At 61.7% G+C, this 115,343-nt stretch carries 98 protein-coding genes (1 of these 98 running past the window's edge); 35 read left to right on the plus strand and 63 right to left on the minus strand.

Annotated features, from left to right (window positions below; translation table 11 throughout):
- On the plus strand, window positions 1–464 hold the end of the coding sequence (gene guaD, locus M1D99_RS20675; RefSeq protein WP_458130701.1) for a guanine deaminase. 841 nt of this gene lie to the left of the window's left edge; the window shows 464 of its 1,305 coding nt (coding positions 842–1,305); its start codon lies off the left edge, out of view; it ends in the stop codon at window positions 462–464.
- Between the two features lie 136 nt (window positions 465–600).
- Here guaD and M1D99_RS20680 read toward each other — a convergent pair whose 3' ends face one another.
- Window positions 601–1,365, minus strand: coding sequence for a GntR family transcriptional regulator (locus M1D99_RS20680; protein WP_186705267.1), 765 nt, complete (start codon window positions 1,363–1,365; stop codon window positions 601–603).
- A gap of 244 nt (window positions 1,366–1,609) precedes the next feature.
- Between M1D99_RS20680 and M1D99_RS20685 the strand changes: the two genes are divergently transcribed.
- Window positions 1,610–2,800 (plus strand): benzoate/H(+) symporter BenE family transporter, encoded by a 1,191-nt coding sequence (locus M1D99_RS20685; protein ID WP_003199555.1) that lies wholly within the window; start codon window positions 1,610–1,612, stop codon window positions 2,798–2,800.
- A gap of 162 nt (window positions 2,801–2,962) precedes the next feature.
- Here the strand turns inward: M1D99_RS20685 and M1D99_RS20690 are convergent, their stop codons facing one another.
- Complete coding sequence (locus M1D99_RS20690) at window positions 2,963–3,307, minus strand: YggL family protein (protein WP_434576572.1); 345 nt, start codon at window positions 3,305–3,307, stop codon at window positions 2,963–2,965.
- A gap of 233 nt (window positions 3,308–3,540) precedes the next feature.
- Here M1D99_RS20690 and dacB point away from each other — a divergent pair, with 233 nt between their 5' ends.
- Window positions 3,541–5,007, plus strand: coding sequence for a D-alanyl-D-alanine carboxypeptidase/D-alanyl-D-alanine endopeptidase (gene dacB, locus M1D99_RS20695; RefSeq protein WP_186705269.1), 1,467 nt, complete (start codon window positions 3,541–3,543; stop codon window positions 5,005–5,007).
- A 260-nt stretch (window positions 5,008–5,267) separates the two neighbouring features.
- On the opposite strand, the gene M1D99_RS20700 is transcribed toward dacB, so the two are convergent.
- Together M1D99_RS20700 and rlmKL are read right to left on the minus strand one after the other, a co-directional pair.
- On the minus strand, window positions 5,268–7,652 hold the full coding sequence (locus tag M1D99_RS20700) for a sensor domain-containing diguanylate cyclase (protein ID WP_434571412.1): 2,385 nt from the start codon (window positions 7,650–7,652) through the stop codon (window positions 5,268–5,270).
- Between the two features lie 142 nt (window positions 7,653–7,794).
- On the minus strand, window positions 7,795–10,065 hold the full coding sequence (gene rlmKL, locus M1D99_RS20705) for a bifunctional 23S rRNA (guanine(2069)-N(7))-methyltransferase RlmK/23S rRNA (guanine(2445)-N(2))-methyltransferase RlmL (protein WP_458130702.1): 2,271 nt from the start codon (window positions 10,063–10,065) through the stop codon (window positions 7,795–7,797).
- Between the two features lie 531 nt (window positions 10,066–10,596).
- On the opposite strand from rlmKL, the gene rmf reads away from it, so the two are divergent.
- Window positions 10,597–10,812 (plus strand): ribosome modulation factor, encoded by a 216-nt coding sequence (rmf, locus tag M1D99_RS20710; protein WP_003223300.1) that lies wholly within the window; start codon window positions 10,597–10,599, stop codon window positions 10,810–10,812.
- A gap of 392 nt (window positions 10,813–11,204) precedes the next feature.
- On the opposite strand, the gene M1D99_RS20715 is transcribed toward rmf, so the two are convergent.
- On the minus strand, window positions 11,205–12,224 hold the full coding sequence (locus tag M1D99_RS20715) for a quinone-dependent dihydroorotate dehydrogenase (RefSeq protein WP_458130703.1): 1,020 nt from the start codon (window positions 12,222–12,224) through the stop codon (window positions 11,205–11,207).
- 222 nt (window positions 12,225–12,446) lie between these two features.
- Here M1D99_RS20715 and M1D99_RS20720 point away from each other — a divergent pair, with 222 nt between their 5' ends.
- Entirely contained in the window at window positions 12,447–13,955 is a 1,509-nt protein-coding gene (locus tag M1D99_RS20720; protein ID WP_458130704.1) for a hypothetical protein, read from the plus strand.
- A gap of 172 nt (window positions 13,956–14,127) precedes the next feature.
- On the opposite strand, the gene M1D99_RS20725 is transcribed toward M1D99_RS20720, so the two are convergent.
- The 30 genes from M1D99_RS20725 to M1D99_RS20870 form a co-directional block, all read right to left on the minus strand.
- The gene (locus M1D99_RS20725; RefSeq protein WP_434571420.1) at window positions 14,128–14,565 is read right to left on the minus strand and encodes a hypothetical protein; all 438 of its coding nucleotides are present in this window, start codon (window positions 14,563–14,565) and stop codon (window positions 14,128–14,130) included.
- Window positions 14,555–15,262, minus strand: a complete 708-nt coding sequence (locus M1D99_RS20730) for an oxygen-regulated invasion protein OrgB (protein ID WP_458130705.1) — start codon at window positions 15,260–15,262, stop codon at window positions 14,555–14,557. The genes M1D99_RS20725 and M1D99_RS20730 overlap by 11 nt, the downstream gene beginning before the upstream one ends.
- Window positions 15,234–15,800, minus strand: coding sequence for a secretion system protein (locus M1D99_RS20735; protein ID WP_458130706.1), 567 nt, complete (start codon window positions 15,798–15,800; stop codon window positions 15,234–15,236). Before M1D99_RS20735 ends, M1D99_RS20730 begins: the two co-directional genes overlap by 29 nt.
- A complete protein-coding gene (locus tag M1D99_RS20740; protein WP_434571425.1) occupies window positions 15,787–16,509 on the minus strand; it encodes an EscJ/YscJ/HrcJ family type III secretion inner membrane ring protein in 723 nt (240 codons plus the stop codon). Before M1D99_RS20740 ends, M1D99_RS20735 begins: the two co-directional genes overlap by 14 nt.
- Window positions 16,506–16,814, minus strand: a complete 309-nt coding sequence (gene sctI, locus M1D99_RS20745; protein WP_434571426.1) for a type III secretion system inner rod subunit SctI — start codon at window positions 16,812–16,814, stop codon at window positions 16,506–16,508. Before sctI ends, M1D99_RS20740 begins: the two co-directional genes overlap by 4 nt.
- Window positions 16,815–16,869: 55 nt before the next feature.
- Window positions 16,870–17,130 (minus strand): type III secretion system needle filament subunit SctF, encoded by a 261-nt coding sequence (sctF, locus tag M1D99_RS20750; RefSeq protein ID WP_434571428.1) that lies wholly within the window; start codon window positions 17,128–17,130, stop codon window positions 16,870–16,872.
- A gap of 7 nt (window positions 17,131–17,137) precedes the next feature.
- Window positions 17,138–18,316, minus strand: a complete 1,179-nt coding sequence (locus M1D99_RS20755; RefSeq protein WP_458130707.1) for a PrgH/EprH family type III secretion apparatus protein — start codon at window positions 18,314–18,316, stop codon at window positions 17,138–17,140.
- A 129-nt stretch (window positions 18,317–18,445) separates the two neighbouring features.
- Complete coding sequence (locus M1D99_RS20760; protein ID WP_434571432.1) at window positions 18,446–18,910, minus strand: transglycosylase SLT domain-containing protein; 465 nt, start codon at window positions 18,908–18,910, stop codon at window positions 18,446–18,448.
- Entirely contained in the window at window positions 18,907–20,166 is a 1,260-nt protein-coding gene (locus M1D99_RS20765; protein ID WP_458130708.1) for a winged helix-turn-helix domain-containing protein, read from the minus strand. The genes M1D99_RS20760 and M1D99_RS20765 overlap by 4 nt, the downstream gene beginning before the upstream one ends.
- Before the next feature lie 337 nt (window positions 20,167–20,503).
- Window positions 20,504–22,294 (minus strand): hypothetical protein, encoded by a 1,791-nt coding sequence (locus M1D99_RS20770; RefSeq protein ID WP_458130709.1) that lies wholly within the window; start codon window positions 22,292–22,294, stop codon window positions 20,504–20,506.
- 14 nt (window positions 22,295–22,308) lie between these two features.
- On the minus strand, window positions 22,309–22,683 hold the full coding sequence (locus tag M1D99_RS20775) for a type III secretion system chaperone family protein (protein WP_434571436.1): 375 nt from the start codon (window positions 22,681–22,683) through the stop codon (window positions 22,309–22,311).
- Window positions 22,684–22,853: 170 nt separating this feature from the next.
- The gene (locus tag M1D99_RS20780) at window positions 22,854–24,050 is read right to left on the minus strand and encodes a hypothetical protein (protein WP_434571438.1); all 1,197 of its coding nucleotides are present in this window, start codon (window positions 24,048–24,050) and stop codon (window positions 22,854–22,856) included.
- Window positions 24,047–24,313, minus strand: coding sequence for a phosphopantetheine-binding protein (locus M1D99_RS20785; protein WP_458130710.1), 267 nt, complete (start codon window positions 24,311–24,313; stop codon window positions 24,047–24,049). Before M1D99_RS20785 ends, M1D99_RS20780 begins: the two co-directional genes overlap by 4 nt.
- Before the next feature lie 45 nt (window positions 24,314–24,358).
- The gene (locus M1D99_RS20790; protein WP_434571442.1) at window positions 24,359–25,465 is read right to left on the minus strand and encodes an IpaD/SipD/SspD family type III secretion system needle tip protein; all 1,107 of its coding nucleotides are present in this window, start codon (window positions 25,463–25,465) and stop codon (window positions 24,359–24,361) included.
- Between the two features lie 14 nt (window positions 25,466–25,479).
- Entirely contained in the window at window positions 25,480–26,577 is a 1,098-nt protein-coding gene (locus M1D99_RS20795) for a cell invasion protein (protein WP_458130711.1), read from the minus strand.
- Between the two features lie 24 nt (window positions 26,578–26,601).
- Window positions 26,602–28,371 (minus strand): type III secretion system translocon subunit SctE, encoded by a 1,770-nt coding sequence (gene sctE, locus M1D99_RS20800; RefSeq protein ID WP_458130712.1) that lies wholly within the window; start codon window positions 28,369–28,371, stop codon window positions 26,602–26,604.
- 2 nt (window positions 28,372–28,373) lie between these two features.
- Complete coding sequence (gene sicA / locus M1D99_RS20805; RefSeq protein WP_458130713.1) at window positions 28,374–28,856, minus strand: type III secretion system translocator chaperone SicA; 483 nt, start codon at window positions 28,854–28,856, stop codon at window positions 28,374–28,376.
- A 336-nt stretch (window positions 28,857–29,192) separates the two neighbouring features.
- A complete protein-coding gene (locus tag M1D99_RS20810) occupies window positions 29,193–30,227 on the minus strand; it encodes an EscU/YscU/HrcU family type III secretion system export apparatus switch protein (protein WP_458130714.1) in 1,035 nt (344 codons plus the stop codon).
- The gene (gene sctT / locus M1D99_RS20815; RefSeq protein WP_434571449.1) at window positions 30,202–31,005 is read right to left on the minus strand and encodes a type III secretion system export apparatus subunit SctT; all 804 of its coding nucleotides are present in this window, start codon (window positions 31,003–31,005) and stop codon (window positions 30,202–30,204) included. Before sctT ends, M1D99_RS20810 begins: the two co-directional genes overlap by 26 nt.
- 3 nt (window positions 31,006–31,008) lie before the next feature.
- A complete protein-coding gene (locus tag M1D99_RS20820) occupies window positions 31,009–31,263 on the minus strand; it encodes an EscS/YscS/HrcS family type III secretion system export apparatus protein (protein ID WP_014337351.1) in 255 nt (84 codons plus the stop codon).
- Between the two features lie 8 nt (window positions 31,264–31,271).
- A complete protein-coding gene (locus M1D99_RS20825; protein WP_458130715.1) occupies window positions 31,272–31,931 on the minus strand; it encodes an EscR/YscR/HrcR family type III secretion system export apparatus protein in 660 nt (219 codons plus the stop codon).
- On the minus strand, window positions 31,924–32,847 hold the full coding sequence (locus M1D99_RS20830; protein ID WP_434571453.1) for a FliM/FliN family flagellar motor switch protein: 924 nt from the start codon (window positions 32,845–32,847) through the stop codon (window positions 31,924–31,926). The genes M1D99_RS20825 and M1D99_RS20830 overlap by 8 nt, the downstream gene beginning before the upstream one ends.
- Window positions 32,844–33,734, minus strand: a complete 891-nt coding sequence (locus M1D99_RS20835) for a SpaN/EivJ family type III secretion system needle length determinant (protein WP_458130716.1) — start codon at window positions 33,732–33,734, stop codon at window positions 32,844–32,846. The genes M1D99_RS20830 and M1D99_RS20835 overlap by 4 nt, the downstream gene beginning before the upstream one ends.
- Window positions 33,731–34,186, minus strand: a complete 456-nt coding sequence (locus tag M1D99_RS20840) for a type III secretion protein (RefSeq protein ID WP_434571457.1) — start codon at window positions 34,184–34,186, stop codon at window positions 33,731–33,733. The genes M1D99_RS20835 and M1D99_RS20840 overlap by 4 nt, the downstream gene beginning before the upstream one ends.
- Window positions 34,170–35,456 carry a type III secretion system ATPase SctN gene (gene sctN, locus M1D99_RS20845; protein ID WP_458130717.1) on the minus strand — a complete coding sequence of 429 codons (1,287 nt, stop codon included), beginning with the start codon at window positions 35,454–35,456 and terminating at the stop codon, window positions 34,170–34,172. The genes M1D99_RS20840 and sctN overlap by 17 nt, the downstream gene beginning before the upstream one ends.
- The gene (locus M1D99_RS20850; RefSeq protein ID WP_434571460.1) at window positions 35,453–35,860 is read right to left on the minus strand and encodes an InvB/SpaK family type III secretion system chaperone; all 408 of its coding nucleotides are present in this window, start codon (window positions 35,858–35,860) and stop codon (window positions 35,453–35,455) included. Before M1D99_RS20850 ends, sctN begins: the two co-directional genes overlap by 4 nt.
- A gap of 13 nt (window positions 35,861–35,873) precedes the next feature.
- Entirely contained in the window at window positions 35,874–37,925 is a 2,052-nt protein-coding gene (locus M1D99_RS20855; RefSeq protein ID WP_458130718.1) for an EscV/YscV/HrcV family type III secretion system export apparatus protein, read from the minus strand.
- A 22-nt stretch (window positions 37,926–37,947) separates the two neighbouring features.
- A complete protein-coding gene (sctW, locus tag M1D99_RS20860; protein WP_458130719.1) occupies window positions 37,948–39,054 on the minus strand; it encodes a type III secretion system gatekeeper subunit SctW in 1,107 nt (368 codons plus the stop codon).
- Complete coding sequence (sctC, locus tag M1D99_RS20865; protein ID WP_458130720.1) at window positions 39,051–40,646, minus strand: type III secretion system outer membrane ring subunit SctC; 1,596 nt, start codon at window positions 40,644–40,646, stop codon at window positions 39,051–39,053. The genes sctW and sctC overlap by 4 nt, the downstream gene beginning before the upstream one ends.
- A 58-nt stretch (window positions 40,647–40,704) precedes the next feature.
- Window positions 40,705–41,442: a helix-turn-helix domain-containing protein gene (locus M1D99_RS20870; protein WP_434571468.1), complete on the minus strand. Its 738-nt coding sequence runs from the start codon at window positions 41,440–41,442 to the stop codon at window positions 40,705–40,707.
- Window positions 41,443–41,622: 180 nt separating this feature from the next.
- Here M1D99_RS20870 and M1D99_RS20875 point away from each other — a divergent pair, with 180 nt between their 5' ends.
- The 8 genes from M1D99_RS20875 (at window position 41,623) to cobA (ending at window position 53,450) form a co-directional block, all read left to right on the plus strand.
- The gene (locus M1D99_RS20875; protein ID WP_434571470.1) at window positions 41,623–42,834 is read left to right on the plus strand and encodes a CmpA/NrtA family ABC transporter substrate-binding protein; all 1,212 of its coding nucleotides are present in this window, start codon (window positions 41,623–41,625) and stop codon (window positions 42,832–42,834) included.
- A gap of 14 nt (window positions 42,835–42,848) precedes the next feature.
- The gene (locus M1D99_RS20880; protein WP_003199539.1) at window positions 42,849–43,424 is read left to right on the plus strand and encodes an ANTAR domain-containing response regulator; all 576 of its coding nucleotides are present in this window, start codon (window positions 42,849–42,851) and stop codon (window positions 43,422–43,424) included.
- Between the two features lie 459 nt (window positions 43,425–43,883).
- Window positions 43,884–45,095: a nitrate/nitrite transporter gene (locus M1D99_RS20885; RefSeq protein ID WP_053120618.1), complete on the plus strand. Its 1,212-nt coding sequence runs from the start codon at window positions 43,884–43,886 to the stop codon at window positions 45,093–45,095.
- 9 nt (window positions 45,096–45,104) lie between these two features.
- Entirely contained in the window at window positions 45,105–46,775 is a 1,671-nt protein-coding gene (locus M1D99_RS20890) for a protein kinase domain-containing protein (protein WP_434571471.1), read from the plus strand.
- Window positions 46,776–47,199: 424 nt separating this feature from the next.
- Complete coding sequence (gene nirB / locus M1D99_RS20895; RefSeq protein ID WP_458130721.1) at window positions 47,200–49,653, plus strand: nitrite reductase large subunit NirB; 2,454 nt, start codon at window positions 47,200–47,202, stop codon at window positions 49,651–49,653.
- The gene (gene nirD, locus M1D99_RS20900) at window positions 49,650–49,967 is read left to right on the plus strand and encodes a nitrite reductase small subunit NirD (protein ID WP_186705301.1); all 318 of its coding nucleotides are present in this window, start codon (window positions 49,650–49,652) and stop codon (window positions 49,965–49,967) included. Before nirB ends, nirD begins: the two co-directional genes overlap by 4 nt.
- Window positions 49,967–52,684 (plus strand): nitrate reductase, encoded by a 2,718-nt coding sequence (locus M1D99_RS20905; RefSeq protein ID WP_458130722.1) that lies wholly within the window; start codon window positions 49,967–49,969, stop codon window positions 52,682–52,684. The genes nirD and M1D99_RS20905 overlap by 1 nt, the downstream gene beginning before the upstream one ends.
- A gap of 10 nt (window positions 52,685–52,694) precedes the next feature.
- On the plus strand, window positions 52,695–53,450 hold the full coding sequence (gene cobA / locus M1D99_RS20910) for a uroporphyrinogen-III C-methyltransferase (RefSeq protein ID WP_458130723.1): 756 nt from the start codon (window positions 52,695–52,697) through the stop codon (window positions 53,448–53,450).
- Window positions 53,451–54,542: 1,092 nt separating this feature from the next.
- On the opposite strand, the gene M1D99_RS20915 is transcribed toward cobA, so the two are convergent.
- The 8 genes from M1D99_RS20915 to ppsA form a co-directional block, all read right to left on the minus strand.
- Window positions 54,543–55,577, minus strand: a complete 1,035-nt coding sequence (locus tag M1D99_RS20915) for an OmpA family protein (RefSeq protein WP_250965642.1) — start codon at window positions 55,575–55,577, stop codon at window positions 54,543–54,545.
- A 107-nt stretch (window positions 55,578–55,684) separates the two neighbouring features.
- Complete coding sequence (gene sigX / locus M1D99_RS20920; protein ID WP_003183614.1) at window positions 55,685–56,275, minus strand: RNA polymerase sigma factor SigX; 591 nt, start codon at window positions 56,273–56,275, stop codon at window positions 55,685–55,687.
- Between the two features lie 91 nt (window positions 56,276–56,366).
- The gene (locus tag M1D99_RS20925) at window positions 56,367–57,191 is read right to left on the minus strand and encodes a mechanosensitive ion channel family protein (RefSeq protein ID WP_003199523.1); all 825 of its coding nucleotides are present in this window, start codon (window positions 57,189–57,191) and stop codon (window positions 56,367–56,369) included.
- A 2-nt stretch (window positions 57,192–57,193) separates the two neighbouring features.
- Entirely contained in the window at window positions 57,194–57,439 is a 246-nt protein-coding gene (locus M1D99_RS20930) for a hypothetical protein (RefSeq protein ID WP_014337331.1), read from the minus strand.
- Window positions 57,440–57,502: 63 nt separating this feature from the next.
- Window positions 57,503–58,498: a zinc transporter ZntB gene (locus tag M1D99_RS20935; protein ID WP_186705305.1), complete on the minus strand. Its 996-nt coding sequence runs from the start codon at window positions 58,496–58,498 to the stop codon at window positions 57,503–57,505.
- Between the two features lie 25 nt (window positions 58,499–58,523).
- A complete protein-coding gene (gene rraA / locus M1D99_RS20940; RefSeq protein WP_186705306.1) occupies window positions 58,524–59,015 on the minus strand; it encodes a ribonuclease E activity regulator RraA in 492 nt (163 codons plus the stop codon).
- A gap of 125 nt (window positions 59,016–59,140) precedes the next feature.
- Window positions 59,141–60,130, minus strand: a complete 990-nt coding sequence (locus M1D99_RS20945) for an alpha/beta fold hydrolase (RefSeq protein ID WP_458130724.1) — start codon at window positions 60,128–60,130, stop codon at window positions 59,141–59,143.
- Between the two features lie 232 nt (window positions 60,131–60,362).
- Window positions 60,363–62,738, minus strand: coding sequence for a phosphoenolpyruvate synthase (ppsA, locus tag M1D99_RS20950; RefSeq protein ID WP_186705308.1), 2,376 nt, complete (start codon window positions 62,736–62,738; stop codon window positions 60,363–60,365).
- A gap of 184 nt (window positions 62,739–62,922) precedes the next feature.
- On the opposite strand from ppsA, the gene ppsR reads away from it, so the two are divergent.
- The gene (gene ppsR / locus M1D99_RS20955) at window positions 62,923–63,741 is read left to right on the plus strand and encodes a posphoenolpyruvate synthetase regulatory kinase/phosphorylase PpsR (RefSeq protein WP_003199510.1); all 819 of its coding nucleotides are present in this window, start codon (window positions 62,923–62,925) and stop codon (window positions 63,739–63,741) included.
- Between the two features lie 133 nt (window positions 63,742–63,874).
- On the opposite strand, the gene M1D99_RS20960 is transcribed toward ppsR, so the two are convergent.
- Window positions 63,875–64,720: a type 1 glutamine amidotransferase domain-containing protein gene (locus M1D99_RS20960; protein ID WP_458130725.1), complete on the minus strand. Its 846-nt coding sequence runs from the start codon at window positions 64,718–64,720 to the stop codon at window positions 63,875–63,877.
- Between the two features lie 102 nt (window positions 64,721–64,822).
- Between M1D99_RS20960 and M1D99_RS20965 the strand changes: the two genes are divergently transcribed.
- Complete coding sequence (locus M1D99_RS20965; RefSeq protein WP_186705310.1) at window positions 64,823–65,722, plus strand: LysR family transcriptional regulator; 900 nt, start codon at window positions 64,823–64,825, stop codon at window positions 65,720–65,722.
- Window positions 65,723–65,843: 121 nt separating this feature from the next.
- Here the strand turns inward: M1D99_RS20965 and M1D99_RS20970 are convergent, their stop codons facing one another.
- The 5 genes from M1D99_RS20970 to M1D99_RS20990 form a co-directional block, all read right to left on the minus strand.
- Window positions 65,844–66,071, minus strand: a complete 228-nt coding sequence (locus tag M1D99_RS20970; RefSeq protein WP_018605637.1) for an MbtH family protein — start codon at window positions 66,069–66,071, stop codon at window positions 65,844–65,846.
- A gap of 84 nt (window positions 66,072–66,155) precedes the next feature.
- A complete protein-coding gene (locus M1D99_RS20975; protein ID WP_458130726.1) occupies window positions 66,156–67,568 on the minus strand; it encodes a diaminobutyrate--2-oxoglutarate transaminase in 1,413 nt (470 codons plus the stop codon).
- A 96-nt stretch (window positions 67,569–67,664) separates the two neighbouring features.
- The gene (locus tag M1D99_RS20980; RefSeq protein ID WP_434571482.1) at window positions 67,665–68,186 is read right to left on the minus strand and encodes a GNAT family N-acetyltransferase; all 522 of its coding nucleotides are present in this window, start codon (window positions 68,184–68,186) and stop codon (window positions 67,665–67,667) included.
- Between the two features lie 284 nt (window positions 68,187–68,470).
- A complete protein-coding gene (locus tag M1D99_RS20985) occupies window positions 68,471–69,805 on the minus strand; it encodes an ATP-binding protein (RefSeq protein ID WP_434571484.1) in 1,335 nt (444 codons plus the stop codon).
- Window positions 69,802–70,482, minus strand: coding sequence for a response regulator (locus M1D99_RS20990; protein ID WP_186705314.1), 681 nt, complete (start codon window positions 70,480–70,482; stop codon window positions 69,802–69,804). Before M1D99_RS20990 ends, M1D99_RS20985 begins: the two co-directional genes overlap by 4 nt.
- Before the next feature lie 175 nt (window positions 70,483–70,657).
- On the opposite strand from M1D99_RS20990, the gene dsbD reads away from it, so the two are divergent.
- Genes dsbD through dsbG form a run of 3 tightly spaced genes read left to right on the plus strand, consistent with a single transcriptional unit; the run spans window position 70,658 to window position 73,997 of the window.
- Window positions 70,658–72,385 (plus strand): protein-disulfide reductase DsbD, encoded by a 1,728-nt coding sequence (gene dsbD, locus M1D99_RS20995; RefSeq protein WP_458130727.1) that lies wholly within the window; start codon window positions 70,658–70,660, stop codon window positions 72,383–72,385.
- Window positions 72,385–73,254 (plus strand): TlpA family protein disulfide reductase, encoded by an 870-nt coding sequence (locus M1D99_RS21000; RefSeq protein ID WP_186705316.1) that lies wholly within the window; start codon window positions 72,385–72,387, stop codon window positions 73,252–73,254. Before dsbD ends, M1D99_RS21000 begins: the two co-directional genes overlap by 1 nt.
- Complete coding sequence (gene dsbG, locus M1D99_RS21005; RefSeq protein WP_186705317.1) at window positions 73,230–73,997, plus strand: thiol:disulfide interchange protein DsbG; 768 nt, start codon at window positions 73,230–73,232, stop codon at window positions 73,995–73,997. Before M1D99_RS21000 ends, dsbG begins: the two co-directional genes overlap by 25 nt.
- 165 nt (window positions 73,998–74,162) lie before the next feature.
- On the opposite strand, the gene M1D99_RS21010 is transcribed toward dsbG, so the two are convergent.
- Together M1D99_RS21010 and M1D99_RS21015 are read right to left on the minus strand one after the other, a co-directional pair.
- Window positions 74,163–74,975, minus strand: a complete 813-nt coding sequence (locus tag M1D99_RS21010; protein ID WP_434571489.1) for an alpha/beta fold hydrolase — start codon at window positions 74,973–74,975, stop codon at window positions 74,163–74,165.
- Window positions 74,976–75,191: 216 nt separating this feature from the next.
- On the minus strand, window positions 75,192–88,196 hold the full coding sequence (locus M1D99_RS21015) for a non-ribosomal peptide synthetase (protein ID WP_458130728.1): 13,005 nt from the start codon (window positions 88,194–88,196) through the stop codon (window positions 75,192–75,194).
- Between the two features lie 281 nt (window positions 88,197–88,477).
- Between M1D99_RS21015 and M1D99_RS21020 the strand changes: the two genes are divergently transcribed.
- On the plus strand, window positions 88,478–89,026 hold the full coding sequence (locus M1D99_RS21020) for an RNA polymerase factor sigma-70 (protein WP_092327046.1): 549 nt from the start codon (window positions 88,478–88,480) through the stop codon (window positions 89,024–89,026).
- Between the two features lie 136 nt (window positions 89,027–89,162).
- On the opposite strand, the gene M1D99_RS21025 is transcribed toward M1D99_RS21020, so the two are convergent.
- The 3 genes from M1D99_RS21025 to M1D99_RS21035 all read right to left on the minus strand — a co-directional run bounded on the left by M1D99_RS21025 (window position 89,163) and on the right by M1D99_RS21035 (window position 91,764).
- A complete protein-coding gene (locus M1D99_RS21025) occupies window positions 89,163–90,176 on the minus strand; it encodes a GNAT family N-acetyltransferase (protein ID WP_434571493.1) in 1,014 nt (337 codons plus the stop codon).
- A 70-nt stretch (window positions 90,177–90,246) separates the two neighbouring features.
- The gene (locus tag M1D99_RS21030; protein ID WP_434576575.1) at window positions 90,247–91,023 is read right to left on the minus strand and encodes a substrate-binding periplasmic protein; all 777 of its coding nucleotides are present in this window, start codon (window positions 91,021–91,023) and stop codon (window positions 90,247–90,249) included.
- Window positions 91,024–91,140: 117 nt separating this feature from the next.
- Complete coding sequence (locus tag M1D99_RS21035; RefSeq protein ID WP_434571495.1) at window positions 91,141–91,764, minus strand: TetR/AcrR family transcriptional regulator; 624 nt, start codon at window positions 91,762–91,764, stop codon at window positions 91,141–91,143.
- 180 nt (window positions 91,765–91,944) lie between these two features.
- On the opposite strand from M1D99_RS21035, the gene M1D99_RS21040 reads away from it, so the two are divergent.
- The 6 genes from M1D99_RS21040 (at window position 91,945) to ppnP (ending at window position 99,824) form a co-directional block, all read left to right on the plus strand.
- The gene (locus M1D99_RS21040) at window positions 91,945–93,735 is read left to right on the plus strand and encodes an acyclic terpene utilization AtuA family protein (RefSeq protein ID WP_434571497.1); all 1,791 of its coding nucleotides are present in this window, start codon (window positions 91,945–91,947) and stop codon (window positions 93,733–93,735) included.
- A 178-nt stretch (window positions 93,736–93,913) separates the two neighbouring features.
- Window positions 93,914–95,530, plus strand: coding sequence for a geranyl-CoA carboxylase subunit beta (atuC, locus tag M1D99_RS21045; RefSeq protein WP_434571499.1), 1,617 nt, complete (start codon window positions 93,914–93,916; stop codon window positions 95,528–95,530).
- 26 nt (window positions 95,531–95,556) lie between these two features.
- The gene (gene atuD / locus M1D99_RS21050) at window positions 95,557–96,714 is read left to right on the plus strand and encodes a citronellyl-CoA dehydrogenase (RefSeq protein ID WP_434571501.1); all 1,158 of its coding nucleotides are present in this window, start codon (window positions 95,557–95,559) and stop codon (window positions 96,712–96,714) included.
- 156 nt (window positions 96,715–96,870) lie between these two features.
- Window positions 96,871–98,841 carry an acetyl/propionyl/methylcrotonyl-CoA carboxylase subunit alpha gene (locus M1D99_RS21055; protein WP_434571503.1) on the plus strand — a complete coding sequence of 657 codons (1,971 nt, stop codon included), beginning with the start codon at window positions 96,871–96,873 and terminating at the stop codon, window positions 98,839–98,841.
- A gap of 62 nt (window positions 98,842–98,903) precedes the next feature.
- Window positions 98,904–99,446, plus strand: a complete 543-nt coding sequence (locus M1D99_RS21060; RefSeq protein ID WP_186705326.1) for an exonuclease domain-containing protein — start codon at window positions 98,904–98,906, stop codon at window positions 99,444–99,446.
- Window positions 99,447–99,539: 93 nt separating this feature from the next.
- The gene (ppnP, locus tag M1D99_RS21065; RefSeq protein ID WP_014337306.1) at window positions 99,540–99,824 is read left to right on the plus strand and encodes a pyrimidine/purine nucleoside phosphorylase; all 285 of its coding nucleotides are present in this window, start codon (window positions 99,540–99,542) and stop codon (window positions 99,822–99,824) included.
- Between the two features lie 166 nt (window positions 99,825–99,990).
- Here ppnP and M1D99_RS21070 read toward each other — a convergent pair whose 3' ends face one another.
- Both M1D99_RS21070 and M1D99_RS21075 read right to left on the minus strand, forming a co-directional pair.
- On the minus strand, window positions 99,991–100,800 hold the full coding sequence (locus tag M1D99_RS21070; protein WP_434571506.1) for an MOSC domain-containing protein: 810 nt from the start codon (window positions 100,798–100,800) through the stop codon (window positions 99,991–99,993).
- Window positions 100,801–100,871: 71 nt separating this feature from the next.
- On the minus strand, window positions 100,872–101,795 hold the full coding sequence (locus tag M1D99_RS21075; RefSeq protein ID WP_053120553.1) for a chemotaxis protein CheV: 924 nt from the start codon (window positions 101,793–101,795) through the stop codon (window positions 100,872–100,874).
- A gap of 479 nt (window positions 101,796–102,274) precedes the next feature.
- On the opposite strand from M1D99_RS21075, the gene M1D99_RS21080 reads away from it, so the two are divergent.
- From M1D99_RS21080 to M1D99_RS21090, 3 genes are all read left to right on the plus strand, one after another.
- A complete protein-coding gene (locus tag M1D99_RS21080) occupies window positions 102,275–102,742 on the plus strand; it encodes a hypothetical protein (protein ID WP_250962339.1) in 468 nt (155 codons plus the stop codon).
- A 220-nt stretch (window positions 102,743–102,962) separates the two neighbouring features.
- The gene (locus M1D99_RS21085) at window positions 102,963–103,856 is read left to right on the plus strand and encodes a sensor histidine kinase (protein ID WP_186705376.1); all 894 of its coding nucleotides are present in this window, start codon (window positions 102,963–102,965) and stop codon (window positions 103,854–103,856) included.
- Window positions 103,853–104,512 carry a response regulator gene (locus M1D99_RS21090; RefSeq protein ID WP_186705329.1) on the plus strand — a complete coding sequence of 220 codons (660 nt, stop codon included), beginning with the start codon at window positions 103,853–103,855 and terminating at the stop codon, window positions 104,510–104,512. The genes M1D99_RS21085 and M1D99_RS21090 overlap by 4 nt, the downstream gene beginning before the upstream one ends.
- Here the strand turns inward: M1D99_RS21090 and yegS are convergent.
- Window positions 104,496–105,413: a lipid kinase YegS gene (yegS, locus tag M1D99_RS21095; RefSeq protein ID WP_434571509.1), complete on the minus strand. Its 918-nt coding sequence runs from the start codon at window positions 105,411–105,413 to the stop codon at window positions 104,496–104,498. The genes M1D99_RS21090 and yegS overlap by 17 nt on opposite strands.
- 309 nt (window positions 105,414–105,722) lie before the next feature.
- Here yegS and M1D99_RS21100 point away from each other — a divergent pair, with 309 nt between their 5' ends.
- Window positions 105,723–106,031, plus strand: a complete 309-nt coding sequence (locus M1D99_RS21100) for a hypothetical protein (protein WP_434571511.1) — start codon at window positions 105,723–105,725, stop codon at window positions 106,029–106,031.
- A 59-nt stretch (window positions 106,032–106,090) separates the two neighbouring features.
- Here M1D99_RS21100 and M1D99_RS21105 read toward each other — a convergent pair whose 3' ends face one another.
- Together M1D99_RS21105 and moaB are read right to left on the minus strand one after the other, a co-directional pair.
- The gene (locus tag M1D99_RS21105) at window positions 106,091–107,278 is read right to left on the minus strand and encodes a molybdopterin molybdotransferase MoeA (protein ID WP_434576579.1); all 1,188 of its coding nucleotides are present in this window, start codon (window positions 107,276–107,278) and stop codon (window positions 106,091–106,093) included.
- Window positions 107,279–107,300: 22 nt separating this feature from the next.
- The gene (gene moaB, locus M1D99_RS21110; protein ID WP_053120541.1) at window positions 107,301–107,840 is read right to left on the minus strand and encodes a molybdenum cofactor biosynthesis protein B; all 540 of its coding nucleotides are present in this window, start codon (window positions 107,838–107,840) and stop codon (window positions 107,301–107,303) included.
- A gap of 78 nt (window positions 107,841–107,918) precedes the next feature.
- Between moaB and mobA the strand changes: the two genes are divergently transcribed.
- Window positions 107,919–108,521 carry a molybdenum cofactor guanylyltransferase MobA gene (gene mobA / locus M1D99_RS21115; RefSeq protein ID WP_458130729.1) on the plus strand — a complete coding sequence of 201 codons (603 nt, stop codon included), beginning with the start codon at window positions 107,919–107,921 and terminating at the stop codon, window positions 108,519–108,521.
- Between the two features lie 75 nt (window positions 108,522–108,596).
- A complete protein-coding gene (locus M1D99_RS21120) occupies window positions 108,597–108,818 on the plus strand; it encodes a YgdI/YgdR family lipoprotein (protein ID WP_186705332.1) in 222 nt (73 codons plus the stop codon).
- A gap of 382 nt (window positions 108,819–109,200) precedes the next feature.
- Here the strand turns inward: M1D99_RS21120 and M1D99_RS21125 are convergent, their stop codons facing one another.
- The 3 genes from M1D99_RS21125 to M1D99_RS21135 form a co-directional block, all read right to left on the minus strand.
- Complete coding sequence (locus tag M1D99_RS21125) at window positions 109,201–110,091, minus strand: pseudouridine synthase (protein ID WP_434571516.1); 891 nt, start codon at window positions 110,089–110,091, stop codon at window positions 109,201–109,203.
- 71 nt (window positions 110,092–110,162) lie between these two features.
- On the minus strand, window positions 110,163–110,483 hold the full coding sequence (locus tag M1D99_RS21130; protein WP_186705334.1) for a transcriptional regulator: 321 nt from the start codon (window positions 110,481–110,483) through the stop codon (window positions 110,163–110,165).
- A gap of 91 nt (window positions 110,484–110,574) precedes the next feature.
- The gene (locus M1D99_RS21135; protein WP_186705335.1) at window positions 110,575–110,811 is read right to left on the minus strand and encodes a glutaredoxin family protein; all 237 of its coding nucleotides are present in this window, start codon (window positions 110,809–110,811) and stop codon (window positions 110,575–110,577) included.
- A 188-nt stretch (window positions 110,812–110,999) separates the two neighbouring features.
- Between M1D99_RS21135 and M1D99_RS21140 the strand changes: the two genes are divergently transcribed.
- Window positions 111,000–112,712, plus strand: coding sequence for a cation:proton antiporter (locus tag M1D99_RS21140; RefSeq protein WP_434571518.1), 1,713 nt, complete (start codon window positions 111,000–111,002; stop codon window positions 112,710–112,712).
- Between the two features lie 19 nt (window positions 112,713–112,731).
- Here the strand turns inward: M1D99_RS21140 and M1D99_RS21145 are convergent, their stop codons facing one another.
- Window positions 112,732–113,940, minus strand: a complete 1,209-nt coding sequence (locus M1D99_RS21145) for an ammonium transporter (RefSeq protein ID WP_458130730.1) — start codon at window positions 113,938–113,940, stop codon at window positions 112,732–112,734.
- Between the two features lie 328 nt (window positions 113,941–114,268).
- Here M1D99_RS21145 and M1D99_RS21150 point away from each other — a divergent pair, with 328 nt between their 5' ends.
- Genes M1D99_RS21150 through M1D99_RS21160 form a run of 3 tightly spaced genes read left to right on the plus strand, consistent with a single transcriptional unit; the run spans window position 114,269 to window position 115,307 of the window.
- A complete protein-coding gene (locus tag M1D99_RS21150) occupies window positions 114,269–114,583 on the plus strand; it encodes a DUF883 family protein (RefSeq protein ID WP_092166820.1) in 315 nt (104 codons plus the stop codon).
- A 2-nt stretch (window positions 114,584–114,585) separates the two neighbouring features.
- Window positions 114,586–114,975, plus strand: a complete 390-nt coding sequence (locus M1D99_RS21155) for a phage holin family protein (protein ID WP_060738527.1) — start codon at window positions 114,586–114,588, stop codon at window positions 114,973–114,975.
- A complete protein-coding gene (locus tag M1D99_RS21160; protein WP_053120523.1) occupies window positions 114,972–115,307 on the plus strand; it encodes a hypothetical protein in 336 nt (111 codons plus the stop codon). Before M1D99_RS21155 ends, M1D99_RS21160 begins: the two co-directional genes overlap by 4 nt.
- Window positions 115,308–115,343 lie beyond the last annotated feature (36 nt).

A 115,343-nucleotide genomic window follows, 5' to 3' on the forward strand; every position in this document is an offset into this window, starting at 1 on the left:
GTGCGCGGCTGGCCGAGGCCGGGTCGGCCATCGCATTCTGCCCGACCTCGAACTTTTTCCTCGGCAGCGGCCTGTTCAACCTGCCTATGGCCGAGAAGCACAAGGTGAACGTCGGGTTGGGCACGGACGTAGGTGGCGGCACCAGTTTTTCGCTGCTCCACACCCTGAACGAAGCCTACAAGGTGATGCAGCTGCAGGGCGCGCGGCTGAGCCCGTTCAAATCGCTGTACCTGGCCACCCTCGGCGGCGCCCGGGCCCTGCGCCTGGAGGACAAGATCGGGACGTTGCAACAGGGGACGGACGCGGACTTTCTGGTGCTGGATTACAACGCCACGCCGCTGCTGAGCTATCGCCTCAAGCAGGCCAAGGACATTGCCGAACGGTTGTTCGTGTTGATGACGCTGGGGGATGACCGGACGGTGGCGCGGACTTATGCGGCTGGCAGGTTGGTGCATCAGCGCTAGATTTCATTCGCCTGTCACACCGCTTTCGCGAGCAAGCCCGCTCCCACATTTGATCCGCGTATGTCATGACAACACGGTCGAATGTGGGAGCGGGCTTGCTCGCGAAGGGCGCGACTCGGTATGACTGATTCGACCCTCAGAGCTTAGCGGTCGACCGCCCCGGCTTCTTGCTCTGCAACAGATGCGAGAACACCGCGTGCAAGTCATCCGACGCACTTTCCTCGTCGAGGTTGAGCTTGCTGTCGATGTGGTCCATGTGATGCATCATCAGGTCCACGGCCAGCGTGGCATCGCGGGCCTCGATGGCGTCGATCAACTGGGTGTGTTCGTCGTAGGAGCAATGGGAACGGTTGCCACTTTCGTACTGGGCGATGATCAACGACGTCTGGGACACGAGACTGCGCTGGAAACTGATCAGCGGGGCGTTCTTCGCCGCTTCGGCCAGCTTGAGGTGGAACTCGCCCGACAAACGGATGCCGGCGCCACGGTCGCCCCGGGAAAAACTGTCGCGCTCGTCGCTGACCATCTGCCGCAGCTCAGCCAGCTGTTCGGCGGTAGCGTGCTGCACCGCCAGCTCGGTGATTGCCCTTTCCACCAGGCGCCGGGCCATGAACACCTGGCGGGCCTCTTCGACACTCGGGCTCGCCACCACGGCACCGCGATTGGGCCGCAACAACACCACGCCTTCGTGGGCCAGGCGGGACAAGGCCCGGCGGATGATCGTGCGGCTGACTCCGAAAATCTCCCCCAACGCCTCTTCGCTCAATTTGGTCCCGGGCGCCAGGCGTTGTTCGAGGATGGCCTCGAAGATGTGCGCATAGACAATATCGTCCTGGGTTCCGCTGCGGCCGGTCTTACCAGCTCGCGGTTGTTTCTTGAGGGGCTGCAACTGTTCGTTCATGGGCACTCGAGTCGGGAGAACTGCGGCGAATTGACCGTGACTGTAATACGGCACAGCGGGTCGCTGGCAAGTATCGCGTAAAAAACAGCTCGATTGTACACAACCTCTGATGGCAACACGACTGTACGGCTGTTTGCGGGCATGGCTGTATTGCAATCGATGATGGGGTTGAGTTTAGGCTTTAAACCGCAAATCTGTGGGGCTATCAAGCCCAGACAATCTACAACAAGGACCACCGCCCACCATGACCGAAGTCACGACCACGCCACTTCGTCCATTGGCCGACACCTCGCCTTCGGCCATCGTCGCCGGGTTCATCGCGATGATGACCGGCTACACCAGTTCCCTGGTGCTGATGTTCCAGGCCGGACAGGCGGCGGGACTGACCAGCGGGCAGATTTCCTCGTGGATCTGGGCGATCTCCATCGGCATGGCGGTGTGCTCCATCGGGCTGTCGCTGCGCTATCGCACGCCGATCACCATCGCCTGGTCGACACCCGGCGCCGCGCTGCTGATCACCAGCCTGGGCGGCGTGAGTTATGGCGAGGCCATCGGCGCCTATATAACCTGCGCGGTGCTGGTGACGATCTGTGGCCTGACCGGCAGTTTCGAGCGCCTGGTCAAGCGCATTCCGGCCTCGCTGGCGGCGGCGTTGCTGGCGGGGATTCTGTTCAAGATCGGCAGCGAGATCTTCGTCGCCACCCAGCATCGCACCGGCCTGGTGCTGGGGATGTTTTTCACCTACCTGATCGTCAAGCGCCTGTCGCCGCGCTACGCGGTGCTCGCGGCACTGCTGATCGGCACAGCGCTTTCCGGCCTGCTGGGGCTGCTGGACTTCAGCGGCTTTGCCCTGGAAGTCGCGACGCCGGTCTGGACCACGCCGCACTTTTCCTTGGCAGCCACCATCAGCATCGGCATTCCGCTGTTCGTGGTGGCGATGACCTCGCAGAACATGCCCGGCATCGCCGTGTTGCGGGCCGACGGCTACAACGTGCCGGCTTCGCCGCTGATCACCAGCACCGGCATCGCCTCGCTGCTGCTGGCACCGTTCGGCTCCCATGGCATCAACCTGGCGGCCATCAGCGCAGCCATCTGCACCGGGCCCCACGCCCACGAAGATCGCAACAAGCGCTACACGGCGGCGGTCTGGTGCGGGATTTTCTACGGGATTGCCGGGGTGTTCGGCGCGACGCTGGCGGCGTTGTTCGCGGCGCTGCCCAAGGAATTGGTGTTGTCCATCGCGGCCCTGGCGCTGTTCGGCTCGATCATCAATGGCTTGAGCATCGCCATGAGCGAAGTGAAGGAGCGGGAAGCGGCGCTGATCACTTTCATGGTCACGGCGTCGGGGCTGACGCTGTTCTCCATCGGTTCGGCGTTCTGGGGGATCGTGGCGGGGGTGTTGACGTTGCTGATCCTGAACTGGCGTAGCGCCTGAGAGCTTAAAAGCTTCGCGAGCAAGCCCGCTCCCACAGAGGCGATGTGAGCGACACATATCCACTGTGGGAGCGGGCTTGCTCGCGAAGGCTGCCTGGCAAGCAACACATAAATGGCAGGCACAAAAAAACCGGCACCCAAAAGGGCTGCCGGTTTCTGACCATCAAGCGACCGGATTGATCGGCTTTTCTGGATACCAGACGTCAATCAGTGGGCTGACTTCAACGCTGGTCAGCTCAGGACGGGCCTTGAGCCAGGCTTCAACGGCAGCGCGCTGCTCTTCGGTGACCGAGCCACGCTTCTGCAGGCAAACCAGACCGTAGTCGTCACCGCCGACGTAGCCCAGGCCATTGGCTTCCATGGCTTCTTTCAGGAAAGCGTCGAGGAAAGCGTCAATAGCCTCATCGGCCAGATCTTCTTTGAAATCCAGGTTCAGTTCGAAACCCAGCTCTTGAAATTCATCCACGCACAGCTTTTTGCGCAGACGCTGGGAACGGTTAGTCGCCATTGGAACAATCCTCATAAGTAATAACGGCCGGCACTTTACCAGTTTGGTGCGTCGATTGCCCGACTCATCGGGCAAGTCCGTTAACCGTTGGTAAAAAAATACCGCTTCGCTGGGCTTGGGCACGGCACATGCCGTTGCGCCTTGGGGCATAATGCCGACACTTTCATGACCGTTGAGGACGTTCATTTTCATGTCCTCGTATTTTCCCCCTCGCCCGTAGGGTTTTATTTCAAATGATCAAATCTTTGCGTCCATTGCTTCTGGCCAGCCTTCTTCTTCCCCTGGCCCTCCCTGTCACCGCCCACGCTGCCACGATCAACACCGCCCTATCGCCCAACGTACAAAAGGCCCTCAAGGCCAGCAAACTGCAGAACGACGCCCTGTCCCTGGTGCTGGTGCCGCTCAACGGCCCCGGCACGCCAACCCTGTACAACGCCGATGTTTCGGTCAATCCGGCGTCCACCATGAAACTGGTGACCACCTATGCGGCCCTGGAGATGCTCGGCCCCAATCATCAGTGGAAAACCGAGTTCTATACCGACGGCACCCTGAGCGGCGGGATCCTCAACGGCAACTTGTACCTCAAGGGTGGCGGCGATCCCAAGCTGAACATGGAAAAACTCTGGCTGTTGATGCGCGATCTGCGGGCCAACGGCGTCCAGCAGGTCACCGGCGACCTGGTGCTGGACCGCAGTTTCTTCATCCAGCCGCAACTGCCCGAGTTCAACGACGACGGCAACGACGAAAACAAACCCTTCCTGGTCAAGCCCGACTCGCTGCTGGTCAACCTCAAGGCCCTGCGCTTCGTCGCTCGCAATGATGGCGGCCGGGTGCTGGTGTCGGTTGAGCCACCGATTGCCAGCATTCGCATCGAAAACGTGGTCAAGGCCATCAACGGCAAGCAATGTGCCGGCGGTGTTCGCTACAACCCCGTCGCCCAGGCCGATGGCAGCATGACCGTCACTGTCAGCGGCCAACTCGGTGAAGGTTGCAGCTCCCAGACCTACCTGTCACTGCTCGACCACGCCACCTACACCGCTGGCGCGGTGCGGGCCATCTGGAAGGAATTGGGCGGCAGCATCCAGGGCCAGGACCGCCTGGCCACGACCCCGAGCAACGCCAAGGTATTGGCCCGGGCGTTCTCCCCGGACCTGGCGGAGATCATCCGCGACATCAATAAATACAGTAACAACACCATGGCCCAACAACTGTTCCTGAGCCTGGGCGCACAATTTCGCAACGAAGCCGACGGTGACGACGCGAAGGCTGCGCAACGGGTGGTACGCCAGTGGCTGGCGAAGAAAGGCATCACCGCACCGCACCTGGTGATGGAGAACGGCTCCGGCCTGTCCCGCGCCGAACGGGTCAGCGCGCGGGAAATGGCTGCGATGTTGCAAGCCGCCTGGCGCAGCCCGTATTCGGCGGAGTTCATCAGTTCGATGCCGATTGCCGGCACCGACGGCACCATGCGCAAACGCCTGAAGACCACCGCCATGGCCGGCGAAGCCCACGTCAAGACCGGGACCCTGAACACCGTCCGCGCCATCGCTGGCTACAGCCGCGACATCAACGGCAACACTTGGGCAGTGGTGGCGATCCTCAACGATCCAAAGCCATGGGGCGCTTCGTCGGTGCTGGACCAGGTGCTGCTGGACCTGTACCGCCAGCCGAAACTGCCACAGACGGCTTCGGTGCTCTGACCCAGCACATACCCAATGTGGGAGCGAGCCTGCTCGCGAATGCGGTATGTCATTCAACATCGATGCTGCTGACCGACCGAATCGCGAGCAAGCTCGCTCCCACAGTGAATCGGGCCATACACAAATCTTGTGCCCACTGAAGATCAACTGTGGGAGCGGGCTTGCTCGCGAAGGCGGTACAACATTCAACCATTGTGTTGACTGACACGCCGCATTCGCGAGCAAGCCCGCTCCCACACTTTGACCTCAATATCCACTGGCTATCCCAGCTGCGTCTCGACCCGATCCCGCCCGGCCTGCTTGGCCGCATAGACGCCTGAGTCGGCCCTGAGCAGTAACGCATCGGCGCCCTCCCCGGCGCGCCAGGTGGCGATGCCGAAGCTGGCGGTAACCACCCCGACATCGTCGATGGGCGCAGCCCGCAAGCCTTCCCACAGCCCCAGCGCCAGGGAATAAGCGCTGTCACTGTCGGTGTCCGGGCACAGCACCACGAACTCCTCCCCACCCAACCGGCAGAACACATCGGTACGGCGCAACCGTTGGATGATGCGCTGGCAGAACGCCTGCAACACCCGGTCGCCCACCGCATGGCCGTGCTGGTCGTTGATGCGCTTGAAGTGATCGATGTCGAGCATGATGACCGCCAGCCCACCGGAACCGCGCTCGACCCGGGCCATTTCCGAGGTCAAGCGTTCCTGAAAATAACGGCGGTTGCGAATGCCGGTCAGGGCGTCGGTCACGGACAAGGCCCGCAGCTCTTCTTCCACACGCTTGAGGTCGGAAATATCCGAGATATAGCCATGCCACAACACCCCGCCGCCAGGCAGTTCCTCGGGGGTGGCCTCGCCGCGCACCCAGCGCAGCCCACGCAAGGGTAATTGCACCCGGTACTCTTCCCGCCATGGGCTCAAGGTATTGGCCGAAGCACGGATCGAAGCGCGGACGCGCGTACTGTCCAACGGATGAATACGCGAGAAAATCGCCTCGGCGTTCTGCACCAGTACATCGGGTTCCAATTCATAGATGTCGCGGATGCCGTCGCTGGCATAGATCACACTGAAGCGACCATTAAAATCCATCCTGAATTGGTAGATTCCCCCGGGGACATGGGCGCTGAGCTTTTTGAGCAGCAGGTCCCGGGCGGCCAGGGCTTCGTGGACGCGCTTGCGCTCGGTGATGTCGATGCAGATCGCCAGGTGCCCGACCCACAGCCCCTGCTCATCGAGCATCGGCGTGGCCAGCATGTTCACGGTCAGGTGACTGCCATCGCGGCGCACCAGGGTCCATTCCCGCGCCTGCTGCCCACCCTGCTCGCCGCCCTCGAGCAGCATCGCATGGCAGGTAGGAATGGGTTTACCAAAGCGCGCGCCAAGCTGAGCGGCCCGGGCCTGGAGTTCGCGCGGCACATGCAGGCTCTCCAGGGTCATGCTTTGCAGCACCTCGCAGCTCGGGTAGCCGAGCATCTGCTCGGCGCCGGCGTTGAAAGTGGTGATGACGCCGCGCAGGTCGGTGGCAATGATCGCCACCTGGGTCGCGGCATCCAGCACACCGCGCAACTGGCCGTGGGTACCGCGCAACTCCTGCTCCCGGGCACGCAGTTCGCCGGTGCGTTGTTCCACCAGTGCCAAGGCTCGCTGCCGCTGGCTGACCAGCACATAGAGCAATGCACTGAGCAGCAGGCTGAGCAAACCACCGAGTATCACTATGCTCGTGACCGAAGAATGATTGGTCGACAGGAACACCCGGCTGGGCCGCAACTCCACCCGGTAGTCGCGATCGGCCAGGCGTAGCAGGCGCGTCGCCGACAACTCGCTCTGGCCCGGCGGGTTTGGGGATTCGAACAGCGCCTCCCCCCCGTTTTCGCTAGACAGGTCCACGACACGCATCGACAGATTGTCGTGACCGGGCGCCGGCAGTCCGTCGCCCGCCAACTGACGCATGCTGATGGCCGCCATCACGTACCCGAACGGTTCCCTGGCCGATTCCCGTATAACCGGCGCGACCAGCAGTACCCCGCGGGTGAACATCGGGTCGGCCCCCATAAAATCCAGGGGTTGCGAGGCCGCGACCCCGCCACGCTGACGCGATCGCTCGACGGTGGCACGGCGCAAGGGTTCGGAAAGCAGATCCAGGCCCAGTGGGGGCCCGTAGGCGCTCCGACTATGAATGTAGAGCACCGGAACGTACTCGTCCCGTTCGGCGGCCAGTTGCAGGCCACCGTGGCCGTCCGGCTCGCGAATCATGAATTGAGCCCCACCGTCGGCCTGCGCCTGCCGTTCGAACGCTTGCCGCTCGTCCCGAAGGACCCTGGGCGCCCAGGCGAAGGCCCGGGTACGACGCATCAGCGAGTCGGCGTAGCCATGGAACTCATTGCTGGCTACCGCTTCGGAGTTGGCAAAAAAACGCCCGAGGCTGTCGAGAAACTGCTCCTGGTCCTGGAACTGTTCCTCGATGCGGCTGAAGCGCTCCTCGACTTGCAGCTCGAAGCGCTCGCGCAATTGCCGATTGAACAGGTCCATCATCGCCCAGCTCAGCACGCCGGTCAGGCAGGTACCGGCCAGCAGCACCAGCGAAGCCACCAGCCAGGCCGAAACGTCTTCACTGATAAAGCCCAGGATTCTGGGGCGCACCTGATGCAATGCCATAGACACAACTCGCAAAGGTACCAGGCATAGGCACAGCCCTGGACACAGCCTAAGTTATAGCTATTCGCCATCACTTTGGCCAGTCCCTAAATGAGGCTAGAAGCCTTGAACTACAAGGCTCCGTGGATCCAATCGATCGCCTTCAACGCGCCATGATCTTCCAAGCGCGGTGGATCTTGCCGTTGCGGGCGAAATCCGGATCGATGGTCTTGGCAGTGATCTCTTCCACTGCATAGCGCTCGCCGAGGTTGTCCTCGAGCTGGAACTTGCGGAAATTGTTGGAGAAGTACAGCACACCGCCCGGCGCCAGGCGCGCCATGGCCAGGTCCAGCAACTGGACGTGGTCGCGCTGCACATCGAACACACCTTCCATGCGCTTGGAGTTGGAGAAGGTCGGCGGGTCGATGAAGATCAGGTCGTACTCGTCACGACTGGCTTCCAGCCAGGCCATCACGTCGCCCTGCTCCAGGCGGTTCTTGTCGGAAAAACCATTGAGCGACAGGTTGCGTCGCGCCCAGTCCAGGTAGGTTTTCGACAAGTCGACACTGGTGGTGCTGCGGGCACCGCCCTTGGCAGCGTGGACGCTGGCGGTCGCGGTGTAGCAGAACAGGTTGAGGAAACGCTTGCCGGCTGCTTCCTTCTGGATCCGCAGGCGCATCGGCCGATGGTCGAGAAACAGCCCGGTGTCCAGGTAGTCCGTGAGGTTGACCAGCAGCTTCACGCCGCCTTCGTTGACCTCGGTGAACTTGCCTTGGGCGCTCTGGCGCTCGTACTGCTTGGTGCCGCTCTGACGCTCGCGGCGCTTGATCACCACGCGGCTCTTGTCGACGTTCAGTGCCTGGGGAATGGCCGCCAAGGCATCGAACAACCGGGCCGAGGCCTTTTCCGGGTCGATGGACTTCGGCGCGACGTATTCCTGGACGTGTACCCAGTCATGGTAGAGGTCGATGGCCATGGCGTATTCCGGCATGTCGGCGTCGTAGACCCGGTAACAGTCCACGCCTTCACGCTTGGCCCACTTACTCAGCGTCTTGAGGTTCTTTTGCAGGCGATTGGCGAACATCTGCCCGCCTTCGCTCAACCGCGCCTGCTCGACCACAGGGGCTGGCGCCGGCGCCGGCTTGATCGGGTTGCCGTTCTTGTTGTACTGGCGCTCTTGTGGCACTTCCGGGGTTTGATCGTAGGCGGCCTGCTCACGCTCGGCCTGGCGCTGTTCCGGAGTGCGACGCTCGCCGGTGACGAACTGGTCCGGCAGCACCTTGATCAGCAGCAACTTGCACGGCAAGGCACCGTTCCAGAACGAATACTGCTTGTGGCTGCGAATGCCCATGCGCTTGCCCAGGTCCGGCGCGCCGGTGAACACCGCCGCCTCCCAGTTCAGGCACGCCTGGCGCAGGCGCTCGCCGAGGTTCTGGTAGAGGTAGAGCAGGCTGGCTTCGTCACCCAGGCGCTCGCCGTACGGCGGGTTGCAGATCACCAGGCCCTTCTGGTTCTGGTCCGGGCGCGGCTCGAAGGTGGCGACTTCGCCTTGATAGATCTTGATCCACTCGCTCAGGCCCGCACGCTCGACGTTATTGCGGCCCGGCTGGATCAGCCGAGGGTCGGCCTCGTAGCCACGAATCCACAACGGTGGCTTGGCCAGTCCGGCGGCGGCGCGCTCGGAGGCTTCTTCGTGGAGTTTCTTCCACAACGCCGGCACGTGGCCGAGCCAGGCGGTGAAGCCCCACTGCTGGCGGCGCAGGTTCGGTGCCATGTCGGCGGCGATCATGCCGGCTTCCACCAGGAACGTGCCGACACCGCACATCGGGTCGGCCAGCGCCCCGCCTTCAGCGGCAATGCGCGGCCAACCGGCGCGGATCAGGATCGCGGCGGCGAGGTTTTCCTTCAGCGGCGCGGCGCCTTGCTGCAGGCGATAACCGCGCTGGTGCAGGCTGTGGCCGGAAAGGTCGAGGGAAAGGATCGCTTCGCCGCGGTCCAGGCGCAGGTGAATGCGCAGGTCCGGGTTGAGCTTGTCGATGGACGGCCGCTCGCCCGATGGCGTGCGCAGCTTGTCGACGATGGCGTCCTTGACCTTCAAGGCACCGAAGTGAGTATTGTCGATACCCGAGCCATGGCCGCTGAACTCAACCGCCAGGGTGCCATCGGCCAGCATGTGGTCTTGCCAGTCGACGTCCAGCACGCCGTGGTACAGGTCTTCGGCGTCCTTCATCGGGAAGCGCTTGAGCACCAGCAACACGCGGTTGGCCAGGCGCGACCACAGGCACAGGCGATAGGCCGTTTCCATGTCGGCCATGCCGCGCACGGCCGAAGTGTGCTCGCGCGCCTCTTCAAGGCCAAGCCCGACGGCTTCCTCGATCAGCAGGCCTTCAAGGCCCTTGGGGCAAGTGAGGAAGAGTTCGAAACGATCGGACATGGGATTTCCAGAGCCTTTGGCTAAGTGGACCGGGCAACGCATTGCCGGGCCGGGTTCAATCAGGTGCTTTTCTCAAGAGCACCCGTGTGGCACGAAAGTGTGCCGTGCCGCCCTCGCCGCTCAGGTTAAAAGAGCTTAGATGCGAAGGCAGATAAAAAATTCTGTGCAACAAATTGTGAAAATTCGACCCTTTCGTCGAATAGTACCCGAGTGCAACGGGTGGACATTCTCATTCAAGGAAAGCCAGTCCCCTTTGGCGCAGGGCCGATCATACAGGGGTCTTGCTCAAAAGCGGTCAACGAACATCAAGTTACTTATCGCCCTAACATCTTTATTGTTACGTGCTTATGACAAAACGATCATTCCATCCCTGTGACGCTTTGGTTAGAACTCAACACAGGTTGACGTCGCAACGGCGTCAACACCTCGGCTCGTCACGCCGGCAACGAGCCACCAACGGCAGAATGATTCTGCCCCGGCCTCGATAGAGGTCGACGCTAAGCAACAGTCAACAAGTGAGGGCAACACCCTATGAGAAGACTTAAGCGTGATCCGTTGGAAAGAGCATTTTTGCGTGGTTACCAATATGGCGTTGGTGGTAAATCCCGTGAGCTTTGCCCCTTTACTCTACCGTCGGTACGTCAAGCCTGGATCAATGGCTGGCGAGAAGGACGCGGCGACAACTGGGACGGTATGACCGGCACTGCGGGTATCCACAGACTCAACGAACTTCACGCCGTCGGCTGACACAGGGCTTATTACTCAAGAACTCGACAATTTGACATCCCAATCGATTTAACCACGCACGTCCCATCCGGGCGGCGGGCTACGGCCCAGGGGGCTCCTTCGAGGAGCCCTTTTTAATGCCTGGGTTTCATGAACGCTGTGAGTGCCTGAGCTTCATGGACACTTACGAATGCCTGAGCTGTGAACATTATTGTGGCGAGGGAGCTTGCTCCCGCTGGGCTGCGCCCTGTAGGAGCTGACGAGTGCAACGAGGCTGCGATCTTGCTCCAGACAGTTGAGTCGAGAGCGAACGACCAAGATCAAAAGATCGCAGGCTACGCCAGCTCCTACAGAGTCCAGCGGGAGCAAGCTCCCTCGCCACAATGGATCAGCGCCGAACTTTAACCTTCGCTTCAACCCAACGCAGCAATCGCATCCACCGACTCACGAATCAACGCCGGCCCCTTGTAGATGAAGCCCGAGTAAACCTGCACCAGGCTCGCCCCGGCGGTGATCTTCTCGGCGGCGTGCCGGCCCTCGGTGATCCCCCCCGCCGCAATGATCGGCAAGCGCCCCGCCAATTCAGCGGCCAGCACCTTCACCGTGTGGGTGCTCTTGTCACGCACTGGCGCGCCCGACAAGCCACCCGCCTCGTCACCGTGCTCCAGCCCTTCGACGCCTTCGCGCCCCAGGGTCGTGTTGGTGGCGATCACTGCGTCCATGCCCGTCTCGATCAGGGCCTGGGCTACCTGGGCGGTCTCTTCGTCGGTCATGTCCGGGGCGATCTTGATCGCCAGGGGCACGTGCCGGCCGTGGGTCAACGCCAGTTCCGCGCGACGCTGGGCCAGGTCGGCCAGCAGTTGCTTGAGGGAATCACCGAATTGCAGGCTGCGCAGCCCCGGGGTGTTGGGAGAGCTGACGTTGACGGTCACGTAGCTGGCGTGGGCGTAGACCTTGTCCAGGCAGATCAGGTAGTCGTCGACGGCACGCTCCACCGGCGTGTCGAAATTCTTGCCGATGTTGATGCCCAGCACACCCTGGTACTTGGCCGCGGCCACACGGGCCAGCAGGTGATCGACGCCGAGGTTGTTGAAGCCCATGCGGTTGATGATCGCCTCGGCTTGCGGCAGGCGGAACAACCGTGGCTTGGGGTTGCCCGGCTGTGGTCGCGGCGTGACGGTGCCGATTTCGACGAAACCGAAACCCAACTGCGCAAAGCCGTCGATGGCCGCGCCATTCTTGTCCAGGCCCGCCGCCAACCCCACCGGGTTGGGGAATTCCAGGCCCATGACCGTCACCGGCACGTTCGCCGGCGCCTTGCACAGCAAACCGTTGAGGCCCAAACGCCCGCCCGCGCCGATCAGGTCCAGGGACAGATCGTGGGAGGTTTCCGGGGAAAGTTTGAACAACAGCTGACGGGCCAGGGTGTACATGGGTGGGTTTGACTCTGGGCGATAAAAAGTGACGGGATTATACCGAGCAGGAGCGCCAGCGGCGAGAAACGCGTTGATTCCGAGGGCCATCTTTGCGTCGACGCGCCGCGGCCCTTGCCTCGGAGCGTTATTTGATAGTTGAAAGCGCAAAAAGCCTGCAAAAGATCGATGTAGCTGCAATGGCAGCCCCCCGGTAGCCCTCTGTCACACAGGATAAGAATAATGCCCGTCTCATCTTTAGGTGCACCTATAACTCAATACACTCCAGATGAATCTGCTCGCACCGGCAAACCAGACACGGTCATTGATATCGAAAGGGGCTCAACCGACACCATTGTCGAGATGCTCTACGAAGGTATCCCTGCCGAGCAGAGAAGCCAACTCTCACCGCAAGACACAGCAACCGCACTGAAGAATCTCGAGGAGGAACTCAATGAAATCATTACAGAGCTGAAAGATAGCGCCGACATGCGCGTTCATGCATTCATTGAAGGCATCGAATCGAAGATAAACGGCGATGCCGATGGCACGCATTGCAACAATGATGATTCGGTGAGCATTGACATGAGTATGGTCGCGTGCTCAACCCATTTGCCACGTTCCAACGCATCCATACAACGCGCCCAAACCATCCTTGATCAGCTCAGTCATTTCCTAGGCAAACTGACCCGCAACGAATTCGAAGGCGATCTCGGGCGCTGGGCCAGCAACCTGACTATTTCCGGGCTACGCACCGGCTTGGTTACCGGCGCCCTCACGGTGATTAGGCAACTGGTCGGGTTCGCCCTGGAAAAAACGTTCCAATCCAACGCCACTTCGCCACTGACACGCAGTGTTATCGGTGCGATTGTCCAGAGTGTCGGGCCGCTGCTGAACATCCTCGGCGCGATCAGGGACGAATACAATGGAACCGCAACCCTCGAAACGCGCGTGGCGAGGGTCCTCACCCTCACAATATCGGCCTTGGCTCTGGCCGCTGCCATCGCCGTGCCCTCCGCACTGCCGGCATTGGCGTCCTCCGGCTCGCAAATGTTGTTCTACACATTTGCCCAGGATCTGGTGAGCCTGTTCTGTCCCACGGGTGACAATACAAAACCCAACCCCGGTGGCACGGCAGCCGCAGGCGCACTGAATGCCACGCTACAGTTCCTGTCCTTCACCGCGATGAACTACACCGCTCCACACTCCGGTGCCGGGTATGCCATGGCCCAGGGGAGCAAACCTCCATCGTCAGAAACGGAAGGTTTGGCCTTTCAATTGTCGGCCTGGGTGGAACAACAGGCCAATAGGCCGCATGATCCGAATCTGTCGGTGGAGGCCCGGGCCGAGCAAATTGCCGAATCCCTGGCCCCGGTACTGGGACACGATTTATTGCGGGGCGTCTACAACGCCGGGGCCGACGTCGCCGGGCAACTGCTCATGGGCGAAGTAATGCACGCCTTCCAAAAAAATCCCTCTGAAAAGCGCTTTCGGATTAACCCCATTTCTGTACGAATGCCTACTGCCGAACAGGCGGCCAATCAACTCCTGTCCACCAATGCGATACGAACCTCCGTGGGCCAGATAATCATGGCCGTCGTCGTCTCCGCATCCCGCTACTTCTCAACCTTGCCCATTTCAAAAGAAATGGTCGACCATATCGCCAACACACTGGTCGCCGCCGTCGTGTTCGCGGTACGTCCCGGCACCGCTTACATCAATGAACGCACCACTCCCCCAGCAAACGCTTGATTCATTGGATTGCCTGGAATACGTCGTGGCGAGGGAGCTTGCTCCCGCTGGGCTGCGCAGCGGCCCCAAGAAAGGGCCGCTTCGCGCCCCAGCGGGAGCAAGCTCCCTCGCCACGAAATCACTGCCTGCCCTCTCTTCCTTTAACAGGTAGGCATCGCCCATTTTGCCGCCTTCACCACTCACTCTTCTCCCAAGCCTCATCCCCCATCGGCTGGAACACATCCCGCATAAAACCCTTCACGAAAACATCCATCGCAAACGCCAACCCATTGGCACCGCTGATCTCCTTGTAGATCTGTGACTTGTCCAATCCCTCGTCCTTCAATCGCACCAAGACCTGCAATGTGATCGCCATCAACGCCTGGGCGGTGGGGTACGCTGCCGTTGTGCCATCCGGCCCTCGCAACGTACGGAGGAACTCATGAATCGCCTTTTCCCCCTGCCCTTCCATCGCCAGCAGCAATTGATACAAATGCTCGAACTCAGGGTTGGGACGCTTGCTGTCAGGTGTTTGCTCGCTGGCCGCCAACAGCCGTGATTCCAATGTCTGGACCGGAGCATTCGCGTCGTGATCGAGCAGGCCGGAAACCATCATGGATTCAATCTTCATGGCGCACCTCGGCAGGGTCGGTTGGCGAAGACTCGATGAAGCTCGCGCACACATCCGCCAGCGCCTGTCTCGAGGCCTGGTCCAGGGATCGAACCGTCGCCGGCAAATTGGCGATGCTCGCCAATAACCGGGACTCCAGCCGTTCCCGGGTCGTTTCAGCATCGAATTCCAACAGTTGATCCGCTAGCCGCAGCACATAGCGATCCTGCGGGTGGTATTCAACAATCAGTTCACCGGCCCGTTGCCTGCCCAGGCTTTCACGCAGCGCTTGGCTGCGCGGGCGACAATGCAGCGGCAACAACAGATGCAGCACCGCGCCCGAGTCGCCCGCCTGTCCGGCCAGCCAGCGCTCGAGCATTTCATCCAGCCACTCGGGGCGACTCAAGGCTTGCCCGAGCAGATCACTGGCGGCCCGGGCCAGATCGTTGCGCAATTGCAGCCCGAAGGTTTGCGTCCTCAGCAAAGCGTCGGCCAGATGCTCGCTCGCCCGCAGGATGCCCTCGGCATAACCCTGTCGAAACGCCTGCGCATGCACGGCCTCGGCGTCGCGGAGGGCCTGTTCGACGCACTCACGGGCGCGGCGCTGGGCTTCGAGCTGCAAGGCATGACGGCGACGGGCGGCGGCTACGTCTTCGCGAGCCAGATGCACGTCTTCGTCCAAGGGCAAATCAGTCAGGGTTCGGATGGAGTCGAGCATGCTGCACCGCCAAGAAGAAAAGGGTTGGGGCCGGTTGAGGAATGGGCCATTGCTGGTGCAAACGAACCACCGGCTCGGAAAACTGCAAATCGAGGCGTTCGAGCAAAAGATGAGAGACCTGGTCGCGCCAACCCCACAACGCGTTGAGACCGGCCGCTTCGACCTGTGCCATCGAAACTGGCGCACGCTCGATCGGCAGGCCGCCTCGCGGGCCCAGGTCGAAGCTGGCAAACCTTCGGACCGACCCGGGCAAACCCAGCAGCACTGCGCCTCGCGCCAGCTCGGGCATCAAGCGATAAACCCCCATCAACCGGGCGATATAGGGCAATTGCCGCCAATAACGAACCCATTGCTTCGTCACACCGGTCAACGGCACGGAAGGCCACGGCCCTTGCAGTCCCAACCCTTCGAGCAGGATGCGATTGAGCACGGTACGGGCTTCGATTCCGTCGAATTCCGCAGATACGACCGTGCGCTGGGGGTGCAGATACCCCAAAGGTTCGGCGAGGATTTGCTCCAGGCACTCAAGCTCCGACATCACGCCGTCCTGCGCTTGACTGGCGATAGACCCAAGCGCCACCACCGGCCAACAGCACCGCACTGGTCGCCGCCAACCACCACGGCCACGGCGAGCGCCCCGACGTGGCGACTACCGACGGCGCCACATGCTGGATCGGGGAACGTTTGGACAGCACCACCGAAACGTTCTCGTACTCCACCGCCGCAAAACTGTTCTTGAGAAAACGCTTGATATCGGTGATCAGCAATTGCGGTTCGACATCGGGCTCATGCAGCACCACCGCCGCAAGATGGATAGGCGGCGACTTGCGCCCGCCCTCGCCGGCATCCAGGTCGTAACTGACATGGACCCGCGCCGATACCACGCCTTCGAGCACACTCAGCGACTGTTCGATGCGCTGCTCCAGCGCTGAATACAAGCGGGCCTTTTCAGCACGGGGCGAGGCCACCAGGGAATCGGATGGAAACATCTCGGCCACTTGCAGGCGTGGCCGGGAGGGCAATGAATAGAGATTGAGCAGATCGACGGCAGCGGAAAAATCGTGGGCGTCGATTTTCACCGCATAGCCGGTTTTGCCAGTGTCGACTTTCACCGCCGCGATGTTGTTGCGTTGCAGCACCGACAGCACTTCATTGGCCTGTTGCTGATCCAACCCTTCCAGCAGGTTCGGCTGGCGACACCCCGCCAGCGCCAGGCACAACAGCAGCAACAACACGCCCGGCTTCATGATGCGCGCAACAGGGTTTCTGCGGTGCCTACGGCTTTGCGCACCAGCACGTTGAGCAAGTTGATATCCACGTTGTATTGCCCTGTCAGCTCCTGCAACTGGGTCAAGACTTCAGGGTTGGTGACATCCGGGCGCTGCAGCAACCGATTGATCGCTGAAACGTCCTGTGCGCTGTCTACGGCGGAACCGGCAAACGCTTCGATCATTCGCGACTCAAGTGAAACGATCGGGCTTTGCTGCGGGCCACGCAACTCAACGAGGGCGGACCGCGCGATAAGGGAAGGGTCGAGGCTCTGGAAGGGCATACGGTGTACTCATGAAAGGGCCACCGTCTTGCGATGGCCCGTCGAAGGGAAAACGTCAGCGAGCGGCCTGGATGATCGCCATGTCGATATCCTTGAAACCCTTGATCGTGTTGGTCTGGGCGTTGCGGAATACCGTGTAGGAGGAGAACGCGGTCTGGTAGGCCGCTAGCAGTCCGGGGTTAGAGGCATCGTTGTGCAGCTTTTCAAGCGCTTCGTCCAACGCCTCTTTGAGCTTCTTCGCCCCTTGCTCGAACGCGTTGGCTTGCTCGCCGAGAAAGTCGTCGGGAAATATGATGGGTAAACCGATATCAGCCATTGCTCACCTACTGTGTCTGTTTGGAAAAAAGCCAGGACGAAGGGCTCGTCTTGACGTAGCCCTGCGGGCCGGTTTGAAACGACTTGCCTTTGAGCACGTCGTCCCTGAGCTCGACAGTGAAATGCACGTAGCGATCACCCCACTGCCGGTAAAAATCGTCGACGTACTGGCGTGCGGCGGCCAGCTCGGCGTCCTGCAGGTTGCCCTCGATGGTGTACGAGACAGCATCCGTGTGTTCGACCCGGCTGAAGGTCAGTGCGAGACGTTGCAAGCCGCCCTGAGCCCGATCGGCGAGTAGCGCGTCGTCCTGCATCTGCACCACCACGTCGCGGGCATAAGGTGCCGCCGCGAGCAGCACATCGAGCAGCTTGGCCTGCTGGTCGGGCGTGAGCAGGTTGCGTTGCGCGCTGAGCAGCAGGCGCGGCTGCGACGGTTCCTTGAGATCGAGAAAATGCCAAGCCAATTGCGGATCGTGATCAACCAGTACTTGCTCCAGCCGACGCCGCTCCTGATCCGGCAATAGGACCTTGCCGTGCAGGCTGGCGTGGCGCGCCAGCACCTGTCGGCTCCAACCGGCACCGCGCTCCGAAGACACGAAGACATAAACCCCATCGTCACGACCGCGCAGCACCTGGACCGGCGCACTGGCGCCAGCGATCAGGGCTCGAATATCGGTTTCAGGCGTCGGTCCCGGTATCGAGCCGATACTGACGGCCACGACCAACGCAACCAGCGCCAGGGCACCGCCGCCCCATCGGGTCCAACGGGCATCAGGCCAGCGAATGGCAGCGCCACCAGCGCGTGGGCTGTCCTGTGGCTGAGCGAGGCATTCAGGCGCCCAGGGTTGATCCCCAGGGCGCAGGGCCACTTGCAACCCGCCAAGCTGCACCCTGGCCTGGAACGCATAGTGGCGCATTTCGACCGAGTCACCGAGCAAACGCACCGGCACACCGTCCGACCTGGCTTGGTCGGCCAGCACCTCGAAGTTGCAGCCACCTTTCTCCAGGGGAATAAAAATGGCATCCGCCGGAACGCTGGCGGCACCTGCGCCATCCCCCCACATCGCCACGGCCCCAACGACGAACAGGGTCGTGCCCTCGCCAAGCGGAAACTCGCAGCCCTGCAACGGACCGTTGAGGATCCGCAGGACGCAGGGCTGTAATGGGGGGGCCGTCGGGACTGTCACCGTCCAAACTCCAGGAAGGTCGAATGAGCAGGTAGGTTAGAGGGGGCGGTCGCGGGATTCCTGATCCAATTCTGTCGATTGCATACTGCAAAGGATCAGAATCCTGCACGGGGCCCGTCCGTGACGCCGTCAGTCCCCGGCCTGGGTGATCACTTGGTAACGTTGCCAGACTTTGCGCGCATAACGCAGCCGCGCCGCTTGGCGATCCGGGGCATTGCCGGCGTTGTAGGCGCCGACCGCCGTCCAGTTGTAACCGTAACGGGCGATAAACCCGGCCAGCACCGAGGCACCGACCTCTACCGACAGGCAAGGCTCATCCAGCAGGCGTTGCTCGGTGATGCCTTGGGCGCTCAAGCGCGATAGATGAATGCTGTTGATTTGCATCAGCCCGATATCGCGAGTGCCATTGCGGTTGTGGTTGATGGCGTCCGAGCGCAGGCCCGATTCGACTTCAGCAATCGCTTGGAGCAGTTCGGGCTCGATGGCGTGCAACTGCCCCGCCCTGCTCCAACACCAGGCCTGTGCCTGGGGCGTGCCAAGGCCCAGGCCAAGGCACACCGGCAGGCACAGCCAGGTTTTCCGGCGCCGCTTCATGCCAGGCGCCTCTCGCCGATCCAGGTCGGCTGCTCATGAATGCGCACCCGCAAGATCTGCGCCCGGACACAACCCGGGTCATGTTCCAGGCACTGGTCGATCATCTGCGCCGCCTGCTCGTTGCGTCGCCAGAACCAGTGATGCCAGGCATGAAAGTACAGCACGTCAACCTGGTCGGCCGACAGCTGGCAGCGCCGGAACAACACCTGGGCCGCCTGCTCGCAGCCGCGCAAACTGGTGAGCAACGCCAGGCGCGTCAGTGCGGGGATGCTGCCGGGGTCCAGCGTCAACGCACTGGAAACCGCCGCATGCGCCTCTTCGATGGCACGCTCCGGGTCACCCAGGCCCATCATCGCCCGCCCCAGCCACACATCCGCCAAGCCACACCAGGGCGGTGCGTATCCGGCGTCGAGTTTCAAACACTGCCTGAACAATACAAGGGCATCGCACAGGCTTTGCACCGTGTGCTGCTGCACGCTGCACAACCCATTGAGATACGCCACCGCCGCCGAATAGGACCCGCAGCGATCACCGACCGGACGCAACCCGGGTACACGCTGGGCAACCAGGCTTGTCAACACGCCCAGCGCTTCCCCAAGATCACAGGCATCCAGCGTCTGCCCATGCAGCAGAGATTGATCGCAGCCACGAATCAACTCGACCGACCAGTGTTGCAACCCGCCCGCGCCAATAAAACGCCCGTTCAAGCAATAATCCGCCGACAACCGCCCGGCCAACGACCGCACATCATCCGCGGCCCCGCAGGCCGTGATTACCCCAGAGGGAATGACATGCAACGCCTCGCCGAACGCCGTGGTCAGCTGGCGAATCATCAGGTCTTGCAGATCCAGCGCGGCGATTTCGTCCAGATTGCGCAAAGGCAACACCGCCAACGACGGCGCCACCGCCCTCGCCTGGCTCGCCACGTCGAGCTCGACCACGGAACCGGTGAACCGATAGCCCTGGCCATACACTGTGGCGATGTAATCCTTGTTCTCCTTGAACAACTTGCGCAAGGCATAGATACATCGGGTCAACGACTCCTCCGCCGCATCCATCCGCGGCCAGACCTGGTCCAGCAAATAATCCTTACTCACGACCGTGCCCGCCGATTTCAACAACAGGCGCAGCACGTGCAATTCTTTGGGTGGAACATGAACTCCTTGTCCATCTCGCATCAGCGTTCCGTCGCTTTGCAACAGCCAGTGGTCAAAAACGAATGACTTGGCCGGGGTTTGATCAGTTGCACTGTCCATACGTTGAGACTTCTCTATAGAAAGTTACTGAAGCGCGATTGAGCCTGTGGTAGACACAGGCTCGGGATGGCGAGCTGCGTGACTATAGGAAGATGCGTGGGGAGATTCCGTAGGACAGAATCCATACATCATCAAGGAAAACACCTTTACGACTGTAGGAAATTACGCCCGAGCTAGCCAAGATGAACTGAGCAATGGGACCCAAAACAACCAATATGTCTCAAAAACTCGAGACACCAGTAGCTGTTGGCGTAGCTGATAACCACAGTTCAAACTAACAAGCCAGCCTAGCACGAAAACCGCCCCCCTTATTAAGCCCAGATGAATAAGCGTGGGTTTAGCTTTTACTTGGATAAGAGATACTATCCTTACCCCAGACTCTCATAGCCGCGTCAATAGCGGTCCCGCCATCCACCATCGCCACCAGCAACTGAAGTTCCTGCCCACTTATTTGTCCTTCACGAAGATCATCTTGGATAGAACCGATTCGCCCCTGTACATCTCGGACTTGACTTCTATCAGAATCAGTTAATTTTTTTCCACCTACAACGCGAGAAAGATTCTCCCTGATCAGATTATTCAGCACCACCTCAGTATTACCCTTCAAATACCCAGTCGTATTCTCAACAATCAATCTATTATAGGGAATACCGCCTTGCCAGCTCGCGTGCCTTTCGGGCGTAAACATGTTTTTGTGCTCTAGATAAATTATATTATGCCCCATCAGCGCAAAAGGTTCTAAAGCACCACTTCTAATTCCTATAAGGCCACCGCCTGTGCGCTGTAGAAGACGATCCATGAAATACCATTGATTCTCTCGGGGCGCCAACAAACGCTCACCATCAACTTCTGCCGACCAGAACTGACCAATATGAGGCCGTGCGGATGGCCGAAAAGGTTGTCGATTCATCCAAACTTCAGTACCATTTTCATTTTTCGCTCTATTCAGATAAGTATCCGCAACCAAATACACATCCTTACCTTCTTTCTCAAGTGCATCCGCAATCATCTCAAACATGAAAGGTCTTGAGATCGCCTCTGCCTCTCGCTCATTAGCATACTCACGATCAGCAATCCACAAAGCAATCGCACCCTCCTTTATTTCTTGATGCTCGACTACACTATTGACAAGACTATCAATAACCACCTTATCCGTCAGAGAAACCAGCTTACTTAACTTCTCACGTATTTCCGAATGCTTCTTATCTTTTCCCAACCCATCTTCATTACGAAAATACCTATTCAGAATTTCCGTTGTCGCTGACACATGAAAAACATGCTCAGTTTTATCCGTAGAATTGGATAGCGGAGACAAAAAACCAGATTGGTGCGAAAAGCCGGCACGAGTCTCACCTTCGTCTAAACTTTCTCGAGCCTGCTTTAAGCTTCCCCCCTTGTAAGAAAGTACCGAAACACGTCGACTTGGGTCAAACTCACCGTTAACCGATAGCGCTTTTTCCACGACGCGCGCAGCCTCTTCTGCACTGGCTTTTTCTTTTGCGTCCCCCTCAGTATAAGCGATCGATATTTTTAACCTAGGCTCGACCAAGGCCGCAAAAATAAGACTATAGCGATCACCAGTGGCATACCCGGGCAAAAAGACATTTATATCTCGCTCACTATCGGTCAATAATTTTTCATAAGGCATATCACGAGAGTGAAGATAGGCGATACCTTGAAGCGTTGAGCTATCCATACAAAAAAACTGATTATCGACAATCTGCTGCTTTGAAATCACAGAATCTAATTTAGCGCTTATCTCTTGCGCTTGCCTAAGCGCCTCACAACCTATTTCCCGCTTAACTCCAAACCCCTCACATACCGACTCTTCATATAATCTATTTAGAAACACTTTCCTATCATTGCTTTCTAGACCCTCACCAAAAAAAACCCCTTCACCATCTACCGAACCCTCGGTATCAAACAATGATATACACTTCCAGCCTGCAGCAAATTTTTCCTGATTACGATCAAGATCAAACTCCGGGGATATCTGCTCAGCTTCGACTAACGGAGAAGGAAGCTCACTCCTTATAAATAGTCGATTCGGATCTCGAGACAGGTCGTTTTTGCAAAACCTCTCCGCACCAACTGCCGTATTAATAAACATTCCAATCGTATTTGGCACTTTCTCTTGTCCACCTATGTTCGTCCATCAGAAATATGCTGATGCAAACCTACTAGATACTTAAGAGCATCGACTACTTGCAACGCCGTCACGCACTCAACCATCGTTCGGTAATAAAGTCTAAAAACCCCATCCGCACCAGCTCCAATCCAAGCCCCACGCATCATTTTGTGATTTGCGTTCATATTGAGATAGTAGCTGCTTACTTCCTCCACACTATTCGGCGCGATGACCTCACTATAAATGATCAAGCATCGATCAACAGACGAAATCTCAATAGTCCATTTTTGTTCATTACTCGCAACCAGTACTACACCAAGCTCACTTAAGCGGCCTTCAATATTCAGACATTCGCATACTTCTTTTACTAACAACCCAGCACGTTCCAATGTCCCCCTCCCCTCCAAAGCTAAAATTAGCTAGCCACTCGGACACCGACTGGTCAATTGCTACCGACCCTTTACAAATCGATAACTGGCAGCCCTTCATTACACCTTGAAATTAATACAAAATCGACCGCAGCCCACCGACGAAATCACAATAACCCATTATATTAAACTCACGCCGCGTCTATTTTTACTGCCGCCGCACCTTTTAACATCTCGTTTATAAGGCTTGTTGCCGCTCCACTCCCTAGCAGACTCCCCGCATCTTGGGTGGGACTTTCCAGCGCCTGCCTTAGATCTTGGCCCATATACCGTAGAATAGTTTCGGAAACCTCCAACGCGCTGTGATAGCCCACTCCGATGAGGAAAGCGGCTGCACCCGAAGCTCGCGCAAGTTTTTGATCTAGCCTATCCCGCGATACATCACCCCGTGACACTTCGTGAACAGGATCATTTTTTCTTATGATGCCCATAAACTGCTCATCATTGGAGTCGCCCCGTAAAACATCCCATGTTTGGAGAATCTCTACAGGAGACACCGACATATGCCCAACCAAAGGTTCTATGGTATGCAACACTCGACTTTCACTGATATGTGCAATTTGCCATTCAACGCTCGGAATTCTTAACTCCGATTTAATGCCAATTAACCTATCTGCTTTTTCGCCGAAATTATGGACCCCGTTTAGCCGACTGAGCTCATTGAACGGACGGCTACGCTCTATTTTTTTCAGTGGTCCAGAAACATAAAAATCCCCGGCAGCTTGAACGCTACGGATAACTTGCTCTGTCAATACGGGCAGTTTTCGCTCAATCATTAAAGTATGAAAACAATTCAAAGCGTCTTTCTCGGCAACCTCGGCGGCGTCTATGTAAAGGGCTCCAATGTTACCCATCGAGGCGATGGCTATGGCACGCGCCAAACCAGTAACCGTGCTCGATGCATCAGGCTCTCGGCACTCATCGCGCACTTGAGCAAGCGCATCAAAAAAAGCTTCTAGGTCCTTCCCGAAAAGCAATCCACCCTCGACAAACAAACGCCGGGTTAATATCTTCTGGTCTTCGGTTTTTAGATCCCGGATAAGATCAAGTAATATCGCAGCGGCCTCGCCGAGCTCTTGTACAAGCAAGCGTCCTGGATAATATAGAAGTGTTCTTGCAGCGACGGTCTGAGAGAGTGCCAACTCAGCTGTCGTCGTATCCTTTTCAGAGCGTAGAGCTGGATCAACATGAGGTTGTATTGGTTCAGGAAATGACAGAGTATTTTTGCCTGACTGTACGCTAATTAAATCTTTCGATAGCCGTACCAAGGTGAAAGACTCATCCCGTTTAACACAAGCAGGTTCGAGGGAAACATTTGTGATTCTCATAGTAAATTTATGCCTCTCGTGCCCACCACCGAGCTCACAATATCAGCCACGGTTCTCCAGCCCTCAACCTGCTCCGAAAGCAGAGTTATATCGAACACTTGTTCAACAATCATTGTAACTTCTACCATATCTATCGAATCAGCACCCAGATCTTCTACCAATCGTGAACAACCGACCACCTCTTGTTTATTAGTCCTAAAATAGCCTGATAGCAATTTTATCAACTCACGCTCGGCGACCTCCTCACACATAACAAAACTCATAAGTTACCCCACCTTCTAATAACCAATATTTCGTATGTAGCCTCATCAAAAATTCAACATTGCCCTCAACATATCCGCAAACTGATTCAAATGCGCCGACAACGTTTTATTAAAATTGTCATGATAAGAATTGGCATTCGAATACTTCTGCGTAAACGACTGCAGCATGTTCTTCATGCGTTCCTCCTGGGCGTTGAAGCCGGTTTGCCAGGAGTTGAACTTGGCGGTATCCCAGGTCACCGTGCCGCCGCCCGACGGCAGACTGCTTTTCATCGTTGTCAGTGGCCCGGTGTCGATGACGACACACCAAGGACCGTTCGGGGCGGGATTCTGCTTGAGGCAACTCGCAGGTAGGCCCAGTGCCTTGAGCCAGTTTTCCGCCTCTTCCTTAGTGGCACCTGTTTCAGGTGGTTTTGGAAAAAGGATGGCGGCGGCGTTGGGTAGGGAATATTTCGCGATCAGTCTATCCAATGCATTGCGCAACGCGCCCACATTCAACTTGACCTCCTTGCCGTCGTTCGCCCCTTCGATCCAATCCTTCATCATCGCGGTGATTTCGCTGTTGAAGTCGGAAAAGAAGTCCGAATATGCCGCAATGATGTGCTCGTAGCCCGCGAGGTAGCCGTTCTTGATCAGGTCGATCAGTTCGAGCAGCTTGTCGAAGAAGTCGTTCGAGGCGTTGATCGTCGCATCCAAAGTCTCCGCGATCTCACGGGGCTGCTTCTCTTCCAGGTGTTCCTGAAGGGCACGAAGGATTTTGCTGTATTCATCATCCAACTGCTGGCGCTGGCTTTCATCCAAGAGCCCTGTCTTCTGGCTGTGGGTCATCACGGCACCGCACTGGCGCACCTGCACGGCCCACATCTGCGCTCGGTCACGTTTGGCGTGGATCTGTTCGACGAACTCCGCGACGAGGTGTTGTGCTGTGGTCTCGGCGGCCGTGCCTTCTAAAGACTTGGCAATGATTGACGGGCACTTGAGCAAATGACCCAGGCTGCGATTCATTGCGTTCATGGACCGATCGAGCAGATGCGTCAGGGAACTGACCGTTTGACTCTCAGCGGGTACGTCCACAGGCGCCGCTGTATCGGTGATGGCCTCCACGTTCGGCAGCAGAACGATTGGCGAACGAATGGATTGATTGATTTCCATAGACCACTCCCCCCTTACGCCGTCACGGCACGGATAACATCGCTACGCGATTGAAACAGCTGCATCACCATCTCCATCAGTTTCTGCAACAACGCCGCCTCGGCCGCGTCTTTCTGGCCGACCTCATCACTGAGGCTCTTCTGGCTGTTCTGCGCGCTTTGCATCAACACTTCTTTTTCCCGGGCGGCGTGCTCGGTCATCCGCACGGTGTTCGCTACCACCTGGCTCATACTCATCGACATGGCGTTGAGCGCGCGGCCGATTTCCAGTTTCCTTTCGATGCCTTTGCTGCCCATCTGGCTCAACCAGTCGGAGGTTTGGCCAACCTTCTGGGCCTTGAGGATTTCCCCGTCGAACCAGGCCTGCTCCTGGTTCGTCAGTGTCGAGCCCTTGGGTTTGAAGTCGACGGTAGTCGGACGGCCGAAATCATCGAGGGTCTTGACCTTGTAAGTGGTGTCCGGGCTCCACTCATTGCGATTGCGCTCCTGCTTGAGGTCGCGTTCGAGGCTGCCCGCGTCCATGGCGTTGCGTTTATGCAGGTCAATGTCCGCATGCTTCAACGCCTGGCCCTGGAAGGTCTTGACCATGGCGAACCCGGCGATGGCGCCGGACACCACCGCGGCAGTAATGGCGCTGTTCAGCGCCGCCTTGCCGGACTCGACAATGGCCGCGCCTTGGGACTTCGCCGCATCGGAGGCCATGACGCTGAAGTGGCCACGCAGTTGTGCATTGGCGACCCGTGCGATGTTCAGGGCGATGATCGCGGCCACCAGCACGTTGGCGTGTTTCTCCCAGGCGCCCGGGTCGAAAACCAGATCGTTGCGCACATCATCGCCGACCATGGACTTGGCTTCAGAGAAGTCCTCCCGATCCGCTTCGGTGGGCTGATAGGTATTGATCCGGCTTTCCAGCTCCGCAGCAGGAAGGGCTGCGAAGGGGCCGTTCTGGAGTATCTGCTTTGCAGTGATCTGGTCGAGGATCGGCGCCCCCTCCAGGGATTTGCGCTTTGAAAATTGCTCTTGGGCAATCAATTCGCCCAGACCGGCGTCATTGATCCGGTCATGGTCAATGACAGGGGATGCGATTGTGGTTGGAGCGTGAATAGTGGTCATTGTGGATACCTGTTGTCCGTGATTTCAAACATGCCGAACCATCTGCAAGCTGACGGAATGGCTGCGTTGCATATCGGCAAACAAATGCTCGATCTGGCGGGTGCGTTCCTGCATCGCCTGCCCGTAGTTCTCGACCACCTGGGTCAGGTAGGCGCTGATTTCCTCGCTGATCGCCATGCGTACCCGCACATCGGCCAGGTGCACGGCCGCCTGGGCCTGGTGCTGGCCGCTCTTGATTTGCAGCACGCCCTGCACCGCGACATTGCCGAACTCGGTGACGGCCTGGGCGATTTCCAGGTTCGCGGCGTAACGCGCCAGCGTGACGGGATCGGCGCCGTTGGTGATGAAACCGCGCAATTGAGAAAGCAGTTGGGTTAGCGTGTTGCCGACCGAGGTTGCCACTTGCTTCATCGCTTGCATCGCGGCGGGCGTGGCCTGGGCGACCACCGACGCCAGTTTCGAGGCGACGGCGCTGACCATTGGCCCGATCACCTGCACCCCGACCACCGCCACCAACGCGACAGCCGCCAGCGTCGAAACGATGCCTTGGATCATGCCGGCGATTTGCGCGATTTTCTTGGCCTGGTCCTCGTCCACGCCCAGACCGATCAGCAACTTGGTGTAGATTTCGGTGAACAGCTTGATGGCTTCCTGCATGACGGTCGTCAGCGGCTTCATCGCCTCGGCCATGAACGACACGCCAGTCTTGTCCTGGATCACCGAGTCGGCAATCATCACCGCCGCGCCGACCACGCCCACGGCGATGAGCACCGGGTTGGCGGTCAGGACCCCGGCGGCGATTGTCGCGACCGTCAGGATCGCCCCGACGATCTTGCCGATGCAGCCCATGGTTTTTTGCAACGCCTCGGCCTTGCGGACTTCTTCCAGGTATTTTTCCGATTCGCGCTCCATGTGTGCCTGGAGCCTGGCTTGCAACTCTTGGAACAGTTCCTGGCTGAGCTCCTCCTTGTTCTGCGCCGACTCGCCGAGCAGTTCGATGATTTTCAAGCGGTTCAATAGCGCCAGCGCGCTGCTGCTGAGGGCCTTTTCATCGGTTGGCTCGGGAGTCGAGCTGTTGACGCTGAACGCCACCACTTTCGCGAATACCGTGCCCACGGCCTTGGCACAGGCATTGGCAACTTCGACCAGCTTCAGATGCGCATCGGTCGCCACATTGAAGGCTTGGGTATGGTTCGCCACTTCGCCTTTGAGCTGGTCGCGACGTGCCAACTCCTGTGCATATTCAGGCGATTCAGGGTCCAGTTGCGCCAGTCGCGCCTCGCTTTCATCCAACAGTCCCTGGAAGTGCAAGACCCGATCGCGCAGTTGTTCGAGGTGTTCCTGGCTGCTGCCGACATTGCCCTCGGCGGCCTCCATCGCCTGGACGGCAGCGGTGTATTCAGCCGAGAGATTTTCATGAGCCTGTTGCTTGGCGCCAGCCATGCTCTGCAGCATCGCCAGGCGATTTTTCAGTTTCTTGACGTCGACCTCGCCGATCAGCTCGCTGATCATCGCCATCAATAACGTGAACAGATCGCCGCTGGTTTCCTGTTTATTGCCATCGGCGCGCGGCGCTGGCGGGTGCAATGCGGGCCGACCGGTACTGGCGGCGGACGGGCCCTCGTGGCCTTCGTATTTCACTGACATCAGGTCCGCCAGCGCTTTCTGGCCGGCCTCCTGAAAATCCGCGGTCCTGGCGGCCTTGCTGGCCGCCACGCCGTATTTTTCAAAGGCCTCGCTGCGGCTCATCGCGCCGTGAAGCGCCGGGTTGAAAGTAGTCCTTATTTCACTCATGTTCAGTCCTCCGAACAGTGCTGTTCCATGTGGGCCAAGGTGTCGAGATACACCTTGGCTTGCTCGCGCAGATCGTTTTCGGTGGCTTGCTCAAGCACATACTCGAAACACAACCGGGCCTTGCCGACCTTGCCCAGGGCCAAGTGACATTGGCCGGTGTACAACATCGGTCGGTAGTCGTTTTTGCCTTGGGCGAAAGCGATGGCATACAGGTCAATTGCTTTCTGGTGGTTTTGCTTGAGCTGATGCACCGCAGCCAGTCCCATCCAGTAATGGCTGTTGTAGAAGTCGTAGATGCACAGGAAGTGGAAGAACTTCTCGGCATCGTCCAGCCGCCCCTGTTCGTAGAACTGGAAGGCGAAGGCATAGAGACCGTCCATGTGCTCGTCACTGAGGCCTTGCACGTCTTTCAACGCCGCCCCACCGAGCACTGCATCGACGACGTCCAGGGCCACCTGCTCGTCTTGTTTGTTATCGCGACTCATCAGCCACACTCCTGAAAAAACGTCAGCGTCGCTGACCGGTGCATTGGGCCAAAACGCCGGCAAGCACGCTGCCAAATTGCGCTCATGCCATGACGAGGCTGCTTTTGTGGCGAGGGAGCTTGCTCCCGCTGGGCTGCGCAGCAGCCCCTCCAAAACGCCACTCAATCCACCTGAAACACCGCGTCGCCAGCCTTTGGGGCCGCTGCGCGCCCCAGCGGGAGCAAGCTCCCTCGCCACAGGGTCAGGTGCCAGGCACAAGTGATGGGCCCTTCAATCGAGCGGAGTCGCACAGCCCTCCTCCCTCGCCACAAAGTCCGTGTCTGGCCTCGTTCGGCCTCAAGCCTGCTCGACCTGCTCAAGCCAGATCAGCAACCGCAGCACCTCCTCGATTTCCTGCACCTGGAGAAAGCTGTAGCGCTGGTGGGTCTTGAAGATCCGTCGAGCCAAGGCAACGTCGTTAACCACCGGCACCCCGACCTCCTTGGCGTACGCCCGAACCGCCAGGGCGCGCTGGTTGGTTTCCATCAGGGAGATAAACGGCAGCAAGGTGATCTCCGGGCGGAAATACACGCCGATGGCAATGTGGGTCGGGTTAGCGATGATCATCCGCGAGCCGCGCACATCGGACTTGACCTGCTCCGACAACAGTTCCATGTGCAAGTCGCGACGGCGGCCCTTGATCTGCGGGTTGCCGTCCTGCTCCTTGTGTTCGCGCTTGACCGAATCCTTGTCCATCATCTGGTCTTTCATGAACAACCAGTATTCGCTGAGGGCATCGAGCACGACGATCAGCAGGACGCAGGCGAGGAATGCCAGCACCAACACCAACAACAAACGCCCCCAGATCGCGAACAGGTCCGGCGCCTCGGCGAACAGTTGGGCGAACAGCAATTGGCGCTGGGTGATCCAGACGATCCACAGCGCCATGGCGAAACTGCCCAGGTACAACAGCGCCTTGACGGTGTCCTTGACGGTGCGCAGGCTGAACAGTTTTTTGAACCCGTTGATCGGGTTCAGCGCCCCCAGGTTCAGCTTCAAGGCTTCGCTGGCCAAGGCAAAACCGCTTTGCAGCAAGGCCGGCACGGCGCTGGTCAGCACGCACACCAGCAACAACGGCAACAACGCCTTGAGGCCGACCAGCACCAGCATCGCCGAGTAGGCTTGCAGCTCGGTATCGAAATCGTTGGCGATGATGCGCCGATAGACCTCCATGATCTCGACCAACGAGCTGTTGAAGACCATGTAGGTGATGCCGCACAAGGTCAGGCAGGTGATGACCAGGTCCTTGGCCTTGAACGTCTGCCCTTTGCGCGCCGCATCCCTGAGGCGCTTGGCGGTGGGTTTTTCAGTCTTCGAGGCGCTTGATGACATGCTCGCCCTCCGCGCTGCCCAGGTACCGCTCCAGCCCGCCCGACGTCCCGCCCATGCGCAGGACCTCATCCGGCAGATGCACGCCGAAGTACAGCATCAGCACCACCAATGCCACCAGGCTCTTGACCGTCAGCGACACCGAGAACGCATTCATCTGCGGCGCATACCGCGAGAGCAAGCCGAGCAACGCCTCACTGACCAGCAAGGTCGCTACCACCGGCGCACTGATGACCAACGTCTTGCTCACCAACGCATCCAGTAATGAATAGAGTGCAGGCAGGTGCAGCTCACAACTGCTCGCTGGCGCGCAAAGGCGATAACTGTGGCCGACGGTTTCGAGCATCAACAACAGGCCGCCACCTTCGAGATACACCGCCGCGGCAAACAACTGGAGAAAATTCGCCAGCTCCGAGGTGTCGACACCGTTGGCCGGATCCACTGTGCTGCTGAGCATGGCCCCGCGCTGGTTGTCGATCAGGTTGCCCATGGCGTGCAACACCCAGAACGGCCAACACAGCAATACACCCAGCAGCACGCCGATACCCGCCTCGCGCAGCAACAGGCCGAGGAACGCCAGGCTGTCGAGGGCGGGCGTGGGCACGCCGACATAGCGCCAGAAGCCCAGCGCCACCAGGACAATCACCGCCTGACGCCCGGCACCGGTGAGCACGCCGCTGTTGAGAAACGGCAACATGAAAAAAATCGGCGCCAGGCGCGCCACGCCCAACACCGCCGCGGCGAACCAGGCGTACAGTTCAAAAAACAGCGCCACCGACATCGGCTAGCTCAACGCCAGGCGAATGACTTCACGACTGAAATCCAGCAAGGTTTCGCCGTACCAGCCCGAAAGCAGGAACAGGCACGCCGCCACCGCCAACAGCTTGAAGCCGAACGGCAGCGTCTGTTCCTGCAACTGGGTCACGGTCTGGATCAACCCGACCACCAGGCCGACCACCGTGGCGACGATGATTGGCCAGGCCACCATCAGCAGGATCAGGTACAGGGTTTTGTTGCCGGCATAGACCAGATCGTTCATCGATGCACCTAGGCCAGCAAGGTCAGGTATTGCTTGACCAGCCCGGTCGACAGCAGCGCCCAGCCGTCCAGTGCAACAAACAACACCAGTTTGATCGGCACGGAAATGATCACCGGGCTCATCATCATCATGCCCAGCGCCAGCAGGATGCTGGAGATCACCAGGTCGACGATCACGAAGGGCAGGTACAGGTAGAAACCGATCTTGAAGGCGCTTTTGATTTCACTCAGCGCATAGGCCGGCAGCAGCGAAAACAGCGAGGGCTCAACCTCTTCATCGGCAGGCAGGCCCGCGTCGACTTCATCCTGGATTGCCTGGGCCCGCTCGAAAAACTGCGCCAGCTCCGGGTCGGTGTACTTGCGCAGGTAATCCTTGTAGCTGCCCAGGCCGTTCTCGGCAAAGTCCACCACCGACGCGATGTCGGTAAAGGTCACCGCCTCGGTCTTGTAGTAGTCATGGCCCTGCTTCATGACCGGCGTCATGACAAAAATCGCCAGCATCAGGGCAATCGCATTCAGTGCCATGTTCGACGGCACCTGCTGCAGGCCCAACGCGTTACGCACGATGACAAAAACGATGGAGAACTTGAGGTAGCAGGTGCCCGCCGCCACCAGGAAGGGCAGCAGCGAAGCGAACGCCAGTAGCGCGATCAGCGAAACGTCATTCATCGACACTGGTCCGATAGACCTTGAGCAATTCGACACCCAACTGGCCGTCCAACTGCACCAGTTCCCCCCGGGCCACCGGCTTGCCGTTGGCGCGCACCTCTATATGCCGCGCCGCGTCCTCGGCCAACGGGATCAGTTGTCCGTCGATGATGCGCGACAGCGTTGCCAGGTCGGTTTGATGGCTGGCGAGCAGGAATTCCAGGCGCACCGGCAGCGCGCCCAGGTCGATGGCCGCGTCGGCGTCTGGCGGGTTATCCGGGTTGGCATCGGTCACGGTCGATTGCATCGCTAAGCCCTCTTGGGTAAAGGTGAAATTGCCAAGGTAATGGTCGGCCAGACAGCACCGCTGAGTGCGCTGGACGATGCGCAGGACATCGCCCTCACCCAGGCGCCTGTCGTTGGGAAGTCTCAGGTGAGTGACACCGAGGATCAGCTCCAGGCGCAACGGCAATGCGTCCAGCCATGCGCCGACGCCCACGCGCTCGCTGGCAGCGGGTATCGGCGCCAGTTGCAGGAACCACACGCGCCCCCGAGGGGTTTCGAGCCAGGGCAGCTCGCGGATGGGCAATCGCCCCGGGGCGACGCACGTGATGTCGCCCAGCGCCTGGTATTGAAGCTCGTCTATTTCCAGCGACAAAGGACGCGGCACTGCGCGAAACAATTCGAGGATGTTCATCAACGGTGTTTCCACTTTCAGCAACGACTGCAACGATGGCAGCGCTCGATTCAACCAATCATGGGCCGCGATCAGCCCTTGCCAGTCGCCGCCGTCGACCTGGGCGCAAAAACGCAAATAACTGCACTCCCCTGGCACCTGGCCCAAACCCGCCTCATGACCGGCGCGCCGCCAGCGTTGAATCGCCTGCGCCTGGGCGTGCGCCAATGGCTCGATCCGTCGTAGCTGCAAGGCGCTCATACCGGACGCTCAGCCTGTTCGTCCGGGTCTTCGTCCGGCGTTTGCTGCGAACCCTGGCGCGGCTGCTCGTCGCCACTGTCGGCCAACCGCCAGGCCGGCTCACGAGCCAGCTCGAAAGGCGCCTTGAGTTGCTCCAATACTTGGGCGTTGCTGGGGTTGAGCGTGAAGTTCCGAGCGGGCTCATCAGGCAGCCGAGTAATCGTTACCTGCCCATTGGCCGCCCCTTTGTTGAACGGTACTTGCAGCAGCCCCCGGTTCGTGTCCGGCAGCGCCTCGACCATGACCTCAAGCATCGGCGGCGCGGGCGGGAGCACCGGTGAAGGGATGGCCGCAAGCGCAACGGCTGGCGTTGGGCGCACGTCTTGGAAGCCCTGCGGAATGTGAGGCGACTGCTGTTCATCGAGACGGGATGCCGGGCGGGCACGAGGCGCAGTGAGAGGTTCGACCGTTGACGGCGCGATCGGCACTGGCGTCGTGGCCTTGTCGACGGCAGACGCCAAAGGCTGCAGGCGTTGCGGCAATGGGTGTTGCGCCAATTTTCCGAGCTGCGGGTGAAGCGGTGGATAAGCCACGGTTTCACGGGCGATCAAGGGTTTTCCATCGGGCTCGACCGCCAGCGTATCCTGGACAACCGACCGTGCCTCATCGCCCCCCACCGCCAGCACTTGCTGACCGACACTCAGTGCCTGCCGGGCCAGCGCCCGGGCGGCTTCGATCATGGGTCGCTGAGGCGGCAGGATCAGCGACGCCATCAGGTCCAATACGCCTTGCGGCAACTCATCCTCTTGCACTGGGACAAGTGGGTCCAGCCATTGATCCAACGAACCTTCGTCGACGGGCTCCAGTGCCTGGACCGGTCGGGTGGGAACTGCAAGAACCTGATTCATCGTCGTACCCCAATCATCTCTTCCAGCTCCCGCTCTTCCCGGCGCACCGCCTCTAACCGCTGCACACGCAACAGTTGCTGGACGGAGCGCTCATACGTGTCGTGTTTACGTTGCAGCCCACGCAATTGCTCGCGCTGCACCTGCAATTGCTGCTCGACCTGCCGACATTGCTGGTCCACGCGGTCACGCTCGACACGCAACAGATCGATGCGCCGACGAATGACCGCCTGGGTTCGCAACAGCGCCAACAACTGGCCGTGATCCATCACGCAGTCATTCGCCCGATGACTGATCAACAACCGTTGCAGCGCCGCCTCTTGTTCCTCGAAGCCGGACTGCTCCTGCAACAATGGCTGCAATTGCCGCTGGACACGCAACACCGCCTGTTCGCCGCGTTGCCGACGGAACTGACTGAAGGCCAGCAGGCGTCGTCGATCAAGCAATGATTTCATGCAGGCTCCGCAGGGTTTCATCCGGTTCGCTACGTTGCTCCGTCGACTGGCGCAACCATTGGCCGAGGGCTTCGCGACGTTGCAGCGCGTGGTCATTGGCCGCGTCCACGCCTGGGCTGTATTCGCCCATGTCGAGAAACACCTGAAGTTGCTCAATCCGCGCCAGGGTGTCCCGGGTCGCGGCCGCCAGTTGCCGAACCTCTGGCGAGGTGACTTGCGTCGCCACCCGGCTGACGCTGCGCAAGACATCGATGGCCGGGTAGTGCCCCTTGGCGGCCAAGGCCCGGCTGAGGTAGATGTGGCCATCGAGGATGGAGCGAATCTCCTCGGCAATCGGGTCCGGCTCGTCGTCACTTTCCAGCAGCACCGTGTACCAGGCAGTGATGCTGCCCGACGCGGTCACGCCCGGACGTTCGAGCAAACGCGGCAAGGCATCGAACACCGAGGCCGGATAACCCCGCCGCGCCGGTGCTTCACCGGCCGCCAAGGCCAAGTCGCGGCGAGCGCGGGCGTAGCGCGTCAACGAGTCCAGCAACAACACCACGCGCCGGCCCTGGTCGCGAAAGTACTCGGCGATGGTGGTGGCCTGCAGCGCCGAGTTGCAGCGATCCACCGAGGAAAAATCCGACGTGGCGTACACCACCACGCAACGGGAATGCTTGGGCGACTGGCGCAGATGCTCGATGAATTCAGTCACTTCACGCCCGCGTTCGCCAATCAGGCCAATGACAAAAACCTCCGCGTCCGTGTGTTCGATCAGCATGTTGATCAAGGTGGTTTTACCGGAGCCGGCGGCGGCAAAAATGCCGATGCGCTGGCCGACACCGCAGGTCAGTAAACCGTCGATGACACGAATGCCGGTGCGCAACGGCTCCACCACCGGCCGCCGCTGCTGGTACGACGGCGGGTCGGCATCCACCGCACAGTCGCGCTGGACCACCGCTGTCGACGGCGCCAGGCGCTCGACGATCACGCCCTGGGGATCGACCACACTGCCGAGCAAGGCATCACTGCAAGTCAGTTGCAGAGTCGCGCCGGTGGGCACGATCATCGACTCCCGGGACAAGCCTTTCGCCTCGCCCAGCAAACTGAGCAGCACCGCGCCAGGCTTGAAGCCGATGACCTGCGCCCGAGCGGCAACCTCGGGCGCGCGCCAATGCCGGCGCACTTCACAGATTTCGCCGACCACCACCTCCCGCAGCGCCGCCTCGATCAATGGACCGCTCAAACGCAAGGGATGGGCCGCGAGCCGTTCCAGGCGCAGGTTCATCGACGCAGGATGTCCAGCAGCGTTTCAATGGCCTGCACGAAGGAATCCAGCGCTTGGGCCAAGTGCTCGGCAGCGTTCAAGGCATAGGCACTGGCCATAAAACGCAACTCCAGCCGCCCCTCGACCTCGCACAAGTGCAATTGCCCGGTACGGGAAAACGGGTTGCCTTCGAGCAGGAACTGCATCAGGTCAAAAGCACAATGATTCATTGACTGGGGCGTCGCTTCGGCGACCGCCGCCCAGACCCACACATCACCTTCCACCTCAGCCACACTGATGTCCGGCAGGTTTTTCATCTGCATTTCTATCGTGCTGTGGCTGTCGAAATGCCCAATCTGGCTGTCCACGCAGCCGCTGTGTCGTAGCGCTTCGCGTAACAGGTCGGCGATATCCATCGGTAACATTTGCAGAATTTCCTTAAAGCGTCTTGATGACATTGACCGAGACCGTCTCGGAGACTTCGCCGAACGACATCACGTCCAGCTCCCGGAAACGGCCCTCGACCAGTTTCTTGATGTAGCGCCGCACATCGACCGAACACAGCAGCACCATGTCCTTGTGGGCGATGTGCACGCTGTCCAGGCCGACACTGAGGCGGTCCATCAGTTCTTCCGATTCGGCCGGTTCCAGGTTGAGGAAACTGCCGCCCGAGGTTTGCCGGATGCCCCGGCGCACCACGTCTTCGAACTCCGCCGACAACAGCAGCACGCGCAGGTCGTTGCCCTGGGCAAACTTGTTGCTGATGTAGCGGGCCATGGCGCCGCGCACATGCTCGACCAGCGCTAGCACATCCTTTTCCCGGGAGGCCCAATGGGCGAGGGTTTCGAGGATCAGCTTCATGTTGCGCACGGAGATGCGCTCGCCGATCAAGCGTTGCAGCACTTCGGCGATCTTCTGCACCGTGACGTGGCGATAGACTTCCTTGAGCAGGTCGGGGTAGCGCGCTTCCATTTCATCGAGCAACTGCTTGGTTTCCTGCACGCCGAAAAACTCCTGGATGTTGCGCGCCAGCAACGTGACCAGGCAGCGATAACATTCTTCGTCGGCAGGCCGCAGGTGATAGCCCAACTGCTGCACCCGCTCGCGGTCAGCGGCGATGACCCAGACGCCACCGAGGCGATTGCTGTCGTTACCGCGCACCAGGGCAAAACCCAACGGCTCCAGCTCCGGTGAATAATCCAGCAGGCGCCAGTGATCGAAGTGAATATCGAACTGCTCGGCGCGCACTTCATTGATCAGCACCGCCACTTGATGGACCGGCAGCGCCTCGCTGGCCCGTAACCGCGGCTCGGGAATGCGCAGCCCGTAGTCGACGAAGAACTGGCTGCGAAAGCGCGCCGCCCAACGCTCCTTCTCCAACGCTTGCAGGCGCGCTGGGGGTACCAGCAGCATCAGGGCGATGGTTTCAGTGGCAACGTTGTCGACGTCATCGAGCAATCCCGACTCACCCTGCGCCGCGCCCGGCTCGGCAGGTTCGCTGCGGCTTTCGCCCGGGCCGGCCTGGCGCGAGGCGCGGCGATGGCGCACAAACACCACCAACCCCAGCACACTGGCAATGGAGAGAAACGTCAGCAATGGAAAACCGGGCAACAGGCCCACGCCTATCGCCAGCAACGCGGTGACGCCCAGGACGAACGGGTTGCCGAGCATCTGGGCAAGCATGTTGCGCCCCAGGTTGCTGTCATCGCCGTTGACGCGGGTGACGATGAAGCCCGCGCCGATGGCGATCAGCAGCGCGGGGATCTGCGCGACCAGGCCATCGCCGATGGTCAACAGCGTGTAGGTGGACAAGGCCGTGGACATGTCCATGCCCAATTGCCCCATGCCGATGGCCATGCCGCCGATGAAGTTGACGAAGATAATGATGATGCCGGCGATGGCATCGCCCTTGATGAATTTCATCGCCCCGTCGAACGAACCGTACAGCTGGCTTTCGCGCTCCAGCACGCTGCGTTTTTCCCGGGCCTGGGCCGCGTCGATGGCGCCGGCCTTGAGGTCGCCGTCGATGCTCATCTGCTTGCCGGGCATGCCGTCCAGGGAAAAGCGCGCCGCCACTTCGGCGACCCGTTCCGAGCCTTTGGTGATCACGATGAACTGGACAATGGTGACGATGGAGAAAATCACGAAACCCACCACCAGGCTTTCGCCGATCACGAAGTCGCCGAACGACGCGATGATCTCGCCGGCATCGGCCTGGCTGAGAATCAGCCGGCTGGTGCTGATCGACAGCGCCAGGCGGAACAGGGTCGTCAACAGCAGCAGCGCCGGGAACGTCGAATAGCTGAGGATGCGTTCGATGTAGAACGAGCCCATGAACACCAACAGCGAAATGACGATGTTCAGGCCGATGAGAAAATCCACCAGCACCGTCGGCAGGGGGATGATCAGCATGGCGATGATCATCACCATCAAGGTGAGGATCAGCAGCTCCGGACGAGCGCCGACACTTCGCAGGAACACATTGAACATTAGGCCTGGCTCCGCGACACGATCATGGCTGGCCACCGGACTGGCGCTGTTCGATGCATTCGTGGGCATAGGCGACGTCGGCCAGGCGGGTGAACTGGATCGCCAGGCGTTGCGGCGCCTCTTCATCGGCAAACAGCGGCGGCGGCAGTTGCAGGCTGAGCCGCCGCAGGATTTGCAGCAGCGTCGAACGTTCGCGATGGGCACTGAGCAACACCTGCTCGCCCAACACACCGAGCAACAGCTGGTCGAGGTCATCGGGGTAGGTCAACACGCCGAGCAGGAACACCAGCCAGTCGGCTTCCTGGGGGTTGTGCCGACAGACGAGCGCATCGCCAAGCACGGCGCCGATGAACAGCCCATCGGCCGAACGCAAGCGCTTGAGGTCGGTCACCCGGGTCAGCAACTGGCCAAACTCGATGCGCGAGCAACTCGGGTCCTGGGCGCTGATGTCGGTGAGCAGCCCGGCTTCGATGAAGGCCAGCACATTCATGCGCTGTGCCGGGCCATACAGGGCGATCCAGTCCTGATAGCAGCCGAGCGGGCCTTCGTCGGACTCGAGGAAATCCCGATAGGTCTCGCGTAGCAGGCCGGCCCTGACGACCATGCTCTTGCCGAACATCCTGGCCTTGAGCGCGGCGTTGATCCCCGCGTTCAGGCGCTTGGGCGAGCCTTGGGCGACCACCGTCTGCAAGAGGGTTTCGAGGCGCTGGCGGGTGCGGGTTTCCAGGTTGCGGCGGCGTAACAACGCCCGCAACACCAGCGCCAGGTCGCTGTCATCGGGGAACAGGCTGCGCGCCATTTGCAGCAACCAAGCCACGGGTTTGTCCGCCAGCCGCGCCAGGCTCAGCACCTGCCGGGCCTTGGGCACGGTGTCGTCCTCGAGCACGCGTTCGAAGGTGTCGGTCAGGGTCTCGGACTTGAGTTCGAACAAACGCCGGCCACGGAACTGCGTCAGCGCCGCCGACAGCTCGTCGCTGATCTGCACGATGCGCTGGGCCACGGCCGCCGTTGCGCTGTCGTCCAGCGTCGCCTCGGCGTCGACTTGTGGTTGTGGATGTTCGGCGGCCTTCTCGGCGTTCAATCGAGCCTGGGCAGCCCGGCCGCCCATGGAAACCGGGGGCAGGATCATGGCTCGGACATCCGGAAGTACATTCGACGCACGCGCTCATGTTGCTCGGGGGTCAGCAACGGCATGCCCAGTTCCACGGGTTCAAGAGCGTCGCGAATCTCCTTGGGCTGAATCAAAAACACCCGCACCGTGTTGGCCGAGCGGCCCTGGCGATAGCTGAACAAGCGGCCGATCCACGGGATCGACCCCAGCACCGGCACGCGTCCGACCTGCTCGCCATGGTCATCGCGAGTGAAGCCGCCCACCAGCAGGCTCTTGCCCTGGGGCACACGTGCCACGGTACTGATGCGCGTACGCCCGACCGTCGGCAAGGCACTCTGCTGCTCACCCCGGCCGGGATTCTCGACTTCATTGCCGTCCTCGATATTGAGCGACATCTCGATCTCGTCGGCCTGGGCGAAACGTGGCAGCACATTCACCAGCGTGCCGTAAGTGATGTGCTGCAGATCGACGCTGCGCTCCCCCACCAGCGGGGCGTAGAAGGTACGGTTGTTGTCGAAGATCGCCGGCACGTTTTCCTGTGTCAGGATCACCGGTCGCGAGACCACGTTCGCCCGCTGGGTGCGCTCCAGCGCCATGACCTGGGTCACGAACGAGGCGCCGTCGAGGGTGGTGGCCGAACCGGCGTTGAGCGAGGCGCTAAATTGCCCGCCTGACTTCACCGCGCCTTGCCAGTTGATACCCAACTGATTGAGTTCGTCCTTGTGCAGATCGATGATCCACAGCGACAGCTCGACATGGCGTTTCGGCGTGTCCAGGGCATTGACCAGGTTCTCGATAAAGCGCACCTGCTCGGGCAGCCCCTTGACCAACAGGCTGTTGGTGTCCGGGTAAGCGACCACACGAATGTTGCCGGCGGCCACCTCGCGCGCAATGATTCGCGGTGCCGTCGGGTCCTGGTCCGAAGAGGTGTTCGCCAGGCCTTCGAGGGGAAACACCGGCATCGAGCCCTGCGGCCGCTGGGTGGAGGATTGGGCCACCGACGATTCAACCTGCCGCTTCTCGCCGCGCAACAGGTCCTCGATCACGGTGGCCAGCCCGGGAATGGTCACCTTGTCATCGCGTAGCTCGTATTTTCGGTCGCTGACGAAGGTGTTGCGCACATGGATGACGCCAATCTGCTGCTTGCCCAGCAACAGCTCCGAACGCTGGTTGTCCATCAGCCCGGCCGCTTGCACCACCAGGTCGACATACATCGGCGGGCCCGACACATGGAACGTCCGCAGTCCGTCGTGACGCAGCGGATAACGCGCATCGTGCAAGCCTGAACGGCCGAGGAACGCCTGGAGCTTGGCGACGGTGAGGGTTTGGAGCGACATCATCGCGCTCTTGATTTCCGAGGCGTCATACAGGTAGATCGCCTGGCCATCGCTGTACCAGATCAACCCCATCTGTGCGCTGACTCGCTCGAATGTCCGTTGCGGCGTGCGCAGGTCGAATGTCCCGCCAATGCGCTTGGCCGCCGCGGCCTTGCTGACGATCACCGGCTTGCCCAATGACCCGGACAGCTCGCTGAAAAAGGTCCGCGCGCTCTGTTCGCGAGCCTCGAAGGTATAGACATCGGCCCTTGCGGCACCGGATGCGAGCAGCATCACAGCGCTAAGGCAGACGAATAAAAGGGATGGGGATAACGCTTGGCGGCTCATCGACTCACTTGCCTGGAAGGTAGGTGATATCCGCCAGGCTGCTGGGTGCGAAGCCCACCAGTTCGCGGATCTCCTTGGAAAAATGTGACGACGAAGCAAAGCCGAACTCCAGCGCGACATCGGTCAACGAGCCGTCCTGAAGACTCATGTTCAACAGCGCCTGGGCCGTGCGCCAGCCACGCAAGGCCGGTTTGGCGGCAGAGCCCAGGGCTTGGCGACAGAGCCTGCGAAAATGCGAAACCGATACGCCGTAGCGTTGCGCCAGCGTGTTCAGTTTTTCGCTGTGGGTGCCTTGCTCCAGAAGGAAACGCACGAGCCCGTAGCTCTCGTGATGACGCAGCAGGTGGGCGACCGCGTGATAGGCCGGCGTGCCGCTCATCGCTTGGCCGATGTACCAGCGTTCGAGCCGTTGCGGCGAGCGGACGGTTTCCCCCGCCACCGGCAACAGGGCCCATGGCTCCGCGTGCAGCCGTTGCCCGGCATCCACCAGGGCATCGCTCATGTCCAGGAACGCCTGCAGCTTGACCAGCGTCGCTTCGCAAACCGGCGTGACATGCAACTCACCGCCACAGAAGCGCAGCGAATCGCTCTGCACCACCAAACCCTCCCAACCGACGGGCAGGCAGTGGCTGCGGCCCAACCTCCCGGCGCTCAGTTGAACCGGGGCCCGGGCCACGCGCAGGTGCAGCACGCGTTCGCCCAGATCAGGCAATGCCGTGGCGAGAATGGATGTGTCCTGCATGCCGTCTCCTTTGCTACGTGGCGTTGGAAGGACCGACAGGATGAAAGACACGACGCCTGGAATCTTGATGGGAAGGTGATGAGGGCTCGGCTGGCATATGCCTTGCACCATTACTGCTCATCGGCGCCGGTGCCAAAGGCCAAATGAGTGCCAGACTGATTAAGTGGAAGGTGATGCACGATGAATGAAGTTCCAGCCAACCCCCTGGCCTGGGTCAACGGCAGCGATGCCCCGGAAAAGAGCGCGGTCAACCTCGGCTTCATGGCCTTGAGCGACTGTGCCCCGGTGGTGGTGGCCGCCACCCAGGGCTTCGCCCAACCCTACGGCTTGACCCTGAATCTCAAGCGCCAGGCCTCCTGGGCCAACCTGCGGGACAAGCTGGTCAGCGGTGAAATCGACGCCGCCCACAGCCTGTATGGCCTGGTCTATGCGGTGCACCTGGGCATTGGCGGGGTCGCGCCGACCGACATGGCGGTGCTGATGGGGCTGAACCAGAACGGCCAGAGCATCAACCTGTCCCATGGCTTGCAGGCCCAAGGCGTGACCAGTCCTGAAGCACTGGAACGGCACGTGCACCAAACTCGCCCGAAACTGACCTTCGCCCAGACCTTCCCCACTGGCACCCACGCCATGTGGCTCTATTACTGGCTCGCCGCCCAGGGCATCCACCCCTTGTCGGATGTCGACAGCGTGGTGGTACCGCCGCCGCAAATGATCGCGCACCTGCAAGCCGGGCGCATCGACGGGTTTTGCGTCGGTGAGCCCTGGTGCGCCAGCGCGGTGAAACAGAACCTCGGCTTTACCCTGGCGACCACCCAGACCATCTGGCCCGACCACCCGGAAAAAGTCCTGGGCTGCACCCGTGCGTTCGTCGAGCAATACCCCAATACCGCCCGGGCGTTGGTGATGGCCATTCTCGAAGCCAGCCGTTTCATCGAACAAAGCAGCGAAAACCGTCGCAGCACCGCGCAACTGTTGAGTGCACCGCAATACCTCGACGCCCCGCTGGACTGCATCGAGCCGCGCCTGCTGGGCATCTATGCCGACGGCTTGGGCAACAGCTGGCAGGATCCCCACGCGATGCGCTTCCATGGCGACGGCGAGGTGAACCTGCCGTACCTGTCCGACGGCATGTGGTTCATGACCCAGTTCCGTCGCTGGGGCTTGCTGCGCGAAGACCCGGATTACCTGGCCGTGGCCCGGGACGTCCAGCAACTCACGCTGTACCGCGAAGCCTGCGCGGCACTGGACATTGCGTCCCCGAGCCAGGACATGCGCAGCAGCCAACTGATCGACGGCACCACCTGGGACGGCTCGGACCCGGCCGGGTACGCCCGCAGCTTCAAACTGCACGCCTTGAGCGATGCGGCTCCCCTTCTCGCCAGCCGCTGACAGGAGCCACGACCATGCTGCGTATTCTGCTGATCAACGACACCGCGAAAAAAGTCGGCCGTCTCAAGGCTGCCCTGATCGAAGCCGGCTTCGAAGTGATCGACGAATCCGGCCTGACCATCGACCTGCCGGCGCGCGTCGAAACGGTGCGTCCGGACGTGATCCTGATCGATACCGAGTCACCCGGACGCGATGTGATGGAGCAAGTGGTGCTGGTCAGTCGCGACCAACCACGCCCGATCGTCATGTTTACCGACGAGCACGACCCCAATGTAATGCGCCAGGCGATCAAGTCGGGCGTCAGCGCCTACATCGTCGAAGGCATCCACGCCGCGCGCCTGCAACCGATCCTCGACGTGGCCATGGCCCGCTTCGAAAGCGACCAGGCCCTGCGCGCCCAACTCCTGGCCCGGGACCAGCAACTGGCCGAACGCAAGCGCATCGAACTGGCCAAGGGCATGCTGATGAAGATGAAGGAATGCAACGAAGAGCAGGCCTACACCCTGATGCGCCGCCAGGCCATGAGCCGCCAGCAGAAACTGATCCAGGTGGCGGAGCAGATCATTGCCATGAATGAGCTGCTCGGCTGAAAGCCTTGTAGCGCCTGGCCTGCGCCCATCGCGAGCAGGCTCGCTCCCACAAGAGACCGCGCTCCACCTGTGGGAGCGGGCTTGCTCGCGAAAGCGATCTTACTTCCAACATTGATATCGACTGACCCACCGTCTTCGCGAGCAAGCCCGCTCCCACAGGGTTTGCGGGGTGAGCACGACATTTGCGAACAACCATAATCCCTGTGGGAGCGAGCCTGCTCGCGAAGGCCCCCCCTTACCTCACAGGTTGGCACAGATCTCGCTTAAGCAACCCCACAGGTAACCAACGGCGGTTGCCCCACCTACGACAAAGACGTCGCACACCCTCCTTGCCTCTCTGGCGATCCGGGTTGCGGCGTTTTTTTGTTTTGGCCCTTCGGGGCCGGTGGTGCGACCACAGGCGGCGCACTGCTCTAAGCACTGACTCATTTCTCGAGACTTTTACAGCTGAGGTGCGCGATGAATTCAAGCTTCTGGAAATCCGGCCACACCCCGACACTGTTCGCGGCCTTTCTTTATTTCGACCTGAGTTTCATGGTCTGGTACCTGCTCGGGCCACTGGCGGTACAGATCTCCGCCGACCTGCACCTGACCACCCAGCAACGCGGCCTGATGGTGGCGACACCGATCCTGGCCGGCGCCGTGCTGCGCCTGTTCATGGGCCTGCTGGCCGACCGGATTTCACCCAAGACCGCCGGCATGGTTGGCCAGGTGATCGTGATCGGTGCGCTGTTCTGCGCCTGGAAACTGGGCATCCACAGCTACGAACAAGCCCTGCTGCTGGGCCTGTTCCTCGGTGTGGCCGGCGCTTCGTTCGCCGTCGCCCTGCCCCTGGCCTCCCAGTGGTATCCGCCGCAACACCAGGGCAAGGCCATGGGCATCGCCGGGGCTGGTAACTCGGGCACCGTGCTCGCCGCGTTGATCGCACCGGTCATGGCCGTGGCCTTCGGCTGGACCAACGTGTTCGGCTTCGCGCTGATCCCGCTGGTGCTGACGCTGGTTCTCTTCGCCTGGCTGGCCAAGAACGCCCCTGAGCGACCAAAAGCCAAATCCATGGCCGACTACCTCAAGGCCCTGGGCGACCGCGACAGCTGGTGGTTCATGTTCTTCTACAGCGTGACCTTCGGCGGCTTCATCGGCCTGGCCAGCGCCCTGCCCGGCTACTTCAACGACCAATATGGCCTGAGCCCCGTCACCGCCGGCTACTACACCGCTGCCTGCGTCTTCGGTGGCAGTCTGATGCGCCCCTTGGGCGGCGCCCTGGCGGACCGTTTTGGCGGCATCCGCACTTTGCTCGGCATGTACACCGTAGCGGCCGTCTGCATCGCCGCGGTGGGCTTCAACCTGCCGAGTTCCTATGCGGCCCTGGCCCTGTTCGTTTGCACCATGCTCGGCTTGGGTGCGGGCAACGGCGCGGTGTTCCAACTGGTGCCACAACGCTTCCGTCGCGAAATCGGCGTGATGACCGGGCTGATCGGCATGGCCGGCGGCATCGGCGGCTTCGCCCTGGCGGCGGGCATGGGCGCGATCAAGCAAAGCACCGGCAGCTATCAACTGGCGCTGTGGTTGTTCGCCAGCCTCGGTGTACTGGCCTGGTTCGGCCTGTATGGCGTCAAGCGTCGCTGGAGAACCACTTGGGGTTCGGCAGCCGTCACCGCTGCTCGGGTATAACCTGCAACCATGAGCCTGCAATTGAGTTTTGCCGAGGCCAGCGCCATCGGCCCGCGGGAAGAAAACCAGGACGCCCTGCGCCTGGTCACGCCCGCCCCGGCCCTGGCTGCCAGCAAGGGTTACCTGTTCGCTATCGCCGACGGCGTGAGCCAATGCGCCGATGGTGGGCTGGCCGCCCGTTCGACCTTGCAGGCCCTGGCCCTGGACTACTATTCCACGCCGCAAACCTGGGGCGTGGCCCAGGCGCTGGACCGGCTGTTGCTGGCCCAGAATCGCTGGCTGCAGGCCAACGGCGGCGGGCAGCCGCTGCTCACCACCGTGAGCGCCCTGGTCCTGCGGGGCCGGCGCTTCACCTTGGCCCACGTCGGCGATTGCCGGGTCTACCGCTGGCATGCCGATCACCTGCAACGGGTCAGCGAGGATCACGTCTGGGAACAGCAGGGCATGCAGCATGTGCTGAAGCGGGCCCTGGGGCTGGACCAACACCTGATCCTCGACTTTCTCGACGGTGAACTGCGCACCGACGAAACCTTCGTGTTGCTCAGCGACGGCGTCTGGGCGGTCTTGGGGGACATGGCCATCGCCGGCATCCTTCGCGACCAACCCGACCTGCACCTCGCTGCGCAGACGCTGGTCAACGCCGCGCATCTGGCCGGTAGCCAGGACAATGCCAGCGCGTTGTTGGTGCGGGTCGATGCCCTCGGCGAAGCCAGCATCGGCGATGCCTTGATCCAGCTCCAGCAATGGCCCTTGCCGCCGACGCTGAAACCGGGCCAGGTGTTCGAAGGCTGGCAGATCGAAAGCCTGCTCGGCCAGAGCCAGCAATCGTTGCTTTATCGGGTGCGCGACGGCCAAGGCCAACCTTGGCTGCTGAAAACCTTGCCCGTGCAGCTACGTGACGATAGCCGGGCCGGTCAGGCCTTGCTCTCGGAGGAATGGTTTCTCAAACGCGTCGCCGGGCGGCAGTTTCCCGAAGTCCATGGGGTGCCCCAACGTCAGCATCTGTACTACGTAATGCGTGAATATCCGGGCGCGACCCTGGCCGAGCTGTTCAACCAGGGCGGTCCGCTGCCCCTGGCCCACTGGCAGGACCTGGCGCAACGGCTGGTGCGGGCGGTGGGCCTCTTGCATCGACGGCAGATCTATCACCGCGACATCAAGCCGGAAAACCTGCACCTGGGCGACGACGGGGAATTGCGCTTGCTGGATTTCGGCCTGGCATATTGCCCGGGCTTGTCCGAGGACCAGGCCAACGTGCTGCCCGGCACGCCCAGCTACATTGCCCCGGAAGCCTTCGGCGGCACCGCGCCCACGGCGCAACAGGATTTGTACGCCGTCGGCGTGACCTTGTATTTCCTGTTGACCGGGCATTATCCCTACGGCGAGATCGAAGCCTTCCAGCGCCCGCGCTTCGGCGTGCCGGTCAGTGCCAGCCGCTATCGGCCGGACTTGGCCGAATGGCTTGGACAAAGCCTGGAACGCGCGGTCGCGGCGGATCCGGGTCAGCGTTTTGAGACGGCCGAGGAATGGCTGTTGCTGCTGGAGCAGGGCGAGCGCCGCAGCTTGAGTGTAAGGCCCCGGCCATTGCTGGAAAGAGAGCCGCTGAAGGTCTGGCGGACGTTGGCGCTGGTGTCGTTGGTGGTGAATGTGGTGCTGTTGTTCTTGGTATTCCACTCATGACCGTGGCGAGGGAGCTTGCTCCCGCTCGAGCGCGCAGCGGCCGCCTTTTTTTGGGTCTGCTTCGCAGCCCAGCGGGAGCAAGCTCTCCCTCGCCACAAAAACTTTTTCGCTCGCCCTAGCGCGCTCCATTACCGGGCAACACGCTTTGATTCGGTGCAATAAATCCCTCCCCAATCCGCTCAACCAGCCCGCTGCTCAATAAATCCGCGCCTTCGCGCCACTTGGCACAACCACTGCATTACCTACCCCACCATACATAAAGCAACGCCTCCAACGATGAAGGCGGTGCTTCCCGAGAGAACGGGACCAGGACAAAGGCGTCCTCGCTAGCTTGCTAGCGGGACGCCTTTTTTTGTTTTCGTAAAAATTGCCGAGCCAGTCCGATCGCCGTGATGAAACGGACATGAGCTTGCGGAGAACCCTGATGAAAAAACTCAAACTGGTGATGATCGGCAACGGCATGGCCGGGGTTCGCACCCTCGAGGAACTGCTCAAGCTGAGCAACGAGCTGTACGACATCACGGTGTTCGGCGCCGAGCCCCACACCAACTACAACCGCATCCTGCTTTCGCCGGTGCTGGCCGGTGAGCAGACGTTCGAAGAGATCGTGCTCAACGACCTGAGCTGGTACCTGGACAACAACATCAAGCTGCTGCTCAACCGCAAAGTGGTGGAGATTGACCGGGTCAAGCGCCGCGTCATCGCCGAAGACGGCAGCGAAGCCGAATACGACCGCCTGCTGATCGCCACCGGTTCCACGCCGTTCATCTTGCCGATCTCCGGCAACACCCTTGAAGGCGTGATTGGTTACCGCGACATCGCCGACACCCAGGCGATGATCGACACCGCCAAGACCCACAAGCACGCCGTGGTCATCGGCGGCGGCCTGCTGGGCCTGGAAGCGGCCAACGGCTTGAAGCTTCGGGGCATGGACGTGACCGTCGTCCACATCGGTGAATGGTTGTTGGAACGGCAACTGGACAAGACCAGCGGCCAACTGCTGCAAACCGCCTTGGAAAGCCGTGGCCTGAAATTCCGCCTCAGCGAACAGACCCAGGCCCTGCACGACGCCGGCAACGGCCGGGTCGGCTCGGTCCAGTTCAAGAACGGCGACATCATTCCCGCCGACCTGGTAGTGATGGCCGCCGGCATCCGTCCCAATACCGAACTGGCGGAAAAATCCGGCATCCCCTGCAACCGTGGGATCCTGGTCAACGACACGATGCAGACCTACGATCCACGCGTTTATGCCATTGGTGAGTGCGCCAGCCACCGCGGCACCGCCTACGGCCTGGTGGCGCCGCTGTTCGAACAGGCCAAGGTCTGCGCCAACCACCTCGCGCAATTGGGCTTCGCCACTTACAAGGGTTCGGTCACGTCGACCAAGTTGAAAGTCACCGGCATCGACCTGTTTTCCGCCGGCGACTTCATGGGCGGCGAAGGCACCGAGACCATCACCCTTTCCGACCCGATCGGCGGCGTCTACAAGAAACTGGTGATCAAGGATGACGTGCTGGTGGGTGCCTGCCTGTACGGCGATACCGCGGACGGCGGCTGGTATTTCCGGCAGATTCGTGAGAATCACGGCATCAGCGAGATCCGCGATCACCTCATGTTCGGGGAAAACGCTTTAGGCGATGTAGGCCACCAAGGCCAGGACAAAGCCATGAGCATGGCCGACACCGCCGAAGTCTGCGGCTGCAACGGCGTGTGCAAGGGCACCATCGTCAAGGCGATCCAGGAGCACGGGCTGTTCAGCGTCGATGACGTGAAAAAACACACCAAGGCCGCCAGTTCCTGCGGCTCCTGCGCCGGCCTGGTGGAACAGATCCTGATCAACACCGTGGGCGGCGCGGCGGACGTCAAGCCAAAAAGCGAAAAAGCCATCTGCGGTTGCAGCGACCTCAACCACGGCCAGATCCGCCAGGCGATCCGCGACCAGCACCTGCTGACCATCGCCGGCACCATGAGCTACCTGAACTGGCGCACCCCCAACGGCTGCGCCACCTGCCGCCCGGCGTTGAACTACTACCTGATTTCCACTTGGCCCGGCGAAGCCCACGACGACCCACAGTCGCGCCTGATCAACGAACGCGCCCACGCCAACATCCAGAAAGACGGCACCTACTCCGTGGTCCCACGGATGTGGGGTGGCGTGACCAACCCTTCGGAACTGCGGCGCATCGCCGACGTGGCCGACAAATACAACGTGCCCATGGTCAAGGTCACCGGCGGCCAACGCATCGATTTACTGGGGATCAAGAAGCAGGACCTGCCCGGCGTGTGGAAAGACCTCGACATGCCGTCCGGCCATGCCTATGGCAAGTCCATCCGCACCGTGAAGACCTGCGTGGGCAGCGAGTTCTGCCGCTTCGGCACGCAGAATTCCACCCAACTGGGTATCGAGCTGGAGCACGACCTGTTCAACATGTGGTCGCCGCACAAAGTGAAACTGGCCGTCTCCGGTTGCCCACGCAACTGTTCGGAAGCCGGCATCAAGGACGTCGGCATTATCGGCGTCGACTCCGGCTGGGAGATGTACATCGGCGGTAACGGCGGGATCAAGACCGAGGTCGCCGAGTTTTTCGTCAAGCTCAAGACCGCCGAGGAAGTGCGTGAATACAACGGCGCCTTCCTGCAGCTGTACCGCGAAGAAGCCTTCTACCTCGAACGCACCGTGCACTACATGCAGCGGGTCGGCATGGAGCACATCAAGAAAGCCGTGCTGGAAGACCCCGAGCGGCGCAAGGCCCTTCACGAACGCCTGAAGTTTTCCCTGTCGCTGGAACAGGACCCTTGGAAACAACGCCTGGAACAGCCTCAGTTGAAGAAAGAGTTCGAAGTCATCCCCGTGAAGAACCTGGAGGTGCCGGCATGAACTGGCTGGATATCTGCGCACTGGAAGAGATCAACATCCTCGGTTCGCGCATCATCAATGGCCCCAAAGGCGATATCGCGATTTTTCGTACCAGCGACGATGAAGTGTTCGCCCTCGATGACCGTTGCCCGCACAAGGGTGGCCCGCTGTCCCAAGGGTTGGTCTACGGCAAGCGCGTGGCCTGCCCGCTGCACAACTGGCAGATCGACCTGGAAACCGGTCTGGCCCAAGCCCCGGACGTGGGCTGCGCCCATCATCATTCCGCCCGGGTCGAAAACGGCCGCGTGCAACTGGCCCTGCGGGACGCAAGCTGATGAACCGCCAGATCACTGCCTCGACCTGCTGTTATTGCGGGGTCGGCTGCGGCGTCCTGATCGAGCATGACGGCGAGCGCATCCTCGGCGTCAGCGGCGATCCCGCCCACCCGGCCAACTTCGGCAAACTGTGCAGCAAGGGTTCGACCCTGCACCTGACCGGCGACCTCGCCGCCCGCGCCCTGTACCCGGAGCTGCGCCTGGGCAAAGGCCTGGCCCGGGCCCGTACCGGCTGGAACAGCGCCCTGGATCACGCCGCCAGCGTCTTCGCCGACACCATCGCCGAGCACGGCCCCGACAGCGTGGCGTTCTACATCTCCGGCCAGTTGTTGACCGAGGACTACTACGCCTTCAACAAACTCGCCCGGGCATTGGTGGGTACCAACAATATCGACAGCAATTCGCGGCTGTGCATGTCTTCTGCCGTGGTGGGCTACAAGCGCAGCCTCGGTGCCGACGCCCCACCCTGCAGCTACGAAGACCTGGAGTTGAGCGACTGCGTGATGATCGCCGGCAGTAACATGGCCTATGCCCATCCCATCCTGTTTCGCCGCCTCGAAGAGGCAAAATCCCGCCGGCCGCAGATGAAAATCATCGTCATCGACCCCCGGCGCACCGACACCTGCGACCTGGCGGACCTGCACCTGGCGATCTTGCCGGGCACCGATGTCGCTTTGTTCCATGGGATTTTGCACCTGCTGCTGTGGGAAGACTGGGTCGACCGCGACTTCATCAAGGCCCATACCGAAGGTCTGGCGGACCTGAAGAACCTGGTCCGCGACTACACCCCGGCGATGGTCGCCCAGTTGTGCGGCATCAGCGTCGAACAACTGCACCAGTGTGCCGAATGGGTCGGCACGTCGCCGAGCTTCCTGTCGTTGTGGTGCATGGGCCTGAACCAGTCCACCGCCGGCAGCGCGAAAAACAGCGCACTGATCAATCTGCACCTGGCCACCGGTCAAATCGGCCGGCCGGGGGCGGGCCCGTTCTCGCTGACCGGCCAACCCAACGCCATGGGCGGACGGGAAACCGGCAGCCTGTCGAACCTGCTGCCAGGCCATCGTGAAGCCGCCAACCCGGAGCATCGTGCCGAAGTCGCCCGTTATTGGGGTGTGGAGCAATTGCCCGCCACCACCGGCCTGAGTGCCATCGAGTTGTTCGAGCAGGTGCGCAGCGGCAAGATCAAGGCCTTGTGGATCGCCTGCACCAACCCGGCCCAGTCGATGCCCGACCAGACGGCGGTACGTGAGGCCCTGCAAGCCTGCCCGTTCGTGGTACTACAGGAAGCCTTCCGCACCACCGAGACCGCCACGTTTGCCGATCTACTGTTGCCGGCGGCCAGTTGGGGCGAGAAAGAAGGTTCGGTGACCAACTCCGAGCGGCGGATTTCCCACGTCCGTCGGGCAGTAAACGCACCGGGTGAAGCGCGTCCGGACTGGGCAATCACCGTGGATTTCGCACAACGCCTGGAGAAACGCCTGCGCCCGGGCCAACCCAGCCTGTTCGCCTTCAACACCCCGGCCCAACTGTTCGATGAGTACAAACAGCTGACCCGTGGCCGCGACCTGGACTTGTCCGGCATCAGCCATGCCCTGATCGACCGCCTCGGCCCTCAGCAATGGCCCTTCCCGGAAGGCGCCACGGTTGGGACGGCGCGACTGTACGTGGATGGGATTTTCCCGACCGACAGCGGCCGGGCGCACTTCGTGGCCGATCCCTATCGCGCCGCCAAGGAACTGCGTGACGCCCGCTACCCATTGACGCTCAACACCGGTCGCTTGCGTGACCAATGGCACGGCATGAGCCGTACCGGTACCGCTGCGCAGTTGTTTGGCCATGTGAACGAAGCCGTGCTCAGCCTGCACCCCGACGAACTGCTCCGGCACCGCCTGCAAGCGGGCGACCTGGTCAACCTCAAGAGCCGTCGCGGCAGTGTGATCGTGGCCGTGGACAGCGACGACAGCGTGCGCCCCGGCCAGGCGTTCCTGCCCATGCATTGGGGCGATCGGTTCCTCAAGGGCGGCGTGAATAGCCTGACCCAACCGGCCTTCGACCCCTTGTCGAAACAACCGGAACTCAAGCACAGCGGCGTGCGCCTGGAACCGGTGAATCTGCCTTGGCAGCTTTTCGCTTTGATCGAAGGCGATGTTCAACAGCATCTGGAGGCCCTGCGTCCCCTGTGCGAGGCGTTTTCCTACGTCAGCCTGAGTCTGACCGGCCGTGAACGTCCCGCGCTGTTGATTCGCGCTGCCAGCGCCGTCGCGCCTGAACCGCAACTGCTCCAGGCCATCGACGAGCAATTGGGCCTGATCGACGGGCCGGTGCTGGCCTACGACGACCCGCGTCGCTCCATCGGTAAACGGGTGCGCATCGAAAACGGTCGCATCACCGCCATTCGCCTGGCCGGTGAAACCCTGGCCCGGCATTGGCTGCAGAACCTGTGGCTGGAAGGCCGTGCCGATGAACAACTGCGGCGCTGGCTGCTGGCGCCGTTGAGCGCGCCGCCGGGCAATGTTGGCGCCACAACGGGTGGCAGCAAAACGCTGTGCAACTGCATGAACGTCAGCCAGCGCGCGGTCTGCGCCGGCATCGAGCGTGGCCTGGACTTGCAGGGGCTTAAACAGGAACTGGGCTGTGGCACGCAATGCGGTTCCTGCGTACCGGAAATCAAGCGCCTGCTGGTTGCCACCGCGCAACCACTGGCGGCTATCTCGTGAGGAAAACACTATGAGCGCAAAAGTCTGGCTGGTGGGTGCAGGTCCCGGTGACCCTGAATTACTGACCCTCAAAGCCGTGCGCGCCTTGGGCGAGGCCGACGTAGTGTTGATCGACGACCTGGTCAATGCCGCGGTGCTGGAGCATTGCCCCGCCGCACGCATCATCGCCGTGGGCAAGCGCGGCGGCTGCCGCTCCACCCCCCAGGCCTTCATTCATCGATTGATGCTGCGTTATGCCCGCCAGGGCAAATGCGTGGTGCGCCTCAAGGGCGGCGACCCATGCATCTTCGGCCGCGGCGGTGAAGAGGCGCAGTGGCTGCGCGAGCATGGCGTCGAGGTAGAGATGGTCAACGGCATCACCGCCGGCCTCGCGGGGGCGACCCAATGCGATATTCCACTGACCCTGCGCGGGATTGCCCGGGGCGTGACCCTGGTCACGGCCCACACCCAGGACGGCAGCAGCCTGAACTGGCAAGCCCTGGCCCAAAGCGGGACCACTTTGGTGGTGTATATGGGCGTGGCGAAGCTGAGCGAGATCCGCGAGCAACTGCTGGCCGGCGGCTTGGCGGCGGACACGCCCGTGGCCATGATCGAAAACGCCTCCCTGCCCCACCAGCGTGACTGCCGCAGCGACCTGGCCTCGATGGAAGCCGCTGCCAGCGCCTTCCAGCTCAAGAGCCCGGCGATCCTGGTGATCGGCGCCGTGGCCGAAGCAGCCGAATTGGCCGCCTCACCGCCGGCTTTGGCCCAGGTTTGCGCCCTCTAGCAGACACCCCAAGACCTGTGGGAGCGAGCTTGCTCGCGATGAAGGTGGTTCAGTTAGACATACATTGACTGACACACCGCCATCGCGAGCAAGCTCGCTCCCACAATTGGAACAGGGTATGACCGAAGAGCCAGGTCGGCTGCCAGGCCGCCATCGCGAGCAAGCTTTGCTCCCACAGATCTGATGGGTGTACGACCGAAAGAGCCAGGTCGGCTATCAGGCCGCCATCGCGAGCAAGCTTTGCTCCCACAGATCTGATGGGTTTACGACCGAAAGAGCCAGGTCGGCTATCAGGCCGCCATCGCGAGCAAGCTTTGCTCCCACAGATCTGATGGGTGTACGACCGAAAGAGCCAGGTCGGCTGCCAGGCCGCCATCGCGAGCAAGCTTTGCTCCCACAGATCTGATGGGTGTACGACCGAAAGAGCCAGGTCGGCTATCAGGCCGCCATCGCGAGCAAGCTTTGCTCCCACAGATCTGATGGGTTTACGACCGAAAGAGCCAGGTCGGCTATCAGGCCGCCATCGCGAGCAAGCTTTGCTCCCACAGATCTGATGGGTGTACGACCGAAAGAGCCAGGTCGGCTATCGGGCCGCCATCGCGAGCAAGCTTTGCTCCCACAGATCTGATGGGTGTACGACCGAAAGAGCCAGGTCGGCTATCGGGCCGCCTCGCTTTTGCTTTTGATCTGGAGGCCCCGTTAACCACGCTGGCCGAACGCAGGCATTGTGGAGTGGGCAACCCGGCATGGATGCCGGGATAGCCGCGCTGGGCCATGGATGGCCCTTCGCGGCGGCCCACGGAGCAATGCCGGAGTGAGGGCATGCCGAGCCTAGGCGAGGCACCGAGTGGTGGGGCAAGCCTTTTTTGCTTACTTTTTTTGGCGTTTGAAAAAAAGTGAGCCGCCGTTGGGCGGAACCCTAAGTAGCCGTTACCGCAGCAACGGATATGTACCCGATCAGCCATCAGACCGCTATCGCGAGCAAGCTCGCTCCCACAGGTCTCCCACAGGTCTTGTGTTCCCCCCATCTCCATAAATCGCAGGCAAAGAAAAGCCCGGCCGAGGCCGGGCTTTTCCAAAGCTGTGGGCTAATTACTTAGCTTGAGCTTCAACCTGCGCTTCTACGCGACGGTTAACTGCACGACCAGCGTCAGTGGCGTTGTCGGCAACTGGGCGGGATTCGCCGTAGCCAACAGACTGAACGCGGGACGATTCAACACCGTACTGGTTGGTCAGAACGTTCTTAACGGCGCTTGCACGACGCTCAGACAGCTTCTGGTTGTAAGCGTCAGGACCGACGGAGTCAGTGTGACCTTCAACAGTAGTGGTGGTGGATGGGTACTGCTTCATGAAATCAGCCAGGTTCTTGATGTCGCCGTAGCTGTTTTCTTTAACGACCGACTTGTCGAAGTCGAACTTGACGTCCAGCTCAACACGAACGACTTCAGCAACAGCTGGGCAGCCATCAGCGTCAACAGTTACGTTGGCTGGGGTGTCAGGGCACTTGTCGACGTTGTCGCACACGCCATCGTTGTCGCTGTCGGAGCAGACTTCAGCAGGTGCTGGAACTGGAGCAGCAGCTGGCTTGGAGCCGCCACCGAAGTTCACACCGATACCAACGCTAGGCGCCCACTCGGTGTCGCCCTGGTCGATGTTGTACTGAGCTTCAACGCCAGCACGGGCGTAGAAGTTGTCAGTGAAATACAGCTTGGCGCCGCCACCAACGTTGGCGAAGGTAGAACGGTTACGACCGTTGCTGCCATTCTGGTCGATGCTCTGGTCGGAGAAACCGGCCGAAACATAAGGACGCAGCATGTCGCCTGGGTTGTTGAAGTGGTACAGAGCGTCCAGAGCGGTGTTCGCGCCCTTAACGTTAGTGCCGTCTTCGGTACGTGCGTTGTGCACTTCGTCGTAGGCCAGACGCAGTTCAACGTCGTCGGTCAGGAAGTAACCAACCGAACCGCCGAACAGGTTGCCGTTGTTCTTGAAATCACGAGCGCTGTCGAACATTTCTTTCTTGGCGAAGCCTTCGATTTCAACTGCGCCTTGGCCTTGTGCCAGAGCGCCGAACGAAGTGGCAGCAATCAAAGAACCAATGGCAAAGCCCAAGGTGTTTTTCAGTTTCATCCGTTAAATCCCCATCTGGTGATTGTGAAGCAGTCCCGCAAACCGGGGGACAACTCGGCGGCAAGTCTATCAGAACTTGCCTACACGTAAGAGATATTTGCGCCGAACTAAGTTTCAGCAATGCCTGCAAATTTCTCACGCAATTTGTCAAGAGCGCGCTTGTAACGCATTTTTGTCGCGCTCAAACCCATATGCATTATGTCTGCGATCTCCTGAAATTCCAGCTCTGCGACAAATCGTAGCACCAGAATTTCCCGGTCGATCGGGTTTACATAGACCAGCCAGCGATCGAGTCCACCCTTTTCCTCGGGCTTGGGCGCCTTATCTTCCGACGCTTCCTCGAGAGGGTCCAGGCTCAACGCGTCCATCAAGCGACGCTTTCGCCGTTCCTTGCGATACTGCGTGATGCATTCGTTGTACGTGATGCTATAAAGCCATGTCTTGAACTTCGATTTCCCCTCGAAGTTCTTCAGGCCATACAGCACCTTCAACATCACCTCCTGACAGACATCGTCAGCATCACGATCGTTCCCGAGATAGCGCGCACAAACGTTAAATAAAGTTCTCTGGTAACGACGCATCAACTCTTCATAGGCGCGTGTTACGTGAAACAGCTCCGTATGCGCGCGCGCGACCAACTCCTCATCGGAGAGATCACGGGGGTCGTAGCGCGTGGATAGCGATTGGGGTTTGTTCAAAACAAGTCGGGCCGACAGTCTAGGTCAATGTGCGCCACAGCCTGGGCTAGCAGGCATTTCGCGGCGGCATACATTAGCAGGATTTGCCGGGTTAGCGGCTACTCACATGCTGTTCCAGCAAGATCCGATTGGAAAGCGACACCAACTCGCCCTCCTCGGTCAGCAATGTGGTTTTCACCGTGCCGATCTCTTCGATCTGGCCTTCGACCTCGCCAACACGCACTTGTTGCCCAACCTCATACAATTCACGCACATAGATTCCCGCAAGAATCTGACCGGCGATCTCCCGGCTTCCCAATCCCATTGCCAGCGCAACCGCCAGACCAACGGTTATCAATACAATCACGATCACATGGTTGAGCAGGTCAGTCTTGACCTCCAACTGGCTGATCGCCACCGAAATACTGATGATAATCACCAGGCCCTGGGCGATACGCCCCACGCCAGCGGCGTAATCCAGCCCGACGCCTTCGGCCGCACCGCGCACCAGCCCATTGGCCAGTTGCGCCAGCAGGACACCGACCAGCAATACCAGCGCGGCACCAAAAACCTTCGGCAAATACAATGCGAGCATATCGAGCGTAGCCGAAACTCGCTCAAGGCCAAGGGATTCTGCTGCGGAAACCAGGAAAATCAGCAATACGAACCAGTACACGATCTTGCCGACCAGGGTCGAGATCGGCACTTGGATGCCGCCACGGGACAGCAGCTTGGTCAGGCCGGTGCCGCCCATCAGGCGATCGAGACCCAGCTTGGCGAGCAGCTTGGACAGCAGCGTGTCCAGCAACTTGGCCACGACAAAACCCAGCAACAGCACCACCAGCGCGCCGAAGAGGTTCGGGATGAAGTTAGCCACCTTGGTCCACAACGCAGTCATTGCCGTGACGAGGCTCTGGGTCCAGAGATCAAGTTCCATATTCAATCAGCCTTATCAGCGGTGCGAGTAACAGGTTTACGGCGGGAAACCGGCGAGACATGGGCCGATCCATTATTCAGGGCGATCATCAGCGCGGGCAACCAGCGGCCCAGCAGGCTGAACAGATCGCCCGCGCCGACCTGGCGGTTGGCGGTTTTCAGTACACGCCCCAAGCATGCGTCGTCGTCCCGGCTGGACGGCGAAGCCTTGAGCATGTCGCGCAAAGACTGTTCAAACGGATCGTGCATACGCACCTCTCGTGATGTCTGTGGAAGACGCGATCACATTTCGTCGGGTCACATGAAACCCCATCACACCCAGCGCAAACGGCGGAACAACCACCACTGCCCCGTCGCGACGCAGATCATCAGCAGGCACGCGACCATGAAACCGTAGGGGCTTTCGGAAAACGGAATGCCACCGACGTTGATACCTAAAAGGCCGGTGAGAAAACTCATCGGCAGGAAAATCCCGGTGATGATGCCGAAGCGGTACATGGTCCGGTTCATGCGCACCGACAGGCGCCGGTCTTCGGCCTCCAGCACAAGCCCCACGCGCTCTCGGGTCAATTCCAGCTCTTCGAGATAACGGGTCAGGCTGTTGTTCAATTCGTTCCAATAGTCGCCATCGTCCTCGACGAACCAGGGCAACTTGATCCTCGACATCTGGCCGAAGATATCTCGCTGTGGCGCCAGGAATCGCTTGAGTCCGGCAGCCCTTCGACGGATGTGCAAAATGGCGTCATGCTCGGGAGCATACCGTTCGTCGGCGTCGAGTTTTTCTTCCTCGCCATCGACGATTTCCGAGAGGCAAGTGACCAGGTCCTGCACCTTGTCGGTGAGGTATTGCGCCATATAAAGGATAAGTTCGGAAGCGTTCTCTGGCCCCTTGCCCTCGGCCAGTTGCGCCAACAGTTCATCGGTGGCGCGCAACGGTCGCAGACGCAGGGAGATCACCCGCTGGGCGGACGCGAAGATCCGTACCGAGACCATGTCTTCAGGCTCGGCGCCCGGGTTGAGGTTGATCCCCCGCAGGAACAGCAACAGTTCGGCGTTGGGCAACGGCAACAACCGCGGCCGGGTGTTCTCTTCCAGCAGCAGGTCGCAGTTGAATTCGCTCAGGCCGCTGGATTTGCGCAGCCAGGTGTGGGTTTGCGGATGACTGCGATCCCAGTGCAGCCACAGGCTTTCGTGGGGCAGCAGCTGCAAATCGTCGAGTTCGGTCCGGGCTATGGAACGCGCGCCGCCTTTACCGTCCAGCACCAGGGCATGCACCAGCCCCCATTGCGCGTTTTCTTCCTCGAACATCCTCATCCCTTATGGCTGCGGTACTTTATTCAGGCATCTTCAGTGGGCTTGGCGAAACGATCACGCCATTGTTGTCGGCATAGACATACTCGCCCGGGCGGAACGTCACGCCGGCAAAGGTCACCGCTATATTGAGCTCGCCGACACCACGCCGGTCGGTCTTCATCGGATGGCTGGCCAGGGCCTGGACCCCGAGGTCGGTCTGGGCGATGACGTCGACGTCGCGGATGCAGCCGTAGATCACCAGGCCTTCCCAGCCATTCTTAGCCGCTTTCTCGGCCAACATGTCACCCAGCAGGGCCCGGCGCAGCGACCCGCCGCCATCCACAACCAGCACTTTACCCTTGCCATCGAGTTCAACCTGCTCCTTGACCCGCGAGTTGTCCTCGAAGCACTTGATGGTCACGATTTCGCCGCCGAAGGAATCGCGGCCACCGAAATTGCTGAACATCGGCTCCAACACCTGCACCAGTTCCGGGTAGGCGTCGCACAGGTCGGGCGTGAGGTAATGGTTCATCGAACAACTCCTGAAAGGCTGGAACGTCAGATTGAATGGCAACCGTTTGTGACCGGAACCGCTTGAAGCGTCATATCTTAGCCGCAAGCAGACCAGAGCGAAATGCCCTTGTCAGAGCCTTCGCCTCAAACCGCCTCGGCCAACTGGGGCTGTTCACCCAGCAGGGGCGCCTGCTGATCGTCGAGCCAGCGCGCCACCAACGGCCAGACCTCAAGGTGGGCGGCCTTGCTGACCAGCATCTCGACGTGACCGAAATCGTCAGTGAAACCCTGTCCTCGACCCAGGCAGACAAACTGCTTGTGCGTGGAACCGATCTGATCGAAGAGTTTGCGGCACGCCCAAGTCGGGTCCTGGTGATCGCCGGCGGCACTCACCGCCAGCACCGGCAACTGAACATCGGCCAAACCGGCCCACCAGTTCTTCTCGGCATCGCCGAAACGCCCGAACAGGCCGTACCAGCGCATGCTTTCCAGGGCCAGGCCAATGGGCTCGTCCTCGGGGCCGCGCTTGAGCCTTGAACCGGACAACTGGGCAAAGCGCTTGAGGATGAAGCGGCCGCTCCATTCCACCGGCGGAATCTTCAGCGGCCAGTAGGTGCGGCTGACCTGGGTGCCGAAAAACGCCGCGGATGCCACCGCGGGCTCGCCCAGGTAGTGGCCGCCCAAGGCTGCCGCCAGGGTGATGCCCCCCAGGGAATGACCGATCCAGTGAGGCACTTGCCCACTCTGCTCACGCACGAAGGCGCCGATGGCCGGCAGGTCGTAACGGGCGTAGTCAGCCACCCGATTGTGGCGATAAGCCTGGTTACGCTGGGATAAGCCATGGCCGCGCATTTCGGGAATCCAGACATCGAATCCCAGGCGCGTCAGGTAGGCGCCCAGGCCGAGGCCTTTGGGCGAATACCAGAAACGCCGGTTGGAAAAACTGCCGTGCAACAAAATCACCGGGACACCACGGGTTTCGCCGGGATCAGCCATGCCCAGCCGAGTGACGGCCAGTTCGACGCTGGCGTCCGGGCTGTTGCCGGGTTTCAAGCGATAGACGTCTTCGCTCAGATCACCGCGCCGCTCGGCGCTGATCAGGGCGACAGGAAAGAGGTTGCTGCTGCTTTGCATAATCTTCTTGCACAAAAAAGGGCGGCTTACTTGTGGAGCCCGCCCTACTTCAATCAAAAGGGGCCCGGATAATGCCCATCAGTTGAGCCCCCTGTGGGAGCGGGCTTGCTCGCGAAGACGGCGGAACAGTCAACATGGATGTTGTCTGACGCACCGCTTTCGCGAGCAAGCCCGCTCCCACAGGTTCTGCGACTAACTGACGGGCTTTAGTCGATCAGGCCCCTTCACTCGATCAGACCGCAGCCTGCCCCTCGGCCAGGAAGAACCAGGTTTCCAACACGGAGTCCGGGTTCAACGAAACGCTTTCGATGCCCTGCTCCATCAGCCATTTGGCCAGGTCCGGGTGGTCCGAAGGGCCCTGGCCGCAGATGCCGATGTACTTGCCGGCCTTGTTGCAGGCGGCAATGGCATTGGCCAGCAGCTTCTTGACCGCCGGGTTCCGCTCGTCGAACAGGTGGGCGATGATCCCGGAATCGCGGTCCAGGCCCAGGGTCAGCTGGGTCAGGTCGTTGGAACCGATGGAGAAACCGTCGAAGAACTCAAGGAATTCTTCAGCCAGGATGGCGTTGGACGGCAGCTCGCACATCATGATCACGCGCAGGCCATTGTCGCCACGGGCCAGGCCGTTTTCCGCCAGCAGGTCAACCACCTGGCTCGCTTCACCGAGGGTCCGCACGAACGGCACCATGATCTCGACGTTGGTCAGGCCCATCTCGTTGCGCACGCGCTTAAGGGCGCGGCATTCGAGTTCAAAGCAATCGCGGAACGATTCGCTGATGTAGCGCGAAGCACCACGGAAGCCCAGCATCGGGTTTTCTTCTTCCGGCTCGTAGAGCTTGCCGCCGATCAGGTTGGCGTATTCGTTGGACTTGAAGTCCGACAGGCGCACGATGACCTTTTTCGGCCAGAACGCCGCCGCCAGGGTGCTGATGCCTTCCACCAGCTTCTCGACGTAGAAACCGACCGGATCGTCGTAGCCCGCAATGCGCTTGTCGACGCTGTCCTTGATGTCCTGGGGCAGGCCGTCGTAGTTCAGCAGTGCCTTGGGGTGCACGCCGATCATGCGGTTGATGATGAACTCCAGGCGGGCCAGGCCCACGCCGGCGTTCGGCAACTGTGCGAAGTCGAAGGCACGATCCGGGTTGCCGACGTTCATCATGATCTTGAACGGCAGCTCCGGCATGGCGTCCACGGAGTTCTTCTTGATGTCGAAGCCCAGTTCGCCCTCGAAGATGTAGCCGGTGTCGCCTTCGGCGCAGGAAACAGTCACGCCCTGGCCGTCCTTGAGCAGTTGGGTGGCGTTGCCGCAACCGACCACTGCCGGGATCCCCAGTTCACGGGCGATGATCGCCGCGTGGCAGGTACGCCCGCCGCGATTGGTGACGATGGCGCTGGCGCGCTTCATCACCGGTTCCCAGTCCGGGTCGGTCATGTCGGATACCAATACGTCGCCGGCCTGGACCTTGTCCATCTCCGAGACGTCCTTGATGATCCGCACCTTGCCCGCGCCGATACGCTGGCCGATGGCCCGGCCTTCCACCAGCACGGTGCCGGTTTCCTTGAGCAGGTAGCGCTCCATGACGTTGGCCTGGGTGCGGCTCTTCACGGTTTCCGGACGGGCCTGCACGATGTACAGCTTGCCGTCGTCACCGTCCTTGGCCCACTCGATGTCCATCGGGCACTTGTAGTGCTGCTCGATGATCATCGCCTGCTTGGCCAGCTCGCTGACTTCAGCGTCGGTCAGGCAGAAACGCGCGCGCTCGGCCTTGTCCACGTCGACGGTCTTCACCGAGCGACCGGCCTTGGCTTCGTCGCCGTAGATCATCTTGATGGCCTTGCTGCCCAGGTTGCGGCGCAGGATGGCCGGGCGACCGGCTTGCAGCGTGCCTTTGTGAACGTAGAACTCATCCGGGTTCACCGCGCCTTGCACGACGGTTTCACCCAGGCCGTAGGCGCCGGTGATGAACACCACGTCACGGAAGCCCGACTCGGTGTCGAGGGTGAACATCACGCCGGCGGTGCCGGTTTCGGAGCGAACCATGCGCTGCACACCGGCGGAGAGGGCGACCAATTTGTGGTCGAAGCCCTGGTGCACGCGGTAGGAAATGGCACGGTCGTTGAAAAGGGAGGCGAAGACTTCCTTGGCGGCACGGATGACGTTTTCCACGCCACGGATGTTCAGGAAGGTTTCCTGCTGGCCGGCGAAGGAGGCATCTGGCAGGTCTTCGGCGGTGGCCGAGGAACGCACGGCGACGGCGATGTCGGGATTGCCTTCGGACAGCTTGGCGAAAGCGGTACGGATCTCGGCGTTCAGTTTCTCGGGGAACTCGGCTTCCATGATCCATTGGCGGATCTGGGCACCGGTCTTGGCCAGGGCGTTGACGTCATCGACGTCCAGGGCATCGAGCGCATCGTGGATCTGCTTGTTCAGGCCGCTCAGTTCCAGGAAATCACGATAAGCCTGGGCGGTCGTGGCGAAGCCACCTGGCACCGATACGCCGGCACCGGCGAGGTTGCTGATCATCTCGCCCAGGGATGCGTTCTTGCCCCCCACATGCTCCACATCATGGACGCCGAGCTTATCGAGGGAAACTACGTACTCTACCAAGGTGATCTCTCCACTAACTGTGTTGGAAAAGCTCAAGGCACCGGCGGCTCCAGGGGAGCGCTTGCCGGCGATATGGCCTGGACCTGGAAAATAAGTGAGAATGCGGGCCAATGGTGGCCGGCAAATCGCGCCTATCATATCCAAGAATCGTCACTAGCTCACTAGCTTAAGGCCCAAGGCGCAAATGAAACGATCTGCTTTCTTTATCTCCGACGGCACCGGCATCACGGCCGAAACGCTAGGCCAAAGCCTGTTGGCACAGTTCGAAAACATTACCTTCGCCAAATTCATACGTCCGTACATCGACAGCGTCGACAAGGCGCGGGCCATGGTACAGCAAATCAATAAAGCCGCCGAAACCGACGGTTTCCGCCCGATCATCTTCGATACCATCGTCAATCAGGACATCCGTGAGATTCTCGCAACGTCCAATGGTTTCATGATCGACATTTTTTCCACTTTCCTGGCGCCCCTGGAACAGGAACTGAGCGAGCATTCTTCCTACTCGGTCGGCAAGTCCCATTCCATCGGCCACAACTCCAACTACATGGAGCGGATCGAGGCGGTCAACTTCGCGCTGGACAACGATGACGGCGCCCGCACGCATTATTACGACAAGGCCGACCTGATCCTAGTGGGTGTGTCGCGTTGTGGTAAGACACCGACGTGCCTGTACATGGCGATGCAATTCGGCATCCGCGCGGCCAACTATCCATTGACGGAAGACGACATGGAGCGCCTGCAACTGCCCAGCGCCCTGCGCGCCCACCAGCACAAGCTGTTCGGCCTGACCATCGACCCGGACCGCCTCACCGCGATCCGCAACGAGCGCAAGCCCAACAGTCGTTATTCAAGCTACGCCCAGTGCGAATTCGAAGTGCGCGAGGTGGAAAACCTGTTCCGGCGGGAGAACATTCCCCATATCAACTCCACGCATTTTTCCGTGGAAGAGATTTCGGCGAAGATCCTGGTGGAGAAAGGGGTGGAGCGGAGGTTCAAGTAAACCTCAGGTACACCATAAAACCTGTTGGAGCGGGCTTGCTCGCGAAAGCGGTGTGTCAGGCAATATCAATGTTGACTGCTCCGCCGTCTTCGCGAGCAAGCCCGCTCCCACAGGGGTTGCGGTGTTTGGTGGATCAATGTTTCAACCGCTCGACCAACACCTTCCCCACCTCCAGCGCCGACGCCGGGTTCTGGCCGGTGATCAACTCACGATCCATGACCACATGGGACGTCCAGGGTGATGTGTTGCTGCTGTATTGGCCGCCCGCCTGCTCCAACGCATTCTGCGGATAGAACTTCATGCTCCCGCCACCTAGCAGCCCCTTGGCCAATTCTTCCTCCTGATTGCTGATCACCGTCATCTTGTACCCGGCATAGATCCAGCCGGCCTTGGCCGAGGCTTGGCCTTTGGCTGCCAACTGGCCAACGAAGCCCTGGGCATCGGTCATGGTCGACAGCAACGCGATCGGACCATGGCAGACCAGCGCGATGGTCTTGCCCTGGTCATGAAAATGCGTCAGCACCCGCCCCAACGGCGCGCTCGTGAGCAAATCCTGCATCGGTGCATGCCCGCCTGGGATGTACAGGGCATCGAACCGGTCCAGGCCGATCTGCTCGACACGGGCCAGGCTGATCACCGGTGAGTCCTTGGCCGACGTGATCTTCAACTGCCCCAATAACGCCTGGTAACGCTCCAGCTCCGCCGAGTCATTGTTGAAATACATCTTGTCCACCGAGGAACGGTCCAGCGTCGGCGCCTTGCCCTCGGGCGTTGCGAACGTCACCTGGTGACCCGCCTCCAGCAAGAGTTTCACCGGTTGCAGCAATTCGTTGAGGTAGAACCCGGTGGAGAAGACCTGGCCATTTTTCAGGTCCAGATGATCGGCGTCCGATAGGACCACCAGCACGTTATCGGCATGGGCCGCGACGCTGATGCCTGCTAGAACGACAGACGTTGCCAAGGTAGTGAGTTTTTTCATGATGACTCCAGGACGCATCGAAAAAGATGCGCTCACTGTATTGATGCGCTTAGCGGCGATAAACTGGCCGCCCGGAACATCACCTGGCCTCTGGAGGCAACAATGCCCCGTCGATTCGATCATCTGGCCGACGTGGAAGCCTTCGTCACGGTCGTGGAAAAAGGCACTCTCAGCGCTGGCGCCGTGGCGCTGGGAACCACGCCTTCGGTCCTGAGCCGCGCCATCTCCCGCCTCGAAGCCCGGCTCGGCGTGCAACTGTTGCGTCGTACGACCCGGCGGCTGAACCTGACCGATGCCGGCACGTTGTACCTGGAACAATCGCGCTCGGCCTTTGCCCTGATTGACGATGCGGAGCGGCGAATCCAAGGCCAGGACGGCGTCCTGAGCGGTCGCGTGCGCCTGAGCGTGCCGACCACCTACGGCCATTACCGCCTGCCGTCGCTGCTGTCGCGTTTCATCCAGGCTTTTCCACAGGTTCGGGTCGAGCTGAGCATTACCAACCGTAATGTCGATCTGGTGGCCGAGGGGTATGACCTGGCGATCCGCCTCGGGCCATTGCCGGACAGCGGGCTGGTCGGCCGCAAGCTCGAAGACGCCCGCCTTTGCCTGGTGGCCGCGCCGCACTACCTGGCACGCGCCGGAACGCCCCGGCACGTCGATGAACTGGCGGCCCACGCCTGCCTGCCCTTCGTGATGCCCAGCAGCGGACGCATCGCACCTTGGCTATTTCGCGAAAACCAGCAAGATCGGGAATGGCTGCCGGCGGGCAATGTCCAGGTGTCCGACGATGTATTGGGTATCGTGTCCCTGGCCCAGGCCGGGATGGGGATCTGCCAGACTTATGAATTCATCGTCCGGGAGCGAATCGAGCGCGGGGAATTGGTGGTGTTGCTGGAAGACGTTGGCGGGCGCAGCCGACCGTTTTCAATCATCTATCCGCCCCATCGGCAATTGCCAGCGGCGGCACGGGCGTTGATTGATTTTTTGATGGGTGAATCTTGAACACACGCAACATGTGGGAGCGGGCTTGCTCGCGAAGGCGGCGTGTCAGGCAATAATTGGCTAACTGACAGACCGCCTTCGCGAGCAAGCCCGCTCCCACAAAAGAGCATTCCATATCGGCTTAGTTAAGCACTGCCGCCTGCTCTTCCATCTTCTTGCGCAAGCTCAGCGGGCGCATGTCGGTCCAGACTTCTTCGATGTAGGCCAGGCATTCCTTCTTGAAGCCGCTCTTGCCAACGGTGCGCCAGCCCTCGGGCACGGCCTTGTAGTCTGGCCAGATCGAATACTGTTCTTCGTGGTTGACCACGACCTGAAAGACGATGTCCTCGCGGTCGAATACTGAAGTCATGGGTGTCTCTCCATCTATGCTCGAGGTTCGCTGCATCACATGCGCAGCCAGGATATGAAAGGAACGTATAGGGTCGGGTGAAAATTAACGATCGGTGATCGCCGCCTGCAGGGCTCGCCCGAAAATCTCGGCGACCCGGTCGATTTCCGCCCGGGTGATGATCAACGGTGGCAGGAACCGCACCACGCTACCCTGCCGACCGCCCAGTTCCAGGATCAGCCCGCGCTTGAGGCATTCGCGTTGCAGGCGTGGCGCCAGCTGTGCGTGTACCGGCGGATGACCCAGGGCATCCCGCTTGCCCGCCGGATCAACCAGTTCAACGCCGAGCATCAGCCCGCGACCGCGGATATCGCCCAGTTGCGGGAAGTCCCGCTGGAGGATGTGCAGGTGCTCGCTCAAGCGTTCGCCCATGGCCGCGGCATGGGCCGGCAGGTCGTGCTCTTGCAGGTAGCGCATCACTGCGGAACCGGCGGCCATGGCCATCTGGTTGCCACGAAAGGTACCGGCGTGAGCGCCCGGCAGCCAGGTGTCGAGCCAATCGCGGTAAACCACCACCGCCAGCGGCAGGCTGCCGCCGATGGCCTTGGACAGCACGACCACGTCGGGGATGATCCCGGCATGTTCGAAGGCAAACATTTTGCCGGTACGGCCGAAGCCGCTCTGGATTTCGTCGACGATCAACGCCACCCCGGCCTGCTCGGTGATTCGCCGCAAGCCGCGCAGCCAGTCCAGGTCGGCGGGAATGACCCCGCCCTCACCCTGCACCACCTCGACGATGATCGCCGCTGGCAATTGCACGCCGGCCTCCGGGTCGTGCAGCAGGTTTTCCAGGTAATGCAGATTGGCCTTGACGCCCTCGGCACCGCCCAGCCCGAACGGGCAGCGGTAATCGTAGGGGTACGGCATGAACTGCACGCCGTTGCTGAGCAAGGCGCCCAAGGGTTTCTTCGGTCCCAGGCTGCCCATCAGGCTCAATGCGCCCTGGCTCATGCCGTGGTAACCGCCCTGGAACGACAGCACGGTGCTGCGTCCGGTGGCGGTGCGCACCAGTTTGAGGGCAGCTTCCACCGCGTCGGTCCCGGTGGGTCCGCAGAATTGGATCTTCGCCTCGGCAGCCAGCGGCGCCGGCAACAGGCCGAACAGATCCTGGACGAAGCGGTCCTTGACCGGCGTGGTCAGGTCCAGGGTGTGCAACGGCAACTCATCGGCCAACACCTGCTGGATCGCTTCGATCACCACCGGGTGGTTATGGCCCAGCGCCAGCGTGCCGGCACCGGCCAGGCAATCGATGAAGGTGCGGCCTTCAACGTCCTCGACGTACAACCCCTTGGCGCGCTTGAGGGCCAGGGGGATCCGCCGTGGATAGCTGCGGGCATTGGACTCCTGCCGACTCTGGCGAGCCAGCAGCGGCGACTCATTGAACTGGTAGAGCGTCTCGGCCGGCACGGGGCTGACCCGCGCCGGCTGTGCTTCGATAAGGCTGTTGGCGACTGACATCTCTCGACCCCGCAATAGGTAGTGACCCAAACGGCACACCGGGCAGGTGCGCATCCGGTCGGGGCGCACATGCAGGTTTCCTGTTGTGGAGACGCATCAGCCACGGGGGGATTTACTCTCGGGCTGCACTTTCGCCGTCGGCGCGATCAGTGGCTTGTGCATCGCGACGGCCTTGACCCCGCCAAGGGCAAAGGCCTCGGCGCTTTGCTCGAAGCCCAGGTGTCGATAGAAGGCCTGGCTGGAACGGGTGCTGTTGAGGCGCACCCGGGCCACCCCGCGCCCGCGCAGCCAGGTCTCGATGTCTCCCACCAGCGCCTGGCCGACACCCCGGCGGAAGGATTCTGGCTGCACGTAGCAGAAGGCGATCCGGCCACTGGCCGTGGCCATGGCGACACCCGCCGGGCGTCCCTGCAAGCGTGCCAGGGTCAGGCGCAACCGTGGGTCGATCAGCCAGGGGCGAATATGCGCGAGAGTGTTGTGGCGCACCCAGGCGGCCACGACAGTGGGATCGTTGCGGTGTTCGGCGGCACACCCGACCCGGATGGAGCGCTCGGCGATCCGGCTGATGATGCCGGCATCGCTGGGCGTGGCCGTGCAGATTTCAATGAAGGTGTCCATGGCGCGGTTTTCCTCAGTCCTTGAGTCGAGCTGAAAAAAACATAGACCCGGATAACGCCAGTGCGCCAATGGCAGGTCGTTACAGCAGATGTACAACGACCATGCCGAGAGATTACCGATGCTCTTGGGACCTAGCCTGGCTCATTGTGGCGAGGGAGCTTGCTCCCGCTGGGCTGCGCAGCAGCCCTAAAGCCAGAGGACACAGTGAGCCTGGTAGTCCGCGGCGGCGGATTTGGGCCCGCTTCGCGGTCCAGCGGGAGCAAGCTCCCTCGCCACGCAATCACCTACTTAACAACGGTTGCCTGCACCGGCATCGTCAATTCGACCCGCAACCCATCCGGGCGGCTGTCGAAATGTAGGCCACAGCCGCAACGCTGGACGATGGCCTGGACAATCGCCAGCCCCAGTCCGCAGCCGGTGCTCTGGCCGTTGCGCCAGAAGCGCTGGGTCAAGTGCTGGATGTCGTCGGCGGCGATGCCGGGGCCATGGTCGCGGACTTGGAAGCGCACGCGCTGGCCGATCATTTCCAGGCTCAATTCCACATCGCTATCGTCCGGGGTATGGCGCAGGGCGTTATCCAGCAGATTGCGCAAGGCGGCAATGGAGAGCACCGCCGGCATCTGCACGGGTGCGTCGGACAGCCCTGGGGCCAGGTGTAGCTTGATGCGCCGGGACTCACAGCCGGCAGAGTCCTGGATCGCCAACCGCGCGACCTGCTCGGCGTTGCAGTGCACGCCATCGTCGAACGACAGGCTGCCTTCGACCCGCGCCAGCAACAGCAACTGTTCAAGGGTGCGGTGCAAGCGGTCGGCGCCCTCTTCGGCCCGGGCCAGGGACTGGTCGCGGGCAACCCCTTCGGTCATGCGCGCCACTTGCAGGTGCGTCTTGATGGCGGTCAACGGGCTGCGCAGTTCGTGAGCGGCGTCGCCGGTCAGTCGTCGCTCGCGCTCGATGGCCTTGCCGATGCGTTGGAACAATTGGTTCTGGGTTTCCAGCAACGGCTGCAACTCGCTGGGCAGCGGATGGATCTGCAAGGGCTCCAGGGAATCGGCATTGCGCCGCATCAGCGCATCGCGCATGCGATTGAGCGGTGCCAGGCCCTGGCCGATGCCCAGCCACAACAGGCACAGGCAACCGAGCAGCGCCACCCCCACCGGCACCGAGGCGGCCAGCAACACCGACATGTTCAAGGCTTCCCGTTCGATCTGGCGGTCGGCGGTGGTGATGCGCAAGTCGCCCCGGGCCAGGGTGAAGCTGCGCCAGGGCGCGCCGTCGATCATCTGGTCGTGGAAGCCCATTTTTTCGGCTTCCAGGGCCTGTTCCGGGGTGCCGTGGCTGCGGGCCAGGATCTCGCCGCGCAAAGAGCTGACCTGGCAGGCCATGCCGCCGGGAATGCTCAGTTGCTCGGCGCTGAAATGCGTGCCGTCACCCTTGGTCGGCAAGGGCGGCAGTTGCTCCAGCAACCCGGCCACCATCCGCGCCGAGGCCACCAGGCGCTGGTCGAGGGAGAACATCATCTGGTTGCGCAGATCACTGAGCATCCACGCCGCGGCCAGGGCCCAGATCAGGGCAAAGGCCGCGCCGAGGGTCAGGCTCAGGCGCAGTCGCAGGCTTATCACTTGGAGGACTCTGCGCCGTCGGCCGGCCCCAGGCGATAACCCAGGCCACGCACGGTCTCGACAATGCCGTTGCCCAACTTGCGCCGCAGGTGATGGATATGGACGTTGAGGGCGTTGCTTTCCAGCTCGTCGTTGAATCCGTAGACACTGTCCTTGAGTTGCTCGCTGGACAACACCCGGCCGCGACTGTGCAAGAGTGCCTGCAACAGCGACTGCTCACGCCGGGACAGATCCACCGGCTGGCCGTCGAGGGTGGTTTCCCGACTGCTGGGGTCGTAAGTCAGGCGACCGTGCTCGATCAGGTTGACGCTACGCCCCGCCACGCGCCGCAGCAACGTGTGCAGGCGCGCCGCAAGCTCGCGCAGGTCGAAGGGCTTGAGCAGATAGTCGTCGGCGCCGGCCTGCAAGCCGTCGACCCGGTCGGTCACCGAGTCGCGGGCGGTGAGGATCAGCACCGGCGTCTCCAGCCCCTGCTGGCGCAATTGCTTGAGCAGCTTGAGGCCATCTTCATCGGGCAATCCCAGGTCCAGCACCATGACATCGAACTCCGCCACGCCGACCATCGCCCGCGCCGCCGATGCGGTGGCCACGTGCTCGACCGTCAGGCCCTGCGCCGTGAGGCCGGCAACGATCCCGCTGGCAATCAACTCATCGTCTTCGCAGACCAGTACGCGCATGGAAAGCCCCGTTGAAAAAGGTACATTAGGCCGCCGGCCGATTAAGCCGACATTATGCGACGACTATGGCCAACATGGGCGATCATTGCTGCCTGCCGGTCGTCGCCGGGTTAATCGACGGTTAATCGCCAGTCGCCATTGTGCTTTCCACATGCTTCGTTCTAAGGCTCTGTCCATGCGTCGATTGTTTTTTTTGTGGCTGTTCCTGATCTCGGGCCTGGCCCAGGCCGCCAATCCCTTCGAAACCAAACCCGATTTCCTGCCGGTGGAAAAGGCGTTCGTGTTCACCTCCGAACGCCTGGACTCCGGTGAAACCCAGCTGTTCTGGCAGATCGCCGATGGGTACTACCTCTATCAGCAACGGCTCAAGTTCGATGGCCTGGCCGAGGCGCAAAAACCCAAGCTGCCTGAGGGTGAAGCCCACAGCGACGAGTTTTTCGGCGACCAGCAAGTCTATCGCCAGGCGCTGGAACTGAAGATACCCGCCGGCGCCACGGGCAAGATCAAGGTGGGCTTCCAGGGCTGTGCCGACGCTGGCCTGTGCTACCCACCCCAGACCCAAGTCGTCGACTTGGGCGGCAGCGCACCGGCGGCGACCACCGACGAGGCGCCGGACCAGGCCCTGGCCAGCGGCCTGCAGCAACGGGCCTTGGGCTGGAGCCTGCTGGTGTTCTTCGGCCTGGGCCTGCTGCTGGCGTTCACGCCCTGTTCGCTGCCGATGCTGCCGATCCTGGCCGGGCTGGTGGTGGGCAGCGGTGCCGGACCGAGACGTGGCCTGGCGCTGGCCGGCAGCTACGTGATCAGCATGGCCCTGGTGTACGCCGCCATGGGCGTGCTCGCCGCACTGCTGGGGGCCAACCTTCAAGCGTTGCTACAACAACCGTGGCTGCTGGGCAGCTTCGCGGCCATCTTCGTGTTGCTGGCGCTGCCGATGTTCGGTTTCTTCGAATTGCAATTGCCGGCCGCCCTGCGCGATCGCCTGGAAAACGCCGGGCGCCAGCGGCGCGGTGGCAGCCTGGTAGGCGCCGGCGTGCTCGGCGCCCTGTCGGGCCTGCTGGTGGGCCCATGCATGACCGCCCCGCTGGCCGGTGCGCTGCTGTATATCGCCCAGAGCGGCAATGCGTTGCACGGTGGGCTGATCCTGTTCACCATGGGCATTGGCATGGGCCTGCCGTTGTTGCTGCTGGTGACCGTGGGCAACCGCTTCCTGCCCAAGCCCGGCGCCTGGATGAACCTGCTCAAGGGTGTGTTCGGCTTCCTGTTCCTCGGCACCGCGCTGCTGATGATTCGCCCGATCATCGACGGCTCGCTGTGGGTCGGCCTGTGGGGCGTGCTGTTGTTGATCGCCGCCTACAGCGCCTGGCGCCAGACCGAAGGGTTCGGTCGCATCGCCTATGTCTGCGGCAGCGCCTCGTTGCTGTTCGGCCTGTGGGGCAGCCTGCTGGTGATTGGCGCAGCGGGCGGTGGCGATGATTTCTTCCAGCCCCTGAGGGTGTACGCCGCCAGCGAGGGCAGTGCGAACGTCAGTGCCCACGACGCATTCGTCACCGTCAGCGAGCCCGCCGCCCTGCAACGGGAACTGGACGCCGCCAAGGTCCAGGGCCAATGGGTGCTGCTGGACTACTACGCCGACTGGTGCGTGTCCTGCAAGATCATGGAAAAGCAGGTATTCGGCCGCGCCGAGGTGCTCAACGCCCTGAACGGTGTACGCCTCTTGCGCCTCGACGTCACCGCCGACAGCCCCGCCAGCCGCGAGTTGCTGAGCCGTTACCAAGTGCCTGGGCCGCCGAGCCTGCTGTGGATTGGTGCCGACGGTGAAGAGCGCCGCAGCCAGCGGATCACCGGGGAAGTCGACGCCAAGGCCTTCCTGGAGCGCTGGAACCTCACCCGAGACGCACGCTGATGCTGACGTTCACCCTGGGCACCTTTGCCATCGCCCTCAATCATTTGTTGTTGATCAGCGCCCTGGCCCTGGCGACCTTCGTCGGCTGGCGGGTGGCCAAGCGCGGGGGCGAGAACCCCGAGTCGGTGCTATTCGTGCTGTTCGTGCTGGGCCTTTTGGCCGCACGGGTCGGTTTTGTTGTCGCCTATTGGCAACATTACCGGGACGACCCGTGGCAGATCGTCGACCTGCGTGACGGCGGCTTCCTGGCCTGGCCGGGCATTGTCGCGCTGCTGGTCGGCGCCTTGCTGTGGGCCCGGCGGCGCCCGGCCTTGCGCCGACCGCTGGGCTTCGGTGTCGGCAGTGGCTTGCTGTTCTGGCTGGTGGCGACCATGTCGTTGACGATTTATGAACAAGGCACCCGGCTGCCCGAGATAAACCTGCGCACCGCCGACGGCGAGACCGTGAAGCTCACCGACTACCAGGGCGGCCCTCTGGTGATCAACCTGTGGGCCACCTGGTGCCCGCCTTGCCGAAGAGAAATGCCGGTGCTGGAAGAAGCCCAGCAACAGCGCCCGGACCTGACCTTCCTGTTCGTCAACCAGGCCGAAAGCATGCAAAGCGTCAGTACCTACCTGGCCACCCAAGGCCTGAGCCTGACCAATGTTCTGTTCGATGGCAGCGGCCGCCTCGGCCAGGCCGTGGGTTCCATGGCCCTGCCAACTACCCTGTTCTACAGCGCCGACGGCCGCCTGCTGGGCAGCCACCTGGGCGAACTGTCGGAAGCGAGCCTGGCCCGCGCCCTGGAACACTTCGAAACGCCCGACTCGCCTACGACGCCCCACTCCGCCACAAGGAAACCGCCATGCCCCGCCTCCGCCACCTGCTGACCCTGGCCGTTGCCGCCGCACTGTTGCAGTCACCGCTGCTCCAGGCCGAAGAGTTGCCTGCGGCCATCAAGAAGATCGAAGCCAAGGGCGCGAAAATCGTCGGCACCTTCGAGGCCCCGGACGGGTTGCGCGGTTACGCGGCGCAATACCAGAACCGCGGGATGGCGCTGTACCTGACCCCGGACGGTCAGCACGTCCTGCTGGGCAACCTGTACGACGCCGACGGCAAGGACTTGAGCGCCGAACCGCTGCAAAAACTGGTCTACGCCCCGATGGCCAAGGAAATCTGGGCAAAGATGGAAGCCAGCAACTGGATCGCCGACGGCAACAAGGACGCACCGCGCACGGTGTACCTGTTCAGCGACCCGAACTGCCCGTACTGCAACATGTTCTGGGAACAGGCCCGGCCTTGGGTCAAGGCTGGCAAGGTGCAGTTGCGCCACATCATGGTGGGCATCATCCGCGAAGACAGCCCGGGTAAATCCGCTGCCTTGCTGGCCGCCAAGGACCCGGAAAAAACCCTGGCCGAGCATGAAAAGGCCGGCAAGGGCAGCCCGCTCAAACCGCTCAAGGACATCCCACCCGCCATCCAGGCCAAACTGGACGCCAACCAGCAGTTGATGGACGAACTGGAACTGTCCGCCACCCCGGCGATTTTCTACCTGGATGAAAAAGGCGACCTGCAACAGCAGCAAGGCGCGCCGTCGCCGGACAAGCTGGTGAAGATTCTCGGGCCGAAGTAGTCCAAAGTCCAAAACGGCTCTTGTGGCGAGGGAGCTTGCTCCCGCTGGGGTGCGAAGCAGCCCTTGGATCTCCTGCTGTGGTTCGTCAGATTCACCGCATTGGTTTTTTTGGGGCTGCTGTGCAGCCCAGCGGGAGCAAGCTCCCTCGCCACGGTTAGCCAACAGTCAGTGCTTGCGCGCCAGGAACTCCAGCAACGCCTCGCTCACGAATTCCGGATTCTCCAGGTTGGAAATATGTCCAGCCTCGGGAATCAGCACATGGGAACAGCCAATCAGCTCGGCCATTTCCAACGCCTCGGACGGTGGACGCGGCTTGTCCTGGTCGCCGCACATCACCAGCGTGCGCTTGGCATCCAGTTCATGCAGGCGCGGCAGGATGTCGTCCCGGCCAAAAATGATCCGTCCCAGCGGCACGACGCTGTCGCGCAGGCGCTCGCTCGGCAACGCGGCCAAGGTGGCGCGGAACTGCCGGTAGAGGGCTGACTGCGGATCGATACCCGGCCGGAAGAAAATCGGCACGATGATATCCAGCAACGGCTCGGGAATACTGCCGCTGGCTTCGATCTTGTCGAACAGCGAGAAGTAGTAAAGCCGGGTCGGCTCCGGCTCAACGCCGACGTAGGTGTCCATCAATACCAGCGACTGCACACGCTCGGGCGCCGCCAGTGCCAGCCGCGCGCCCCACATCCCGCCCACTGAAAGCCCGACCAGGTTGAAGCAGTCGATATTCAGGTGATCCATCAATGCCAGCGTCTGGCGGGCCAGGTCGTCCAGGGAGGACATGCCTTCTGGCAAGCGTCCGGACTGGCCGTGGCCCCATAATTCCGGAACGATCACCCGGTAGTGCTTCGACAAAACGTCAATCTGCGGCGCCCACATGCTGTGGTCCCACAGATAGCTGCTGCCCAGCAGCACCACCGGGCCTTGACCCTGGTCCAGGTAATGGAGCGGTTGTCCGTCGATCATTGCAAACGGCATCGGTGACCTCCTTGTTTGAATCTGGAAAAAAGCCCTGGGGAGACTGAGCCGCCAGGCGCGAGGCGTCAACCTTGGGCTTGGCAATGTCCGGGCAATGCCATCGCGGGCAAGCCTTGCTCCCACAGGGTTGAAGCTCGAACACAGATAATCTGTTCGCAGCCGATTCCTGTGGGAGCAAGGCTTGCCCGCGATGAGGCCACTACAGACACCGCAAAACTACAACCCCTCCAACTCCGCCATCAGGTCATTCAACCGATCCACCTTCTCCTCAGTGATCTCGCTTGCCGCCAGCCCATCGATGTACTCGGCCAGTTCCTGCACCGTGCTGCACTCGAACATTGCCCGCAGTGGCACATTGCGTTGCAGGGCCTTTTGCACCCGTGAGGCGATTTGCGTCGCCAGCAAGGAATGGCCGCCCAGTTCGAAGAAGTTGTCCTTCACCCCTACCCGCTCGACTTTCAGCACCTGGGCCCAGATGTCGGCCAGGGTCTGTTCCAGCTCATTGCCGGGGGCCCGGTAGTCCTGGCTGTGCAACTGGCCGATCTCAAGGGCAGGCAAGGCCTTGCGGTCCAGTTTGCCGTTGGCGTTGAGGGGCAGGCGGTCGAGCCACAGCCAGTGCAGCGGCACCATGTATTCGGGCAGTTCGGTCCGCAGGCGCTGCTTGATACGCTCCAGGCGTTCGGCGGGTTTCAGCGCCGAGTCGGTGGCCACGAGGTAGCCCACCAGATGTTTGCCATTGGCCCCATCCTGCACGCCCACCGCGCCATCGCGCACTTCCGGCTGTTCATGCAACCGAGCCTCGATTTCCCCCAGCTCGATGCGGTAGCCGCGGATCTTCACCTGATGGTCGATGCGCCCGACGTATTCCAAGACCCCGTCGCTGCGCCGCCGCGCCAAGTCGCCGGTGCGGTACAGCCGTTCCCCCGGCGCCCCGAACGGGTTCGGCACGAACACCGGGGCAGTGCGCAACGGATCGCTGACATAACCACGCCCGACCCCGGTGCCCGCCACGCACAACTCGCCCACCGCGCCCAGCGGCACCAGGTCCAGCGCGCCGTCGAGCAAATACAAACGGTTGTTGTCGGTGGGCGTGCCAATCGGCAAGTAAGTGCCACGGGTCGACGCCTGATCGACGCGGAAGAACGCTACGTCGTCGGAGCATTCCGCCGGGCCGTAGGCGTTGACCAGGCCGATGTCCGGGTAGCGCAACAACCACTGGTGAGCCAGTTCCGGCGGCATCGCTTCGCCGGTGGGCAGCATCCAGCGCAGGCCGTCCAGACTGATGCGTTCCTGGGCGAGCATGCCCTGGATCAGCGACGGCACGCTTTCCAGCACGGTAATGCCCTGCTGTTGCACATGCCCTAGCAGCCCTTGCGGATCGTGGGCGATGGCGTTGGGCACTACGTCGACCCGGGCGCCGAACAACGGCGCGGCAAGGAACTGCCAGACCGAAATATCGAAGCTCTGGGAAGCCGTCTGGGCGATCACATCCGCCTCGCTCAGCGCCAGGTACGGCACTTTGCTCAGTTGGTTGTTGAGCATGCCCCGTTGCTCCACCATCACGCCTTTGGGCAGGCCGGTGGAGCCGGAGGTGTAGATCACGTAGGCGAGGTTGTCCGGCCCGCTGTAGACGCCAGGGTTTTGCGGGGAAAAGTCGCCGGCCTGGACGCTTTCCCACACCAGCAGCTTCGGCCGCCCGGAGCAGGCGAACTCATCCAACAAGGCCTGTGCCTGGGCCTGGCAGGCCTGGGTGCAGACCAGCAACGGCGTGCGGCTCAATTCGATGATGCGGCTCAGGCGCTGGCTTGGCAGGCCGGGATCCAGCGGCAGGTAACCGGCACCGGCCTTGAAGCTGCCGATGATCATGCCCAGCAACTCGGCATCTCGTTCGGCCAGCAGCGCCACCGGCTGATCCAGACCGACACCGGCCGCAATCAGGGCGTGACCGAGGCGGTTGCTGCGGGCATTCAACTCGGCGTAGCTGTAGGTCGCGTCCAGGCAACTGACCGCAAGGCGTTGCGGATGGGCCGCGACCCGCGCCTCGAACAACTCGACGTAGCTCTGCTCCAGCGGATAAGCATGCTCGCTCCGGTTGCAGCCTTCGATCAGGAAATCCTGTTCTTCGACACCGATCAGCGGCAGCTCGCTCATATCGCCGTGCAAGCCCTCCATCAGCGCCAGCAGCAGCCGCTTGAACTCGCCCAGCAGGCCTTGGACGGTGCTTTCATCGAAGTAGCGCTGGTCGTACGAAAGGTGCAGCCCCAGGTCGTCTCCCGGGTAGCAGACCGCCGTCAGCGGGAAGTTGGTGTGGGTACGACCCGAGTCTGAAGTGGCGTTGAGGCTTTGGGCGCGATCCAGCACCGAGACTTCCACCGGCGCGTTCTCGAACACGAACAAGCTGTCGAACAGCGGCTGGCCCTTGGGCAGTTCGCTGACTTCCTGGATGCTCACCAACGGCAGGTATTCGTACTCGCGCAGTTGCATGTTGCGGTCCAGCAAATCGCTGAGCCACTGGCGCACGCTGCAGCGCTGATGAACCTCGGTCATCTGCACGCGCAAGGCGATGCTGTTGATGAACAGCCCCACGGTGCGTTGCATCTGCGGCAACTCCACCGGGCGCCCGGCCACGGTGACACCGAACAACACGTCGCGGTCGCCGCTGACCCGGCGCAGTACCAGGGCCCACGCCGCCTGGGCGAAGGTGTTGACCGTCAGTTGATGGGCCTGGGCCAGCTCCCGCAGCCGCGCACCGTCCCGAACGTCGAGGCGGGTGTAGCAGTCGCCGACGATCATGCCGCCGCTGTCACCGGCGTGCTCGCGCAGGAACGGCCGGTCGCCAGGGATCGGCGTGGTCCGCTCGAAACCTTGCAGGTTGTCCTTCCACCACTGCCGGGCTTCGTCCAGGCTCTGGTGCTGCAGCCAGCCGATGTAGTCGCGATAGCGCGGCGGCACGGCCAACCGCGGTTCGCGCTGTTCGCCCAGGGCGGTGTAGACCTCGAAAAAATCGTCCATCAGCAGCGAACGGCACCAGGCATCGATGAGGATGTGGTGATTGCTCATCATGAACCAGTAGCGTGCCGCGCCGACCCGGATCAACCGCAAGTGGAACGGGGCCTGGTTCAACAGATCGAAACCGGCCTCGCGCTCATCCTTGAGCAAGGCCTGGAGCTTGGCTTCCTGGGCGTCTTCGGCCACCTCGGACCAGTCGAGATAGTCCACTGGCGTGCGGCCGGGCTTGTGGATGATTTGCAGCATGTCTTCGCCAACGTTCCAGCAGAACGAGGCTCGCAAGGCTTCGTGGCGAGCGATGACCGCCTGCCAGGCCTGGGCGAAGCGCTGCGGGTCCAGTTCGCTGTTGATGCGGTAGCGATCCTGCATGTAGTACAGGCCAGTGCCCGGCTCCAGCAAGGTATGCAGCAGCATGCCTTCCTGCATGGGCGTCAGCGGATAGACATCTTCGATCTGCGCGGCCGGCACAGGCAGGCTGTCGAGCTGGCCCTGGGTCAGCTTCGCCAGGGGGAAGTCCGAAGGCGTCAGGCCGCCCGCCTCGTCCGTCAGGCAGTGTTCGATCAGGCGTTGCAACTCATCGAGGTAGGCCTCGGCCAGCGTAGCAATGGTCTCGCGCTCATGACGTTCGGCACTGAAGGTCCAACGCAACACCAACTCGCCGCCGCTGACCTGGCTGTCGACGCTCAGCTCATTGGGCAGCGGCGCGGCGGGATCATGGATCGCCCCCAGCGGCGCATCCAGCGGCTGGAACAACGCCTCCTGGCCCAAGGTCTGGTCGAGCTGGCCCAGGTAGTTGAAGGTGATCGCCGCGTGCGACAGGCCGGCCATCGCCTCGCGAGTCGCCGCGTCCGCCAGGTAGCGCAGCACACCATAACCGAGGCCCTTGTGGGGCACCGCACGCAGTTGCTCCTTGATAGCCTTGATCGAGCCGCTGACGCTTTCGCTCGCGGGAGTCAGGCGCACGGGGTAGACGCTGGTGAACCAACCCACGGTGCGGGTCAGGTCGAGGTCGTCGAACAGCGCTTCGCGGCCGTGGCCTTCGAGCTGGACCAGGGCCGAATCATGGCCGCTCCATCGGCACAACACTCGAGCCAGCGCCGTGAGCAGCAGGTCATTGACCTGGGTGCGGTAGACGCTCGGCGCCTGTTGCAGCAGCTGCCGAGTGCGCTCGGCGTCCAGGCGCACGCTGACGGTTTGCGCGTGACGCTCCTGGCGTCCCCCCTCGGGGTTCGTGCATGGCAGCGCGACGTGCGCACCGCTCAACTGCGCTTGCCACCAACCGAGTTCTTCGCGCAGGGATTCGCTGCCGGCGTAGGCCTGCAAACGCGCGGCCCAGTCGCGCAACGGGCTGGTCTTGGCCGGCAATTGCATCTCTTGCCCGGCGACGAGCTGGCGGTAGACGGTTTGCAGGTCGTCCATCAGCACCCGCCACGACACACCGTCCACCACCAGGTGATGGATGACAATCAGCAACCGTTGCCGGCCATCCGGCGTTTGCGCCAACACGGCATGCAGCAGCGGCCCGGTGGCTAGATTGAAACGGCTCTGCGCCTGGGCAAACAACGCTTCGCACGCTTGCGCGGTGTCCACGGATACCTGCTGCAACAGCACGGCGTCAGACAGCGGCTGGTGCTCGGCGCGCCAGTGCCCGGCGGTTTCGCCAAAGACCAGGCGCAAGGCATCGTGGTGCTGGAAGATCGCGTGCAGGGCCTGTTCCAGTGGTTGCGGGTCCAGGGCCGTGGTCGGCTCCAGCAGCAACGCCTGGTTCCAGTGATGCCGGTTGGGCATCGGGCGGTCGAAGAACCAATGCTGGATCGGCGTCAACCCGGACTCACCCTGCACCAGGCCCTGTTCGGCGTGCACCTGCTGGCTGCGCGTGGCGACGGCGGACAGGGTCTGTACGGTCTGGTGCTGGAACAAGTCCCGGGGCGTGAAATGAATGCCCTGTTGCCGGGCGCGGCTGACCACCTGGATCGACAGGATCGAATCGCCGCCCAGTTCGAAGAAGTTATCGTTGAGGCCCACCTGCGTCACGTTCAGCACGTCGCACCAGATCGCCGCCAGGGTCTGCTCCAGGGCATTGCTCGGCGCCACGTAGTGTTGGCGATTGAGTTCAGGATCGGGCAGCGGCAAGGCGCGGCGGTCGAGCTTGCCGTTGGCGGTCAGCGGCATGCTCGCCAGCAGGATCAGGTGCGTGGGCACCATGTAGTCCGGCAGTTGGGCCTTGAGGTGGTTTTTCAAGGCGTCGCGCAGGGTCGCTTGTTGCTCGCCGTCCTGGCTGGCGATGTCGCTCACCAGGTAGCCGGCCAGTTGCGTGCCGCCCGGCAGGTCGAGAGCCAGGACCACGGCCTCGCGCACCGCCTCATGTTCCAGCAGGCGGGTTTCGATTTCCCCCAGTTCGATGCGGAAACCACGGATTTTCACCTGATGGTCGATCCGTCCCAAATACTCCACCAGACCGTCGGCACGCTGGCGCACCAGGTCGCCGGTGCGATACAAGCGTCCGCCTTCGGGGGCGAACGGGTCGGCGACAAAACGCTCGGCGGTCATGCCCGGACGCTGGTGATAACCCTGGGCCAGGCCAGCACCGCCGACGTACAACTCACCCGTGGCGCCTGGTGGCACCAACGCGAGGTCGGCGTCGAGGATGTAGGCCACCCGGGCGCCAACCACGCTGCCAATCGGCACACTGGCCGCGCCCTCCTCCAATTGCTCGGGGGCCAGGCTCGCCAGCGGCATGACCACGGTTTCGGTCGGACCGTAGGCGTTGAAGAACAGGCTCGGGCTGAACGCTGCGCGAATGCGCTGCAAATGCTCGCCGGTCAGGGCTTCGCCGCCGGTGATGCACATGCGCACCGGCAAGGTCTGCCCTTGGGTCGCCAACCACTGCGCCAACTGACTGCCATAGCTGGGGGTGAAGCCGAGAATGTTGATGCGATGCTGGCGAATCAGCTCGCAGATCTCCTCGGCGTCCCACTGGCCTTGGGCACGCAGCACTACTTGGGCACCACTGAGCAACGGCACCAACAGGCGTTCGGTGGCGGCGTCGAAGTTGATGGAATAGAAATGCAGCTCGCAATCGTCCGGGCGCATGCCAAAGCGCTGGATCACCGCCTGGCAATGCATGGCGATTTCACCGTGGGACACCACCACGCCCTTGGGCTTGCCGGTGGAGCCGGAGGTGTAGATCAGGTACGCCTGGTGTTGCGGCAGGTTGATCAACGGCAGCGGGTGGTCCGGGTAGTGGGCCAAGGCCGCCGAGTCGTCTTCCAGGCACCAGCAGCCCACGCCCTCGGGCAAAGCATCAAGGGCCTGGAGCATCGCCCGATCGCTGAGCAACAGGCTGATGCCGCTGTCTTCGATCATGTAGTGCAGGCGATCCAGCGGGTATTCCGGATCCAGCGGCACGTAGGCACCGCCGGCCTTGAGGATCGCCAGCAGGCCGATGACCATTTCCAGCGAACGCTCCAGGGCCAGGCCGACGCGCACCTGTGGTCCGACGCCTCGCTCGCGCAAGTGCCAGGCCAGGCGATTGGCGCGGCTGTCCAGTTGCGCATACGTCAGGGTCTGCCCGGCGAAGGTCAGGGCCGGCGCATCGGGACGCGCCCGGGCCTGTTCGTCGAACAGTCCGTGGATGCATTGGTCGAGGCGATGCTCACCGGGCTCGACGCCCAGGCTGTCGAGCAATTGTTGCTGCTCGCCAGCCTCCAGCAACGGCAGCTCGCTCAACCGGCGGGCCGGATCGACCAGCAACGCTTCCAGCAGGTTACGCCAGTGCCCGGCCATGCGCGCGATGCGCGGCTCGTCGAACAGGTCGGTGCTGTAGGTCAGGCAGCAACCCAGGCGCTGGTCCAGATCCGTGACTTCCAGGTTGAGGTCGAACTTGGTGGCCCGGGCGTCGTTGACCAGGTAGTCGACGCTCATGCCGGCCAGCGTGCGGCTCTGCTGGAACTCCCAGCGCTGCACGTTGCACATCACTTGGAACAGCGGGTTGTAGGCCGCACTGCGCGGTGGTTGCAGGGCTTCCACCAGATGATCGAACGGCAAGTCCTGATGGGACTGGCCTTCGATGACGGTGTGGCGGACCTGTTCGAACAATTCGCCCACCGACATTTGCCCGTCGAGTTGGCAACGCAGCACTTGGGTGTTGAGGAACGCACCGATCAGCCCTTCGCTTTCCAGACGGATACGGTTGGCCACCGGCGCGCCGATGCGCAGGTCGGTCTGGCCGCTGTAGCGGTAAAGCAGCACCGCCAGGGCGGCGGTCATGGTCATGAACAGGGTCAGGCCCTGTTGCGCATTGAAGGCGCGGACCCGCGCCGCCAGTTCATCGCTCAGATCGAAACGGAACAGTTCGCCACGATGGCTTTGCACGGACGGACGCGGGCGGTCGCCGGGCAGCTCCAGCAGCGGGTGTTCGCGGCCCAGTTGCGCGGTCCAGTAATCCAGCTGCCGCTGACGCTCACCGGACTCCAGCCACTGGCGCTGCCAGACGCTGTAGTCGAGGTATTGCACCGGCAACGGTTCCAGCGGGGATTCGCGGTCGTCGACAAAGGCTTCGTACAGCGCGCTCAGTTCCCGGGCGAAAATGTCCATCGCCCAGCCTTCGGTGACGATGTGGTGCAACGTCAGGACAAAGTAATGCTCATGCTCGGCGGTCTTGACCAGGCAGGCTCGCAGCAGCGGACCGGTTTCCAGGTCGAAGGGCTGGTGGGCCTCGCTGTCCGCCAGTTGCTGCACCCGCTGTTGGCGCGTGTCGGCGGCCAGTGTCGAGAAGTCCTGCCAGTCCATGCGCAGGCCCGTCTCGTTGTGCACCTGTTGGCGGGCCACGCCGTCGACGCTCGGGAACGTGGTGCGCAGGGTTTCGTGACGCAGGATCAATGCCTGCAAGGCCGCCTCGAAGCGCCCGACATCCAGTACCCCGCGCAAGCGCGCCATGCCGCCGACGTTGTAGGCCGGGCTGTCCGGCTCCATTTGCCAGAGGAACCACATGCGCTGCTGGGAATACGACAGCGGCACCGGTTGACTGCGGTCGACCTGCTCGATGGCTGGCTGGCGGTTGGTCTGGCCGCTGGCCTGGATCAAGCGCACCTGTTCGGCGAAGGCTCCCAATTCACTGGCCTCGAACAGCGCCCGCAACGGCAGTTCCACGTCACAGGCCTGGCGAGTGCGGGAAATGATCTGGGTCGCCAGCAGCGAATGGCCGCCGAGGGCAAAGAAATCGTCCCGCAGGCCGATACGCACCAGTCCCAGCACATCGCGCCAGATGCCGGCGATTTGCTGTTCGAGGGCGCTGACCGGCTCGACGTGCTCGCGCACCTGCCATTGCGGCTCGGGCAAGGCGCGACGGTCGAGCTTGCCGCTCGGGCTCAGGGGCATGGCGTCCAGGCGCAGCAGTTGGGCGGGCACCATGTAGTCCGGCAGCTCGGCGGCCAGGGCGGCCTTGAGTCGACTATTCAACTCGTCCTGACCTTGAGCGACATCCGGGGCGGTGTAATAGCCGATCAGTTGCGGGCCGGCCGAAGTGTCGCGCACCAGCACCGCCACTTGGGCGATGCCGTCCTGGGTCAGCAGGCGCGCTTCGATTTCCTGCGGTTCGACTCGGAAGCCGCGCAGCTTGACCTGCTGGTCGAGGCGGCCGAGGTATTCAATCACACCGTCGGCGCTCCAACGGGCGCGGTCGCCAGTCCGGTACAACCGCGCCCCGGCCGGGCCCAGGGGGTCGGCGACGAAACGCTCGGCGCTCAGGCCCGGACGTCCGAGGTAACCCCGGGCCAGGCCCAGGCCGCCGATGCACAGCTCGCCCGGGACACCGGCCGGCACCGGATTGAGGTCGCTGTCGAGCACCCGGCACAAGACGTTGCCCAAGGGACGGCCGATGGGCGAGCGCTCGCCATCGGCTTCGGTGCACTGCCAATGGGTGACGTTGATCGCGGTTTCGGTCGGGCCGTAGCGGTTGTGCAACTGTACCGACGGCAGTTGCGCCAACACCCGGTTGCGCAACTCGGCCGGCAAGGCTTCGCCGCCGGAAAACAGCCGGCGCAGGCTGGTGCAGCGGGCACTCAGGGGTTCATCGATGAACAGGCTGAGCAGCGGCGGCACGAAGTGCAGCGTGGTGACGCCAAACTGCTGCACCAACTGGGCGATGCGGTGCGGGTCACGGTGTTCGCCGGGGCTAGCCAGCACCAGTTGGCTGCCAGTGATCAGCGGCCAGAAGCATTCCCAGACCGACACGTCGAAACTGATGGGGGCCTTTTGCATCAGCACATCGCTGGCGTCCAGCCCGTAGGTCGCCTGCATCCATTGCAGGCGCTCGGCCAGGGCCGCGTGGGTGTTGCCGACGCCTTTGGGCTGACCGGTGGAACCGGAGGTGTAGATCACGTAGGCCAGGTGATCGCCGTGCAGGTGCAGGCCCGGCGGGTTGCTCGGCCATTGCTCCAGGTGCAGGGCGTCCATGGCGATCACACTGACGCCGTCGCACGCCGGCAAACGCTCCAGCAATGCGGTTTGAGTCAACAACAGATCGACGCCACTGTCCTGAAGCATGTAGGCCAGACGGTCGGCCGGGTAGTCCGCATCCAGCGGCACATAGGCGCCGCCGGCCTTGATGATGGCCAGCACACCAATGAGCAACAGCGGCGAGCGCTCGGCGGCAATCGCCACGCAGACATCCGGGCCAACGCCCTTGTCCCGCAGGTAATGGGCCAGGCGATTGGCCTGGGCGTGCAGCTCGGCATAATCGAGTTGACCACCGTCCCAGCGCAACGCGATCCGTTGCGGCGTGCAGCGGGCCTGCTCGTTCAACAGTTCCGGCAGCCATTGACTGGCCGGCGCGCACGGGGCCGCGCTCCACTGTTGCTGTTGGCGGTGCTCATCGGCGGTCAACAGCGGCACGTCACCGATGGCTTGCTGCGGATCGGCACAGACCGCCCGCAACAGGTTGCAGTAGTGCTCCGCCAGGCGGGCGATGGTCGTCGCCTCGAACAATTCGTCGGCGTAGTCGAACGACAGGGTCAAGCGACCGTTGCGATCTTCTTCGCTGTGCAGTTGCAGGTCGAACTTGGCTTCGCGGCTGTGCCACGGCAACGCTTCGGCGAGCAGCCCCGGCAGGCGTCGCAAGGCGCTCAGGTCACGTTGCTGGTGGTTGAACATCACTTGGAACAAGCCGTGCTCGCGCGCCTCGGGAAACGCTTCGAGCAACTGTTCGAACGGCAGGTCCTGGTGAGCCTGGGCACCCAGCGTGGCTTCGCGGGCCTGGGCCAGCAGCGCGGCGAACGGTTGGCGGGAATCGACCTGCCCACGCAGGACCTGGGTGTTGATGAAGAAGCCGATCAGCCCCTGGGTTTCCAGGCGCGGACGGTTGGCGTTGGGTACACCGATGCGCAAGTCGGATTGCCCGGTGTAACGCTGCAACAGCGCCTGGAAGGCGGCCAGCAACAGCATGAACGGCGTCGCGTCATGGGTCTGGGCCACTTGGCGCAGGGCTTCGCCGAGGTCCTTGTCCAGGCGCAAACTGTGCCGCGCGGCGCTGCGTTGGCGTTGAGCGCTGCGTGGATGATCCGTGCCCAACATCAGGGCCGAATGTTCAGCGCCCAGTTGCTGCTTCCAATAGCTCAGTTGACGCTCGGCCTCGCCCTCGGCCAGCCACTGGCGTTGCCAACTGCCGTAGTCGGCGTACTGCAAGGGTAATGGTGCCAGCGCAACGTCCTGACCTTGGGAGAGCGCGGCGTACAGTCGGGAGAATTCTTCGATCAACACATTCATCGACCAGCCGTCGGCGATGATGTGGTGCAGTGTCACCAACAGTTGGTGATCATCCTCGTCGAGACGCAACAGGGTGACCCGCAGCAGCGGTCCCGTCTCCAGATCGAACCGCGTGGCCGCCTCGTCTTCTCGAACCTGTCGCGCCCGGTCTGCGCGCGAGTCGGCAGGCAGGTCGCCAAGGTCGATGACATGCAGCTCGAACTCGCCGACCGGATCGACCTGTTGCAGGGCCACGCCATCGCGTTCCAGGAACCGAGTGCGCAGGGACTCATGACGCTCGATCAGTCGCTGGAAGCTGGCGCGCAAAGCGTCTTCGTCCAACTCGCCGCGCAGGTGCAAGCCACCGGGAATGTTGTAGGCGCGGCTCGTCGGGTCAAGCTGCCAGGTCATCCATAAACGGTTCTGCGCCAGGGACTGCGGCAGTGGCACGTGGCGCGGCAACGCGCTGATCGCGCCCTGGGCCTGGCCGCCGTCCTGCTGCTGGTTCGCCACCGCTGCCGCGAACGCGGCCAGGGTCGGGGCGTCGAACAGCAGGCGCAGGTTGAGCGCCAGCCCGAGGGTTTCACTCAATCGCGCAATCACCTGGGTGGCGGCGATGGAGTTACCGCCCAGCAGGAAAAAATGATCATCAGCCTGGACGTGCTCGACCTGTAATTGCTCTCGCCAGACCTGGCCGATGAGGGTTTGCAATCGGCAGGACTGCGCGGACTCATCCGCCACGGTGACTTCGGTTGATGGGGTTACTTCGGCTGAGGGGAACTGGGCATAACTGTCCAAGCTGCCGTCGGCCAATCGGGTGCCGCAGGCCGAGCGCTGCAACTTGCCGCTGGAGGTCTTGGGCAACGCGCCGGGATTGAGCAGCACCACCACGCTCGGGGCTTGCTGGCAGGCCTCGGCCACCGCCTGGCGAATGACGTTGATCAGGGCTTCCGGCGGCAGGATTTTCTGCACGCTGCGGCTGATTTCTGCGGCGATACCGATGCCTTCCTCACCGCCGTCGTTGACTGCGAACGCCGCCACCCGGCCCTTGCGCACCACTTCCACTTCACGCTCGATGGTTTGCTCGATGTCCTGGGGATAAAGGTTGTGCCCGCGCACGATCAGCAAGTCTTTCAGGCGCCCGGTGATGAACAGTTCGCCGCCGCGCAGGAACCCCAGGTCACCGGTGCGCAGCCAGGTCCGGCCGTCGTGCTGGACAAAAGTCTTGGCGCTGGCTTCAGGGTTGCGCCAATAACCCAGCGCGATGCTCGGCCCGGCGGCCCAGACCTCACCGACCTGATTGTCGGCCAGTGGCTGCAACGTCGCCGGCTCGACGATCAGCACCGCGTGCCCGGGCTGACTGACACCACAACTCATCACCGCGCTGCCCTGCCCCGGCTCGACCCGGTTTTGCGCCAGCGCCGCATCAACCACCCGCAGCGAAGGAATGCCGTGGTGGCGTGGCGTGCCGGCGACAAACAAGGTCGCTTCGGCCAGGCCGTAGGAGGCCATGAAATTACCGGGCGTGAAGCCGCACGGGGCGAACTTCTCGGCAAAACGCTCCAGGGTGTCGAGGCGGATCGGCTCGGAGCCGGAATAGGCCACGCGCCAGCCGCTCAGGTCGAGACGCTGCAGGGCTGAATCACTGACCCGCTCGCTGCATAACCGGTAGGCGAAATCCGGACCACCGCTGATGGTGCCGCCGTACTCGCTGATCGCTTCGAGCCAACGCAGGGGGCGGGCCAGGAAATAAGCCGGGGACATCAATACACAGGGAACGCCACTGAACACTGGCTGCAACAGGCCGCCAATCAGGCCCATGTCGTGGTACAGCGGCAGCCAGCTGACGATCACATCGTCGGGGTTCAGGTCGATGCCGAAGCCATGGCGGATCAGCAATTCGTTGGCCACCAGGTTGCCGTGGCTGACCTGCACGCCCTTGGGCAATGCAGTGGAACCGGAGGTGTATTGCAGGAAGGCAATGTCATTGTCCTGCAGCATCGGCATCCGCCATTGTCCGGCGCGGGCCGGGTCGAGGGTATCGACGCACACTACCGGTGGCGCCGATTCGATGGCTTGCAGCGGCTCGCGCAGGTCGCTGCTGGTGAGCAGCAGGCGCGGTTCGGCGTCCTTGAGGATCGACAACAGTCGCTCCTGATGGTGGCGACGAGTGGATTCCGGCGGATAGGCCGGCACGGCAATCACCCCGGCGTAGAGACAGCCAAAGAACGCGGCGACGTAATCCGGGCCACTGGGGAACAGCAGCACCACGCGATCGCCCAGCGCCGCGTCGGCCTGCAAGGCGCCGGCGATGGTCCGGGCGCGCAGGTCCAGGTCGCGATAACTCAACACCACACCCTGCCCGGGGGTGTCGGCAAGGAAGCGCAGGGCCACCCGGTCCGGCGTCAGCGCGGCGCGGCGCTGGAGGGCATGAACCAGGGTGCTGGGGAGTTCGAACGCGTCGGTCATGGGGGGTTCCTGCCTGAATTCGGCTTGCAAGTTGTCCCCCATGGAACGGATAGCGGCGGCAAATAATTAGTCGGGCAGCTGACTCACCAAGGCCTGCCGCGAAGCATCCGGCAGCCAGGCGCCGCGGCAATGGGTCGCGGTGCCGAGGCTGGACTTTATTGCATCAATAATTCTTCTTCTCAATTGACAATCATTATCATTAAGCCTAATTTGGCGCTCGATGTGTAGGACGGGTCCGGCATCCGGACGTCCCGCTAACTTTTTGCAGCAAGGTGAATTCCATGACGGAACAAGTATCCACAAGCAGGTGCGACTCACCGTTACTCCAGGCGTTCGTCGATAACCGACTGATCCTGGTCAAGATCGCGGCGCGCATTACCGGCTGTCGGTCCCGCGCGGAAGATGTGGTGCAGGACGCTTTTTTCCGGCTGCAATCGGCGCCACAAATCACCTCCTCGTTCAAGGCGCAGCTCAGTTATCTGTTTCAGATCGTGCGCAACCTGGCGATCGACCACTACCGCAAGCAGGCGCTGGAACAGCGATACTCGGGGCCGGAAGAGGAAGGGCTGAACGTGGTGATCCAAGGTGCTTCGCCAGAAACCTCCCATATCAACTTCTCCACGCTGGAGCACATCGCCGACGCGCTGACCGAACTGCCCAGCCGCACCCGCTATGCCTTCGAGATGTACCGGCTGCACGGCGTGCCGCAGAAGGACATCGCCAAGGAACTGGGCGTCTCGCCGACCCTGGTGAACTTCATGATCCGCGACGCGCTGGTGCATTGCCGCAAGGTGTCGGGGGTTCGCGGGGATACCTTCGCCCGGCGGTAATGCTTACTGGTTCACCGAGGCACCTGTGGGAGCGGGCTTGCTCGCGAATGGGGCCTGACAGTCGACATCAATGGTGACTGGTCCGCCCCTTTCGCGAGCAAGCCCGCTCCCACAGAAGTTCACATGTCGCCAAACCTCACATCAACCCACACCGATCAAAGAACCGCTCACGTCCCAGGATCATCAGCGCCGCGCGCTTGTGGGGAAAATCGAATTCCTTCTCGCAATGAAAGCACTGGTTATGCAAGTGCCCGATCATCCGCGCATTGTCGGCCCGGGGCTCGGCGACCACGCGCTGGGTGCGCGGGTCGTCCAGAAACAGGTAGTGCACCAGCGCCGATAGCCAGCTCGCCACCTTGTGCGGCCCGCGGTGCTGCTCTTCGCCCACCAGCATATGGATGCCGCGGTCATAGTGGTCGGCCTCATAGAACGGCGCGATCCGATCTTCCTTGGCCCAATAGGCTTCGAAGTAAGCGAACGGCTGATCATCGAAGCAACCGATCAGGGTCAAGACCCGCGGATCGGCCTGCAGCTTGCCCAGGTACTCGCGATGCTGCTCCAGGCTGCCCTCTTCCTGCCAGAAACTCGCCACCCGCGGGCTGTTCTGCCAGCGGTTGAAACGTTCCAGGTCCTGCTCGACTTCCAGGGTGCGCAAGGACACCCAGGCCCCCAGCCGCGCATCGAAACGCCGGTACACCTCACCGCGCGGCTTGATCGGCCGGCGTGGATGGCGACGACCATCGGTGATGACCATCTGTTGCGGGTAACTGCCGCTGAACGACTCCCCCAGCCACGGCTGCGGCAATTGCCAGAACAGTGTGCGCTCGCAGCGGTATTCACCGGCACGTTCGGTGCCCGTCAGTAAACCGCTGAGCAAGGCTTCACCAGGGCGCTCGTCGAGGTGCCAGGTCAGGCGCTGACACTCGGGATCGCGGGCGAACAGCCAATAGCAGGCCGCCCACAACGCCGGGCCCATCGGACGGTCGTTGATTTCCTGTAAATGCACATGCAACTCGGGACCGCGCACCAGGCGCAGCCGGATCAGCGGCGCGCCCTCGAGCATCAGGCTCAGGTGGCGTTCGGTTTCATCGGCGCCGAGGCGACGACCACCGGGCAAGGGCAGCGTCGTCGGCTGGTTGAGGTTGGACATAAGAGCGGCTCGCGTATTCGTCGGTAGTCAACGTGGGACGTGAGCCGGGAAGGGAAATTTAGTGTCACCGTCAATGGGAATGCGTGGGCACCAGCTGGATCTGGTACGGCTGGAAAATCTTCAGCAGTTGACCGTTGTCTCCCAGCTTTTGCAGCAACTGCGCGAACGCTTCACTGGAAATGGGCGCCTGTGGCCGGATCAACGCGTAATGGTGGTAAACCTGATCGATGCGTTCGGAGACCAGCAATTGCGGGCCGACTTCCGGGTTGCGCAACACGTAATCGTTGAGGTACGAACGGGTCACCAGGGCGATATCCGCCCGCCCGCGCAACACCATCAGCAGGTTGCTGTCATGGGAATACGTCAGCGTGGCGTTGTATTGGCCGGCGAGGAACTTGGGGTCGGGGTTGAATTGGGCAAAGGCGTAGTGGTAACCGCTGAACAACGCCAGGCGCTTGCCCCTGAGGTCGGCGAAATAACTTTGCTGGCGATCCGGCTGGCGCTGGGCGACGAAGACCTCCGCATCCTCCAGGCCCATGTCCACGGCAGTGTGTGGCACATCCTGCCAACCCCATTCGGGGTTCTCGAAAATCGCCATGTCGACCCGGCCTTGCTTGAAATCATTGAAGCGGCGCGGGATCGACGTCGGCACCAGCACGAATTGATAGTCGCTTTGCGACTGGTTCAGAGCCTCCACCATCTGCGGCAGCAGGCCGGTGTCGGCGCCGTTCTCGGGACGAACGGTATAGGGCGGAAAATGCGCCGCGCCGATCCGCACCTGTTGCGCCGCCTCGATCGGCAACGCCAGGAAAGCGGCCAAAGCAGCCAGTAGCACACGCGAGGTCATCCCCATCGGCGAAAACGTCAAGATAACCCACTCCCCAAAAGTCCCGTCACTACAATCAAGCTAGGCGGTTTCAGCCGCTTAGCCAGCCACACGGCCCTTCAAAGCACCGTTCGATTATTATTCTTCTTCAAGCACCAGGATCAGGGCCTGCTCGGCCAGTTCATCGAGACTCAAGTTGCCTTCGGCGCGAAACCAGGTGGTGGTCCAGGACAACGCCCCCGTGAGGAACCGTCGAGTAATGGACACGTCCCCGCGAATATACCCGGCCTCCTTGGCTTGGCCCAGAACCTCCAGCCACAAGTCTTCATAAATGTCACGCAGGGCCAGTACCTGCCGCTGTCCGTCATCCGAAAGCGAACGCCATTCGTAGACCAGCACGGCCATGGCCTCGCCCGTGCCGCCCATGATCGACTGCAATTCGCAGCGGATCAGCGCCAGCACCCGCCCGCGTACGCTGTCGACCTCGGCGAGGGCGGCGCGCATCAGCGCCGTGTTGTAGCGGATGGTTTCTTCCATCACCGCCCGCAGGATTTCATCCTTGCTTTTGAAATGGTGAAAGATGCTGCCCGACTGGATGCCCACGGCACTGGCCAGGTCGCGCACCGTGGTGCGCTCGAAGCCCTTGTTGCGAAACAGATGGGCGGCGGTCTGGAGCAGTTTGCCGCGAGCACTGTCCGGGTCGGTCAGTTGCCCGCTGTCGACCAGCTCACGCATCACGTCCAAGGCTTTTTGCTCGTCCACCCATTCTCTCCTACAGTCGATCAACCAACGCGCCGCCATTGCCCGTCAAACCATCGGTGGCGCGGGCAATTTAAGCCGAGCGAGGCAACCAAGCAAGCGCTCGGCCACAAGTACGGGACAGCGTTTACAAACCAAGCGCTTGCTTGGTAGTCTCGAACCACCTTTGCCGGAGGGAACACCATGCCAAAAACGATCCGTATCGGTTGCGCCAGTGCCTTTTGGGGCGATACCTGCACCGCGGCGGCGCAACTGGTCGAGGGCGGGAAGCTGGATTACCTGGTATTCGACTATCTGGCCGAGGTGACGATGTCGATCATGGCCGGAGCGCGCTTGAAGGACCCGTCGAGCGGCTATGCCACGGACTTCATCGAGGTCCTCGCCCCGCTGCTCAAGCGATTGCATGACGACCGGATCCGCGTCGTCAGCAACGCCGGCGGAGTCAATCCCCAGGCCTGCGCGAGCGCCTTGCAAGCTGCCTGCGATCAGGCCGGCGTACCACTGAAAATCGCCGTGCTGCTGGGCGATGACCTGCAACCGCAAGGCGAACGGCTCGCCGCCCAAGGCATCAGCGAGATGTCCAGCGGCGAGCCCCTGCCGCCCGCGTGCGTGTCCATCAATGCCTACCTCGGCGCGCCCGGTATCGTCGAAGCGTTGCGCCTGGGCGCCGATGTGGTGATCACCGGGCGGGTGGTGGACAGCGCCGTGGTCAGCGCCGCCCTGGTGCATGAGTTCGGCTGGGCCTGGGACGATTACGATAGATTGGCCCAGGCCGCGTTGGCGGGGCATCTCATTGAGTGCGGTGCCCAGTGCACCGGCGGCAATTTCACCGACTGGCAGCAAGTGCCGGATTTCGAGCACATTGGCTTCCCCATCGTCGAAGCCAGCGCCGACGGCCAATTTATCGTCACCAAGCCCGAAGGCAGCGGTGGACTGGTCACGCCGCTGACCGTTGGCGAGCAGTTGCTCTACGAAATCGGCGATCCGCAAGGTTACCTGCTGCCGGACGTGATCTGTGATTTCAGCCAGGTCAGATTGACCCAGCAGGGCAAGCACGCCGTGCGTGTCCATGGGGCCAAGGGCCTGCCGCCCAGCGACCGGTACAAGGTCTGCGCCACCTGGTTGGACGGCTGGCGCTGCACCGCCACGTGCCTGATCGCCGGCATCGATGCCGTGGCCAAGGCTGAACGGGTCAGCCAGGCGCTCCTCGCCAAGACCTCGCAGCTATTGCGCCAGCGTGGCTGGGCGCCCTTCAGCGAAGTGAACATCGAACTGCTGGGCAGCGAAGCCACTTACGGCCCACACGGCCAGCGCCGGGACAGCCGTGAGGTGGTCATCAAACTGGCGGTACGACACCCGGACAAACAACCGTTGGTGCTCTTTTCCAGGGAAATCGCCCAGGCCGCCACCGGCATGGCGCCGGGACTGACCGGCCTGGTCGGTGGCCGGCCGACGGTGTCGCCGTTGATTCGCCTGTTCTCGTTCCTGATCGACAAAGCCACTTGCCGGCTCGACATCGAGTTTGACGGCCAGCGCCACCCGTGTCCCCTGCCCGCCCTCGAACCGCTGGACATCACCGGCCTGCCGGTCGCCCCGGACCTGCCCAAGCCCCAGGGCCGGGCCGACGCCAGCGTGCCGCTGATCAAACTGGCGGTGGCGCGCTCTGGCGACAAGGGCAACCACAGCAACATTGGCGTGATTGCCCGCGAGCCCGAATACCTGCCCTGGATCGCCGAAGCGCTGACGCCGGAGGCGATGGTCGACTGGATGAGCCACGTGCTCGACCCGCAGTTGGGCCGGGTCGAACGCTGGTACCTGCCGGGCACCCACAGTTTGAATTTCCTGCTGGAAAACGCCCTCGGTGGCGGCGGTGTCGCCAGCCTGCGCATCGACCCCCAGGGCAAGGCGTTCGCCCAGCAATTGCTGGAGATCCAGATACCAGTGCCGCAACACGTTGCCGATCAGGTCGGCTAAGGACGGTCGCCATGGCAAATGAACGATCAGCAGCACCTGTGAAACCTGTGGCGAGGGAGCTTGCTCCCGCTCGATTGCGCAGCAATCGCAAAAAAGCCGGGGTCGCTGCGCAACCCAGCGGGAGCAAGCTCCCTCGCCACAGGGGTTCGGCTAATCCGTTCCAACACGAGGAGTCTGCATGCCGGTCATCGAATCGCACCTGGATCCCCACAGCGCTGACTTCGCACGCCATTACACGGCGATGCGGGCCGGCGTCGAACAACTGCGCCAGCTCGAACAGGCCGTGGTGGAGAAAGCGGCCCAGGCCCAGGGCAAATTCGAGCGGCGCGGCCAACTGCTGCCGCGCCAACGCCTGAACCTGCTGCTGGATCCCGGCGCGCCATTTCTTGAGCTGGCGAGCCTGGCCGGCTACAAACTCCATGACGACAAGGATGGCAGCCAGGCCGGCGGCGGCCTGATCGCCGGGATCGGCTACGTGTCCGGGACGCGGGTGCTGGTGGTGGTCAACAACAGCGCGATCAAGGGCGGCACGATTTCCCCCAGCGGCTTGCTCAAGACCCTGCGCCTGCAACAGATCGCCATGGAAAACAAACTGCCGGTCATCACCCTGGCCGAAAGTGGCGGCGCCAATCTCAATTACGCCGCGCAGATTTTCGTCGAAGGCGCACGCTGCTTCGCCAATCAGGCACGTATGTCGGCCATGGGCCTGCCGCAGATCACCGTGGTGCATGGCTCGGCCACGGCCGGCGGGGCCTATCAGCCGGGTTTGTCGGACTACGTGGTGGTGGTGCGCGATAAGGCGCGGTTGTTCCTCGCCGGGCCGCCGTTGCTCAAGGCGGCGACCGGCGAAGTGGCCAGCGAGGAGGAACTGGGTGGTGCGCTGATGCACGCGCAGGTGGCCGGCACCGCCGAATACCTGGCCGAGAACGACGCCGACGGCGTACGCCTGGCCCGGGAAATCCTCAGCCTGCTGCCCTGGAACGCACAACTGCCGCCACAACCCGAACGAACCTGGACCGAGCCGCTCTACCCCGCCGACGAATTATTGGGCCTGGTGCCCGACGACCCGAAGAAGCCCTATGACGTGCGGGAAATCATCGCCCGCATCGCCGACGGCTCGAACTTCCTGGCTTTCAAAAGCGAATTCGACGCCCAGACGATTTGCGGCCACCTGCACATTCGCGGCCATGCCTGTGGCCTGATCGGCAACAACGGACCCATCACGCCCCAGGGCGCCAGCAAGGCCGCGCAGTTCATCCAGCTGTGCGACCAGAGCCGCACGCCATTGCTGTTCTTGCACAACACCACCGGGTTCATGGTCGGCACCGAGTCCGAGCGACAAGGGGTGATCAAGCACGGCGCCAAGATGATCCAGGCCGTGGCCAATGCCCGGGTGCCCAAGCTGACCGTCGTCGTAGGCGGTTCCTACGGCGCCGGCAACTACGCCATGTGCGGCCGCGGGCTTGATCCGCGCTTCATCTTCGCCTGGCCCAACAGCCACACCGCCGTGATGGGCGGCGTCCAGGCCGGCAAGGTCCTGCGGATGATCACCGAGGCCACGCAACTCAAGAACGGCCTGAGTCCCAACCCGAAGATGCTGGACCTGCTCGAGCACACCACCGCGCAGAAACTCGACAGCCAATCCACCGCCCTCTACGGCAGCGCCAGCCTGTGGGACGACGGGCTCATCGACCCGCGTGACACCCGCACATTGCTGGGCTACCTGCTGGACATCTGTCACGAGGCCGAACAGCGGCCATTGCAAGCCAACAGCTTTGGCGTGGCCCGTTTCTGAGCGCTGACTCCAGGAGAACAATAAGAATGATCTTCACCCAAGAACATGAAGCACTGCGGCGCACCGTTCGCCAATTTGTCGACCGCGACATCAACCCCTACGTCGACGAATGGGAGCGCGCTGGACGTTTCCCCATCCACGCGATTTTCCGCAAGGCTGGCGAGCTGGGCCTGCTGGGCATTTCCAAGCCGACGGCATTCGGCGGCATGGGCCTGGACTACAGCTATTCGATCGTCGCGGCCGAGGAATTCGGCACCATTCATTGCGGCGGTGTGCCGATGTCCATTGGCGTGCAGACCGACATGTGCACCCCGGCCCTGGCCCGGTTCGGCTCCGATGAGTTGCGTGACGCATTCCTGGGCCCGGCCATTCGCGGTGAACAGGTGGGCTGCATCGGCGTCTCGGAAGTCGGCGCCGGTTCCGACGTCGCCGGGCTCAAGACCACCGCGCGCAAGGATGGCGACGACTACGTCATCAACGGCAGCAAGATGTGGATCACCAATGCGCCGAGCGCCGATTTCATTTGCCTGCTGGCCAACACTTCGGACGACAAGCCCCACGTCAACAAATCGCTGATCATGGTGCCGATGGACAGCCCCGGCATCAGCCTCGGACAGCACCTGGACAAACTCGGCATGCGCAGCTCCGAAACCGCCCAGGTGTTTTTCGACGACGTGCGCGTGCCACAACGCAACCGCATTGGCCAGGAAGGCGCCGGGTTCATGATGCAGATGCTGCAATTCCAGGAGGAACGCCTGTTCGGCGCGGCCAACATGCTCAAGGGCCTGGAACAGTGCATCGACAGCACCATCGCGTACTGCAAGGAACGCAAGACCTTCGGCACGGCCCTGATCGACAACCAGGTGATCCACTTTCGCCTGGCGGAACTGGCCAGCGAGATCGAATGCCTGCGGGCGCTGGTCTACCAGGCCACCGAGCAGTACATCAACGGCCAGGACGTCACGCGGCTGGCGTCCATGGCCAAGCTCAAGGCCGGGCGCCTGGCCCGGGAAACCACCGACAGTTGCCTGCAATATTGGGGCGGCATGGGTTTCATGTGGGACAACCCGGTCGCCCGGGCCTATCGCGACGTACGGCTGGTGTCCATCGGCGCCGGTGCGGACGAGATCATGCTGGGCATCATCTGCAAGCTCATGGGGATTTTGCCGGGGAAGAACAAGTGAGCGCCCTGTCCGCTCGGTTGTGGAGTTTGAAAAGCTTCGCGAGCAAGCCCGCTCCCACATTGAACTGGGACTACCTGATGATCTCGGTCAACTGTGGGAGCGGGCTTGCTCGCGAAAGGGCCCGAACAGACAGCTCAAAACGCCAGGAATGCTTCCATGCCCACCTTCAGCAAACTCCTCATCGCCAACCGCGGCGAAATCGCCTGTCGCATCCTGCGCACCGCCCAGGCCCTGGGCTACCGCACGGTAGCGGTGTTCAGCGAGGCCGACGCCGATGCGCTGCACGTGCGCATGGCCGATGAAGCCGTGCTGATCGGCCCGGCCCCGGTGCAACAGTCCTACCTCAATCCCTTGGCCATACTCGACGCAGCCCGGCGCAGCGGCGCCGACGCGATCCACCCCGGCTACGGCTTTCTTTCGGAAAATGCCGGGTTCGCCCAAGCCTGCGAAGAAGCCGGCATGGTTTTCATCGGCCCCAGCCCCCAGGCCATCGACCTGATGGGCAGCAAGCGTCGCGCGAAAATCGCCATGCTCGCAGCCGGTGTTCCCTGCATCGCCGGTTACCAGGGCGCGGCCCAGGACGACGACACACTGCAACGCGAAGCCGAGCGCATCGGCTACCCGCTGATGATCAAGGCCAGCGCCGGTGGCGGCGGTCGTGGCATGCGCCTGGTCCAGGGCCCCGAAGACATGCTCGAGCAATTGCGCAGCGCACGCTCGGAAGCCTTGCACGGTTTTGGCAGCGACGAGTTGATTCTTGAACAGGCGTTGATCGATCCACGGCATGTGGAAGTGCAGATCTTCGGCGACCATCACGGTCAACTGATCCACCTGGGGGAACGGGACTGCTCGATTCAGCGGCGCCACCAGAAAATCATCGAGGAGGCGCCCTGCCCGGTCATGACCGCCGACCTGCGCCGGGCCATGGGCGAGGCAGCACTCAAAGCAGGGCATGCCGTGAATTACGTGGGTGCCGGGACCGTGGAGTTCCTGCTCGCGACGGACGGTCGATTTTACTTTCTGGAGATGAACACGCGCTTGCAGGTCGAACACCCCGTCACCGAGTTGATCACTGGCCTGGACCTGGTGGCCTGGCAGGTGGATGTCGCCGCCGGCAAGCCGCTGCCGTTGCGTCAGGATCAGGTGACGTTTAGCGGCCATGCCCTGCAAGTGCGGCTGTACGCCGAGGACCCGGCGAAGGATTTCCTGCCCCAGGCCGGGCGGTTGATCGGTTGGGAGCCGCCGATACAGGACGGCGTGCGAATCGACCATGGCCTGCTGCAAGGCCAGGCCATCACACCGTTCTACGATTCGATGTTGGGCAAACTCATCGCCCATGGCGCCACCCGCGAAGACGCCCGGCGCAAATTGCTCCGGGCGGTGGAAGATTGCGTGCTGCTGGGCGTCCAGAGCAACCAGCGCTTGCTCGCCGGCTTGCTGGCGCATCCGCGCTTCATCGACGGCGACTTCGGTACCGGTTTCATCGGTCAGCACTTTGCCAATCATCCCGCACTACTGCCCATTGAGCCCTCGACCGAGCAACTGGCCATCGCCACGGCAGCGTTTTATCAGGCCTCACAGGCACGGCATGCCCCCGGCCTGGGCGGGTGGCGCAACAGCGTCGGCACGGCGCGGCATTATAGGATTGGCTTCGGTGAACACGACTGGACGCTGGCCCTTGAGGCCGAAATCGACGGGACCTTGAACATCCGCAGTGCCGAACGCCTGGTCGAACTGAGGCTGCTCGACGTTGACGCCAATGGCGCGTCGCTGATGATCGATGGGATTCGCCAGCGCCAGGCCTGGCGCCTCGATGGCCACGATCTCTGGCTGTCCACCCGCCCCGGCAGCCTGCACCTGCAAGACCGGACCCTGGCTCCGGTCACCGCCAAGGCCACCGCCAGCGACGCAACGCTCAAGGCGCCCATGGACGGCGCCATTGTCGAGGTGCTGGTCAGCGAAGGCAGCACGGTGCGCCAAGGCCAACTGCTGATGGTGCTCGAAGCGATGAAAATGGAGCATCCACTCATGGCCGGCGTCGACGGCGTGGTCAGGCAATTGCAGGTCAAGCGGGGTGACCAAGTGAAAAACCGTCAGGTTTTGTTGCGTGTCGAAACAGCCCACTAGTCGGATGCCCGGGGTTTGACTACGCTCAAACCCATCAGCACGCCGATACCGGGAACCCTGCGATGCCTCACTGGCTGGTGATTGATCTGGAGGCCACCACCGATGAGGGTGGCTGGCCGGTAACCGAAATGGAAATTATCGAAATCGGCGCCACGCTGGTGAATCGTGACGGCCGCGAAGTGGATCATTTCCAGCGCTTCGTGCGGCCCCTGAGACGCCCGCTGCTCACGCCTTTCTGTCGTGAACTGACTCATATTACCCAGGCCAATATCGACAGCGCCGAGCCCTTGACCGAAGTCTGGCCGGCGTTCGAGCGCTGGCTGGCGCCGTATCATCCGAAGCTGGAAAGCTGGGTCAGTTGGGGCGACTACGACCGCAAGCAACTGCTGCAGGAATGGCAGCAACAGCGGTTACACAGTGTCCTCGGCCAAGTGCCGCACATGAACCTCAAGCAACGCTTCGCCAAGGCCCGTCGGCTGGAACGACCGCTGGGGCTCAATGGCGCACTGCAACTGGCTGGCCTGCAATTCTGCGGTCAACAGCACCGAGCCCTGGAAGATGCCCGCAATACCGCGCGGTTGTTGCCCTTGGTGCTGCCGGGTTGAGCGGTGTCCGCCGCCCGGCGCGGCAGATGACGAATGTTGCAGCCTTGTGCATACTGGCCGGCCTTTTTCAGCCCCTTTTTCGAGGAATCGCCCATGTTCAAAGTCAACGAGTACTTCGACGGCACCGTCAAGTCGATCGCTTTTGGCACTGCCGAAGGCCCAGCGACCATCGGCGTCATGGCTCCGGGCGAATATGAGTTCGGCACGGCCCAACGGGAAATCATGCACGTCGTCTCCGGTGCCCTGACCGTGAAGCTGCCCGACAGCACCGACTGGGAAACCTTCGAGGCCGGCAGCCAGTTCAATGTACCGGCCAACAGCAAGTTCCAGCTCAAAGTGGCTGTCGACACAGCGTACCTGTGTGAGTACCGCGGCTAAGCCGACGACAACCTGTGGCGAGGGAGCTTGCTCCCGCTGGACTGCGCAGCAGTCCCAAAAGGCTTAGCACAATCGGCCTGACACGCCGAGGTGGCAGTTCTAGGGGCTGCTTCGCAGCCCAGCGGGAGCAAGCTCCCTCGCCACACATTTTTATTCACGGCGCTTTTTACTCAAGCACCTCAACCGGCATGCCGACTTCAAGCCGACCGTTGCTGTCGTTGACCAGGTTCTGGCCGAACATCGCGCCGTCCGGTGTCGAACGGTATTGCTGCAGCGTGGCAAAGGGTTCGCGATTCGGATCGCGCTCGCCGGTTTGCGGATCGACCGTGGTCATGATGCACCGCGAGCAGGGCTTGACCAGCCGGAACTCCACCTCGCCGATACGAATACGCTTCCACCCGTCCTCGGCAAACGCTTCGCTGCCCTCGACCACCAGGTTGGGACGAAAGCGCAACATTTCCAGCGAACGACCGACCCGACTCGACAGGTCCTGCAACGAGGCCTGGCCAATTAGCAGCAAGGGGAAACCATCGGCAAAGGCGACCTTGTCGTCGTCCTTGCCATAACCGGCTGCGGTGGTGCGCGCCAGCTCCACCGGCACATGCACCAGCCGCGTAGGGTTGCCGATGAATTCACTGACCCAGGCCGCGGCCTCGTCACCGGCATCCGGCACACGCAAGGTGTCACGCCAGATGATCACACCGCGCCGCTGCTCTTCCTGGGTAGGTGGCAACGACACGTCGATGGCGCCATGGCCGGGCGCACTGAGCGTCAGGCCCCCCGCCTCGTTCCACAAGGCCGAAAGCTGGCTCATCTTCGCCACGGCGCGCTGGGTCAGGAATCGCCCCGTGCCCTCGTCCACCAGCATCCAGCGCCGATCGCCGTCCAGCCCGAGCTTGTCCAGGCCGATTTCCGACAAGGGCTGGCCCTTGCCGGACTTCAACGGATACCGATACAGCGCGCTCAGCCGCAACATGCTCAACTTCCCCGGGGGCAAAAAAATGCCACCTTATACGAGCCGGCCATTGAAGCAAACCACCATCGGTTTCAGTCGAGCATCAACCGCTGGCGCACGACGTCGACCAGCTTGTCCGGCTGGAATTTGGAGAGGAAATTGTCGCAGCCAACCTTCTTGACCATCGAGTCGTTGAAGCTGCCCGACAGCGAGGTGTGCAGTACGACATAGAGCCCGCGCAAACGCGGGTCGTTACGGATTTCGGTGGTCAGGCGGTAGCCGTCCATTTCCGGCATTTCCGCGTCGGTGAAGATCATCAGCAATTTATCGGTCATGACCTCGCCGGTATCGGCCCAGGCCTTGAGCATGTTCAGCGCCTTCAGGCCGTCGCTGGCAATGTGCATTTTCACGCCCAGTTGACCCAAGGTGTCGCGCAGTTGCGAGAGCGCCACATTGGAGTCGTCCACCAGCAACACTTCGCGGCCGCGGGCACGTTCCAGCACCGGATCTTCGAGTTTGTCCCGGGAGACCTTGGCGTTGTACGGCACGATTTCGGCCAGGACTTTCTCCACGTCGATGATTTCCACCAACTGATCGTCCACCTTGCTGATGGCCGTCAGGTAGTGCTCGCGGCCAGCACTGGTCGGCGGCGGCAGGATGGCTTCCCAGTTCATGTTGACGATGCGGTCGACGCCGCCCACCAGGAATGCCTGCACCGAGCGGTTGTATTCAGTCACGATAATGGTGCTGTTGGCGCCCGGCACCAACGGGCGCATGCCAATGGCCTGGGACAGGTCGATCACCGGCAGCGTCTGGCCACGCAGATTGACCACACCGCACACGAACGGGTGACGTTGCGGCATCAACGTCAGCTTCGGCAGTTGCAGGACTTCCTGGACCTTGAACACGTTAATGGCGAAAAGCTGTCGACCCGCCAGGCGAAACATGAGAATTTCCAGGCGATTCTCACCCACCAGTTGGGTTCGTTGATCTACTGTGTCGAGAATGCCGGCCATCGATGACTCCTGGGCTTGTTCGGATGAATCCAATAAAACAGCTATCGGCGGCACGAGCCGAATCTTGACCCCAGATAAAATACAGCGCGGGGAATTGATATCACATTAACATCATGTTTTACTGGCTTCACGATCTCATTCCCCGTTTTTCCCGCTGCGCGACTCCGGTTTGCGCACTAAGTTCCGCTGCCTAAGGGATTCCCCTAGGTACAATCAGGTCCAACCTGATATTCCCGCTTTCCAATAGCCATTAATGTGACGCCATTCTCATTGCTGAACGGAGTCAGGCTTTTGTGCGCGACCACAGGACATCGGACCTGCTGCCTTTCGGCCGATCCCATCCGTGCAATCGTTTGCGAACTCGCCTTCGCGCAACGGCTCGGGCGTGTCGTCGTGCGTCCGCCCGCGGTCGTCCTTGAGATCCAGCCGTTCGCCATACGCGGTTTCCTTTCGCCTGACATGATGTTGTGGAGATAAGCATGCCGAACGATCGTAGAAACTGGAATCAACGTCTTCCCGAATTTCTGATCGAGGCCGAGACGCTGCTGGCCAAGTCGGAGGAATGCCTGAGCCATCTGCAATTGATCAACAACGACAAGGACGCCATCGATTGCATGCTCAGCACCTTGCTGAAGCTGTCGAACAAAGCCAATGCCCTGGCGCTGGAAGCCGTTTCGGAGTTTTCCATGCACATCCATGGTTTGCTCAGCCACGCGCAAAACATGGAATTACATGATCAGGCCCTGGAAGCCTTGAAGGATTGCTTCACCCTGATGGCCTGGCAATTGGAGCTGGTCGATCACACCACCGGCCAGTTGGGTCTGGACAGCAGCGAGCAGACCTCCTTGATTGAGGCATTCGCTTTCCAGGTAGGCCAAAGTCCCGGCCAGGCATTGGCCGCGTCACGTCCGTTGGCGTTGGTGTCCTACCCCCAGAAACAAGCCTGATCTGATGGCAATTAGCCTGCGCTTTAGCCCGTTCACGGCACCATGCCGAGCGCGACCCACGATAGGCGAAGTGGTACTATCTCCTGCGTCAGCCACTTCAAGACAGCGCCGTAAAAGCCGCCGACCGAAGCTGCCTTCGACCTGAAACGTTTACCCGACCCGGCTTGTCAGATGCGCTGACCGGCCTGCCCGCAGCGAACATTCATTGGCTCCATCCGCTATGCACGCCAGCCTCAAGTCATTTATCACCTGGCCTCCTTCCCGAGATAACGCCCGTCGCTTCACATTACTACTGTGCATCTGCTCGACCCTCGGCTGCCTGCTGGCCTATCTGTACGCCCACACGGTGCCGCTGGGCCTGCTGGCCCTGAACGTCGCGGCCTTGAGCTGTGTCTGGATCCACCATCGATTGTCGCGCAAATCCATCAAGTTCCAGCCCCAGGAGCTGGCCGACCGGCTGCTGGAGGTCCAGGAGAATGAGCGCCATCGGCTCAGCCGTGAATTGCACGACGACATTGGCCAGTTGCTGACCGCGGCGAAACTGCAAGGCGAATGGCTCAAGCGGCGGATGCCGGAAGAATTGCAAGACCAGTGCGCACTCCTGTGCGAGACCCTGGACGAAACCCTCAACAAGGTCCGTGATGTATCGGCGATCCTCAATCCGCGGGAACTGACCAGTCTCGGGCTTGAAGCCAGTCTGCGGGCGCATCTGCTCAAGACCCTGGCCAACGTCCCGGTGAAGTGGAGCCTCGATTGCCAGCAGCGCATGACGGGCATCCCGGAGGAGATGTCGGTGGCGGTGTTCCGGATCACCCAGGAAGCGGTCACCAATATCTTGCGCCATGCCCGGGCGACAAATCTGCTGGTACGCCTGCAACGCTTGCCCGACGGCCTGACCCTGCTGATCAGCGACGATGGCCTGGGTTTTGCGCCCGCCAGCCACCCCGCTCGTGAAGGTCAACGGGGCATGGCCGGCATGTCGGAGCGGGTCGAACAATTAGGCGGCACCCTCAAGGTCATCAGCGAGGCCGGCAAAGGCACGCACATCGAAGCACGCTTTCCCTGGGCGCCGCGTGCCCTGGAACGAGCCAGTAAGAATAAGGTTCTCCTTTGATTTGTAATTTGCTTCTGGTAGATGACCACTCCCTGATCAGGGCCGGCGTACGAGCCCTGGTCATGGATATCCCAGGTTATGCCGTGATCGGCGAAGCCAATGACGGCACGCATTTGGTGGAGTTGGTGGAACGACTGAACCCCGACATCGTGCTGCTGGACATTTCCATGAAGGACACCAGTGGCCTGGACGCCTTGCAGCAGCTCAAGCGGGTGCGCCCCCACAGCAAGGTGCTCATCCTGTCGATGCATACGGATCCGGCGCTGATCATGCAGGCGCTGGAATACGGAGCCCATGGCTATCTGCTCAAGGACACCACCGCCACTGAGCTGAAACACGCCCTGGAGGCGCTGCGCAACAACGAACGCTACCTGAGCCCGGCCATCGCCCATACCGTGATCAACCAGGCGCTGACCCGTGTCCAGAAACATCAGCCGGACCCAGCCCAGACCCATAACCTGACCGCACGCCAGTTGGAGATCCTGCGGCTGATCGTGCGCGGCAAGTCCACCCGGGAAATCGCCAACGGCCTGAACCTGAGCATCAAGACCGTGGAAACCCACCGGGCGCAAATCATGAAGCGCCTACAGATCCATGACGTGGCCGGCCTTGTGCTGTTCGCGGTGCGCGAGCAAATCATCAGCCTGGACGATTGAGCGCCGTCGCGCCGCCCAACAGCGGCGAATCGGACGGCAGGTGCAGCCGCAACGCCTTTGGACGGACAGTGAAGCGCAGGGTATCGACCTGCAACGGCTCGCCATCGAGATTGATGTCCAGGCCTTGCGCGACCTTGATCTCCACCCAGGGCAAGCGCGCGCGGACAAACATGTTGTCGATGCCCAGGCCGCCCGCGAGCAAGTCCTTCAAGGTGCTGACCACTTCCTGGGGTGCCGGCAGGATGCTGATGTCCAGCAATCCATCATCCGCCAACGCCTCCGGGCACAGCACATGGCCTCCCCCCGCCTGCCGGCCATTACCGATGCCCAGCGCGAGCAAATCGCCCTGCCAGTGGAAATCGGGCCCCTGCAACTCACCATAGGCGGCACTGAGCTCACTGAATCGCGACAGGCCCGTGAACAGATAGGCAGCGCCGCCCAGGACCTTCTTGAGGTCCTCGGAGGTGTTCGCCGTCACCTGGCTGCCGAAACCACCGGTGGCCATGTTCAGGAAAATCCGCCCGCCGACTTCGCCCACGTCAACGGCCCGCGGCGCAACGTCCAATAAATCCATGGCTTGCGCAGGTTCCAGCGGCACACCGGCCGCCCGGGCGAAATCGTTGGCCGTGCCCAGCGGCAACAGGACCAGGCTGGCATCGCTGGACTTATGAGCGATCGCTTCGGCGATATCACGCAAGGTCCCATCACCGCCGCCAGCGATCAGTCGCGTATATCCGGCAGCCAGCGCTTCATCGACCCAGCGCTGGGCATCACCGGCTTCCCAGGTCAACCGTACCGCCAAGTCCCAGCCCTGCTCGCGCTTGAGCATCACGGCCGAGCGAACCTCTTCGTTGAGCGCTTGCTTGCCATGCAAAATCAACAGCGCCTTGCCTTTGCTCATCGTGGTCTCCGTCATTGGAAGGTTCAGGCATGGGACCGCTCATTCGAGCGAAAAAGCCCAGTACACCTCATTATTTTAGAAGCGCAGGACGGCTCGTCCGATCAACGCGCCCTGATTCGAAGAGTTTTCTTACAGGATCTGGCGAATCAGCTCAATTGACCCTCCAGTGGTATTGAGACACCTTGGGTTCATGTTTTGCTGGATCGCTTAAACCTCACCACACAAGGAAGCATGCTCCCATGGATGGATACGTTACGGCCCGCAGGGGCCGGATCACTCGCTCGAACAGTTATGGGGATGGACCGTCCCATGCATAACCGTGAATACAAGCTGTCTCCCCGGCAGCTCGCGTCCTTTGGAAGCGGGCAGGCCGATACTCGAAACGAATGCAAAAGTTGCAGTAATCCCGCTGGAGGAATTGATTTGGAACCGCGCGTCGTTGAACTGGAAACCCACCTCAAATACATCCGTAAAGACATGGATGAAATTCGTACCGACGTCAAGGTGATCCGCCACAGGCTGGCCTATTCGGCTGGCGCCGCGGCGGTGGTGCTCGGCCTGCTGGGCTGGGTCGCCAACAACCGATTCGATCAGTTGGTGATACTGCTCACGCGATAAGGTGAGGCGCGCAACGGCCCGAGCGTCCCACTCGGGCCGGAGAACAACTGGTAGGCATGCTAGCCCAGGACTTCGCTCAAGGGGATGAAGCCCACTTCGTCACCCTCCACCAGCGTCTGTCCTTCGAGCACTTCGACCAATCCTTCGGCCCAGGCCGCGCTGCGCAGGACCCCCGAGCTCTGATTCCGGTAGATGACCGCTCGACCATTCTCCATGCGGCCTCGCAGGTATTCTCGGCGACTGCCCGCCTTCGGCCAGGCGAAACCGGCCGGCACCTTGAACTTGAGCGGCGTCACCGACTGAACGCCTTGGCGTCTCAACAGGTAAGGCCTTGCCAGCAGTGCGAACGTCACGAGGGTCGACGCGGGATTTCCAGGTAGGCCTATGACCGGCACGCCACGGTAATGCCCGAACGTCAGCGGCTTACCTGGCTTGATGGCGAGCTTCCACAGTGTCAGCTCACCGTCCTCACGCAAGGCGATGCCGAGGAAGTCCGCCTCCCCCACCGAGACACCACCGGTGGACAGGATCAGATCGACATCCGACAACTGCGCCAGACGCTCGCGGGTGGCAGGCAAATCGTCGGGCAGAATACCGGCATCAACCACCTCACAATCCAGGCGTTGTAGCCAACCACACAGCAGCACGCGGTTACTGTTATAGATCTGACCAGGCCCCAGTGCCTGGCCGGGCTCAACCAGCTCATCACCCGTGGACAGAACGGCGACGCGGACCTTGCGCACCACGTCCAGCGATGCGCAGCCCAAGGACGCCGCCAAGCCCAGCTCGATCGGCCCCAGGCGAGTGCCGGCAGAGAGGACCTGCTCGCCAACGGTGGTCTCCTGTCCTTGAGGACGAATGTTCTGTCCACTGACCATGGGCTCGGTAAACCGCACCCGCTGGTCGCTTTCAACCACGGCATTTTCCTGCATCTCGACGCAATCAGCGCCAGCAGGGACTGGCGCCCCCGTGAAGATCCGCGCGCACGTGCCAGCGGCCAGCGGCTCCGGCGCCTGCCCGGCAAAAATCCGCTGGCTGACCACCAACGGCTCGCCGCTCCAGTCCGCCAGCCGCAAGGCATAGCCGTCCATGGCGCTGTTGGGCCATGGCGGCAAGTCAAGGGTCGATACCAGGTCCTCGGCCAGCACTCGCCCTGATGCCTCGGCCAACGGCAAACGCTCGCGTTGGACAATCGGTGTGCTCGCCGCCATCTTGAGCAGCCGTTCCAGCGCCACCTCAACGGCCATCAAGGCGCCGGCCTTACCCGGTTTACCCACGGGATTCACAAGGGGCTGCCTGTTTCAAATGAGCCACAAAGTTGCATGGCCGATGCCGCACATCCAATTGTTCGGCCAGGATCCCATCCCATCCGGTACGCACCGCGTTGGTCGACCCTGGCAGGCAACATACCAGCGTGCCATTGGCTAGGCCGGCCAGCGCACGGGACTGCACAGTGGAAGTGCCGATGTCGGCCACGGATATCTGCCGGAACAACTCGCCAAAGCCATCGACCTGCTTGTCCAGCAGGCACGTGACGGCTTCCGGCGTACTGTCACGCCCCGTGAAACCGGTGCCGCCGGTGATCAGCACGACTTGCACCACGTCCTCGGCAATCCAGGTCGCGACTTGTGCTCGGATCTTGTACAAATCATCTTTGAGCAGGACCCGTGCCGCCAGGTTGTGACCCGCCGCCGTGAGCCGATCGACGAAGACCTGCCCGGACGTATCGGTTTCCAGGGTACGGGTGTCACTGACTGTCAGCACCGCGATATTGAGCGGCACGAAAGGTACATCAGCCTTGGCTTTCATAGGCTCGTCCAGTTGTGAAGGAAACAGCCCGGTGTTATATCACAGCGCTTCATTTTTTCGCCCGTGCGGAGACACGCCATGACCTCGGAAACGCCACTGCCATCCTGCTCCATTCTGCTCCTGGCCGGTGGGCGCGGACAACGCATGGGCGGCCAGGACAAAGGGCTGGTGCAATGGCAAGGGGAACCGCTGATTGCCCATCTCCATCGCCAGACCCGCGCCATGAGCGATGACCTGATCATTTCCTGCAACCGCAATGCGCAACGTTATGCGCCGTATGCCGATCAGTTGGTGCACGATGAGGAAGGTGATTTTCCCGGGCCATTGGCGGGCATCCGCGCAGGTCTGAAGGCCGCGAGATACCCGTATCTACTGGTGCTGCCATGCGACGTGCCGCAAATCGACGCAAGCCTGCTCGACAATATGTGCAGGACGGCCAGCCAGCACCCCGACCAACCGTTGATGGTGCGCCACGGCGCGCATTGGGAACCGCTGCTGTGCGTCATCCCGTTGACCCTGGCAGCACGCTTCGAACAGGCCTGGAGCGAAGGCGAACGCAGCCCCGGCCGCATCATGCGCGCGCTGCACGCCGTTGCCTTGCAATGCCCTGCCGATGATCCGCGACTGGCCAATCTGAACACCCCGGAACTATTGGCCCGACATAAAGGCGTGTCAGATTGACACTAGCCAGGAACTTGCGCGCAATGTATACGTCTGAAGGTCAGTAACTTGAAGAATCCATTTCGGAGAAACACCATGACACAACGGACCCTCGCCACGTTCATGCTCGCTCTGGGCCTCGCCACCCTTGCCGGGTGCGCTTCGCCAACGGTGATCACCTTGAATGACGGTCGCGAAATCCAGGCCGTCGATACCCCACATTTCGATGAAGAAAGCGGCTTCTACGAATTCGAACAACTGGATGGCAAGCAGACTCGCGTGAACAAGGATCAGGTTCGTACCGTTAAGGATTTGTAATCTGTAACGCTGCTGCCCGATGTTGTTAAAAACCGGCGCTTCCTGAAGAGGGAAGCGCCGGTTTTTTTTGGGGCTTGGTTTTGGTTTTAGGCTAGCCGACCTGGTTATTGGTGAGACCGTGTTACCCCTGCGGGAGCGGGCTTGCTCGCGAAAGCGGTGTGTCAGTTTGCGGTGGCGTTGGATGGGCCGGCCTCTTCGCGAGCAGGCTCGCTCCCACAGGTTGTGCGGTGCACATGGGCCTTGGGCCTGCTGAAAATCCAATGTGGGAGCGAGCTTGCTCGCGATAGCGGTGGCTCGGCCACATAGATACCAGCGTGTGCCCTGCTCTTGCTCCTAACGAAAAAATCAAAACTTCACGCAGTTATAGCGGGTTCTAAACCAACTACCACTGCAACGAAATACCACTCTCGAACACCCGCTCCCGACCACTCACCGGATCAACAAAACGTAACCCCTGAGCCAGCAATTTCAAAGGATTGGCATAATCATCCTCAACATCCCGAAGCACATCCGGATAAAACGGATCATTGCAGATCCCCGCCCCAAGGGCATTCATGTGAACCCGCAATTGATGCTTCTTACCCGTAACCGGATACAAGCCATAACGCCACAACTCACCCTTCCTTTCCAACACTTCAATGGCCGTTTCGGTATTGGGCTCGCCCTGCCCTTCCTGCATCCGGAAGAACGGTTCGCCATCAATCATCCGGCTTTTATGCACCAGGGGAAAGTTCAACCCAGGCAACGCACGGGCAATGGCTTGGTAGCGTTTCTCGATTCGCCGTGTCGGGAACAATGACTGATACGCCGAACGGGTTTGCGGGTTGGCCGAAAACAACACCAGCCCGGCCGTATGCCGATCGATGCGGTGCAGGGGCACCAGATGCGGATTGTCCAGCCGCCGGATCAACCGTCGCAACAAGGTTTGCTCGACATACTCGCCCGCCGGAGTGACGGGCAGAAAATGCGGTTTGTCTGCCACCACCAGGTGCTCGTCGGCGTATAGGATCGACTCCACCACCGGAATCGGTTTCTCGTCGGGTACTTCCCGGAAGTAGTGGATGCGCAAACCTTCGCGGTACGGCAAGTCGACAGGGATCGCCTTGCCCTCCGCGTCCAATACCCGGCCCCGGGCGATCCGGTCCAGCCACTGTTCACGGCTGATGGCGCTGAAATGCTCGCACAGGCATTCCAACACCGTCGGCCAGGAACCGGGCGGCAGGTACAACGTACTGGCCTGATGCTGAGCGGCGGAAAACGATGAACCGGACATTAAAAACTCTTGGATATTTGGCATGCCGGCATTATCCGACAGTCGCCCCAGCCAGCCCAGCGATGATTGCTTTACGCCGTGGCCGACGTCGGTTTTGCCGCCGCTTCGGTGAACTCTTTCAACCAGCGCAGTACGTCCACCGCCTCCCAGCGACCCGGATCGTAGAGCGCGTACAGCAAGCCCTGGTAACCCACCACATCCAACTGCTTGTGATAGCCGGCGCGCTGGAACAACGCTTCGATTTCGGCGAAGCAGGTATTGAAGTGCAGTTTATTGAAGGGTGTCTTGCCTTCGGTCACCAAGCCATCCAGGCGAAGCTCCAGGACCGCCTCATGCACAACGTCCGCGGACATCCTGTTTACGCTGGCTTTCAGTTGTTCGACATTGACCAAGGGGTGCACTCCAGATAGCTGTATGGGCATACAGTAACCGAAGCGCGATATTTTCGCCAACCACAGTGTCAGGAACTGACGAACGAGCCGTTCAACGGAGGAATGTCACGATCTGTTCGGTATCGAAGGGCCAGTCCAGCTCGGCACCGGTATCCAGCCTGCGCAGCACGGGAATACGCAGCCCATAGTCCTCGACCCAGTCTTCACGTTCTGAAATGTCCACCAATTCCACCAACAATCCATGTTCGACCAAAGGCATCAGTTCAGCTTCGGCGACTTCGCAAAGATGGCACCCCAGGGTACCGAACAATTGGCATTCAGGAGGCATGGCGGGTAGACCCAAAAAAGATAGACGGTCATTCTAGGCTCGCCTCGGAAAACCGTCGAGTCGCTGGCTCGCTTCAGGGTGTTTCGGTAAAACGCTGATGCAAATCACTGAACGCAAATGCTTTTCCAGCGACGCTTGTCGCGTTTTCCCTTCTACGCTGTGCGTTGTACCTTGAAACGGAGTTCCCCTTGTTTGCCAACCTGCTGATCATCCTCGCCTCGTCCCTGGTGGTCATCGCCCTGTTCAGGCGGCTGCGCCTTCCACCGGTGCTGGGTTATCTCTGCGTCGGGCTGGCGGTCGGCCCTACCGCGCTGGACTGGGTCAACGACAGCGAAGAATTGCCAGACCTGGCCGAGCTTGGGGTGGTGTTCCTGCTGTTCTCGTTGGGCCTGGAGTTTTCCCTGTCGAAAATGCTCGAACTGCGCCGGGTCGTGTTCGGCCTGGGCAGCCTGCAGGTGCTGTGCTCGGGAGCGCTGCTGGCAGGATTGCTCGCTTTATGCGGCGCCCCAGCGATCGCCGCGTTGCTGCTCGGCGCCGGGCTGGCCTTGTCCTCCACGGCCATTGTCAGCAAGGAGTTGACCAGCCTGGGCGAGATCTTCAGCAGCCACGGCCAGAACGCCATCGGTGTGTTGTTGTTCCAGGACGTTGTCGCGGTGCTGCTGTTGACCCTGGTGCCGGTCTTCGCCGGCAGTAGCGAGCACCCATGGTATTGGGCGCTGCCCCTGACCCTGGGCAAGACCCTGGTGTTGTTTGGCGGCCTGCTGCTGGCCAGCCGATTGCTGCTGCCACGGCTGTTCCATGAAGTGGCGGCGTCCCGGTCCGCGGAACTGTTCGTGCTGCTGGCCCTGGTGATCGTGCTGCTGACGGCATGGCTGACCCACCTGCTCGGATTATCGCCGGCCCTGGGCGCCTTCCTGGCGGGCATGCTGCTGGGGGAAAGCCACTACCGGCATCAGATCGAGGCCGATATACGCCCGTTCCGTGACATCCTGCTGGGGCTGTTTTTTGTCAGCATCGGCATGCTGATCGACCTGCAACTGTTCCTTGATGATGGCCTGTTGATCCTGGGATTGACCCTCGGCTTGATGCTCATCAAGGGCTGCGTGGTCGCCGTCCTGGTGAAATGGCGCGGCAGCGACCGTGAAACCGCCTGGCGCAGCGGCCTGGCCTTGGCCCAGGGCGGCGAATTCTGCTTTGCCTTGATGGCGCTGATGCAGCAGAACCGACTCATGCCCGCCGACATCAGCGGCCTGCTGCTGGCTGCGACGTTCTGCTCGATGCTGCTGACCCCGTTGCTGTTGCGCGCGGCGCCACGCATCGCCGCACGCCTGCATCGCAAACCCAACGAAGAGGCACAACTGGACCAGATCAGCGCACTCAATGCCGGGTTGTCGAATCATGTGGTGATTTGCGGCTACGGACGCGTCGGCCAATCCATCGGACGCTTCCTGCGTCGCGAAGGCCAGGCGTTCGTCGCCCTGGATGACGACCCGGTGATCATCCAGGAAGCCACCGTCGGCGAGAACTGCGTGCATTATGGCGATTCCCGACGAGGGGACTTGCTCACCGCCGTTGGCTTGAACCGCGCCCGGCTGCTGGTGATCGCGGTGGACAAGACCGACATCGCCATCACCGTGCTCCAGGCGGCCCGGCGGATCAACCAACAGGTGCCGATTCTGGTGCGCACCCGTGACGACAGCCAACTGGCCGAGTTGCAGGCGGCCGGGGCCAGCGAAGTGGTCCCCGAGCTGTTGGAGTCGAGCCTGATGCTGGCCTCCCACGCCTTGATCATGCTCGGCCTGCCTGAACAGCAGGTCCGGCATCACGTGGATCAGGTCCGCCACGACCGCTACCGCCTGCTCCACGGTTTTTACCCTGGCAACCAAGACAAGGAGCCTTAAGCGACCACTAATGCAGCGATCAGTCCTGGCTGACCGCGCCGATCTTGTGAATCGACAGGTCGGCGCCGTAATACTCTTCTTCCTGGGTCAGGCGCAGCCCCAGCACAACCTTGATGGCGCCATAAACCGCGAACCCACCGGCCAGGGCGATGACCACGCCCAGCGCCGTGCCGATCAACTGGCTGATCAGGCTGACCCCACCCAGGCCGCCCAAGGCACTCTGGCCAAAGACGCCACAGGCAACGCCGCCCCAAACCCCGCACAGCCCATGCAGCGGCCAGACGCCGAGCACATCGTCGATCTTCCATTTGCCCTGGGCTGCCGTGAAGCACCAGACAAACAGGGCACCGGCAATGGCACCGGTGGCCAGCGCACCCACCGGGTGCATCAGGTCGGAACCGGCGCAGACGGCCACGAGCCCGGCCAGCGGGCCGTTGTGCAGGAAACCTGGGTCATTGCGCCCGACAATCAATGCCGCCACGGTACCGCCCACCATCGCCATCAACGAATTGATCGCGACCAACCCGCTTACCCCTGGCAAGGTCTGGGCACTCATCACGTTGAAGCCGAACCAGCCGACAATCAGGATCCACGAGCCCAGGGCCAGGAATGGAATGCTCGAAGGCGCGAACGCCACCAGGCGACCGTCCCGGTAGCGGCCATTACGCGGGCCGAGCAAGAGCACGGCGGCCAGCGCCAGCCACCCACCCATGGCATGCACCACCACGGAACCGGCGAAGTCATGGAAACTGGCGCCGAACCGGGCTTGCAGCCACGCCTGCAGGCCGAAATTGCCGTTCCAGACCAAACCTTCGAAAAACGGATAGACAAACGCCACGATCAGCACCGTGGCGCACAACTGCGGGGCGAACCGCGCGCGCTCGGCAATACCGCCGGAAATGATGGCTGGGATCGCCGCAGCAAAGGTCAGCAGGAAGAAGAACTTCACCAGGCTGTAGCCATGATCGACATTGAGCACCGCTGCCGGTTGCAGGAAGGTCACGCCGTAGGAAATCCAATAGCCGACAAAGAAATAGGCCAGGGTCGAGACCGCAAAATCGCTGAGGATTTTCGACAACGCATTGACCTGGTTCTTTTGCCGGACCGTTCCCACCTCCAGGAACGCGAAGCCGGCATGCATGGCCAGGACCATGACCGCGCCGAGCAGGATGAACAGCGTGTTGGAGCTGTGGACCAGACTGTCCACGGCACTTTGCATATCTTCCATGGTGTTGGCAGACCTGAAAAAGTTGAAAAAAGCACCAAGCCGGTTCGCTCACCTCACAAACGCACCAAGTTGAAACGGACCAACGACCGAATACAGGTCGATGAACCGCTTTGGTGCACCAGAACGGGCAAACGAAGCCCCGCTTCGCGGGTTTTAATTATTTGGGTTAAGGTTTTACGGGCCTGCGCCCAGCTTCAGCGCACTGGCACGGGCTAACGCACCAGTACATGGCGCAAGCCTGAGCAAAAGTTGTACCAGCCACTTGCACTGAACCTTCCGGCAAGGCTCATACTCGAACGCTTCAGACGTCACTTACGGAGATTCACCCATGGCCAGAACCCAGGCAAAGACTGCTCAAGAAATTCTGATGGAAGATTTCCAGACGCTGGTCAGCGACACGGAGCGCTTGCTCGATCACACCGCGACGCTGGCAGGCGATCAAGCCGATGCACTACGCAGCCAGATCCACGAAACCCTCCTGCGCGCCCGCGAAACACTCAAGCTGACCGAAGATTCCATGCGCGAACGCGGCCAGGCTGCGGTAGTCGCCACCGAGGAGTACGTACAGGCCAACCCTTGGCAATCGGTGGGCATCGCCGCGGGCGTTGGTTTTCTGATTGGTCTGTTGGCAACACGGCGCTGATCATGGGTATCGACGAATCCGGCTCGTCCGAAGCGGGCACACAACCTACAGCGCGCCGCCTGGGCGCGGCGTTTCTAGGCTTGCTGCACAGTCACGTCGAATTGTTCGGCATGGAACTGCAGGAACAGAAGGCACGCACCGTCAGCCTCCTGCTGTTCGCCGGCCTTGCGCTGGTATTCGGCTTGCTGCTGTTGGTCGGGCTTTCGGCGCTGGTGCTGATCCTGGTGTGGGACACCTATCGTCTGTCGGGCATTATCGGCCTGTGTCTGTTTTACCTGCTGGCGGCCCTGTTTTGCGGTCTGCGGCTCAAGGCGGCGATCTATGACGAGTCCTCCCCTTTCAATGCCACCCTCGAAGAACTGGCCAATGACCGGGAGCGCCTGCTGCCATGAGCCTGCCTGATATCCCCCAAGCCCGGACACGACAGGAAATGCGCAAGGCACTGGTGCGCCTGCGCATGGAAATGCATCGCCAGGAAATCCGGCAAGAGACGCGCCAGTTGTTGCAGCCTTTGCATCGAGTGCGCGGCTTGACGCAAAGCTGGCACGAAGGCTTCGGCATCAAGCATGCGCCACTGTGGGGCGTGGCGGCGGTGTCCCTGCTGGGCTTTCTCACTGGCAAACGGACCCGCCGTGGTGGTGGCGGTGGTGTAACAGGCTTGATCCGCCTGGCAACCACATTGCTGCCGCTGATCAAGCTGGCCAAGACCCTGCGCAAACCCTGAAAAACCTACACCTGTGGCGAGGGAGCTTGCTCCCGC

This window comes from Pseudomonas sp. R3-41 (genome assembly GCF_054161485.1).

Bases quoted from the DNA above. Each gene is read 5' to 3' on its own strand.
- M1D99_RS20680 (WP_186705267.1), bottom strand. From the start codon at position 1,365: ATGAACGAACAGTTGCAGCCCCTCAAGAAACAACCGCGAGCTGGTAAG.
- M1D99_RS20685 (WP_003199555.1), top strand. From the start codon at position 1,610: ATGACCGAAGTCACGACCACGCCACTTCGTCCATTGGCCGACACCTCG.
- M1D99_RS20690 (WP_434576572.1), bottom strand. From the start codon at position 3,307: ATGGCGACTAACCGTTCCCAGCGTCTGCGCAAAAAGCTGTGCGTGGAT.
- dacB (WP_186705269.1), top strand. From the start codon at position 3,541: ATGATCAAATCTTTGCGTCCATTGCTTCTGGCCAGCCTTCTTCTTCCC.
- M1D99_RS20700 (WP_434571412.1), bottom strand. From the start codon at position 7,652: ATGGCATTGCATCAGGTGCGCCCCAGAATCCTGGGCTTTATCAGTGAA.
- rlmKL (WP_458130702.1), bottom strand. From the start codon at position 10,065: ATGTCCGATCGTTTCGAACTCTTCCTCACTTGCCCCAAGGGCCTTGAA.
- rmf (WP_003223300.1), top strand. From the start codon at position 10,597: ATGAGAAGACTTAAGCGTGATCCGTTGGAAAGAGCATTTTTGCGTGGT.
- M1D99_RS20715 (WP_458130703.1), bottom strand. From the start codon at position 12,224: ATGTACACCCTGGCCCGTCAGCTGTTGTTCAAACTTTCCCCGGAAACC.
- M1D99_RS20720 (WP_458130704.1), top strand. From the start codon at position 12,447: ATGCCCGTCTCATCTTTAGGTGCACCTATAACTCAATACACTCCAGAT.
- M1D99_RS20725 (WP_434571420.1), bottom strand. From the start codon at position 14,565: ATGAAGATTGAATCCATGATGGTTTCCGGCCTGCTCGATCACGACGCG.
- M1D99_RS20730 (WP_458130705.1), bottom strand. From the start codon at position 15,262: ATGCTCGACTCCATCCGAACCCTGACTGATTTGCCCTTGGACGAAGAC.
- M1D99_RS20735 (WP_458130706.1), bottom strand. From the start codon at position 15,800: ATGTCGGAGCTTGAGTGCCTGGAGCAAATCCTCGCCGAACCTTTGGGG.
- M1D99_RS20740 (WP_434571425.1), bottom strand. From the start codon at position 16,509: ATGAAGCCGGGCGTGTTGTTGCTGCTGTTGTGCCTGGCGCTGGCGGGG.
- sctI (WP_434571426.1), bottom strand. From the start codon at position 16,814: ATGCCCTTCCAGAGCCTCGACCCTTCCCTTATCGCGCGGTCCGCCCTC.
- sctF (WP_434571428.1), bottom strand. From the start codon at position 17,130: ATGGCTGATATCGGTTTACCCATCATATTTCCCGACGACTTTCTCGGC.
- M1D99_RS20760 (WP_434571432.1), bottom strand. From the start codon at position 18,910: ATGAAGCGGCGCCGGAAAACCTGGCTGTGCCTGCCGGTGTGCCTTGGC.
- M1D99_RS20765 (WP_458130708.1), bottom strand. From the start codon at position 20,166: ATGGACAGTGCAACTGATCAAACCCCGGCCAAGTCATTCGTTTTTGAC.
- M1D99_RS20780 (WP_434571438.1), bottom strand. From the start codon at position 24,050: ATGAGAATCACAAATGTTTCCCTCGAACCTGCTTGTGTTAAACGGGAT.
- M1D99_RS20785 (WP_458130710.1), bottom strand. From the start codon at position 24,313: ATGAGTTTTGTTATGTGTGAGGAGGTCGCCGAGCGTGAGTTGATAAAA.
- M1D99_RS20790 (WP_434571442.1), bottom strand. From the start codon at position 25,465: ATGGAAATCAATCAATCCATTCGTTCGCCAATCGTTCTGCTGCCGAAC.
- M1D99_RS20795 (WP_458130711.1), bottom strand. From the start codon at position 26,577: ATGACCACTATTCACGCTCCAACCACAATCGCATCCCCTGTCATTGAC.
- sctE (WP_458130712.1), bottom strand. From the start codon at position 28,371: ATGAGTGAAATAAGGACTACTTTCAACCCGGCGCTTCACGGCGCGATG.
- sicA (WP_458130713.1), bottom strand. From the start codon at position 28,856: ATGAGTCGCGATAACAAACAAGACGAGCAGGTGGCCCTGGACGTCGTC.
- M1D99_RS20810 (WP_458130714.1), bottom strand. From the start codon at position 30,227: ATGTCATCAAGCGCCTCGAAGACTGAAAAACCCACCGCCAAGCGCCTC.
- sctT (WP_434571449.1), bottom strand. From the start codon at position 31,005: ATGTCGGTGGCGCTGTTTTTTGAACTGTACGCCTGGTTCGCCGCGGCG.
- M1D99_RS20820 (WP_014337351.1), bottom strand. From the start codon at position 31,263: ATGAACGATCTGGTCTATGCCGGCAACAAAACCCTGTACCTGATCCTG.
- M1D99_RS20825 (WP_458130715.1), bottom strand. From the start codon at position 31,931: ATGAATGACGTTTCGCTGATCGCGCTACTGGCGTTCGCTTCGCTGCTG.
- M1D99_RS20830 (WP_434571453.1), bottom strand. From the start codon at position 32,847: ATGAGCGCCTTGCAGCTACGACGGATCGAGCCATTGGCGCACGCCCAG.
- M1D99_RS20835 (WP_458130716.1), bottom strand. From the start codon at position 33,734: ATGAATCAGGTTCTTGCAGTTCCCACCCGACCGGTCCAGGCACTGGAG.
- M1D99_RS20840 (WP_434571457.1), bottom strand. From the start codon at position 34,186: ATGAAATCATTGCTTGATCGACGACGCCTGCTGGCCTTCAGTCAGTTC.
- sctN (WP_458130717.1), bottom strand. From the start codon at position 35,456: ATGAACCTGCGCCTGGAACGGCTCGCGGCCCATCCCTTGCGTTTGAGC.
- M1D99_RS20850 (WP_434571460.1), bottom strand. From the start codon at position 35,860: ATGTTACCGATGGATATCGCCGACCTGTTACGCGAAGCGCTACGACAC.
- M1D99_RS20855 (WP_458130718.1), bottom strand. From the start codon at position 37,925: ATGTTCAATGTGTTCCTGCGAAGTGTCGGCGCTCGTCCGGAGCTGCTG.
- sctW (WP_458130719.1), bottom strand. From the start codon at position 39,054: ATGATCCTGCCCCCGGTTTCCATGGGCGGCCGGGCTGCCCAGGCTCGA.
- sctC (WP_458130720.1), bottom strand. From the start codon at position 40,646: ATGCTGCTCGCATCCGGTGCCGCAAGGGCCGATGTCTATACCTTCGAG.
- M1D99_RS20870 (WP_434571468.1), bottom strand. From the start codon at position 41,442: ATGCAGGACACATCCATTCTCGCCACGGCATTGCCTGATCTGGGCGAA.
- M1D99_RS20875 (WP_434571470.1), top strand. From the start codon at position 41,623: ATGAATGAAGTTCCAGCCAACCCCCTGGCCTGGGTCAACGGCAGCGAT.
- M1D99_RS20880 (WP_003199539.1), top strand. From the start codon at position 42,849: ATGCTGCGTATTCTGCTGATCAACGACACCGCGAAAAAAGTCGGCCGT.
- M1D99_RS20885 (WP_053120618.1), top strand. From the start codon at position 43,884: ATGAATTCAAGCTTCTGGAAATCCGGCCACACCCCGACACTGTTCGCG.
- M1D99_RS20890 (WP_434571471.1), top strand. From the start codon at position 45,105: ATGAGCCTGCAATTGAGTTTTGCCGAGGCCAGCGCCATCGGCCCGCGG.
- nirB (WP_458130721.1), top strand. From the start codon at position 47,200: ATGAAAAAACTCAAACTGGTGATGATCGGCAACGGCATGGCCGGGGTT.
- nirD (WP_186705301.1), top strand. From the start codon at position 49,650: ATGAACTGGCTGGATATCTGCGCACTGGAAGAGATCAACATCCTCGGT.
- M1D99_RS20905 (WP_458130722.1), top strand. From the start codon at position 49,967: ATGAACCGCCAGATCACTGCCTCGACCTGCTGTTATTGCGGGGTCGGC.
- cobA (WP_458130723.1), top strand. From the start codon at position 52,695: ATGAGCGCAAAAGTCTGGCTGGTGGGTGCAGGTCCCGGTGACCCTGAA.
- M1D99_RS20915 (WP_250965642.1), bottom strand. From the start codon at position 55,577: ATGAAACTGAAAAACACCTTGGGCTTTGCCATTGGTTCTTTGATTGCT.
- M1D99_RS20925 (WP_003199523.1), bottom strand. From the start codon at position 57,191: ATGGAACTTGATCTCTGGACCCAGAGCCTCGTCACGGCAATGACTGCG.
- M1D99_RS20930 (WP_014337331.1), bottom strand. From the start codon at position 57,439: ATGCACGATCCGTTTGAACAGTCTTTGCGCGACATGCTCAAGGCTTCG.
- M1D99_RS20935 (WP_186705305.1), bottom strand. From the start codon at position 58,498: ATGTTCGAGGAAGAAAACGCGCAATGGGGGCTGGTGCATGCCCTGGTG.
- rraA (WP_186705306.1), bottom strand. From the start codon at position 59,015: ATGAACCATTACCTCACGCCCGACCTGTGCGACGCCTACCCGGAACTG.
- M1D99_RS20945 (WP_458130724.1), bottom strand. From the start codon at position 60,130: ATGCAAAGCAGCAGCAACCTCTTTCCTGTCGCCCTGATCAGCGCCGAG.
- ppsR (WP_003199510.1), top strand. From the start codon at position 62,923: ATGAAACGATCTGCTTTCTTTATCTCCGACGGCACCGGCATCACGGCC.
- M1D99_RS20960 (WP_458130725.1), bottom strand. From the start codon at position 64,720: ATGAAAAAACTCACTACCTTGGCAACGTCTGTCGTTCTAGCAGGCATC.
- M1D99_RS20965 (WP_186705310.1), top strand. From the start codon at position 64,823: ATGCCCCGTCGATTCGATCATCTGGCCGACGTGGAAGCCTTCGTCACG.
- M1D99_RS20970 (WP_018605637.1), bottom strand. From the start codon at position 66,071: ATGACTTCAGTATTCGACCGCGAGGACATCGTCTTTCAGGTCGTGGTC.
- M1D99_RS20975 (WP_458130726.1), bottom strand. From the start codon at position 67,568: ATGTCAGTCGCCAACAGCCTTATCGAAGCACAGCCGGCGCGGGTCAGC.
- M1D99_RS20980 (WP_434571482.1), bottom strand. From the start codon at position 68,186: ATGGACACCTTCATTGAAATCTGCACGGCCACGCCCAGCGATGCCGGC.
- M1D99_RS20990 (WP_186705314.1), bottom strand. From the start codon at position 70,482: ATGCGCGTACTGGTCTGCGAAGACGATGAGTTGATTGCCAGCGGGATC.
- dsbD (WP_458130727.1), top strand. From the start codon at position 70,658: ATGCGTCGATTGTTTTTTTTGTGGCTGTTCCTGATCTCGGGCCTGGCC.
- M1D99_RS21000 (WP_186705316.1), top strand. From the start codon at position 72,385: ATGCTGACGTTCACCCTGGGCACCTTTGCCATCGCCCTCAATCATTTG.
- dsbG (WP_186705317.1), top strand. From the start codon at position 73,230: ATGCCCCGCCTCCGCCACCTGCTGACCCTGGCCGTTGCCGCCGCACTG.
- M1D99_RS21010 (WP_434571489.1), bottom strand. From the start codon at position 74,975: ATGCCGTTTGCAATGATCGACGGACAACCGCTCCATTACCTGGACCAG.
- M1D99_RS21015 (WP_458130728.1), bottom strand. From the start codon at position 88,196: ATGACCGACGCGTTCGAACTCCCCAGCACCCTGGTTCATGCCCTCCAG.
- M1D99_RS21020 (WP_092327046.1), top strand. From the start codon at position 88,478: ATGACGGAACAAGTATCCACAAGCAGGTGCGACTCACCGTTACTCCAG.
- M1D99_RS21025 (WP_434571493.1), bottom strand. From the start codon at position 90,176: ATGTCCAACCTCAACCAGCCGACGACGCTGCCCTTGCCCGGTGGTCGT.
- M1D99_RS21030 (WP_434576575.1), bottom strand. From the start codon at position 91,023: ATGACCTCGCGTGTGCTACTGGCTGCTTTGGCCGCTTTCCTGGCGTTG.
- M1D99_RS21040 (WP_434571497.1), top strand. From the start codon at position 91,945: ATGCCAAAAACGATCCGTATCGGTTGCGCCAGTGCCTTTTGGGGCGAT.
- atuC (WP_434571499.1), top strand. From the start codon at position 93,914: ATGCCGGTCATCGAATCGCACCTGGATCCCCACAGCGCTGACTTCGCA.
- atuD (WP_434571501.1), top strand. From the start codon at position 95,557: ATGATCTTCACCCAAGAACATGAAGCACTGCGGCGCACCGTTCGCCAA.
- M1D99_RS21055 (WP_434571503.1), top strand. From the start codon at position 96,871: ATGCCCACCTTCAGCAAACTCCTCATCGCCAACCGCGGCGAAATCGCC.
- M1D99_RS21060 (WP_186705326.1), top strand. From the start codon at position 98,904: ATGCCTCACTGGCTGGTGATTGATCTGGAGGCCACCACCGATGAGGGT.
- ppnP (WP_014337306.1), top strand. From the start codon at position 99,540: ATGTTCAAAGTCAACGAGTACTTCGACGGCACCGTCAAGTCGATCGCT.
- M1D99_RS21070 (WP_434571506.1), bottom strand. From the start codon at position 100,800: ATGTTGCGGCTGAGCGCGCTGTATCGGTATCCGTTGAAGTCCGGCAAG.
- M1D99_RS21075 (WP_053120553.1), bottom strand. From the start codon at position 101,795: ATGGCCGGCATTCTCGACACAGTAGATCAACGAACCCAACTGGTGGGT.
- M1D99_RS21080 (WP_250962339.1), top strand. From the start codon at position 102,275: ATGCCGAACGATCGTAGAAACTGGAATCAACGTCTTCCCGAATTTCTG.
- M1D99_RS21085 (WP_186705376.1), top strand. From the start codon at position 102,963: ATGCACGCCAGCCTCAAGTCATTTATCACCTGGCCTCCTTCCCGAGAT.
- yegS (WP_434571509.1), bottom strand. From the start codon at position 105,413: ATGAGCAAAGGCAAGGCGCTGTTGATTTTGCATGGCAAGCAAGCGCTC.
- M1D99_RS21100 (WP_434571511.1), top strand. From the start codon at position 105,723: ATGCATAACCGTGAATACAAGCTGTCTCCCCGGCAGCTCGCGTCCTTT.
- M1D99_RS21105 (WP_434576579.1), bottom strand. From the start codon at position 107,278: ATGGCCGTTGAGGTGGCGCTGGAACGGCTGCTCAAGATGGCGGCGAGC.
- moaB (WP_053120541.1), bottom strand. From the start codon at position 107,840: ATGAAAGCCAAGGCTGATGTACCTTTCGTGCCGCTCAATATCGCGGTG.
- mobA (WP_458130729.1), top strand. From the start codon at position 107,919: ATGACCTCGGAAACGCCACTGCCATCCTGCTCCATTCTGCTCCTGGCC.
- M1D99_RS21120 (WP_186705332.1), top strand. From the start codon at position 108,597: ATGACACAACGGACCCTCGCCACGTTCATGCTCGCTCTGGGCCTCGCC.
- M1D99_RS21125 (WP_434571516.1), bottom strand. From the start codon at position 110,091: ATGTCCGGTTCATCGTTTTCCGCCGCTCAGCATCAGGCCAGTACGTTG.
- M1D99_RS21135 (WP_186705335.1), bottom strand. From the start codon at position 110,811: ATGCCTCCTGAATGCCAATTGTTCGGTACCCTGGGGTGCCATCTTTGC.
- M1D99_RS21145 (WP_458130730.1), bottom strand. From the start codon at position 113,940: ATGGAAGATATGCAAAGTGCCGTGGACAGTCTGGTCCACAGCTCCAAC.
- M1D99_RS21150 (WP_092166820.1), top strand. From the start codon at position 114,269: ATGGCCAGAACCCAGGCAAAGACTGCTCAAGAAATTCTGATGGAAGAT.
- M1D99_RS21155 (WP_060738527.1), top strand. From the start codon at position 114,586: ATGGGTATCGACGAATCCGGCTCGTCCGAAGCGGGCACACAACCTACA.
- M1D99_RS21160 (WP_053120523.1), top strand. From the start codon at position 114,972: ATGAGCCTGCCTGATATCCCCCAAGCCCGGACACGACAGGAAATGCGC.